The sequence below is a fragment of the Mucilaginibacter boryungensis genome, assembly GCF_015221995.1.
In the GTDB taxonomy this organism is placed as follows: domain Bacteria; phylum Bacteroidota; class Bacteroidia; order Sphingobacteriales; family Sphingobacteriaceae; genus Mucilaginibacter; species Mucilaginibacter boryungensis.
Genome location: NZ_JADFFM010000002.1, coordinates 1325222 through 1440564, shown reverse-complemented (window position 1 = coordinate 1440564; position 115343 = coordinate 1325222). Strand labels below are relative to the sequence as shown.

Below are 115343 nucleotides of genomic sequence, written 5' to 3'. Positions count from 1 at the left end.
CTGGATATCGGGCATTGTAATGCTTTGTTCCATACCCTTATTATACCTGCAGCCATTTAAAAAGCTAAAAGCAGCGGCGGATGCGCATTAATATATGTCCATTCACCAGCATGTCATTTCGAAACGTAGTGAGAAATGACATTAATTATAAGTGAGGCCTAAAAAAAGAAAACCGTTCTGCTGTTAAGCGGAACGGCTTTTTCCCAAAAATCAACAATTAAATTCTGCCTCTACCGGCCATTAATTTTTAACGCTAACGATTAAAAATGTAGCCGGGAGGGTATTTAATCATTCTACTAAAATAAAAAAATTAATTAATAATCTAAAATTTATTGCGGGATATTTTACCCGGGGCGAATTAAGCCTTCTTAACCTCGGCTTTAGCTGCCGGTTTAGTTTTTAGCATAGCCGCTTTGGTTGTGCTTTTTTTGCAGCACGAGCCGCCGCCCATTGTACACTTTTTCTCGTTTTTTTTGCATTTGTCCTTATCTGTGGCAAAGCTGCTGATGCTGGTTATAGATAATACTACCAGCAAGGTGAATGTTATTTTTCTCATGGTTTTTTTGGTTTTGCTTTTGTTGCAGCTGCTTTGGGCGCTGATTTTTTAACAGGAGCTTTGGCAACTGGTTTCTTTTCCGCTTCTGGGTGTTCTATCACCAGGGTCTCTACCTGCTCGTCACTATGTACCGGTTTCGCGTCGTTCGCATGCTCTTCTACTATGTGCTGTTGTGCTTCGGTTAAAGGCGGCAATTCTGCTAAAATGGTACGGCCACCTTTCACAACCTCGTTCAAACCAACTTTAATGGTTGAACCCAATGGCAGGAAAAGGTCAACCCGTGAACCAAATTTAATAAAACCAAATTGCTGGCCTTGCTCAACCACATCGCCTTCTTTTACATACCATACAATACGGCGGGCCAGTGCGCCGGCTATCTGGCGGAACAACACCTGTACACCGGCGCTATTCTCGGTTACAATGGTGGTACGCTCGTTCTCGGTTGATGATTTTGGGTGCCAGGCTACCAAATACTTGCCGGGGTGATATTTAAAATATTTTACCACGCCCGCTACAGGGTTACGGTTTACGTGCACATTTACGGGCGACATAAATACCGATAACTGGATACGGCGGTCTTTTAAATACTCGGTTTCATCGGCTTCTTCAATTACTACTACTTTACCATCAGCAGGGCATATCACGCTGGTTTCGTCGGTGGTCAGCTCAAATTTAGGGCTGCGGAAAAACTGCAGGATAATTACAAACAGCAGGAATGACAGGATATAAATGATCCATTTTAACAAGTGCGCCTCGGGAAAATAAAATTGCACCAGCGCATTTAGCACAAAAATGAACAGTATGCACAGCGCCATGGAAGTATAGCCTTCTTTATGAAAAGTCATGTAACGTTTTTTTAATCTTTATGCAAAGCTACTAATTTGTAATGTATTAGTAATACCCGTATTAAAAGCAATTGCTTTGCAGGGGCGCATGTGATGCCTGGATGATGAAGGCATAATACCTTCGATTATTGTAGCATCTGTACAAAAAGTAATTATCTAAAATTATTCATTATTATTTATAATTATTCGGAAGGGCTGTTAATTTATTCCAAATTATTCAAAAAATTCGCTTTTTATTCGCGCTGAAATTCGGTATATTGTAGTAAGTTCTTTTAAAATCAGTAACCCATTAAAAGATACCTGATGCCCCAATTTAAACAGGAATAGACCAATTTTTTACCAGATCGGCGGCGTTAGCTCTGCATAAATATGGAGACAGTACATCGGTTATTTGCTGTTCAATCTGTTTTTTTTAATGCGATGCAATTGGAAAGTCGAATAATTTGCAAATCGGGGAGTACAGATGATAAGATTGTACATTACACGGGTGCAGCACCACAGGTAATCTAAGGAAATAGCACTACTGGTACCGTCTCGTTAATAGTTAATGAAGTACAAGTAGCAGTATACAATCGGGGCCGCAATTAGCAGGCCGTCAAACCTGTCCAGCAGGCCACCATGGCCGGGCAATATCCCGCCTGAATCCTTTACATTGATGCTGCGTTTGAACATCGATTCCACCAAGTCGCCTAAAGTTCCGAAGCAGGCTATCAATATCGCGATAGATACCCATTGTTTCCACTCAAGCTCGGTGTAGTAAATGCTTAAAATATAGCCCGCTATACCGGCTATCACCATACCGCCAATAAAACCTTCCCACGTTTTTTTAGGCGAATGGCGTTCGAACAGCTTGGTCCGCCCAAACGCGCGACCGGTTAAATAGGCCCCGGTATCGTTAGACCATAACATTACGAAGAAGCCCAGCGGCAGGTGAAAGTTAAAATCGCCCCGCACATAAGCCATGGCGTGAAAAAACGTGAACGGCATGATAGTGAACAACAGCCCTAAGAAAGTAAAAGCGATATTTTGAAAAGGCGTAGCCGATTTTTTGAATAGTTCCTGTATAAAAATAGCGCTCAGGGTAACCGGCACGATAAATAAGATAGGCTGAATAATATGACTGTAGGTAATATAGGCGAACGAAGTGTATATCAACGCGCCATTTACTAAGCCAGCCGCATAATTAGGCTGATAGCCGCTTTGCTTGATGAGCCCATAAAATTCAAACTGGCAAAACAAAGCCAATAGCAGGTAAAATATCCCGAAAGGATAATGCCCGGTCAGCAGCGATGCCAGCATCACTATAATAAAAAATATCCCGGTTATGGTACGTGTTTTCATAGTTAAGTTAAGCAGATCAATTAATCATTGATCTCGTTCAGTATCATTATTTCAATGGCCTGGCTAAAGTTGTCCTGGTGTATATAAACATCAATATGGCCAAAAGTTTGGTGCGATGAGTCGCGCTTGTTCATCACTACGCTGGCTATATCGTGCTCGGTTAACACTTGCTTCACCATTTCGGCGCGGTAATAATTCTCCGATGTAAATATCTTAATCCAGTTCTTCTCCATCGGCCAGCAATTGTTTATCTATAGTTATTTTACGGAAAAGCAGCATAAGTAATATCGTCATCACCAGGCATATGGCATAGATCCAATACTGGCTAAACATGGGTGTATTACTGTCCGGGTCCAGCTTTACCAGTTGATGCTGATATAAATAATAACCTACAACCGAGATTGAATTATTTAAAAAGTGCACCAGCACCGACGGCCAGATACTGCCACTCCAGGCAAACAGGTACCCTAATGCCGCGCCCAGCAAAAAGCGGGGCACAAAGCCTAAAAATTCAAAATGGATAAAGCTGAAAATAAATGCGGTGATCCACACGGCGGCATGGGTGTTTTTAGTCCAGCGTATAAAGGTGGATTGCATACATCCCCGGAAAAAAAACTCCTCGGATAGTGCCGGAAGGAATCCTACGATGAATATGCTGATAAGCAGATCGCCGATACCAGGCATATTCAATACCATTTTCACAATAGCCTCGTTTTGCTTTTCGCTATCGTGGATCCATTTATCCAGACCAGGAAAAGCGGGCAGCAATGTCATTTTTTGGTTAAAATACGAGGTAATATCTATCACCGGCAAAAAGAAAACCATTAGCATTACAGCCACCAATAGCAGCACCGGCGGGTAATAGGTACGCGTACGCAAATAGCCCCGAGGGTCGCCTACCACAAAATAGGCATATAACAATGCGGCCACAAAAAACGTAAACAAAGTATTACCTAAACCCATAAAAATGCGGAAAGCGCCCATAAAACCGGGTACACCGGTGTTGTTCATGGTGGCTACAGCCAGAGCCATCCCTTTGCCATAAATAAGGGCGACAATACCTAAACTTACGGCCAAACCTATTATGGCACAGCCAAAAGCAATAAGTACCAGGTATATTAATTGTAACCAGCGGGGGGTATGCGTCTGGACAGAGTCGGTCATATTTTGCTTTTTAATTAGTATTTTTGCAGGCTTAAAGATAAGGATGTCTGTACAAATAGGAAATATTGATTTAGGTGATTTTCCGCTGCTGTTAGCGCCAATGGAAGATGTGAGCGATCCGCCCTTCCGTTACGTGTGCAAACAGAACGGCGCCGATATGATGTATACCGAATTTATAAGCAGCGAGGGCCTTATCCGTGATGCAGCCAAAAGCCGTCAGAAACTGGACATTTTTGAATATGAGCGCCCTATAGGCATCCAGATATTCGGCAGCGATATCGACCACATGCGTGAAGCAACCGAAATAGCTACCCTGGCCAAACCCGACCTGATGGATATTAATTATGGTTGCCCGGTTAAACAGGTAGCCTGTCGTGGTGCGGGCGCGAGTTTGCTGCAGGACATTGATAAAATGGTAGCCATGACCAGCGCTGTGGTGAAAGCCACACACCTGCCGGTTACCGTTAAAACCCGTTTAGGCTGGGACGACAATACCAAGAACGTTTATGAAGTAGCCGAACGCCTACAGGATGTGGGGATTAAAGCCTTAACAATCCACGGCCGCACCCGTGCGCAGATGTACAAAGGCGAAGCCGACTGGCGTTTGATCAGGGAGATCCGCAAAAATCCGCGTATTCAAATACCCATCTTTGGCAATGGCGATATTGACAGCCCACAAAAGGCCGCTGCCTGGCGCATGGAATATGAGGTGGATGGGATGATGATAGGCCGTGCCGCTATTGGTTACCCCTGGATATTTCGTGAGATAAAACACTACTTTAAAACAGGAGAGCAATTAGCGCCCCCAACTATAGCCGAACGGGTAGATGTTTGCCGCGCGCACCTGGAAAAATCGGTACAATGGAAAGGCCCGAAAACGGGTATTTTTGAAATGAGACGGCATTATAGCAACTACTTTAAAGGTGTCGATCACTTTAAAGAATTCCGCATGAAACTGGTATCGGCATTAACCATTGAGGATGTGAACGCGCTGCTGGACGAGGTGGCCGATCATTACAGTGAAGCAATGGCTTAACCGCTTATGTCATGGCAGGCGATAGCGTGTCAATCGCACCCCAAAGAGTTACCACACATCTGTATACAAATGTTAAAAAAATCAACTATTTTATAAATGGCTTGGTTTTTGTCAACCAATTTATATATTTGAAAAAAAGAGGTTTAAGTGAAATGATAACAGCAATTACTGATGGTGTAAAAATAACGGTAGAAACCCAGTATCAGCCTGAGTATTCTAATCCCGCTAATGAGCATTTTATGTTTGCCTATCGTATTAATATTGAGAACGTAGGCGACCATGCCGTTCAGCTTTTACGCCGTCACTGGCATATTTTTGATAGCAACAGCACCCACCGCGAAGTTGAAGGCGAAGGCGTAGTAGGCGTGCAGCCGGTGATTGAACCAGGCCACTCCCACGAATATATATCCGGCTGTAACTTAAAAACCGATATGGGCAGTATGAAAGGTGAATATCAGATGGTTCGCCTGTTGGATGGCACTCTTTTTAATGTTACCATCCCGGAGTTTTACCTGGTGGCTTCCTATAAAATGAATTAAGGCGGCCGATTCAGTCCGATTCCGCAGATTTTTCTAAAAAGGGCTTTAACTCCCCTGTATAACCCCGTCTAAAACATTCTCAATCGTAAGCTTTTCCTGCGTACCCAATACCATGTTCTTTACAGTTAGCAAGCCTGTAGCCATTTCATCGCCACCAATAATGATGACGGTTGGTACAGCCTTCGCATTGGCATAATCCAGCTGTTTTTTGATTTTGGCACCAGCGGGATAAAGCTCGGTGTTAATGTCTTTGTTGCGAAGTTGCTGTAATAACGGCAAAGCATACGCTTCGCATTCCGCATCAAAAGGACAAATTAATATCTGGGTTGTTTGACTTGTTGCTTCAGGGAATAGGTTCAACTCTTCCAGCACATCATAAATACGGTCGGCACCAAAGGAAATACCCACACCGGTCAGGTCTTTAAGGCCAAACATGCCGGTCAGGTCGTCGTAACGGCCACCGCCGCCAATACTTCCCATCTGCACCTCATTGGTTTTCACCTCGAAGATAGCGCCAGTGTAATAGTTTAGTCCGCGGGCCAGGGTAATGTCCAGTTCTACTTTGCCGTTTTGCATGATAAAACTTTCCAGGTAATGGAATACTGCGTCTAACTCATCGCAGCCTTTTAGGCCAATAGCTGAGGTTGCCAGTACAGTACGCAGGCTTAACAGTTTTTCGTCGTTACTGCCCTCCAATAAAATGATGGGTTTTATCTGTTCAATATTTTCTTCCGTAAAGCCCCGCTCCAATAGTTCCTTGGTTACCCCCTCCAGGCCTATTTTATCCAGTTTATCAATAGCCACAGTCATATCTACTATCTGGTCGGCCTTATTGATCAATTCGGCTATGCCCGATAATATTTTACGGTTGTTTATTTTAATAGTGAAATCTTTTAGTCCCAGCTTGCTCAATGCTTCATCATATATCAGCACAAATTCGGCTTCATTCAATAACGAATTTGAACCCACCACATCGGCATCGCACTGATAAAACTCGCGGTAACGCCCCTTTTGTGGCCTGTCGGCACGCCAAACAGGCTGCACCTGGAACCGTTTGAACGGGAAAGTAATATCATTTTGATGCATTACTACATAACGTGCAAAGGGAACGGTAAGATCGTAACGAAGGGCTTTTTCGGAAATATCACCGGCTATAAGTTGCGAGTTGTGGGTTGTGAGTTTTTCAGGATTTACTTTAGAAAGATAATCGCCGGAATTCAATATTTTAAATATCAGCTTATCTCCCTCGTCCCCATATTTACCCAACAAGGTATTCGAGTTCTCCATCGATGGCGTTTCGATTTGCTGATAGCCATATTTACGAAAAACGGTTTTAATGGTATCGAAAATAAAGTTACGCTTAGCCATTTCGGCCGGCGAAAAATCGCGGGTACCTTTGGGGACAGATGGTTTGATGGATGCCATGCGGCAAAGGTACAAAAAGCTAATTAACCGACACCCCGATCATATAGATATCAAATTTATTTTGGCCCACATGTTACGGGGTGAAACAAGTAGATATTATAATTGGGTTTAAAATTCAAATTTTTATATTTGGTTATGCCCATTATTACGGAGACCCCGCGGTTAATTATCCGCACCTTTCGCCCCGATGAGGAAGAGGCCTATCTTGCACTCTTCAGTGATGAACGCGTGAATAAGCATTTGCCTAAGCGCACAGTTGAGGAAAACCGAAAAATATTTTTAGACACCTTGAAAGAGGATATTGATGGGGCCATTTTTAGCAAATGGGCTGTTATAAATAAAGCCGACGGCGACTTTACTGGTATGGGCCTGTTGCGCACTTACGAAAACGAACCGGATAAACTGGAAGTAGGTTATTGCCTGCACGTAAAATACTGGGGGCAAGGCATAGCTACCGAATTAACCAAAGCGTTAATAGCTTATGCCAATAGCCAGGGCGTAAGGAACATTGTGGCCGTCACTACCCCCGGAAATATAGCGTCGCAAGTAGTATTGGAAAAAGCGGGATTGGTTAAACAGGGTAACATTGTGCGGAGTAACGAGGAGTTGGTGTTTTTTAAAATGTAACCATTAGCAGAAATATTTTCAACCATGGATCCCAGTCTGATTTTAAACAATGTTTGCAAGCATATCCACCTAACCGAAACTGAAAAAGAGATATTTACCTCATTCCTTCACGCCAAAAAGCTGAAGAAAAAAGAATGCTTACTGCATCAGGGCGAGATTTGCAAACATTCGGCCTTTGTGCTATCGGGCTGCCTGCGCGGGTATAGCATTGATAAGAATGGCACAGAGCACGTGCTAAGTTTTGCCCCTGCTGATTGGTGGATGGCCGATATGTATAGCCTGATTAGTCAGCAACCCGGTGTGCTGAATATTGAGGCGCTGGAGGAAACCGAAATGCTGCTATTATCTAAAACAAACCAGGAAAGGCTGTACGCGGAAGTTCCTAAATTCGAGCGCTTCTTCCGTATCCTGGCCGAAAAATCGTTAGTAGCTAACCAGCAACGCCTGATAGACCGCCTAAGTTTGACCGGCGAAGAGCGCTATAAAATATTCTGCAACCGATACCCAACACTCATCAACCATCTGCCCCAAAAACAGATCGCGGCCTATATTGGCGTTAGTCCCGAGTTTTTAAGCCGGGCAAGGGCGGCGGCAGTGAATAGAGGTTAGTTGATTAGTGATTAGTTGTTTCGAACGATAACTGCAGCAATTGGCAATGAATCCTGATTCCTACATCTCTCCTCTTTTCTTGATCTACATCATGAATTCTCGACTTGTTGGCACCGTAAATTTGTATTAACAAAATAAAAAAGGAGAAAATCAATCATGGCTAACACAGTATTACATAAAGCCGATACACGCGGGTTCGCAGATCATGGCTGGCTTAAAAGCCATCAATCATTCAGCTTTGCCAATTACTATAATCCCGAAAGGATACACTTTGGCGCACTACGCGTTTTAAACGACGATATAGTTTTAGGCGGCGGTGGCTTTGGCAAACACCCGCACGATAATATGGAAATTATTTCTATCCCGTTGGAAGGCGACCTGGAGCATAAAGACAGCATGGGCAATACCGCCGTAATTAAACATGGTGATATACAGGTAATGAGTGCTGGTACGGGTATTTACCATAGCGAATACAATAAGGACACTAACCAGGCGGTGAAGTTTTTGCAGATATGGGTATTCCCTAACAAGCGCAATGTTGAACCACGGTATGATCAGGTTACGCTTAACCCGGCCGATCGCCATAATCAATTGCAGCAAATATTATCGCCCAATGCAGATGATGCAGGGGTATGGATATATCAAAACGCTTGGTTCCATATGGGTAATTTTGATAAAGGTGTAAGCACCGAATACAACCTGAAAGCCAAGGGCAACGGCGTATATATATTTGTTTTAAAAGGTGATGTGAAAGTGAACGACCAGTTGCTGAACACCCGAGATGGTTACGGTATTTGGGATGTAGATAACTTCAATATCACTGCTGAAACCGATGCGGAATTTTTACTGATGGAAGTACCGATGGAATTTAAATATTAATGAAAAAGGTAGAAATACTGGCGGTATGCAGCCACCCGGGGATTTTGCAGACTTTGCTGCGGCTAATCGATAATAACCCCGGGTGGAACGCCACCGGTGCGGATAACGAACAACAGGCACTGGCCTATTTTAACGAGAAATCATTTGATATTGTGTTACTGGGTAGTGGGATGGATGAGGTATCGGAAGATAGGTTAAGGCCTGCTTGTTTAGCTATAAACCCGGCGGTGAAAATTATCCGTCATTATGGCGGTGGCAGCGGGTTGCTAAGCGGCGAGATTTATCAGGCGCTTAATTAATTCTTCGTCTTAATATTTTTCCAACTGGGCTTTCACCAGTTCCATAAGCCACATGGGGGTAGATGTTGCGCCGGCAATGCCAATGGTTTGGCCGGGTTTAAACATTTCTATATGCAACTCATCCACAGATGAAATAAAATGGGTGTTTGGGTTATGTTTTTTGCAAACCTCGTAAAGCACCTTTCCGTTGGATGATTTTTTGCCGGATACGAAGATGATCTGATCAAACTTAGCAGCAAATTCAGGAAGGTCTTTATCCCGGTTTGATACCTGGCGGCAAATCGTATCGTTGGCTTTCACTTCATAACCCTTGGCAATTAGCTGGTCTTTTATCTGGTAAAATTTATCAGTGCTTTTTGTGGTTTGGCTGTATAAGGTAAACTTTTGCGGCAGGTCTAAAGCATCCAGTTCGGCAATGTCCTGAAAAACCTTAGCTTCACCATTAGTTTGCCCCTGCAACCCTATCACTTCGGCGTGTCCGTGCTTACCAAAAATCACGATCTGCTCGTCCTGGTCGTGCGATGTTTTAATGCGGTTTTGCAGTTTCAACACTACCGGGCACGAAGCATCAATCAGCGTAATATTATGCTCCATGGCCAGCTTGTAAGTTTCTGGCGCCTCGCCATGGGCCCGGATCAGTACCTTCTCATTATGCAAGCCGTTTAGCTGACTGTGGTCTATAATGCGCAGGCCTTTGGCTTTCAGGCGTTCTACTTCCTCGTCGTTGTGTACAATATCGCCCAGGCAATATAGGTAGCCATCTTCGGCCAGAATATCCTCGGCCATATCAATAGCGTAAACCACGCCAAAGCAAAAGCCCGAATCGGCATCAATAGTTACCTTTAAATTGTACTCGCCCATAACTGTACAAAAATACGGAGAAATATTTGGAAAATCAGCAATACGGCACGACGGCAAACTACACCTTTCTTCCCTTCCAAACGGTAGTCCTGGTCAAATAACGTTGGATAGCTAAAAAAGCGATCACCATCAGGCTTAACATTTGGACAGGATGCAGCAAAACATTTTTCCAGGGGCTTTGCCCGGCAGTCAGCGAGATCATTATCCGGTTAAGGGCAATCAATCCGCACAGCATGGCAATAAGATTAAGGTTCAGCGTAGTTATAACAATAAGCGGACCGCCCAATAAAATGATCAGGAAAATTAGCAAGGAAAACACATTGTAATTGAACGCCGCCAATATGTTTTTACTGAAGCCATTAATGGCTTCCCTATAACTATGATACATACGGCTGCTTATTAAATTATTAGCCAGTAAAGTTTCGGCATTATAACCGGCGCTTTTAACCAAACGCATAATCTCTACATCTTCTACCACTTTGTGCCTCACCTCGTGGTGCCATTGGTGCTGGTGATAAATTGCCGCGTCGAACAGCATAAACTGCCCGCTGGCAGCAGAAAACATACGGTTGCGGAGCAGGTAAACCAATTGCAACGGCAACAGGTTTAATAAAATATAGTGCACTAATGGAACAACCAGGTGTTCGCCAAACCTTTGTATTTGCTGATTGGGGAACAGGCTGAGCAAGCCCAGTTTCTTTACATACATTCGGTGAAGCGCACTGTTTATTAACCCGGGTTCAATAATGGTGTCGGCATCTAAAAACAACAGGAGCTTGCCTTTAGCTTGTTTGGCTAATTGGAAACAGGCGTAGTTTTTCCCCAACCAGTCGGGGGGCAGCGGGTTGCCTCTAATTATGCTAAACTTTGAGTGGTTACCAGCGAATTCCCTGCAAAGATGATAGGTGTTGTCAGTTGAATTATCATCCAGTACAATTACTTCATAATCCTGATAATCCTGTTGCCGGATAGATTGTAATAGCCGGATAATATTGGCTTCTTCATTTCTGGCCGGAATAAGAATGGAAACCAAATGATGATAAGGCTTAACCACACGGCGCAGTTTGGGGTCGGACAAAAAATTAAACAGGCTTACTACAAAGCGCAGGATAATAAAAAAGAATATGGCCGACAGTACAATGAACACCTAATTTACATGCTGAGGTTTAAAATAGTTATCATATCTGTTAGTGCTTTACATTTACCTGGTCTTTTAACGCCTGTTGATGAAATGTGCTGATCTGCGCACGCAGACGCTCCAGGTCAAAATCCTTGTTAGTGCCGCAATCCAGCAAATGGAAGTATACCGATGGTTTAAAACTTTCAAAATATTCAATAAAGGCGCTATAGTAAATTATCTGGCAGTCGCCCTCAATTTTTTTTATAATGTGGCCAATACCCCGCTCAATATTAATATCGGTGGCATGGTTTGATAATAGTTCGCCCTGGGGGAAAACGGTAACCATGTTATTAGGATTGTTTAATAGTTGCGCTGTATAATTTAACGATTGCACCACATCTTTGGCGTTCTTCTTAACAGAAAAGCCACCCATATAGCGTAACCATTTACGCTGTTCCAAATGGTCGTGCTGCATCATAATATGAAAGCGGCGGTGTATGGTTTGGGTTGTTATCCAGTCCGACAAAAAGCCATCCCACCAGCTAAAATGATTGCAAAGCAGTAGCACCGAATGCCCGGGTTTAATATTAACCGTGTTAAACCGTAATACATTAAAGCTTTTTCGCATGCGGTAATATACATAACTGCGAAATAGATGCTGTACCCAGGCGTTGCGTTTATGCGGAATCATATATTGCAATTTAGCAGATATTCGTCTAATTGTGGCGTAACCAGCCAATGCCCCATCGGTACTTCATGTATTTCGGCATTTTGCAATTGGTTAAGGAAGGGTTCGGCCATTTTTTTAGGGAAGAGCAAGTCATCTTTACCAAAAAAGAACCAACTTTTTATAGCCCCCTTATTCAGTATTTCAACTAATTTGGATGTATTGGGTTTTAATTGTTTAATAAGGTTAAGGGTATAATAAACATCCTGCCGTTTTTTAGGGGTGTCTATTTCGTTATAAGCAATCGTAAACAGATCGTGATCTATCACTTTAAAGCGTTTCAGGTTTTTGACGATAGCGGGTGCCATCCAGTTGTTTTTAGTGACTTTTTTAAATAGTTGACGCCCTATGGTGTGTTGTTGTAAAAACTCAAATCCTTTATAAGGAGCAATCCCGTCGGGGGCCATTAATATAATCTCATCTATCCATTCGGGAAATTCTTCCAGCAATATCAAAGCAATATCGGCCCCTATGGAATAGGCCATTAATGAAATCCGTTGCTCGCCATATATTTTAAACCACTCCTGTAAATAAAGCCGTACCATTTCGCGCGGCATGCCCGATACGATTTCTTTTTCCTCCCAATTATCCAATACACTATCGCCATGAAAAAAGTGATCGAACCCATGCACGCGGTATTTGCCAAGTATTGATTTTTCCAGTACATTGAATTGCCTGCCGGTCATGCCATAGCCATGAAAGGCCAGCATCGGTTTGCTTCCGGTACCGTATTCATGAAAGTATACTTTGCCTAAACCCGGCAGTTGTAAAAATCCCATTCCGGCAATATTAATGATTATTTTTACCTCGCCCAAACCCTCCCGGTAAGTGCGTGTTCAAAAACGCCAAAACGCGATATATACTTAGATTTTTAAGGCCATATTTTTATAAATTGCGGGCATGAAGAAACACTTGTTAGTTATTACAACTTGTTTAACCTTATTAATAATGAGCCATACAACCGAAGCCGCGGGTAATCTGCAAATCAATTACACACTTTCATTTCCCGAGGCGCAGGCACATTATATGGATGTGGAAATGAATATCAGCGGGATCAGCCAGCCGTTCATCGATTTGAAAATGCCGGTTTGGACGCCAGGGTCATACCTGGTTCGGGAATATGCCAAAACCTTAGAGTCGTTAACAGCAGAACATAACGGCAAAAACCTATCGGCCCGGAAGATCAATAAAAACACCTGGCATGTGATGTTAGAAGGCGCGCAGCAAGTGAAAGTAAAATACCGGTTATATTGTTTTGAAATATCGGTGCGTAATAATTTTGTAAGCTCGGCCCAGGGCTTTATTGTAGGGGCAAATACGTTTTTGTTTCCCGCGGGGATGCTTGATAACCCATCTACCATACATATCAAACCTTACAAAAACTGGAATAAGGTTTCAACCAGTTTAGATATGGTAGGGAATGATCCCTTCACTATACATGCCCCTAATTATGATATCCTGTACGATTCGCCAATTGAGGTTGGTACACAGGATGTTTTTGGTTTTGAAGCTGCAGGTGTAAAATACGAAGTAGCTATGTGTCTGGGCGGCAATTATGATAAGGAACGTATTAAAAAGGACCTGAAAAAGCTGGTTGAAAAAGAAACCGATATTTTTGGTGAGAACCCCAATAAACGCTACGTGTTCATTGTGCATAATTATGCCAAAGGTGGTGGTGGGTTAGAGCATTTAAGCTCGACTGTGTTAGGTTTGCCACGCGATACTTATAATACCGAAGCGGGCTATCAGCGCTTTTTAGGATTAGCTGCACATGAGCATTTTCATCTGTGGAACGTAAAGCGCCTGCGCCCTATAGCACTTGGCCCCTTTGATTATGAAACCGAAAACTATACAACCGACTTATGGATAGCCGAAGGCTTCACCAATTATTTTGATAATATGGTGGTGCATCGTTTAGGGCTGTACACTACCGAAAACTATTTTGCCGCCCTTTGTACCGATATTAACCTGATAGAGAATTCCCCAGGTAATAAAATACAACCTTTGTATGAAGCCAGTTTTGATGCCTGGATAAAATACTATCGCCCTACCGAGAATAGTGTTAACGCTGGTGTATCCTACTATAGCAAAGGCTCGGTAGCCGCAATGATGCTTGATCTGGAAATTATACAGGACAGCAAAACCAGGTACTCGCTGGATGATGTAATGAAATACATGTATACCGAATATTACAAAGTAAAAAAACGCGGATATACCGACGAAGAGTTTAAGCAAGGGTTGGAAAAGTATGCTGGCAAAAACCTGGATGATTTTTATGAAAAATATATTTACGGTTTGGCCGATGTGGATTATAATAAATATCTGGGCTATGCTGGGTTAGAGCTAATAGACGATTTGGCTAAAAGTAATCAGCCGGCATTAGGGCTCACCACAACAGTCACCAATAATAAGGTCATCATTACTACAGTAATAAGAAACAGCAGCGCATGGATTGACGGACTGAACGTAAATGATGAGATAACCGCTATAGACGGACAACAGGTTATGGATGTAAACGCCTTTATTGCCGGTAAAAAGATTGGCGATAAAGTAATTGTAAATGTAACCCGTGATGGTTTACCGTTAGCCCTACCAGTAACTTTACTTAAAAACAAACAAGTAAAATATCGCATAGCAAGCATTTCAAATCCATCGGCGCAGCAAATAGCCGTGCGCGAGAAATGGTTAAAACAATAATAATATATAATAAATAGGCCGGTTTTATCAATATATTCTAATAATTACTTTGTTTCACATATAAAAACTGTCAAATTCATTATTTTTTCATAAAAAAATATTAGTTTGGCGGCTTATTATAACGGGTCAATTTCTTGTTGACCCAATTGTGATAAGGTTTAGGTTGAAAGTCCCCTGGCGGCGAGCGCTTAGGGGGCTTTTGTTTTTTTGCTTATTCTTCCCTTAATTTGAGATTAAGGCCAATTGAACGAAGTGAAGGAACATGGATCCTAACCTCAAAATGGTAGCCGGGAAAACCCGGGATGCCCCCGGATTTTGCACTGATTTTAAAATGAAGATCTACTATTAACAATCACAGTATTTTGTAACTATAAAGGGCATACCCGTTTTTTTGTGGTAATTTAAAAAATGCCCCGCCCGTATGGTTTACCGCTATAATACCGCTTTTACCACTACCCAATACAACTGTTAATTTAACGTTTTTTCCAGGCGGCAACCATGTTTGTAAAAGCCCGGTAGCGTTTTTGTTATTTTCTCTTATCACCAGCAAATATCCCGTATTATTGCTTTTAATAGACTGGAAGCCAGTCCACGACATACCCGAGGGCTCATTACCGATAGGGAATATTTTACCTTTGTGAATGTCTGATTGTATAGATTGATATTTCTTAATAACGGGCGCTGTACTGAATGCTTTTTCCGGCAGGCCGGTTGCTTCCATCCAGGCCAGCGGCTGCGCCATCATTGTAATAGCAAAGCCATACTCAAAACTTACTTTTGATGGCGCTAACACATCATCAGCGACATATTTATTTACATTCCTGAAATTGTTTAAAAACTCTATTTGTAGGTTTTGGGGCGGTACATAACGTGCAAGCATCCAAAGGTTCCGCAATGTCCAATGCGGATAATAATTCCCCCAATCGGTATATCGGTTTTCTAAAAATATGTTACCATATTCATTAAAATAATGGTAGCCGTAGCGGCGCCCTGCAGTAACATCAAGGTTAAAAATAACCTGGTTATGCGATACCGCCATTACGGTGTCAAACATGCTCCGTAAGTTAATTTCCCCCTTTTTATCCGTTACCTGTACCCCATCAATTTTAAAGGTATTAATACCCATGCGATATAAATCTATCAGTGCTTTTGCATCATCCCGCCAATGCGCATAGCTGCTGTCTTTACTCGGGTTAAACCATAAACATAGTTTAATACCCAGCTTTTCTGCCAGTTGGGTTAGCGGCAAAAGGCCATTTGGAAACTTAATCCTATCCGGTTTCCAGTAGTTAGGGTTGGCCCAAATATTGTTTAAAGAGCCGCCTCCAAATACCGAGGCAGAAGAACGTCCGGTTTGCCAGCCATCATCAATTTGAAAATGTGTTATACCCAGGCGGTGGGCTGCATGCAGTTCATTTAAAGTAAATTTTTCACCAATATGTTTGTCCTGGCTGCGGTCGCCCCAGGTATTCATTAAAATCATGTCGTCCCGGCCGGGCAAATGTTTGCGCACTTGTTCCTGGTAAATACGCAAAGCAATAAGTTGGCCCAATTCCCCGCCACTGGTAACGCCTGTTACAAAACCGTAGCAACGCAACCATTTTTCCTTATCAATATCTTGCGGCAGAACACCTATGCCTACTGTTTGTAAATTTGCTACCGAGGCAATAAAATCAAACCCCGGATAGTTTAATTGCACGCTTGAGGTAGGTGCTTCTTTTAAAATAAAGATGCCATTATCGGTCAACCCTTCATTCGCAAACAATAAATTACCCGTTAAGCGGCTATCGGCGCGGTAAGGTAACTGATCATAGGTTTGTACCAGATTGTTATTTTGATCGGTAATATCAAAAAACTGCACCGCCTTTAAATGCCAATTATGGCCGGGCAAAGCCAATTGTTGCATAACCGTAATACCAGGAGCGCTTTTTTTATTGTCAGAAATTGTTTCGACGTTTTGCAGGTCGCCCTGGTTTTTTGAAACCGCACCCCAGTTTGCACCAATGCTGCCGCGAAGATAAAACGTGCATGATATAGCCGGACACCGGGGATATATACGAAATACCCGTTTTACTTTTAATGCACCTAAATCTGTAATGCATTCGGCTTCAAGATATGCATTGTTAATAGAGGTAGCCGCAACCTGATGCACTTCAAGTTTGCCGTTTGCCGGTTTGGACGAGTTGGGAAAAAAGGCATCCGGTTTGGTATTGTTGATCTTCCATTGATGATTTGTTTGCTTGTCGGTTATCGACAAACTTTTAATATCACCGTTATTCCATTGATACCTGCGGCTTATAAAGGCATTTTCAATGGTCAAAATATCATCTGTAAGACTGACGTGGCATTCTTTTAACTCATTATAATCTTCATTGCTATTACCCTGCCCCAAACAATTAGATAGCGTACCGCCACTTATCAGAAAAAAAAGAAACAATAATTGGTTTTTTATCATTGTGGATTAACATTTTTGACTTTGATTTGGGCGGACTTAAAGATAAGAAACAAAAAAACTTCACCAAATAGGCGCTCCTCAATGGTTTGTTTTATGAATAATTGAAAGGTTCTTCATTCATAAAAAATTGTCTGAACAGGACGGAAACTTCCAAAGGCAGTTCTTCCATTAAAAAATGACTTCCGTTTAACTGTTTACCAACTACATTGTTACACCATTGTTGCCATATTATAAGCGGATCACCAAAGCCTGTCACAAACCCATCTGAAGACCACAGGGTGAGTAATGGACAGATAACCTTTTCGCCTTTCTCCCTACTTTGCTGCTCATCTGCCAGATCAAGCGTATTACCCATGCGATATTCGGCAAAGATAGCGCGCCTTGACGCAGCGTTTCCAAAGCAACGGGAATATTCGCTTCGGGCTAAAGAGTCAAAAAAGGCTTTACCCCCCGACCAACTATTTAGTATATGTTCAAGATAAAATTCATGGGTTGTTTCAAACAGTGTTTCAGGTAATGGGCTGGGCTGACCCATTAACCACCAGTTGCCAAGCGACGAGGCAAGCTTAAAATTTAGCCGTTCGGCAATATCAGCCGTTGGAATAATATCGAGCATAACCACCTTTTGGACATGGTGCGGAAAGTCCAGAAATAAACGAAATGCTACCCTGGCCCCACGATCATGGCCTGCCAGATAAAATTGCTGATACCCAAGGTTTTCCATGAAAGCTACCAGTTGGCGGGCCATATTCCGTTTAGTATAACGTTCATCGCCGCCGTGGGTGGTGATCCTTGAATCACCATAACCGGGTAGGTCTGCCATAATAAGTGTAAAACCATCTTCAAGTAATAGTGCTATTTGAAACCAGGCAACATGCGTTTCAGGGAAACCATGTAATAGTAACAACGGCGGTCCTTTGCCGGTAATGCTGTAGGCAATAACGGCTTCGGGCAACTCCATATAACGAATTTCTGGCAATTGGTTCATGTTTTTTTTAATTGATCAATTGAACATAAATGCTATTCCGTTGTGACTATCAATTTATTTTAAAAAACTATCCAGATAGCCGAATATTGTTTGGGTTTGCATCATTAAACTGACGTGCCCCTGCGCAGGGACTATAGCCAATTGCGATTTTGGCCTTGCTCCCAGATCGGCAGAAACAGCACCTCCCAATAATTTATATGTTTTTGCCAGCTCAATTTTATCCAGCCCATCATTGTCACCTGATATGATTAATACCGGCGCAGAAATTTTCTCAATATTACTGTCACCAAAATCAAATGCCTCCGGAGCGAAAGCGATCATCTGATCTATAAACTTTGTCCATTTAGTTTTATCGGGCGCTACCGCATCGTATGCAGCTTTCATTGGGGTATTTGTAAAAAATTCGGGCTTCCATGATTTAAATGCATTGTTTATTTCGGGTAGCCAGCCACTACTTTTATAGGTAGACGAAATGATCACTAATTTTCTTAACCGTTTAGGGCTTTGTATAGCAAATTTGTAAGCCACAGAGCCACCCATACTGTATCCTACTACATCGGCACTGTCAATTTTCAGGTAATCCAATACGCCTTCCACATCACTTGCTAAAGTAGCATGTGATAGTTTTCTATCTGAATATGGTGTATGTCCGTGACCTTGCAATTCAATGGCAATCACCTTCCTGGTTTTTGACAATTCAGGTATTAATTGCCCCCAGTTTCCCGCAATTGTCATAAACGCACCATGCAGTAACACCACGGGCTTGCCTTCGCCATATACTTCGTAATAAACTTTCAGGCCATTCACGGGCGCATATCCACTGCTTGATCTTATTTGTTGCCCGTTGGATTGCGAGGCTATAAACATAATTGTAAGTAGTGATATTAATTTAAAAAGATTACGTGTTTTGAGTAAATTTTTCATAACGATGTTTATTTTAGTTTGAACGCATTGACAACACAAAGATGGGAAGCATTTTAAGGTTCGGTGCTGTGTAAAAACGACAGATTTGGGGCGAAAAACGACAAGCACGAATTATGTTATATTAAACTCAACGAATATGATTATGGCGTAAACCAATCAAATTCAGATCCCTGCGAAACATCCAAATGAACATTCCCTATTATACGTTCGATTTTTCTAATATTCCCCCCACTTGGTTTTCGGACATTGTTTAATATATCGTAACATTAGAGAGGTTAGCTCCAATTCCTTTTAATGCGGCGTAAGTTAATTTATCTATCATGGCATTATCAAAGCAAATGGTTTGGATTGCCTTATAGTATCTATTGGTTAAAGCGTAGGGCGCGCGGAATGACACATTTTTGAGTGTTGCGCCTTTGAAAGAGACACCGTTTAATGCCGTATTGTGGAATTTGACATTAGTAAAGTGGTGACCGTCAAAAATTAAATCTGTAAGATCGGCAGATTTGAACTCCACAGTCTCGAATATACAATTTTCGAAGATCGTTTTCCTCAGATCGGTTCGGGCCAGTTTAACATTCAGGAATTCGCAATCTGTGAATTTCGTGAGGCTCATTCCTGAACTGGTAAATTCCGTTCCTGTCAAAATGCTTTTTTGAAAGCAGGACCTGGAAAGATCGGACGCTGAAAAAACACAGTTAGTAAGATTCGCCCCTTTGAAATTGACTTCACAAACATCGCTGCCAGAAAATCTGCTGCCCGTTAGGTCGGCATCAGTAAAATCGGTTCCACGCAACGCACTTCCATTAAATTTACGATTATGCGCGATAACGCCGGCAAAATCGCTTTCTAATAAATTGCTGCCACTGAAATGAATTATTTCAGAAGACTCTTGAGAGCGGGATGTGGATGCACCCTCTTCAGTTGGGGACGAACCGTTGTTAGGCAAATCCACAATCGTAACACTTCCCGTTAGGAAATTAAGGTCGACTTTTAATATTTCCGCAAGGCGTTTGCTGGTAACAATATCCGGTATCGATTCCCCGCGCTCCCATTTACCCACGGCTTGCGGACTAATAAATAATTGTTCCGCTAATTCTGCCTGGGACATATTTGCCCTTTTTCTGGTTTCGGCTATTTTATTGCCAATCATTTTCATTTCCATATGCTTAAGTTTTTAACTATTTGATATGGCAAAAATACAAGGCCGCGTTGCTATGATCATCGTAAATTGGGCTACTTTCAGTTGTAATTATACTACTTATAGTTGCATTAGTCGTTAATTTACGGGTACCCGGCGAAGATTGATGTTCGTTACCGGGTTGACAACCAAAGGAATCTTCTCGACATGTGTTTCACTGGTATCCAAGCCAAAGGCTTTGGCCTCACTCAATCCCAGGCTTTTGATCCAGAAATAGCTGCGCAGGATAAAGCCTTCTTTTACGCTGAATTCGTTGTTATAGGAAAGGAATTTCTCCATAATCACAAACTGGAAATCAGCCGGCAAATGATAACTGCTCAAAGATTCATACTTGCTGGTAATATCCAGCTCATTGCGCTGTATCATTTCTTCAACCACTTTGCGGAATAGCACATTCACACGTGGATTGATACGGAAGCCTAAGCGGAATTCTACCCGGATCACTTTTTCATGCTCCAGTTCTTCGACGGTGTATTCCATGGTAAAAGGCTCATCGGTGCGCTCGATATGGACAAACCAATAAACATCGGCCCGCTTAGGCTTGCGGCTTAGGATAGAATATATGATTTTTTGTTCAATCTGTTTACTATTATTAGCCTTGGTCAAATAGATTAGGTGGGTTGCGTATTTAGGGATGCCCTGGTCCCGGCTCATCGCGTTCAACATCGGTATATAATCTTTCAACTCTACAAAAGACAAAAAACGGTTATTGATCTTGCGGGCACGAAACCAAATGAACATGGTGAAGATCAAACTAACTTCAAATACCAGGAAGAACAGCCTTTTCACAATCTTAACGGAATTGGCAACGAAGAACGAAGCTTCCACCGTTAGGAAAACGCATAAGATAATAACCACGAGCCAAAGCGGCCAGTTTTTTACATAGCGCATAAAATAAAACATCAGTATCGTGGTGGATAACATCGCGATGGTAATCGAAAAACCATAAGCTGCCGTCATCGCTTCGGCTGTGCGGAAATACAGACTGACCGCGATACAGCCAAAACACAATATCCAGTTAATGCTGGGGATATAGATCTGCCCGCGGATATTGGACGGATATTTTATAGTGATTCGCGGCCAGAAGTTCATACTGACCGCTTCGCTGATGAGTGTGAAGGAACCACTGATCAAAGCCTGGCTGGCGATGATCGTCGCTAAAGTGGCAATACCAACGGCCGGAATGACAAAACCATGTGGTACGATAGCAAAAAAAGGATTGACATTAACATCGGCTTTGGGTTGCGACAATACCCAGGCGGCCTGTCCAAGATAATTCAGCATCAAGGCGGTCTTGACGAATATCCAGCTGACCTGGATGTTTTTGCGGCCACAATGGCCAAGGTCGGAATATAATGCTTCGGCACCGGTAGTACATAGAAAGACCGCCCCTAATAACCAAAAGCCATTAGGATGTTTAACCAGCAGATCAAATCCGTAAACCGGATTAAGCGCTTTAAAAATCATCGGGTAATGCGCCACCTGAACCATGCCCAGGCCCGCCAGCATTACAAACCAAATCAGCATTACTGGTCCGAAAGCTGCGCCAACCACATTAGTGCCGAACTGCTGAAAGAAAAATAACAGGATAAGGATAGCGATCACCACGATCAAAATGATATCATGCCCGGGTACCATCACTTTTGATAAAGCAGGAACCAATGCAAGGCCCTCTATTGCGGAAGTGACGGATATGGGTGGGGTAATGATACCATCAGCCAGTAGCGTACCGGCACCAATGATAGCCGGAATGGCCAGCCATTTTCCGTAACGGCGCACCAAAGCATAGAGCGAAAAGATACCGCCCTCGCCGCGATTGTCAGCTTGCAGGGTGATGAAAATATACTTAAAGGTAGTTTGCAGGGTTAGTGTCCAAAAGATACAAGACACTGCGCCTAAAACCATAAACTGGTCGGCGCCACCCCCTTCTTTTAAAATAGTTTGCAGTGCGTATAAAGGCGAGGTGCCAATGTCGCCGAAGATAATACCAAGTGTGATCAATACGCCGCCGGCGGAGAGCTTTCTAAGATGAGGATTCATAAATTAACAGGGAAATGATATGTGAACATGCCAGCCGCGAGGCAAGTACTATACCATTTTGGTAAAAACTGCCCCAGGATTAAAAGGGAGCGGTTTTGATGTTAATTTACAAAAAGCAACCCTGCCAATATGGTAGGGTAATCTTATCATTTCGGTAGGTTAGCCTAAATGATACTCTTCTATTTTACGGTAAAGCGTGGTTACGCCTATGTTCATCAGGCGGGCAGCCTCGGTCTTATTACCTTTGGTATGTTTAAGGATCTTGCGGATATGGTTTTTCTCCATGGTGGCCATATCAAAAACGGTCAGCAGGCTTTCCTGTTCGCCGTAAAGATCGACTGGAAGCAGATCAGCTTTAAGTATATCGTCGTCAGCCACAATAACCGCGCGCTCGATCAGGTTCTTCAGTTCGCGGATATTACCCCGCCAGTTATATTTCTCCAGTTGCTCCATCATTGTCGGATCAATGCCGTTCATTTTCCGGTTCATTTTGGCGGTGTATTCTTTTAGGTAATAATCGGCCAGTAGGGGGATATCTTCGCGTCGATCATTTAGTGATGGCAGGCTGATGTGAAACACCGACAGGCGGTAAAACAGGTCTTCGCGGAAATTGCCTTTCTGAATTTCTTCCTGTAAATGACGATTGGTGGCTGCGATGATCCGCACGTTGATTTTATTAGTCTTCGTGTCTCCTACCTTAATAAACTCACCCGATTCCAATACCCGCAGCAACTTGGCCTGCAGATCGATAGGCAATTCACCGATCTCGTCCATGAACAGCGTGCCGCCGTCTGCTTCTTCAAACAAGCCCTTTTTATCTTTTAAAGCGTTGGTAAATGCCCCGGCTTTATAGCCAAATAATTCACTTTCCAGCAATTCGCGGGAAAAAGCGCTACAATTGACCGCCACAAAATTCTTCTGTTTGCGGTTACTGTTGTAATGGATTGCTCGGGCAAACACTTCTTTGCCGGTACCGGTTTCACCTAATAATAATACCGTTGTATCGGTAACGGCTACTTTACGCGCCAATTCAATGGCATTCTTTATCGCACGTGACTGGCCAATGATCCCTTCAAAGCTGTGTTGACTGATCAACTGGTTTTCCAACTGGTATAGCTTATATTGCAGTTCAGCCTTTTCGGCAGCCTTGGCAAGTAAAGGCAAAATACGTTCGTTATCGTCGCCTTTGGTGATATAATCGAAAGCGCCGTTTTTAATAGCGGTAACGCCATCGGCGATGGTGCCGTAAGCGGTCAGGCAGATCACTTCGATATAAGGCTTTTTCTCTTTCAATTCTTTAACCAGTTCGACGCCGCTAACATCAGGTAGTTTTATATCACTAAGCACCACTTGGATATGCTCGCGCTCCAGCAGCCGCAATCCTTCCTTGCCCGAACCGGCCAATAAGGTATGGTAGCCTTCCAGCCCGATGATCCGTGCCATCAGGCCGGCAAGTTTGGTTTCATCATCAATGATCAATACAGTTGATTTCATAATTGGCTAATTTAACATTAATGGTTTATTCCTGTAGCCTGGCGGCGATTGACAAGGTTGCCGCCCTGATCAACGGAAAAATCTGATGCAGAACGGTCGGGCTTAACACCTTGACTCATTTTTTTGACGTTCCGCGGTATTAAAGGCGCCAGTATGAATGCGAATAAGGTGACAAATTTTAAGATAAGTATCAGCATGTTTACCTAATTTCTTGCTATTGGCAAGGTGAAATAAAACCGGCTTCCGCTGCCCACTTCGCTTTCCAGCCCTATTTGTCCGCCTTGTGCAGTGATAAACTCTTTAGCAATGGCCAGGCCCAAGCCCGAACCGGATTTATTCTGGCCATCGGTAGGTACCTGAAAATAGCGGTCGAAAAGGCGGTCCTGATATTGCGCATCAATCCCTTTACCGAAATCCTGTACGGAAAATTCCAAAAATTGCTTCTGTTGTTTTACCTGGATTACAATACGCGACCGTTCGGAACTGTAGCGCAAGGCATTGGATAGAAAGTTGATCATCACCCAGGCGGTTTTTTCGGTATCGGCCAGTACCTGGGGCAGGTGGGCCGGCAGATGTTGCTCCAGTTCCACTTGTTTTTGATCGGCTTCGAATTTAACGGCTTTTACGGCATATTGCAGAATCTGCTCCGGCTCGGTAGCAATAAAGTTCAGCAGGATGTTGCCAGTCTCAACCTGCGAAAGATCCAGTAACTCGTAGGTGATCTTCAGCAGTCTTTCGGCATCATCACCAATATGGTTGATAAGGTCTACCTGTTCCTCATTTAATGACCCCACACGTTCATCATGTAGGAGCTTCAGGCTCATCTTGATCGCGGAGATGGGGGTTTTAAGTTCATGCGAAATCGTGGCGATAAAATTCGTTTTTGCCTCATCACGTTCTTTAAACTCCGTCACGTTGCGCAGGATAAATACCCGGCCTGCCGATTTGCGCGCAATGCTGATCGTATCCTCGGGGTTGGGCGAAATATTTGGAACGGTGATCTCGGTGGAATCCAATTGAAAAAAGGAATCTTTGCCGTTGATTACGATGCGAAATGGCTTGCCGTTGCCTTTGCTGTCGAGGATCGATTGCAGCAGGTCATTATGACGGGCGATATCAGCCACCTGTTGCCCTTCATACTTCTGATCGCTCAGGTTAAGCATAGTTTTGGCCGTGGTGTTAATGAAAAGGATCTGCTGCTGCTCACTGATACCTATAATGGCATCCTGCATTTGCTCGATGATGGTTTCGATCCGTTGCTTTTCTGACATGATTTGCGACAAGCTGCTGTTCTCCCAATCGTCCAATCGGGCAGCCATATCATTAAAAGCAGCGGCAACTTCGGCAAATTCATCTCTATTGTCAAAATGGATACGCTCTTTATAATTCTTTTGGCTGATCTGTCGGATACCTTTCAACAGAACATTCAGCGGATTAGCTATAGCGCCGGGAAAATTGACACTGAAACTAAACAGCACTAAAAAGGTGAAAGACCCGGCCAGTCCCAGGAAAAGAAGTGCTTTATCCACCGCATGGTTCGCCTGTTCGTTCTTGCGGACTATGGCTTTCATATTCAGGATCTCTATTTGCTTCAGATTTTGGTGTATAGCTCTGATGACGACGGGGGAGTTCTCTTTTTGCAGATGAGTATAATTGGCTCGCAATGCGGCAGTAACTGCGCCTTCCCCCTTTTCAGTAATATTGTGTTCCTGGGCAACCAATTGCTGCTCAAAACTACTGGCGGCAGCGGCATTTAAAGGGAGCGCCTGTTCGTCAAGGATGGAACGCATTTCACGTACAAAAGTGAGTGTTTCGTAATTGTTTTTGAGGATTACCTTGCCGTTAGTAGCAATCTGGTTGATCAGGATAATGGATAGCCCTCCAAAAAACAGGACGATCAGGAACAGGAATCCAAATCCAAGGCGGAGTTTATTTTTTACTTTCATGATAATATAACTAAATCGGTTTCAGTGGCAGCGATCTTGCGCAGCAGTTCGTTAAATACGGCGGTTCTCAGGATCACCTGGAATAAGTTTAAATGTGGTTTACCGATGCAAATAGTGGTGATCTCCCGCTCTTCAGCTACTTGCATTATGGTTTGTGTAACCTGGTCACTTTTAACTCGCAGCACTTCTGCCCCAAGTTCGGTTGCTAGCTTAAAATTGTTGATCAAAAAGCGTTGTTTATCCAGCCGTATCTTATCTACGCTTTCACTGCTGCTTTGCACATACAGCACAATCCAGGGTGAGCGATAATAAGAAGCCAGCCGTGCCGTTTTACGGATTACGATCTTTGCTGTTTCCGCGTTGGAAGAGATACAAGCGAGGAACTTTTCTGGCCGCAGCTTGATCTGTTTAGGGATTTCCATATCGATCTTTCGTTCCAGGTGATGTGCGACCTCCTTCAGCGCCAGTTCCCGCAGTTGAAGGATCTTATCGCTTTGGAAAAAGTTTTGCAGGGAACGTTCGATCTTGTTTTTTTCATAGATCTTGCCTTCTTTCAGCCGGGCAATCAGTTCATCCGCCGTCAGGTCAATATTAACAATCTCATCTGCCAGCTCCAATATCTTGTCCGGTATCCGCTCGCCGATAGTGATGCCGGTGATCTGTTCGATATCTTTGTTCAGGCTTTCCAGGTGCTGAATATTTACCGCGGTGATCACACTGATACCGGCCTGTAGGATATCGGCGACATCCTGCCACCGCTTACTGTTTTTGCTGCCTTCGATATTAGAATGCGCGAGTTCATCAACAATTACTACCTCCGGGTGGCGGTTCAAAATGGTTTTCAGGTCCATTTCCTCCAGTTCCTTGCCTTTATAAAACACTTTGCGGCGGTCGATCATCGCCAGGCCATCCAATAAAGCATGGGTTTCAGCCCTGTTATGCGTTTCGATATACCCGATCTGCACATCGATGCCATTTCTGAGCAGGGCATGCGCTTCCTGGAGCATGCGATAGCTTTTGCCTACACCCGCGCTCATGCCGATGTAAACTTTGAGTTTACCGCGCCTGGACTTTTTGACCAGCTCAATAAAATCCCTGACAGAATTATCTTTGTAATCGCTTTCCATGTTCCTTGCAAAATGGCCGGCCATCTGAGTGGCCGGCCGACGGGTCATCGTTCACATTTCCCGATCAATCAAACTAAATTAGTGTTTTATATTTCTTTAAAAGGCATATACCGCCGCCAGCGCAACCTGCGAGGCAGATCTGGTACCTGCACCATGGTTGTCTGTAAACATATTTTTTGAGCCATTATCCAACCGTACTTCCGGTATAAAGGTCAATGGGCCGCCTTTGATATTCGCAGTTAAGGTAAGGCCGGTTACCGATTCGCCTGCTGCCGGTGCGGCAATAGAATTATAATTGCCGGTCTTCGTCTTAAAATATTCACCGCGTAAGCCTAGGGTCACCGCTGGCGATACCGCAACCTGAGGATATAGCGCTACACCTTGGAAACCGCCGTTCGGGCATGCGCCCGGTGCCATGAAATCAGCCGCGTTCAAACCCAGCTTAAAAGCGCTGGTGATCTGATAGGTGGTAGTCAGGTCTAGCTCCGTGCCCGAAGCTGGGCCGTTTAATAAATTCACATAAGCGGTCCAGCCTTTTACCGGAACCACCATTAGTTGGGCGCCGATGGTATTGATCCTGCCTGCCGAAGTATAAACATTCCAAAGGTCATTATATAAGCCAGCCATTAAACTAACCTGAGCTGAAAAAACATAGGTTAGTTTAGTCCCGGCATTCTGAAATGGCCCGTTGGTAAACAAATACGAAGTAGAGTAATTGAAATTACCTGCCGGTGAGATCACTTCGTAACCTAAAAATGTTGCCATGTAACCCGCGATAATATTCAGCTTATCGGTCAGATCGTACCCTACATAAAGGTTTTGGATATGATTGGCCGGTACCGGGATCGATTGGTCGTTACGCGGGCCGAAGGATACTTCACCCACGAATGAGGCTTTACCAACCTTCTTTTTCAAGGCCAGATCTATCATGCCGATCGAAAAAGAATTCTGATCGCTGGCAAAACTGGTGGGGATATTGTTATGCCCTGAAAAGTCATATTTGTAATAGCTATCTACCGAACCGTTGATGGACAGCGGTGGGTCTACAGGTTTAATTTCCTGTGCCCGCGATGCGGTTGCAGCCAATGTCAATATACTTAAAGCAATAATCGATTTTTTCATTTTAGCATAATATTATTTCAATTCGTCGAGTGCGACGTTCAGTTTTAATACATTCACTTTGGCCGGGCCAAACAGGCCAAGTAAAGGCTGTTCTATGTGAGTGGCCAACAATGCGGCTACTCTTTGTTCGCTCAGGTTGCGGTATTGGGCTACCCGTTTTACCTGTATTTTGGCCGCTTCGGGTGAGATATCAGGGTCAAGCCCGCTGCCTGAGGCAGTCACCATTTCAGCCGGGATATCGCTTCTTTTCAAATAGGGGTGATATTTCAGCAGGGTATCGATGCGCTTAGCCACATCCTTTAGATAGTCGGGGTTGCTTGGGCCTTTATTGGAGCCGCCCGAACCCGCAGCGTTATAAGCTACAGCAGAGGGCCTGCCCCAGAAATACAGGGGTTTGGTAAAACTTTGACCAACATTGGCATAACCCACCACTTTGCCGTTCACACTGATGGTTTCTCCATGACCGGCGCCCTTGGACAGCTTGCCGGCAAGGGTGATCATTACCGGATAGATTACACATAGTACCACGATGAGTACCAGCGTAAGGCGTATAGATTTTAAAAAATTCGTTTTCATGATTTTTAATATTAAAAGAATAAGGAAATAATCAGATCAATCAGTTTAATACCAATGAACGGCGCAATTACCCCGCCCAAACCGTAGATCAGCAGGTTACGACGCAGTAAAGCACTCGCGCCTATTGGCTGATAAGCTACCCCACGCAACGCCAGCGGGATTAGCATCGGGATGATGATCGCGTTGAAGATCACTGCGGAAAGTATAGCGCTTTCGGGGCTGTGCAGGTGCATGATATTAATGGCCTGCAAAGCCGGGATAGAAGCAATAAACAGAGCCGGAACTATCGCAAAGTATTTGGCCACATCATTGGCAATGGAGAAAGTAGTTAGCGTACCCCGGGTGATCAGCAATTGCTTGCCGATCTCTACCACCTCGATCAGCTTGGTTGGGTCGTTGTCCAAGTCTACCATATTACCCGCCTCTTTGGCGGCCTGGGTACCGCTGTTCATGGCCACGCCTACATCGGCTTGTGCAAGGGCAGGCGCATCGTTCGTGCCGTCACCCATCATGGCAACCAGGCGGCCGTTATGTTGTTCGGCCTTTATATAGTTCATTTTATCTTCGGGCTTAGCCTCGGCAATAAAATCGTCTACACCCGCTTTATTGGCAATAAACTTTGCAGTAAGGGGGTTATCCCCGGTCACCATTACCGTTTTAATGCCCATTTTACGCAGGCGCTCAAAGCGTTCGGCAATACCCGGTTTAATAATATCCTGTAATTCGATAGTACCTAATACTACCTCGTTCTGTGATACCACCAATGGCGTACCACCGTTAGACGCGATCTCTTTCACCCGTTCTTCGACGTCATTTGGAATTGGATGACCAGCTTTAACAGCCAAATTACGAATCGAATCAAAAGCGCCTTTACGAATGCGCGTACCGTCAGGGGTATCAATCCCACTGGAACGCGTTTCGGCGGTGAACTTAATAAATTCAGAACCGGCAGGGACACCGATGTTTTTTTGTGCCAATTCAACGATGGATTTACCTTCGGGTGTTTCATCTGCCAGCGAAGACAGTACCGCAGCGTTTACCAGCTCTTCGGGGCTTATGCCGGTAACCGGCCAAAAGTGTGTGGCTTTACGGTTACCAATGGTTATGGTGCCGGTTTTATCCAGCAGCAACACATCAATATCACCTGCCGTTTCCACGGCTTTCCCCGATTTGGTGATCACATTCGCCCTTAGCGCCCTATCCATCCCGGCAATACCTATAGCCGATAGTAACCCTCCGATAGTGGTTGGGATCAAACACACGAACAAGGATATCAACGCTGCGATAGTGATTGGTGTATTGGCATAATCCGCAAACGGTTTCAGTGTTACGCAAACAATGATAAAGATGAGCGTAAAACTGGCGAGTAAGATGGTCAGGGCGATCTCATTCGGCGTTTTTTGACGGGAGGCCCCTTCTACCAATGCGATCATCTTATCCAGGAAACTTTCACCCGGCTCGGTGCTTACCTTAACTTTTATCTGATCAGATAGTACTTTGGTACCGCCTGTTACGGAAGATTTATCACCACCTGACTCGCGGATTACCGGTGCAGATTCACCTGTGATCGCCGATTCATCTATTGTTGCCAGGCCTTCGATGATCTCCCCGTCAGTGGGGATCATATCGCCGGTTTCGCATACAAACACATCGCCTTTACGCAGTGCGTTGGATGATTTGGTAATGATTGTGCCATCGGAGTTAAGTACTTTAGCGGGTGTTTCTTCACGTGTTTTCCTTAAACTGTCGGCTTGCGCTTTACCGCGTGCTTCAGCAATGGCTTCGGCAAAATTGGCGAATAATAGGGTGAGCAGTAGTACGATAAAGATGATCAGGTTATAGGCGAACGATCCCTGGCCGGCATGGGTAAGACTGTAAAAGGTCATGTAAGCCATAATAGCGGTACCTACCTCTACAGTGAACATTACCGGGTTGCGCAGCATGATTTGAGGATTCAGTTTGATGAACGACTCTTTCAGTGCGGTTTGCACCAGGGCCGGTTCAAATAATTTATTGGATTGAGTTTTCATGTGATCAATTATTTAGGCATTGAAAAAAATTCTGCCAACGGGCCTAAAGCCAGTGCAGGGAAGTAAGACAATGCGTTTAAAACCAGTATGACAGCAAACGTCATGACACCGAATGTTACGGTATCCACTTTCAGGGTACCGGCTGATTCGGGGATAAATTTCTTTTGGGCCAATAAACCGGCGATAGCTACCGGGCCGATGATCGGCAGGAACCGGCCTAAAATCAGTACCACACCCGTCGTTACGTTCCACCAAATGTTATTGTCACCTAGCCCTTCAAAACCAGAGCCGTTATTGGCATTGGCTGAAGTATACTCATACAGCATTTCTGAAAAGCCATGATAACCCGGGTTATTCAGCCAGGTTGATGGCTTGACCGCCCAATCTGCATTACCATATGTAGTAAATACGTAGGCTGCTGCTGCCGTACCGGCCATGATAAGCAGCGGACTTAAAAGTGTTATTAATGCGGCAATCTTCACTTCACGCGCTTCAACCTTATGGCCCAGGAACTCCGGTGTTCGGCCCACCATCAGTCCTGAAATAAATACGGCAATGATCAGGTAGATAAAATAGTTCAGGATACCCACGCCACAACCGCCGAAGAAGCCGTTGATCATCATGGCCAGCAGTTGCCATGCGCCGGTCAGCGGCATCGTACTGTCGTGCATGCCATTAACAGATCCTGTGGAAGTGATCGTAGTCAGGGTGCTCCAGTAAGCGGTGGCGGCAGGCCCAAAGCGGACCTCTTTGCCTTCCATAGCGCCTGAAGCTTGCGTTACCCCCATTTTGGCAATGGCGCTGTTACCACCCAATTCGCTGCTGACACTCGGTATCATCAGCATGAATAAGCCCACCATCATCACTCCGAAGATCACCCAGCCTAACTTTTTCCGGCGGATAAAGTAACCAAAGGCCAGGGTCATAGCCATGGGGATGATCATTTGTGAAATGATTTCGGTCATGTTGGTCAGGTAGTTCGGGTTTTCCAGCGGATGGGCGGAGTTAGCACCGAACCAGCCACCGCCATTAGTACCAAGGTGTTTGATTGCGATCATTTGCGCTGCCGGGCCGCGCGATACATGCGCCGTATCTCCCTGTAGGGTAATAAACTGATCCTTACCTGCATAACTTGCAGGTGTGCCGTTAAAGGTTAAGATCAATGCAATAACAACAGACAAAGGCAATAATAAACGGGTAATGGTTTTTACAAAAAACTCCCAGAAGTTGCCCAGGTTTGTGGTCGTTTTATCTTTAAACGCTTTGAACACGGCAACGGCACAGGCGATACCGGTGGCTGCACTGGTAAAGTGCAGAAACATGAAGATAAAATGCTGGGCCAGATAACTGGCACCGCTTTCACCGCTGTAGTGCTGCAAATTACAATTCACCACGAAACTGATGATCGTGTTAAAAGACAAGTCGGCGGTCATGCCGGGATTGCTATCAGGGTTTAAAGGCAACTTATCCTGGTGCATCAACACAAAAAAGCCGTAGACTAACCATAGAATATTAATGGTCATCATTGCCTTCAGGAATTGTTTCCAGTTCATCGGTTCATTGGGATTGATCCCCGATAATTTATAGATCCCGTTTTCAATAGGTTTCATAAAATCGGTCCAAACCCTTTCTCCGGCAAACATCTTCGCGAGATACTTACCGAGCGGAATGGCGATCACCAGCGTTATGATAAACGAGGCGAATATTCCAAGTAGTTCTGTGTTCATGAGAAATAGGATTAAAAGTTTTCGGGTTTAAGCAGCGCATATACCATGTATAGGAAAACTGCGATGGAAATAATGAATAATGCGATCATGATGATTAGATTTTCTCGAACCAGTCGATGGATTTAAAAATGAGCCGGCTTAGAAGCAAAATGGCCAGCAAGAGCAAGGTTGTGATCATTTTATTTGATTTTTAATTTAGCCATGCCAAACCAATACCAGTAATTTTATTTTTTAGTCAATATTCTAATTATCAATAGATTAATTCACATGCAAGACGTAATCTTATAAAAAAACCCTACCATTATGATAGGGTTGATTTCCAAAACAAACTGTGGAATAATTTAAAAGGTGTATACCCGGCTATTTGATGCACTTATGATTAATAGAGATAAATAATAACTTTGATTTTGCTTGTCTGGAAACCGAGACCTATATTTTGTTTGATAAGAAATGGCTATTATTTTTTATCCCCCGGACCCGTTCAAAGATCCAGTAAGATGTTAAATGATTCCGATCACAGTTTTCTGCCACTTTGATCATTCCGACAGATCTAAAAGTTTGCAATCTTTGAATAATTTAGTAAATGAACTATGTTAGGCAAACTCACAGATGCACAAATGGAAGACCTGCTAAAGCAGCAGGTTACCGGTCGTATCGCATGTCATGCTGATGGCGATACTTACATTGTTCCGATCAACTACGTTTATAGTGCGCCATATATTTACAGTCATGCCGGAAAAGGTAAAAAGATCGATATGATGCGCCTGAACCCTAAGGTTTGTTTTGAAGTAGATGAGATAAACAATATCTTTCACTGGAAAAGCGTAGTGGCTTGGGGAGAATTTGAGGAGGTAACCGATCTGGAAGAAAAGGAACGGTTAATGCAAGGCCTTATTCATCGGATCATGCCTTTTTCTAACAACCCCGGCGACCATCCCTCTCATGGCATCACCGAACGCGACAGCGATATTGGTGATACTGTAGAGATTATTATTTACAAGATTCGGTTAGACCGGATGACCGGACGTTTTGAGCAAAGCCAAAATTAGCCTGGCATAATAACAGCAGTCACTCCTATATTTTCGGTATGCTCCCGGGACAATACCAGGGCAGTTACTTTTACATTCATTATAATGCCATCTTTTTTAAGTGCCGCCAGGCAATGGGGGTACGCGATGTTATAACTTGCTTTTCAAGTGAACAAAATTGTTAATTTGATCACTTGAAATCAAGATGGGCAATTATTGAACAGTTTGATAAACAGCGAGATACCTATATTCGGGAGTATGTTGGCGACATGGGAGTTAACTCCCGAATTTGAATCATTTTCATTGCGAAAACTTGAATATTATGGTGTCGCCTAAAAACAAAAAACCTTCAAATGATACCATTTGAAGGGTTTTGCTCAATTTTAATATTGATTTAGCGGAATGGACGGGACTCGAACCCGCGACCCCATGCGTGACAGGCATGTATTCTAACCAGCTGAACTACCACTCCTCCCATTTGGGATTGCAAATATACGCACCTAATTTTATTACACAAGGGATTTTTTCAAAAACACAAACTTCAGCTATAAAAAACTGTGAATGTGCCGGTTAATTTCAAAAAAAAATGCCACCAGGTTAGGTGGCATAGGTGTTATTGCATTAGCGGTTAAGCTGCTGTACCCTCTTTTAACCTTTCAGCATTCTCTGCAAACTGCAACGATTCCAGGATTTCCTGTAAATCGCCATTCATTACGTTTGGTAAATTGTATATAGTTAAGCCAATGCGGTGTTCGGTAACACGGCCTTGCGGATAGTTATAAGTACGCACCTTTGCCGACCTGTCGCCGGTTGATACCATGGTCTTGCGTTTTTTAGAAACCTCTTCCAAATGTTTTTGCAGTTCCATCTCATACACACGCGAACGTAATACCTGCAAAGCCTTGTCATAATTCTTCAACTGCGATTTCTGATCCTGGCACTGGGCTACTACACCGGTTGGAATGTGCGTTAAACGTACCGCAGAATAAGTAGTATTTACCGATTGCCCGCCTGGCCCCGAGGCGCAGAACAGGTCTTTACGGATATCGCTTACCTGTAAATCAATATCAAACTCGTCAACCTCTGGCAGTACCACCACTGTCGCGGCTGATGTATGCACACGGCCCTGCGTTTCTGTATCAGGCACACGTTGTACGCGATGTACACCTGACTCATATTTCATAGTACCATAAGCATCCTCGGCCAGGATATTAAATACAATTTCTTTGTAGCCGCCACTGGTGCCTTCGGTATAATCAACCAATTCGGTTTTCCAGCCACGTTTTTCGCAATAGCGCATATACATGCGATAAAGGTCGCCGGCAAAAAGGGCGGCTTCATCGCCACCAGTACCGCCGCGTATTTCCACTATGGCATTTTTGCTATCTTCCGGATCTTTAGGGATCAGCATCAGGCGTATTTGCTCCTCTTTTTCATCGCGCTGAACTAATAGTTCGTCCAGTTCGCTTTGGGCCATCTCGCGAAATTCCTGATCCTTTTCGGTAGCCAAAATCTCTTTACTGCTATCTATATTGGACATGATGTTGCGATAGATGTGGTACTCGTCCACAATCTTACCCAAATCCTTATACTCGCGGTTTAGCTGGGCAAAACGTTTCATATCAGCCATCGCATCAGGGCTGCTTAGTTCAGCTTCAACATCCTTCCAGCGTTGATATATCAGTTCTAATTTATCTAACATAATATTTTAAAAACCAATTCACGTTAACTGCTACACAGTTCCGCAAAAAGTGTACAAAGGTACGTAATTTAATAATAAATCGGCTTGGCAGATGGTTTGTCTGGCGTCATGTTTTACTCCAGGCCTTCGTGGTGATGCAGCGTAAGTTGTTCACCGTCAAATACAGCGTAGCTATAATTATAGTTTACCCATTCGCCCAGGTTAATGTAGCGGCTGTGTCCGTTCAATTGAATGTCTAATGGCAAGTGGCGGTGGCCAAAAATCATGTAATCGTAGTAGGTGCTTTGTAAGGTATCGTTACAAAACTTTACCAGCCATTCCTGCTCGCCGGGCTTGGCCACCTCTTTTTTTTGATTAGCCAGGCGGCTATGGGTACTCCAATAATTCGCTATGCCTACCCCAAAATTGGGATGCAGCCGTGCAAATAGCCACTGGCAAAATTTGCTGCGGAAAAATTTCTTCAGGAATTTATAAAAGTTATCGCCAGGGCCCAACCCATCCCCGTGGTGCAGGAAAAACTTCTTGCCGGTGCGCTCCATTATCAATTCGTTACTAATAATTGTTGCGCCAAATTCTTTTTTAAAATAATCAAACATCCACATGTCGTGATTGCCTTTAAAAAAGTAAAGTTTAATACCAAGGTCGGCCAGTTCGGCCAGCTTGCCAAAAAAACGGATGTGCCCTTTGGGGATCACGGTTTTGTATTCGAACCAAAAATCAAATACATCCCCCATCAAAAACACTTCGGCAGCATCGACTTTGATGTTGTCCAGCCATTGTATCAAACGTAATTCGCGTTCGCGGGTTGAATCGTAGCTGGGGGTGCCCAAATGGAAATCGGAGGCGAAATATAATTTATGGCGATTAGACATGCTGCCTCAAAAATACGTTATTGGCATGAAAGCCAAAAGAGCAGAGTTGTTTCGCTAATTTTCAATAGTTTTACTTTACTGATTTACCTGTAATATGATATCGAAAAACCCCTTAAGGCCCATTTTGCTAATTTTAGCCATTTGTTTTATCGCCACCACAACCGTGCTGGCGCGGGTAGCTGATACTGCAAAAAAAGACCTGAACATTGTATTTATTGGCAACAGCATTACGCATGGTGCCGGTTTAAAAGACTGGAAAACGGAGGCCCCGCCCAATGAAGCCGCGAAATATTTAATGCAGCAAGCGGGCGTTGGGGTAGTTAATTTTGCAAACCAGGGGTATAGCGGCCACACAACTGTCGATTTTTTACCCGCTACAAATAAAGATTTCCCTAAAGTTGAAGCTGCGGCACAAGCCTTCACCAATAAAAACGCCCAGCTGGTTTTCTCTATTATTTTAGGGACTAATGATAGCGCGGTGAACGGGCCAAACGGTGCGCCTGTAACTAAAGAAAACTACCAGGCTAATTTGCAGGCAATTATTAACCAGCTACTGAAAGATTTTCCGGGCTGTAACGTAATTATACAGCAACCTACGTGGTACAGCCCTAATACCCACAACCATTCTACCTATATGCAGGAAGGGCTTAACCGTTTACAAACCTATTTCCCGATGATAAAAAAAGTAGTGAAAAGCTACGCCAAAACTAACCCGGGGCAAGTATTTAGGGGCGACAGGAAGGCTTTTGGCTTTTTCAAAAAACACGCCGAGCAATTCTTCCAACATGAAAGCGGGCAGGACGGCATATTTTATCTGCACCCCAATAAAGAAGGCGCCATAATTTTAGGAGATTTTTGGGCAAAGGCCATCTACAAAAACCTTTATAAATAAGCATAAAAAGAAAAGACCGTCCATTTTGGACGGTCTTTTCTTTATCAAAATTAACTTGGTAAAATATTAATTATCGCGGCCATGCCCGTGGCCGTTTCCATGTCCACGACCATTGTCATGGTCTCCGCCATGATTCCGGTCGCCGTAGTGGTTGCCATTGTCATGATGGTCATCGCGTCGGTCGTCCCGGCCATAGCCGTTATTATCCTTCCAATGGTTACGGTATTTGGCATCCCTGCTATCGCGGATTACCACCTGGTCCCGACGGCCTCTATAATTAGCGTAGGTTTGGCGGTAATAACTGTTCCTTAACCAGGGGTTGGGGCGGTTTATTACTACTTTATAGCTATTGTATGGGTTATAGTTACCATAACGTGCCGGTAAGCTTGACCGGTGCACCCAAACATTATTTTCATAATAAACATATTGGTGTGCTGGGACATCATAATAAGCATCAACATCTGGCATGTAATAATAATCGGCATGGTCGTAACCTACCGGGCCCCAATCGGGCTGGCTACCGATGTTTAAATTTAACCTAACCCCAATTTGGGCGTGTGCTACCTGTATGGCTGTGCAGCTTACTAATAGTGCGGCTGCAAAAATTAACTTTTTCATATAGTTTTAGTTTTTAAGTGATAGTAAAAGCAATTTTAGTCTGAATTGTTTTACCGGTAGGCCTTGCGCCTTTGTATATATAGGACTTAGCAACATTTTAAAGGTTTAGGTGAGTATGTAACAAGATAGATAGATAAAAAAACGTCCCGATAAGAGGGACGTTTTTTTATAAACGTTAACACGCACTTTTTAATGGTGCCCATTGCCTTTATCCGGGCGGCCGTGATCGTTGCCATGGCCATTGTCATGTCTACCATCTTTCCAATGATTGCGGTATTTGTTATCGCGGCTGTCGCGGATAATAGTTTGCCTGCCGCGCTGGCCTTTATATCTGGCATATTTAGCACGGATGGCGGCTTGGTTGCGCCAGGGCTCGGGCTGGTTAATTACCACTTTATAGCTGTTATACACATCAAAGTTACGATACCTGGGGGGCAGGGTTGCGGTACGCACCCAGGTATTGTTTTGCCGGTATACATATTGATGGCCGGGCACATAATAATAAGCATCAATATCGGGTAAATAATAATATTCAACATGGTCATACCCGGTCGGGCCCCAATCTGGCTGACTCCCGATGTTTAAATTAAAATTGACTTTAAGTTGTGCATCGGCTACTTTAACTGCAAAGCCACTTAATACTAAAGCGACTGCAAAGATCATCTTTTTCATAGTTTTAATTTATTTGAAAATATGACAAGTGAATAGGATAAATGTTTAAAAATTCGCAGCATTCAAGCTAAGGCAACTGCATTTTTAAGCAGGCAGGCCCATCTTCCTAACAAAATAGTTACTTTAGTTGCCAATAAATTCTAAATACATTTGAGATAATGAATACAGGGGTAAAAATCGCTATCGGGTCTGATCACGCAGGCTTTGAATATAAACAGGCATTGGCCAATAGTTTGCCGGAAAATGAAGTAGAAGACTTTGGTACATATTCGCCCGACTCTGTCGATTATCCTGACTTTGCCCACCCTGTAGCTTCAGCGGTGGAAAGCGGCAATGCCGATTTTGGTATACTGGTTTGCGGGAGTGCTAATGGCGTAGCTATTACTGCTAATAAACATCAGGGCATCCGCGCGGCTATTTGCTGGAATACCGAACTTGCCGCATTGGCGCGCCAGCATAATAATGCCAATATTGTTTGTATTCCAGCCAGGTTTATATCATTGGATATGGCAAAAGAGATTGTAAGCACATTCCTTTCAACTGAATTTGAAGGCGGCAGGCACGCCACGCGGGTTAACAAAATGGCTTGCTGATAAAAAGAAAAAACTAAAACAAACTAAATAATTGCCGCTAAATAGCGGATTAACTGATCAAAAAAAAATGAAAAAAACCGCAATTTGGGTTACAGCCATGGCCATATCGGCTGCTGCCTGTGCCCAGCAAAAGCCCGATCAAACCGCGATCAAGTATTCGAAGCTGATCACCCCTGAGTTTGCAAAAATGCAATTAAGCGTTATTGCAGCAGATGATATGGAAGGCCGCGAAACAGGCCAGCCGGGTGCTGAAAAGGCTGCTAAATATATAGCAGGCGAGTACAAAAAATTAGGCTTGCTGCCTGCTAACAATGGGTCGTACTTTTTAGATGTACCCTTAACCTTAAGTACTTTTAAAGTAAATTCATTTACAGTTAATGGTAAAGCATTAACTATGGGTAAAGATTTTTATGCCGCTGGCTCGTCACCAGCTAAAACCGTTACAGCTGACGAGATTGTTTATGTAGGTTATGGCACAGATGCCGAGTTAACTGCCGATCTGAAGGGGAAGGTAGTTTTGGTAATGAACGAAAACCCGCCTGCTGCTGCAGGCGCTGCTCCTGTAACTCCCCCGGCAGGCGGGCGCCAGGGCCGTGGTATGATGAACCCGCGTATGCGTGCAATTATGGCGAAAGAACCGGCGTTGATCTTAGCTGCTAACCCTATGGTGGCCCAGATGGCCCCGCGTTTTATGTACCAAAAACCTGCTGTTGCCCTTAGGAAAGAGGCGGGAGCGGCTGCAACCCCTGGTCGTGGCGGTATGGGTGGTGTAGTAACCATAAATATCACTACCGATGTTGCTCACCAATTACTAAAGGCCAGCGGTAAAACTTACGCCGCTTTAAAAACTGCTATTGATGGCGGTTCTCCACAGTCGCAAACCGTTAAGGCCAGTGTTAATACCTCTTTCGGCACGGAATCAAAAGATGTAATGTCGGCTGATATTGTGGCAATGATCCCAGGGAATGATCCAAAACTGAAAAATGAAGTCCTGGTTTTCTCGGCACACTACGATCATATTGGTTTAAACCTTCAACCGGATGCAAAGGATAAAGTAAATAACGGCGCCGACGATGATGGCTCGGGTACTACCGGTATCTTAACTATTGCCCGTGCATTTGCACAAGCGCAAAAAGATGGCCACGGCCCTCGCCGTACTATACTCTTCCTGGGTAATGTTGGCGAAGAAAAAGGTTTGTTAGGTTCTGAATATTATACCGACCATCCTGTATTTCCGTTAGCTAATACTATTACCGACCTGAATATTGATATGATCGGCCGTATTGGCGATGATTACAAAGGCAACCCGGATTCAGCTAACTATGTGTTCCCTATTGGTTCATCAATGCTTAGCAGCACGCTGCACCAAATTACCGAAGATGCCAACAATACCTATACCCATCTAAAACTGGATTATAGATATGATGACCTGAACGACAAAAACCGTTTCTACTACCGTTCAGATCATTACAACTTTGCTAAGCACGGCGTACCAATTGTTTTCTGGTTCAACGGTACCCATGCCGATTATCATCAGCCTGGCGATGAGGTAAGCAAGATCAACTTCCCGTTACTAGCTAAACGTGCACAGCATGCCTATTTTATGGGCTGGGAATTAGCTAACCGCGATACTCGTCCCGCTGTTGATGGGCCAATCCCGCCAAGTAAATAAACCGCATGAATATTACAGCCTTCCGTTACTACGGAAGGCTTTTTTTTGCTTGCCTCTGCCCATTTGCTTTTCATGGCAATAATCCCTAACTTCATGTATAACAATACAATATGGAAGCAGCCTTACCACAGCAAAACGCGCGTATACATTCAATAGATATCCTTCGGGGTATCATTATGGTTATTATGGCGCTCGATCATGTCCGCGATTTTTATTCTAACGCGCCTTTTGATCCGCTGGATCTGAGCAAAACAACTGTCTTTTATTTCTTTACCCGGTGGATCACCCATTTTTGCGCGCCTGCATTTGTGTTTTTATCGGGTACCAGCGCGTTTTTATCGTTATCAAAAAAGAAGACTAAAAAAGAAGCTTCCCTGTTTATGCTGAGCCGGGGCATTTGGCTGCTGGTATTGGAATTAACTGTTATTGGTTTTGGCTGGCAGGTTACGGGGGTATTTAATAACATATTAGCCCAGGTAATATGGGCCATTGGCTGGAGTATGATCGTCCTGTCGGTTTTGGTATATCTTAAACCTATATATGTTGGCTTATTTGGTTTGATATTAATATTTGGCCATAATGCCTTCGATTATGTAAAGTCCGATTCGTGGGGTCATTATAAATTTTTCTGGATGTTTTTACACGAACAGAACTTTTACCAGATCACTCCGCACGAATCGATTTTTATATTGTACCCCATAATTCCGTGGGTTGGCGTAATGGCTGCGGGATATGCTTTCGGTACGCTGTTTAAGCAGGCGCCGGATAAACGCAGGGCTTTGTTTATCAGGATTGGCCTGGGTGCTGTATTGCTTTTCTTAATATTAAGAGGGTTCAATATTTATGGCGATCCGTTTCCGTGGCAGCACCAGGTGGTTTGGTGGAAGAATGTATTGGCAGTAATAAGGGTGCAGAAATACCCGCCATCGCTTGATTATCTGCTGATAACACTGGGCATATGTATTACGGTCCTGGGTTTATTAGAAAGGACGGATAACCGGGTCAGCCGCTTTTTTGTGGTGTTTGGCAGGGTGCCGCTTTTCTATTATATCCTGCATATCTATTTGGTACATGGTTCGCAAATTATTGGTGCGCTTGCCAGCGGTATAACAAAAGAGCAATTAGCGCGACAGGCGCCGGGGGTGCCAGGTCCGTTTGGGTTCAGTTTGCCGGTAGTGTATTTAGTTTGGATTGCCATTATTGTTATCCTGTATTTCCCGTGTCGATGGTATATGAAGTATAAGCTAAGCCATAAACATTGGTGGCTGAGTTATTTGTAAGCCCAATTCAAAAGGCTACCTTTGCGCAATGGACGAATTAATTGTTAAAGACTGTAACGGCAATATCCTGAAAGACGGCGATGCAGTAACTGTAATAAAAAGCCTAAAAGTAAAAGGCGGCGGCACTACCATTAAACAAGGGACCACTGTAAAAAAAATACGCCTTACTGATGACCCGGACGAGGTTGACTGTAAAATTGATGGGATGAGCATTGTATTGCGTACGGAGTTTTTAAGAAAAAAGTAACTCAATACGTTTGTTTATTGCTATATTTTAGCTACCTTACTTAAAATTTGAAACAAAGCTACTATGAACAAGAAATTAACTAAACAGTTTGTGGCGGGGGTTGTGTTGTTGGTAGCAGGCCTTGTAGCAGTAATACGCGGAATAATTGAACCAAGTGAACGCAGTACTTTAGCGGGTATAGCGCTGTTAATTGCTGCCATTTTCCTTTTACGTGGTGAAGACAACAACGGACGGGAACTAATGCCAATAAGGGTGCGCGCACGAAATTAAAATAAGATAATAGAGAAAATTATATAAGCCTTTGCATTCTGCAAGGGCTTTTTTTTTGAATAATCCCTAAGTTAATGCCTTCGTATCAAGTAAATTACCTGCGTTTATAACTCATTATTATATGTTGTTTGTAAATTAGGATGATTAAACTAAAGATACCCCAATGAAAATTAAGTTTGTTGCCGCTATATTCTCAGTTTGGTTTGTTCTATTTGCTGTTTATGCCTTTGCCCAAAATGGGATAAGCATTACGGGAAAGATTAAAGCAGCAGAGGATCAACAACCATTAAATGGGGTTAGCATAGGTATTGACAGAAAGGGTACCGGCACCGCAACCAACAGCAATGGCCAATTTGTATTGATCATTCCTGCCGCCAACATTAGGGATACGCTTAAAATATCGTCCATTGGTTATCAAACACAATACTTACCGGTGGAATCTTTACGTGATGGTCAGCAGCTTACTATCAGCCTTAAAACAAATAATGTACAGTTGCAGGAAGTTACTGTTCAATACCATGACCCATTAAAGGTGATAGCGAAAGCTATTGCCAGTATTCCTGATAATTATATAAACCACCCGCACGTACTGCGTGGGTTTTACCGCATGTATACCGCCAATGGGACCGAGCCGCTTGAATTATCGGAAGCAGTTTTTGATGTGTACAATTTTGGCTATGGCGATAAACGCGCCGACCTGTTTAAATTGGTAAAAGCCCGCGACGAAAAAAATGACCGCGATTTCCGTTCGCTTGAACTAAGCCAAAAACCCAATACCATTTTTAATTATGATGTGGTGAACCACCTGGCGGCCAGCGGTTTTTTAAGCGAGGAAGGAATAAAAAACCACAAATTTGAAATTACCGGCATTATTGATGTTAAAGGATACCCGGCATTTGAGTTTCAATTTAAGGAAAAGCCCGGTGTGGAAGACCGTACATACCGTGGCAAGTTTTATATTGATACGAAAACCTACGCTTTCCTGTACTTTGATTATGGGTTAAGTCCGGATGGATTGAAAAACAGTTTACTGGGAAATTTTGCCGACCGTATACTCACCCGTGTGGCTGGCATAGAAGTCACCATGAAACGCGACCGTACCAAAGTAGGCTATCAAAAAGTAGGCGATAAGTGGGTGTTGTCTGACGTTGTGGGCGATGATAATTTGTACATTAAAGGCACAACTACTACCAATGTAAATTACGACCTGACCGCTAAAGTAAAATTCAACTATCAGGTAACAGCAGTGGATACCGCGCCGGGATCGTCTTTTGATAAACAGTTGAAGCGCCACGAAAGCATTAACGCGCACGACAGTGATGCCGGCGCCGAGTTTTGGAAGGACTACAACATCCTGCTGGCCGATCAGAACACCGAAGATATTTTTACGCATATCCGGGATGTGAACAAACAGGTGACAATGAATGCTAAGGAAAAGAAATAAAAATATTATTGTCTTGGTCTAGTCACACACATTTCATTTGTAAGTCACCTTTTTAACTAAAGCTTCCGTATAAACTTTTTTACCTAAATTTGCAGCAATGATCGATTTACCGGTAATTCCTGTGAGCCAAACCCAACGCAAGCCCGATTGGCTGCGGGTAAAACTTCCGATAGGAAAAGAATACGCGCACGTGCGCGGTTTGGTTGATGAACATAAACTGCACACCATCTGCGAAAGCGGTAACTGCCCCAACATGGGCGAATGTTGGGGTGCAGGCACAGCTACGTTTATGATACTGGGTAACATCTGTACCCGTTCATGCTCGTTCTGCGCGGTAGCCACTGGCAGGCCGCTGGCTGTTGATATGGACGAGCCCAACCGTGTAGCCCAATCGGTAAAGCTGATGCAGGTAAAACATTGCGTTATTACCTCGGTTGACAGGGACGATTTGAAAGACGGCGGCTCCATTATTTGGGCCGAAACCATCAATGCCATCCGTCGCGAAAGCCCGGAGACTACGCTGGAAACCCTGCTGCCCGATTTTCGTGGTATTTGGGAAAACCTTGACCGCGTAATTGCGGTACGCCCTGAAGTTGTATCTCACAATCTTGAAACGGTACGCCGCTTAACCCGCGAAGTACGTATACAAGCCAAATACGATCGCAGCCTTGAGGCTTTGAGCCGCATTTCTGCCGCAGGTTTACGCACCAAATCGGGCATAATGCTGGGCTTGGGCGAGAAAGAAGAGGATGTGCTGGAAGCTATGCAGGACCTGCTGAACGCCGGTGTACAGATACTTACACTGGGCCAATATCTGCAGCCTACTAAAGCGCATCACCCGGTTATTGACTGGATACACCCGGATCAATTTAATTATTACAAACAAGTTGGCCTTGAAATGGGTTTCAGGTATGTTGAAAGCGGGCCACTGGTACGCTCATCATACCATGCAGAAAAACACTTGTTTGAAATATAAAAATTCTTTCTAAATTCATCCTCGTTGAGTAAAAGCAGAAAAATATCGCTATCGGAAGAGGAATTGGTGCTGGGGTTACGCAACCGTGAAAAGCTTGCTGTTGAAGCATTATATGATAACTACTCCGCATCGCTATATGGTGTAATTTTGCGTATTGTTAATGAAACAGAACTTGCCGAGGATATCCTGCAGGAAACATTTGTTAAAATATGGCAATCGTTTAATGGGTACAGCACTGAAAAAGGCCGTTTATTTACCTGGATGGTCAACATAGCCCGTAATTTATCTATTGATAAGGTAAGATCTAAAGACTTTAGGAACCAGGCTAAAAACCAAGAGTTAGAAAACACCGTAAATTTAATTGACGAGCAAAGCAATACAACTTACAAACCAGAGTTGCTCGGGCTCAAAGATCTGGTCAAAACGTTAAGACCCGAGCAAAAATCAATTCTTGATTTAGTTTATTTTAAAGGTTATACACATGTAGAGGTTGCTGATGAACTTGGCATACCCCTGGGTACTGTAAAAACACGTTTAAGAATGGCTATACAGGAATTAAGGAAACATTTTAATTAAGTGGAAGAAGTTAAAGCATATATCGAATCGGGGATCCTGGAACTTTACGTTATCGGCGAGCTAAGCCATGAAGAAAAGTTACAGGTAGAGGCAATGGCGCTGCAGCATCCGGCTATAAAGGCGGAGCTGGCTGAGATAGAGCGATCAATGGAATTATTTGCTGGCGAGCATGAAATTGAACCGGCGCCCGAATTGCGCAACAGGATACTAAACAGCATGCTTACCAATTTGGCAGATGACCGCACATTCCGCACAAAAAATCCTTCATCACCCGAAACGCCGGTGGTGGCCATGCAGCAGCGCCCAACTAATATTTATAAATATGCCTTTGCCGCTTGCCTGGCTTTATTGCTGGTAAGCGTAGGGGCTTTGTATAATGTATATAATAAACTACAGGCATCAAATCAACAATTGGTGGTGCTGAATACGCAAAACCAGCGTTTCAGCAAAACAGTAAGTATGCAGGATGAGCAATTGACCGTTTTTCGTGACACGGCATATCAAATTATGCATTTGCCGGGTACCGGTAAAACACCAAAGGCATCAATGGCCATTGCGTGGAGCCCAACAAAAAAGAAAGTGATTATTGATATGGCCACCATGAACCTGCCTGCTAATGATGCCGAACACCAATACCAGCTTTGGGCTATTGTTGCAGGCAAGCCGGTTGATCTGGGTGTTTTCGATGCTAAATCAGATTCGTCTGAGATGATGAAAGTGATGAAACCGGTTGATAAGCCGCAGGCGTTTGCCGTAACATTAGAGAAAAGAGGAGGCAGCGTAAACCCAACCATGGCCAATATGACCGTAATTAAAAGTATTTAAAAATATTTTCAAAAAATGTGTAACTATTTGATTAGTTACTACGTCTTATATATGAAAGCGTATTTTAGTTCTTTATAAGATCAGTTAATAGTTAGAAAAAGGGATGCATGATACCTGCATCCCTTTTTTATTGCCATAAATTTACAGAGTAAGTAAAAGTACAAGTCCGATTACCGGTGCTTTATTGTTATGGGTTTTTAGTGCGTGTGGAAAGAGCGCTATTAGGTCTTCAAGGTTTTTTGTTTATTACGCAGCATCAGCATAGCTTTATCAGCCCTCACCTTTCGGGTTTCCTCCTGCTTAGCAGAGCCCACCCAATCGCAGTAGCCCTGTTTATATGATTTAGACAGGCTTTCAAAAAACATATTAGCCTCCGTGTCATTATCTAAAAGTACCTGCAATTCTACAGGGGTGCCTTCAATATGTTCTCCTTTTTTAAGCATATGATATAATTTTTAATTCATCGCTGCTTTTCCGGAAGCGCTGTTAGTTCCTGTCGCTTAAGCCAAAGCTTTTAAAATCACTGGTGCGGGTGTTGGCACTATTGAATAGAAAAGTATAAGCTGCCTGGATAGTTTCAAAATCGGCATCGTTACTGGTTGATGCCACTGTACGCACACTGCGGATCAAATAAACACCTTCGCGCGTTACTGTTAAAGAGAATTCACCTTTAGCATCTGTAGTTACTCTGTCTGGATATACATTGCCTTTTTCGGTTTTTAAAAGCAGGTCGATACTGGCATCTTTAAGCGGCTTGCCTTTATAATATAACACACCGGTTAAATCGTCACCGTAATTTAATTTATAAGGGTTTTTCTTCAGGACGATCTCAAACTCCTGGCCCAATGGTTTATCATAATCATCGCCCGAAGCTTTGTCAACCATTACCAGGGTTTTCATATAACATACCTTTTTTTCCCTAAAGCTGGATTGGTTGCTGTTGGTAACGGTTTCGGCCAATTTAACCAAGCCTTCATCGTTCAGGTATTTAGCATAAGTATCGTGCTCTATAGGCGTCGGGGGAATCTTGCGGGTCATCTCCACCATAATCATACCCGAATTATTTGCAATAGTGTTCACCACGGGCGAAGCGCTATCTTTTGCGGCAGTCATCAGGTTTATTTTTTTACCATCATCATACAACATAAATTTTGTTGTTTTTGAGGCATCATATTTATACTCATCCACATCTTTAAATTGCTCGCCGGCCACTAAATAAACCTCCAGCTTACTGCCTTTATGTAAATAATAGCTTTTGGGAACCAGGTAATTATCCTGTGCGCTGGCTGCCAGACTTATTAAACCCAGCAAAATAAGTGGTAATGTTTTTCTCAATTTCATAATTCACCTAAAAGTAAACATCTCAACGTTCAAACATACAAAGTTTTAAAAAATCATTAGCTTAGCTTGATGATTTTTGACAGAAAAAATCTTGATTCAAACACATTACTATCTTTTTATAAGGCGTTGTTATGGCCGCGCACTATAGAAGAGAAGATGCTGATCCTATTGCGACAAGGGCGTATAGGCAAATGGTTCTCGGGCATTGGACAAGAAGCCATTGCCGTGGGGGCTACCCTGGCCATGCATAAAGATGAATATATTTTACCGATGCACCGCAATTTGGGGGTATTTACCTCGCGTGGGATCCCGTTATCAAAGTTGATGGCGCAATGGCAGGGCAAAGCTGCTGGTTTTACAAAGGGGCGCGACCGCTCGTTCCATTTCGGTTCCCAGCAGCATAAAATAATTGGGATGATATCTCACCTGGGCCCCCAAATGGCCTTGGCCGATGGTATTGCCTTAGCGGATGTTTTGGCCAACCGTAAAAAAGTAACGCTGGTATTTACCGGCGAGGGTGGTACCAGCGAAGGTGACTTTCATGAAGCTGTGAATATTGCCGCCGTATGGAACCTGCCAGTAATATTCCTGATAGAAAACAACGGTTACGCGCTGTCTACCCCAACAAACGAACAATATAAATGCAGTAGCCTGGCCGGTAAGGCTACGGGTTATGGTATAGAAGGCCGGACTATTGATGGCAACAATGTTTTAGAGGTTTACAATACTATAAACGAACTGGCCACCACTATGCGTGAAAAACCACGCCCAGTTTTACTGGAATGCCTTACTTTCCGGATGCGGGGGCACGAGGAAGCATCCGGCGTAAAATATGTATCGCCCAAGCTGATAGAAGAATGGGCCGCTAAAGACCCCGTTAAAAACTTTGAACAATACCTGGTAAACGAATATATTTTAAGGGAAGAATGGATACCTTATCTTAAAAATGAATTTGCCCCGGTAATAGATAAAGAGATCGAATCGGCTTTTCGGGAACGCGAACCTGCACCTAATGCCGGGCGCGAACTGGCCGACATGTATGCCCCGTATATAGTACCGGCAACCTCAAAACCTGTTACCTATACCAATAAGCGCTTTATTGATGGCATCAGCGATGGGCTGATGCAAAGCATGCTGAAGTACGATAACCTGGTTATAATGGGGCAGGATATTGCCGAATATGGCGGTGCATTTAAAATAACAGAAGGATTTGTTGAAAAATTTGGTAAAGGCCGGGTACGTAACACCCCACTGTGCGAATCGGGGATTGTAGGCACGGCTATGGGCTTAGCCCTAAACGGTTACAAAGCGGTTGTAGAAATGCAGTTTGCTGATTTTGTAACCGAAGGCTTTAATCAGATTATTAATAACCTGGCAAAAACGCATTATCGCTGGGGCCAAAATGTAGATGTGGTGATCCGCATGCCTACCGGCGCGGGTACGGGCGCTGGACCATTCCATTCGCAAAGTAATGAGGCCTGGTTCACTAAAACCCCCGGATTAAAAGTTGTATACCCCGCCTTCCCTGCCGATGCAAAGGGTTTGTTAATGGCTGCCATTGACGACCCTAACCCGGTAATGTACTTTGAGCACAAATACCTTTATCGCAGCTATATGGGCGAAGTGCCCGATGGTGATTACACTATTGAAATAGGCAAAGCCAAAGTGCTTGAGGAAGGTTCGCAGGCCACCATTGTTACTTACGGGCTGGGTGTGCATTGGGCGTTGGAATATGCCGAAAAATACCAGGATCTGTCAATCGAGATCATCGATCTTCGCAGCCTGCAGCCATGGGACAAAGCAACGGTTGAAGCCAGCGTGCGAAAAACCGGGCGCGTGCTGGTGTTGCATGAAGATACATTAACCAATGGCTTTGGCGCCGAAATTGCCGCCCATATATCCGAACACTGCTTCTTTAACCTTGACGCCCCGGTTATGCGTTGCGCCAGTTTGGATACAGCCATACCGATGAACAAGGCATTAGAGGATGACTTTTTAGCAAAAGCCCGGTTAGCCGAAACAATGGATAAATTGTTGAGCTATTAAAATATATTACTGCATGTCATTGCGGGCGATAGCGTGGCAATCCTCGCAATATAAACTTTGTCTATATCCCAAACCTCTCCCTTAACATATCGCCGTTTGAACGGCTGGATGTTACCTTAACATCGGTGTGGTTTAGTAAAAAGACCAACGCGCCGTTAAACCCTTTGCGGATCTCTTTTATATGGTCGGTATTAATAATAGTACCGCGATGGATACGGATAAACTGCTCGGGTAACTTATCCTCCAACGAACTAATGGTGAAATCGGTCAGGTGTTTTTTGCCATCGGCAGTGTGCAGAAAAACATATTTGTCTTCGGCATCAATAAATAGAATATCGGTCAGCTTAATTAACAATATCCTGTCGCCAATTTTTACAGTAAGGGTTTTAATATCCTTTTTTACCAGCAGTTGTTTCATTAATGCCTCCAGTGGCAGCGGCACAGCTTCTTGCGTTTGTGTTTGCCGTAACCGGATAATTGTTTTCTCCAGGCGGTCGGCTTCTACAGGCTTTAATAGGTAATCAATCGAATCTTCTTCAAAAGCCTTAATAGCATATTGGTCATAAGCTGTGGTGAAAACCACTTTAGGCTGGCGGTTAAGTTTGGCCAGCATTTCAAAGCCATTTAGCACAGGCATTTCAATATCCAGGAAGATCAGGTCGGGGCGCAGGGCCTCTATTTTCTCCAGGCCATCGGCTCCGTTTATAGCTTCGCCAATAATTTCCAGTTCATCGTAAGGGCTCAGCAAGCGCTTTAATCGCTGGCGCGCCAGTTGTTCATCATCAATAATTAGGGTTTTCCAAACTTTGCCCATAGCTATGCCGGTATAGTTATTTTAATATTTTTGTGCGGAACGTTTGTTAGCTGGATGCTGTAATTATCGCCATATAATAAGCCCAGTTTATCGTAGGTGCTTTGCAGGCCATAACCCATGTTCATATCATCAGGAAAAGGCACCCCGTTATCGGCAATGCTAATCACTATGTTATTACCATCTTTATCAACCAATACCTGTAATATGCCATCATCGGGTTTGTTATTTAAGCCATGTTTCAGCGCGTTTTCAACAAGTGGCTGTATCAGGAAACGCGGCATTTGATGTTCGCTTACATCAGGGTTAACCTGTATTATAAATTTTATCCTGTCGCCAAAACGCACTTTCTCTATATCCAGGTAAGTGTCCACTATCTCTATTTCCTCTTTCACGCTTGCCATATTTTCCTGCTGTGTATTAATGCTGTAGCGGAATAGTTTTGATAATTTCAGGGTCATGTCCTCGGCCTTGTCGGCGTCATCATGTATCAGACTGGCAATTGAATTTAGTGAATTGTATAAAAAATGCGGGTTTATTTTTGACTGTAAGGTTTGTAATTCGGCCTGGGTTTTTAAGTGCACCAGTTTAGCCATGTCCAATTCCTTTTCTTTTAGCTTAGTTTCCAACCGGCCTTTTTGAGCATGATAAAAGTAAATGATGGTACCCACTACCAACACAATAACGGCACAAAAGCGGTATTCCTGGTAATGTTGTAAAAAATGAAAAGGCACGTTAAAGATCAATGAAACTAACGCGTAGGATATTTCAATTCCAATAAGCATCCCCAAAGCATTGCAGCTGTAATAAACAAGGATAAGCAGCCAGCCCTGGCATTTTTCCCTGATCAAAAGATATTCGAATAAAAAAAAGCTGTTGGCAATGCTTAAAGTAATTACCACACTGAACATGATATTTACCAGCGCGCTTGCTATGGGCAGCATTGCCCCTTCGGCAGCCGATTTAAAAACAACAATCACCAGCCCCACCACTATACCAATCAGAATATACCTGACATTGGATTTAAGGAATGACCGGTTATTGTATTTAAACATATTTTCTTTCATGCTACAAATGTGGATACACTGCTATGAATATCAGCATAAAAACAGATGAGTGGTACTTTTTTAGCGCCGTGTGGTAAAATTTTTAATGCTGCCTGTTTATCATTTTAATTTCATGATAGAAATTAACTTTGAATTAGGAAATTATTCATATCTGTCAGACGATTGTCTGTTTGTGGGGAATAATTAACTACATGTTAAACCGTTGATATAAATACACGTCTATCCAATAAACTAATACGATTATATAACAGAATTATGAAAAGTAAATATAAATATTTTGTAAGTGCTGCCCTTAGCGGACTATTTGGCTTGCTGGTAGCGTTTTCCGCGAATGCACAGCATAGAGGCGGAGGTGGTGGTTTCCACGGCGGTGGCGGCGGCGGATTTCATGGGGGCGGTGGCTTCTCAGGTGGTTCGCGCGGCGGTTTTTCCGGTGGCGGTTCTTATAGCCGTGGTGGCTTTTCTGGGGGCGGTAGTTTCCATAATAGCCCCGGCAGTGGTTCTTACAGTCGTGGCGGCGGGTCATACAGCCGTGGCGGTAGCTATTCAAGGCCGCAAAGCACGTATTCTTCACCAAGAATTAGTACAGTACCAAGGGCGCAATCGTTCCGTGGTAATATCAGGGCAGATGTGGGCAGCAACAGATATAGCGTTGCCCCACGTTCATATAGTGGCGGTGGCCGTATAGCCTATTCGCCACGTGGTTACAGTTATGGTGGTGGCCGTATAGGTTACGGTTATCGCGGCAGTAGTTTTCGCGGCAGCTATAACCACGGCCGGTATTATTCATACAATCCGTTTTATGGCCGTTACGCGTTCTATAGCCGTTACTATGCACCGCGTTTGGGTTTCCGTTTAAGCATATTGCCATACGGTTACTACCCTTTCTGGTGGGGCGATTATCAGTACTTTTATAGCGGCGGTTATTATTATCAATATGATAATGACAACTACACTGTGGTTGAACCACCAGTTGGTGCTATACTTAATCAGTTACCTGCAGGTGCAAAATCACTGATGATTGATGGTGAGCAGTATTATGAATTGAATGGTGTATATTACCAGGCAGTTACTAAGGATGACGGTAGCACCGGTTACCAGATTGCCGGTAAAGATGGTGAATTAACTACTGGCGCCAGTGCCGCGCCGCAACAGGATAATGGCTATTACAACCAGCCGCAACCACAAAATCAGCCAAACCAGCCGGTAGCTGACGACGGTGGCCCGATACGCATGGGGGATACCTTTGATACCCTGCCGCCAAATTGCACAACTGTTAAAATTGATGGGCAGAAATATCATGTATCACCTGATGGTGTTTACTATGTAGAAGATCATGACGGCAACCACAAAATATACCGTGTTGCCGGTACCCCTGACGACCAGCCAGGGAACTAAAGAGTTTTGATAAGCGTTTTTTTAAGGTGATTGTTGATGGACGGGTAGCAGCTTAGGTTGTTGCCCGTCTTTTTTTAGTATCAATTTACACTACAAAGTTTGGCTTGCCCAGGTAAAGTAGCATGATACAAACGGTGGTAAAGCCGCATAAGGCCGACAAGAAAAAACTATTATCTTTATCACTACATGAAACCCCCGCGCTCAATTTTCAAAAAACAGCTCATTATAATACTTAGCTTGTTATTGCTCATTATTATCTTGATATGTTTCAGGCAAAAACCGACATGGGTTGAGCAATATTATTACAGCGGCTTTTACCAGGCCGTTTGCCATTTAATGCGGCCTATTGTTAATTTGCTGCCATTTAGCCTGGGCGATGTAGTATATGCTGTGGTGATTGTGCTTTTGCTGTTTGGTTTGGTTAGGCTGGCGCGGTTCTTCATTATCAAACAACCTGGGCAAGCGGGTAAACTGATTTTAAGGTTGTTCATTTGTTTAGAGGTTGGCTGGCTGTGGTTCTACTGCTTTTGGGGGTTAAATTATTATCGCCCACCCGCCGCGCAATTGCTGGGATATAACGATACTACCTATACTATTAAAGATGTTGCCAAGGTAGCCCGGCTAATTATTGATAGCGCGAATACCCTGCGTGCCTGTTTGGATACGGCTGATTTGCATCAAAACAATAGCCAGATTTACAGACATGCATTGGATGCCGTTAACGAACTTGGCGGCACTTCTGCCAAGTTTAAGTCTATAGGCGATAGGGTGAAACCATCCATTTTTAGTCACATGTTGAATTACATGGGGACATCGGGCTACTATAACCCGTTTACCAGTGAAGCGCAGCTAAACTACCTGATGCCCATAGCGGATAAGCCATTTGTAGCTTGTCATGAAATGGGGCACCAAACCGGATGGGCGCGTGAAGATGAGGCCAACTTTGCAGGTTACCTGGCCGGCACCAACGCCAAAGACCGCCTTTTGCGTTATTCATCGTATTATGCGGGGATAGCTGAATTTATGCGCTACCTGCGCCGGCGTGATACGACAACGCACCATATGTTAAGGGCCAGGATATCGCCCCTGGTTTTCCAGGATTTTAAAACCGACAGTGCTTATTGGACCAAATACCAGGGTGGCGCCGAAGTAGTGAGCGGGATATTTTTTGATAAGTTTTTAAAAGCGAATAATCAGCCGCATGGCTTGCGTACCTATAACCGGATGATCATCCTGACGATGGGGTATTACCGGAAGCGATACAAGGTTTGGTAAATTGATCAAATGCCTAATCCGATGGATCATAAACGCTTGGGAGGCAACAAGTACGCTTAAAACATAAACATAACATTGATCGTTATGTAACCACCAGCCATTTTATTAATATGATTAACGACGACGCGTTTAATGAAGAGTTTAAACCACTGCACATCCCCTCAGCTTATCACGTAAACGATAGCTGGAAAGATAAAGTTGTATTTGCTTTGGCCGAAATTGGCGCGGGTACAGCTGACGATGTAGCGGAAAGATTAGCAACCCTGGACGCGGGCATAGATTTGGCAGGGGCTAAAAACGAGGCTAAAATAATTTTAACGGCTCTATTTAATAAAGGATTGATCAAAGGGACACAGTTGCACCATGGCATGATATATAATTTAAGCAAAATACTTATACCAAACTCGGGTAGCACAAGGCCGCCGCATGGCGACAGGTAGAAAAGCATTAAGAGCAAAAGCCCCCAAAATACATGGGGGCTTTTATTTTGCAAGACAATAAACTAAAACTATAAAATCCCGATCCTGCAAAATCTTTATTGATTGTTGGGTGGAATGCTGATTTTAGGAATAGACCCGTTAGCGCAACAATGGTTTAATGGAAAATGAAAAATTAATGAAATTTTTTATCGGTGTCTACTTATTTGCGAACATATAAGCAGAACATATCTTTAAAAGCAAGGTTAATTATAGTAATCTATGTATTTTTGACGCATGACCCGCTTATCAGTAAACATTAACAAAATAGCTACGCTGCGCAATTCGCGCGGGGGGAATAATCCCGATCTGATCCAGGTTGCTAAAGATTGTGAGCGCTTCGGCGCGCAGGGTATCACCGTGCATCCGCGCCCGGATGAAAGGCATATCCGCTACAATGATGTTTTTGAGTTAAAAAAGATAATTACTACCGAGTTTAATATTGAAGGCAATTGCCAGGAGCAAAAGTTTATAGACCTGGTACTGGCTAATAAACCCGAGCAGGTTACCTTAGTGCCCGATGCATTGGGGCAATTAACATCAAACCATGGATGGGATACTATTAAGCATAAAGATTATTTGAAGGAAATGATCAGCATGTTTCAGTTGGCCGGCATAAGGGTATCCATATTTGTAGACCCCGATGTAAAGATGGTTGAGGGCGCGGCAGAAACAGGTACCGACCGCATTGAACTTTACACAGAAGGCTATGCCACCCACTACCATCAGGGCATGGAACTGGCCATAGCGCCATACGTAAAAGCGGCAGAAGTTGCTCAGAAGTTAGGTTTAGGCCTGAATGCCGGTCATGATCTTGACCTGCATAATCTTAAATATTTCGCCCAAAATATTCCCGGATTGCTGGAAGTAAGTATTGGCCACGCGCTGATAAGCGACGCTTTATATTATGGGTTGGAGAATACTATACAAATGTATTTGAGGCAATTGGCCACTACCTGATAATAGTTACACTGCCCGATAACAACCCACAGCCTGAATTAAGATTGATGATATAATAATAGGTACCCATAGGCAAGCTTTTGCCCTGGAAATTGCCATCAAATGGGGTGGAATAACCGGTAGATTCGTATACTTTTTGTCCACTGCGGGTATACAACTGTATATTGGCATTCGGATAACTTTCAATGCCGGGGATATTCCAGCTATCGTTGATGCCGTCTCCATTTGGGGAAAAGGTATTGGGCAAACTAATACCTGATAAGCCACCCAATATAACTTTAACCTCCGTTCGTCCGCTTTCGCAATTACCGGTATATTGACTGACATAATAGCTCGTAGCCACCTTTACATTGATCTTAAACTTGCCCGACGTTTCATCAGCAATCGGAGACGCGCTATTGGCATCATTATACAGCCGGTAACCACGCCCCTGGGTAGGATTATTTACAACCAGTAAAGCATCGCCTGCACTGCATAGCTGCAAGTCGCTAACCGTAGGGACCGGCAAAGCTGCCTGATTATCGCCAATAGTATACTGCCCCACAAGTAAGCCGCAATCCGACAGGTCGGTAACGGTCAAGCTATAAGTATCAGTCGGTAAATTATCAATATCGGCAGAGTTGCCTATCACCTTACCCGAACTGTTTTTCCAACTAAGCGTATAGGGTGGATGCCCGCCCGAAATGCGCAGGCCATGGATACTTCCTTTACCTAAGCCGCATTGGTCAGGGTTAATGATCATCTGGTTTTGGTTAAAATTAAGCGCGGGGACACGTATGAGGTTGGTAGTTAATATTAATTTCTCGCACCCAAAATCGTCAGCGCCGTATAAAGTGTAGGTGTTAACAGGCAAGTTTTTCATGTTGGGGGTAGTACCCACGGTTGTTCCCTGTAAATTAATCCAGCGGTATGTTACAGGGATATCATAGGCGGGGTTCATTACTACTTCTATATGGCCGTTATCCATATCACAGGTGGCATACGTAGTTGCGCTATTGGTAAACCGGTATGTTTTATTGTTTATGTGTTTAACTATTGTAAATATGGCCGTTTGTTTGGAACAGGTAGTATTTGAAGCTACCAAGTGGTAATTTCCAGGCACCACGTTAATTAGATCCAACCCTGTACCAACGGTAACATTAGCATCATTCAGCCATTGGTATTTTGTGGCCCCGGTAACGTTGATGCCTTTAACAGAACCGCCGCCATTGGCATCGCAGGCCGCGGGTGTTATAATTGCTTGTGAGGCATCCATTGTAATACCATTTACTTCAGGGATTTCTATGGCCGATGTATAGACCGGCCCACAGTTGGTATCGTCAGTTACCTGTAATGTGTATTTGCCGCCGGGTTGGTTAGTTAAGTCTTTAGTAGTTGCAACCTGCACGTTTTGCGCGTTTTTCCAGCTATATTTTAATATACCGGTGCCAGTTGCAGTAATACCCGTGATGGAGCCGGAAGACTGACCGCAGGGGTTTGGAGTAATGGTGGGATTAGATTGATCTATGTTGGGGCCGGTGGTGTTAGATAGGTTCAATATATAGGTTGTTGAACAACCATCGGTACTTTTTACAGTAAGTGTATAAACGCCCGGAGCAAGGCCATTAATATCCGCGGTATGCCCAATATCCTTGCCAACCGCATCTGTCCAAATAACGCTTTCCAGCTTAGATAAGGGGTCGAATACAAATAAGCCTTTAACGCTTCCTGTAGTAGTGCCGCAACCCGGCAGCGTGCGGGTAGAGAAACCATCGTATATACTTAAACGTTTATCTTCAATCTTAAACCAATCGCTGGTGATACAACCTTCGCCAAGTACCAACCTGTAATCACCTGTCTTTGTTGTTGTTAAGTCTAAGTCGTGTGATACTATGTTGCCATTATAATCAGTCCAATAATAACTTAACCCTTGCGGAACTTTTAAGCCTGTAATTGTTGCAGTATTGCTACAGCGCATAGGCTGAATGTTAATGTTATCTTTATTAACTTCAAAGGTTTTAAATAGTGAAGTCTGATGGTTTAACGTGGCCGAAGCATAAAATATGCCACTTAAATTGTCTATAGTTGTCTGCCAGTTGCCGGCTGCATCTGCCGAAGCTGTTTTAATATAACTATGTATACTGCATTTGCTTTGGCAGTTTTCCGATGAGTAAATATCTACGACAGATTGGGGAGTTGCTTTTCCCGTTACCTGAGTTTGCCCACCGTTAACGCTTATACCATTTATGGTAATAACCGGTAATTGATAGCCTCCCTCTGGAAACGCAGGGCCAGTATAATTTACATAAGCAACATTCCCTACGCAGCTAAACTCATTGTATCTTAAAAAAATATTAGGCGAATTAGTAGCGCCAACGGCGCCCCCAACATTATAAAAAAAGTTTTTATCGTTTATGTTATTGGTGCCAAAGTTAAATTGGGCTGAGCAGTTTTGGATAATAAATGGTCCTTGGGAAGGTGGGATTTGCGTTAAATATTTTATAGGTGTAACCCCATCACGGGCAACATTTAAAAAATTATGTGTTAAATTTATTGTGCCGTTAATGAAGTTGAAGATAAAAATATTTATTTGAGAACCTGTTACATTATTAGACATATCCATATCAACTACAGCTTCTTTAGCGATGGATTCCTCGGTATTTTTAGTATCGGCCGAAAATATTGTTGAAAAAAACACTGTGCCATTGTAATACTCAAAATACCATTCAGTATTTAAGCCGTTAGGGTATACTAAAAAGTTGTTCGACTTGACACTTACCTTACTCCTGGTAAGCTGATAAAATTTAAAATTAACTATGGTAAAAATAATGTTTCCTTCGCCTGGGTCGCCACCCAACTCAATATTATCACTCTTTATTAAATCTATTGAGCCTCCGTATCCTGACGCGAAACCCCCACTTCCATTGTTCGAGTTAAATGTGCCAACATCATCACTTATCGAAATAACATTATTTTTAATCTTGACTTGGTCTGATTCTTCAATATCAATGCTGGACACATTAAATCCGTTTATACGGTTACCTTTATTTATCGCACCTATTGTTATATAGGTACTTTTTGTAAGATTGAATCCCTTACGGGGTTTAAGGTCGGGGCGGGATGTCAAAAAGTCCGAATAATCAAAAATATACAAGCCATAAAAAGCAACTGATGTTAAATTAGTTCCGTTGAACACAATAATTGCAATGTTATTTACTGGTGTCGATATTTTTATTTTGGCATCAGTTAGTTTAAAGGTAGCTCCCGGTTGGCTTGTGCCATCTATAATTAAGTTTGAAGAAACGTCGGGTAATTGATTATTTAAGTTTATTGTCCGCCCCGCCTCGCTCACATCAGCAATATTAAAAATAATCCTGTCCTGCGTTGCGCTCCCATTTGCAGCCGCATCAAGTAAAGCCTGCCTTAACGTACCCGGGCCGCTATCGGCGTTGCTGGTTACCACAAAATCTGTTGCGAATAAGTTTAGTGTTGCTATTTGCAGTAATAATAGGAGTAGAATCTTTCTCACAAATTGTCGTTCGGGTTTAGCGCATCCAAAATAATAAATATTCCACAATAATCCCATTGTCACTATTTGTTTACCAATTGATAGTCAATCGGTAAAATTGTACCTTTGCCCCTAACAAATAAGGGACAACCATTTCATGACACTGAACACCGCTTACCAGGAAAAATTTCAATCGAGACATATTGCACCAAACAACGCAGACACAGCACAAATGCTGAAAACCGTGGGTGTAAATTCATTGGATGAATTGATAGATCAAACCGTACCGGCAAAGATCAAACTTAAAAAACCGTTAAACCTGCCGCCCGCATTAAGCGAGTTTGACTACCTGAATAACCTGAAGCAAACTGCTTCGAAAAACAAGGTGTTCAAAAGCTACATAGGCCAGGGATACCATGATGTAATTGTTCCGGGTGTGATACAGCGCAATATACTGGAAAACCCCGGATGGTATACCCAGTATACCCCTTACCAGGCCGAAATTGCGCAGGGCCGTTTACAGGCATTACTGAATTTCCAAACCATGGTGATTGATTTGACCGGAATGGAAATCGCCAACGCATCCTTACTGGACGAAGGCACCGCCGCTGCTGAGGCTATGTTTATGCAATACAGTTTGCGTAAAAACCAGCAGGCCGATACTTTTTTTGTATCAGAGGAACTATTGCCTCAAACTATCGATATTTTAAAAACACGTTCTGAACCATATGGCATTAAACTGCAAATAGGCAATCATAGCAGTGTTGAACTAAACGAAAACATGTTTGGTGCCATTGTGCAATACCCTGCCGGCGATGGCTCGGTTTATAACTATGCCGATTTTGCCACAGCGGCACACGCTAAAGGTATTAAGCTTACGGTAGTTGCCGATATTATGAGCCTGGTGTTGTTGACCCCTCCGGGCGAATGGGGGGCTGATATTGTAGTAGGTACATCGCAGCGTTTTGGCGTACCGATGGGCTTTGGTGGGCCTCATGCGGCATTTTTTGCTACTAAAGATGAGTACAAACGTAGTATGCCTGGCCGCATTATAGGCGTAACTATTGATAGCGCCGGTAACTATGCCCTGCGTATGGCCCTGCAAACCCGCGAGCAGCACATCCGTAGGGATAAGGCTACCTCAAATATTTGCACAGCGCAGGCATTGCTGGCTATTATGGCCGGTATGTATGCCGCTTACCATGGCCCAAAGGGCTTAAAATTAATTGCTGAACGCATTCACGGGCTGGCTATATTGTTAAGCCAATCGTTAGAGCAATTAGGTTATCAGCAACTGAATAAATCGTACTTTGATACCGTTAAGTTTGACCTCGGTAACCTGGTTGACCCCATCCATGCTGAAGCGTTAAATAACGAGGTTAACTTCCACTACAAAGGTTCGGAAGTTAGTATTGCTATAGATGAAACTATATCGCCGGATGATATTAAAACCATTGTTAAATTTTTTGCCAAAGTAAAAGGCAAAACAATTAATGATGTTGATTTTGACGGCCTGCAGGCAAGTCTGCAAACCGTTATTCCGGCCGAATTGCAGCGTAAATCGGAATATCTGACTCACCCGGTATTTAACAGCCACCATAGCGAACACGAGATGCTGCGCTATATTAAATCGCTGGAGACGAAAGACCTTTCACTTTGCCATAGTATGATCGCTTTGGGGTCATGCACCATGAAGCTGAATGCTACAACCGAAATGGTACCGATTACCTGGGCTGAGTTTAGCAAAATGCACCCCTTTGCACCAGCCGATCAAACAGGTGGCTACATGCAGTTGTTTGATGAACTGAATAACTGGTTAAGCGAAATTACCGGCTTTGCCGCCATGAGCTTACAACCAAATGCCGGTGCGCAAGGCGAATATGCAGGGTTGATGGTTATCCGTGCTTATCATAATGATAGGGGCGACCATCACCGTAACATCGCGCTGATCCCTTCATCCGCTCATGGTACAAACCCTGCTTCGGCAGCTATGGCTGGTATGAAGATAGTGGTGGTAAAGTGCGATGAGAATGGCAATATTGACGTAGCCGATATGCGCGCTAAGGCCGAACAATACAAAAACGAGTTAAGCTGCCTGATGGTAACTTATCCATCAACCCACGGCGTGTTTGAGGAATCTATCATCGAGATCTGCGAGATCATCCATCAGAACGGCGGCCAGGTTTATATGGATGGCGCCAACATGAACGCGCAGGTTGGCCTGACAAGTCCGGCCAATATTGGGGCCGACGTTTGTCACCTGAACTTACATAAAACCTTCTGTATCCCTCACGGTGGTGGCGGCCCTGGCATGGGCCCAATTGGCGTAGCTAAGCACCTGGTGCCTTACCTGCCCGGCCATGCGGTGGTTGATATCGATAAAGGCAAATCTATTCATGCTGTTTCAGCTGCACCGTGGGGTTCGGCCTCTATATTGATCATTTCGCACGCTTATATAGCCATGATGGGTGCTGAAGGCTTAACCGATGCCACCCGCTATGCTATACTAAATGCCAATTACATTAAAACCCGCTTGCAGCACCACTACCCGGTATTGTATACTGGTGCTAACGACCGCTGTGCACACGAAATGATATTAGATTGCCGCGCCTTCAAAAACTTCGGTATCGAGGTAACGGATATTGCCAAGCGCCTGATGGACTATGGATTCCACGCGCCAACTGTATCTTTCCCTGTTGCTGGTACGGTGATGGTTGAGCCAACCGAATCGGAGCCTAAACATGAGCTTGACCGTTTTTGCGATGCGATGATCTCTATCCGTCATGAGATTGATGATGTAGAGAAAGGTCTGTCAGATAAGATTAATAACCCATTGAAGAACGCACCACATACTGTGAGCGTAGTTACCGGTAACGATTGGGACCACCCTTATACCCGCCAAAAAGCAGCCTTCCCGCTGCCCTATGTTGCGGCTTATAAATTCTGGCCATCAGTTGGCAGGGTTAACGATACCTATGGCGACCGTACATTGATATGTGCCTGCCCGCCATTAAGTGATTATGAATTTGAAGAAAGCGAAGTAACCACCCCGGAATACGGAACGTGAGCAATCACTACGCCTCATTAATATAAAAAGCCCCGGGAATACCGGGGCTTTTTATGCTTTCAGGTTTTTGTCGGAATGCTGATCTCAGATTACCAACTATCGCCCGTCATGAAAAGTTTTCTCTATAGCTTGTAGAAGCTTACAGCGTTCCCTCCAAATATCATATCCTGTTCGGCAGCGGTAAATTGCTGCACATACCCACCCAAAATCGCTTTCATTGCCGAATATTCAGCTGCTACTAAACACACAGGCCAGTCAGAACCGAACATAATGCGTTCCGTACCGAATGCGTTAAATACTACATCAAGATATTTTGTAAAAGTATCGTTAGTCCAATTATGCCAGTCGGCTTCAGTAACCATACCCGATACTTTGCAGTAAACATTTTTATTAGCGGCCAGCTGTTTAATATCTGCGGCCCATTCGCCTATTTTATTGCTTTTTATATCAGGCTTGGCAATATGGTCTAACACAAATTTTTGTTGCGGAAATTCCTGCGCAAGTTGCGCAGCATATTTTAACTGATCTGGAAAGATCAATATATCGTACGTGAAGTTGTATTTGCTTAGCAGGCTTATACCCCGTTTAAACGCGGGTTCCAGCATCAGCGCCCGGTTGCTTTCGCCCTGCAGCACATGGCGAAAGCCTTTCATTAGCCTGGTATGACTATAAAATTCAAGTCGTGCTTCAATATTTTCTGCTTGTAGATCAACCCAACCCACAATCCCCTTTATGAAATCGTTCCCTTCGGTCAAGTGCAACAGAAAGCCGTTTTGCTCTTCACTTTGGTCGGCTTGCACGGCTATACAGCCATCTATACCATTTTCATGCAAAACATATTGCAGGTCATGCGGCAAAAAATCGCGCCGGATAACGTGCATATCGTCGGTTATCCAGCTATCTCGTATTGCATCAAATATCCAAAAATGCTGGTGCGCATCAATTTTTAGCATAGGCCACTAATGTTTGTTTGGATGTACCCAATCCATCGATACCCAGTTCAACCACATCGCCAGGTTTTAAGTAAACCGGTGGTTTAAAGCCAAGGCCAACACCCGCAGGCGTACCGGTAGAGATAATATCGCCGGGCAGCAAGGTCATAAACTGGCTTACATAATGTATCAGGTAAGGTATTTTAAATATAAAGTTAGCGGTAGTGCCGTTTTGCATGGGTTGACCGTTTACCGTTAACCATAATTTCAAATTATCAACGTCGCCCAATTCATCGGGGGTAGCCAAAAATGGCCCAAGCGGCGCAAATGTATCACAGCCTTTCCCTTTATCCCAGGTTCCGTTGCGCTCTAACTGGAACTCGCGTTCAGAAACATCGTTATGTAATACATAGCCGGCTATATAATCATTAGCTTCGGCCTCTTCCACATAGCTTGCTTTCTTGCCAATAACAATAGCCAGTTCTACCTCCCAGTCTGTTTTTACTGAATTTTTAGGGATGATGATATTGTCGTTAGGCCCCACCAGGGATGTAGTGCTTTTCATAAAAATCACAGGCTCTGATGGTATGGTCGCATTTGTTTCATGCGCATGGTCGGCATAATTTAAACCGATGCACACAATTTTTGATGGCCTTGCAATGGGGCTGCCCAAACGTTCGCTGTCATTAACAGGGGCCAGTTTACCTTCGTTAGCTTTTACAAACTCTTCCAGCCGCTGCAAGCCGTTATCTTCAAAAAACTGCTCGTTATAATCGCCACCAAAAGCCGATGTATCGTATTTAACGTCGTTAATAATTACCCCGGTCTTTTCTTTTCCGGCTTGTCCGTATCGTATAAGTTTCATAGTGTTTATTGTTTTGCTCCGCTCCCCTTTAAGGGCTGGGGGCTAATTATTCAATTTTATAAATCCGCCGTCGATATGATAATCGCAGCCAGTAATAAATGATGCCTCGTCCGAGCATAAATATAATATCAGCGTGGCAATTTCGTCAGTAGTACCCATGCGGCCAATGGGCTGCGATTTTGATAGCTTCTCAAATATTTCCTTCTCCTGCCCCGGGTAGTTTTTGGCAATGAAGCCGTCTACAAACGGCGTATGTACCCTTGCCGGGCAAATGCAATTACAACGGATGTTATCATGAATGTAATCGCGCGCCACAGATAAAGTCATAGCCTGTACCGCGCCTTTGCTCATAGAATAAGCAAACCTGTCGCTAATGCCTACCACCGCACCGATAGACGAAAGATTAAGCACCACTCCGCCGCCGTTTTTTACCATCATAGGCAAAGCGGTGTGCAAAAAATTGTAAACGCCTTTAACGTTGATCTTAAACACCCGGTCAAAATCCTCTTCACTGGTATTATCGGCTTTACCCACGTGGGCTATACCGGCATTATTCACCAGGATATTGATGGTGCCAATAGTATTTAAAACTTTTTCAACCTGGGGGTAGTCGCTAACATCGCAAATATGATATTGTGCCTGCCCGCCCGCTTGTTTTATCTCTTCAACCACGGCTACAGCTTGTACCTCGTTCAAATCAATAACATGGCTTACTGCGCCCTGTTTGGCAAATAAAACTGCCGTAGCGCGACCAATCCCGCTGCCCCCACCGGTAATTACCGCTGTTCTTCCTTTAAGATCAAACATAAGTTTTTATAATAATGCAGATGATGTTGTAAAGATAGTTTATAACATGCCAAATTAAGGAAATGTTCGGGCTTATTAAGTTTAGGATATTATCAAAACGGTATACGTTTTTGGCATGAATGGGCCTTACCTAAGTCCTCTCTTTTGGAGAGGGCTGGGTGAGGCCACAAAAAAAAGGTTGCACTTACGTACAACCCCTCTGAATTTATTATTGATCTTTGGAAGATTATTGTTTAACGGGTTCCTCTGCCTCGGGAACGCTGGCTATGCGATAACTGATATTGTTGTTCGCATCGGTGAATTCTTCATAATAGATATCATCAGCCGATACAAAATACTTTTTGCCATTTAGGGTAACCTTACGGCAGCCTTCGGGTAACATGGTAACAACATCACCTACCTGGGGCGGGCGCTGATCATCAGCCGGCTCGACATTATTGGTGTTTAACACGCCATCCTTGCCCGATACAATATATACCTTCTTGCCTTTATCATCCACACTTTCTTTGTAGTACACGCCGTTCAGTTCGTAATATTGCTGACCATCTATCATTATCGGGTGCGCGTTTGATGGTAATTTGGGGATAGCTGCACCAATTGGCGGCGCTGCAATTTCATACCCGTTATTATAGGGGCGATAAAATGTGCCGCCGTAATAAAAGTACTGATCTGGTCCCCAATAGAACGGGTAATAACCATATGGCAGGGTATTAATATAAAAACCCACACGCGGGTATGCATAGTATGGCCGGTAAGCGCCAAACCCGAAGCCAAAACGCGGTCCGCCGAAACCTATACCAAAACCTATATGTGGCGCTGCGCCATGAAAACCGCCGCGGCCACGCTGGGCATTGGCATCGCTTGTTAAAATGAAAATTAAACACCCGGCAAGCAATAAACCGGATATACCTTTATATGCCCTTTTCATAATCTTAAATTTTATCATAAAACGGATTTTCGTAATAAAATTGTGTAATGGACTAAAAAAACATTCAAGGGTTTAAACACTTCACCAAAACTTCATTTTTATGGAAATAAATGTTGAGTGAATTAGTAGTTTATTTGTTTTAAAATTCCTTTCTTTGGTTCAGCCTTGATACACTAAGGCGCAATTTTTCAACTAAAACAATTTTTAAAACATGAGTTTTCAAGATCAGCTCAGTGCATTGTTTGTTGCCGAAGACCAGATACCGGAGCAATACCGTATTGAAGAGGTCCATCAGCGCGAATATTTAAGCAATGGCGAAATGAAAAAATGGGACGGCCCCGTTAGCGAAGTGTATTCGCCGGTGATGATACCAACAGCCGATGGATTTAAGCGTAAACTGATAGGTACCTATCCTATAGGTACCGAAAAAGAGGCCAACGAAGCGCTTGACGCCGCTATTGCCGCCTATGATAATGGCCGTGGCGAATGGCCTAAAATGAGTGTTGCCGGGCGCATTAAATGCATGGAGCAATTTGTGCATAAAATGAGCGAGCAGCGCGAGCTGGTGATTAAGCTGATTATGTGGGAGATAGGTAAATCGCTGGCCGACTCGACTAAGGAGTTTGACCGTACGGTTGAATACATAACCGCTACAATTGATGCCCTGAAGGATATAGACCGCAAATCATCCAGCTTTGAAATTGCTGAAGGGGTGGTGGCGCAGATCCGCCGCTCGCCATTGGGTGTGGTGCTTTGCATGGGGCCGTTTAATTATCCGTTAAATGAAACCTTTACCACACTGATCCCTGCCATCATCATGGGCAATACCTTGCTTTTCAAACCACCTAAGCATGGTACGCTTTTACACTATCCGTTGCTGAAAGCCTTCCAGGAATCCTTCCCTAAAGGGGTAGTGAATACCGTATACGGCCGGGGAGCCAACGTAACACCTGGCCTGATGAAAACAGGTAAAATTAATGTGCTGGCCTTTATCGGATCGAGCAAGGTGGCCAATGATCTGAAGAAAAGCCACCCTAAAATTAACCGCCTGCGCGCGGTGTTAAGTTTGGATGCTAAAAACGCGGCTATTGTAACCGCAAACGCCGATTTGAAACTCGCGGTAAACGAGTGTATCCTGGGCGCTTTGTCTTTCAACGGGCAGCGTTGCACCGCTATCAAGATTATTTTTGTGCATAAAGCTGTTGCTGATGAGTTTAATCAGTTGTTAAGCGAAGCTGTATCAAAATTACAACCTGGCTTACCATGGAATAAGGGCGTAAACCTTACCCCGGTAACCGAGCCAGGCAAACCGGCTTATTTAAAGGAATGTATTGACGACGCCATTGCCCACGGCGCTAAGGTTATCAATGAAAATGGCGGCGTTACTGCCGAATCGTTTGTATTCCCGGCTGTGGTTTATCCGGTTAACGACAAAATGAAATTGTATCGCGAGGAGCAGTTTGGCCCCGTTATCCCGGTTATCCCGTACGAATCGATAGAGGAGCCGATTGCTTACCAGGTTGATTCACCTCACGGCATGCAGGTGAGTATCTTTAGTAACGATGCCCAGGAGGTTTCATCGCTGATAGATCCGTTTGTTACGCTGGTTAGTCGTGTAAATATTAATGCCCAGTGCCAGCGTGGCCCGGATGTATTTCCATTTACCGGCCGTAAAGACAGTGCCGAAGGCACACTTTCAGTAACCGATGCCTTGCGCTCGTTCTCTATCCGCTCGCTGGTAGCTACAAAAATGAACGATGCCAACAAACACCTCTTTAATGAGATTGTGGAAGAAGGCAACTCTTCATTTTTAAGTACGCGGTACATATTGTAATTATAATATAAAGAAAAGAGCGGCCATAGTGCCGCTTTTTTTGTGCAAATAATTATTTATACAGCCAAAACAATCGATTGCAAAAATTTCATCCTTTATTTGTAATGTATAAAATATAGTTTACATTTAATTTTTGGAAAACTTGCTATACAGCAAATTATAAACTATAATTGTCATACATACAGTAATTATAAACCATGATAGCCCACATTTAACATTCCTTTTGGGATAAGTATGTGCCGGCGGACCATAATTTAGAAACCAACTAAAAAACTTAAATATCAATTATGAATAAATTTACTACTATTGATTACATTATCTTCCTGATCTATTTTGTGATCGTGTCGACATACGGTTATATGGTGTATCGCAAAAAGCACAAAAAAGGGGTATCAGGCAGTCACGATTTTTTCCTGGCCGAAGGCTCGCTTACCTGGTGGGCTATTGGTGCATCGCTTATTGCCTCTAATATTTCGGCCGAACAATTTATTGGCGCCAGCGGGCAAGGTTTTACAGTAGGTGTGGCCGTTGCCGCTTACGAGTGGATCGCCGCCATCGCGCTGATCATAGTAGCAGTGTGGTTTATCCCGGTATACCTGAAAAATAAAATATACACCATGCCGCAGTTCCTGGAAACGCGGTACAATAAATGGGTAAGTTTAATTATGGCCATCTTTTGGCTGTTTTTATATGTAATTGTTAACCTAACCTCTATCCTTTACCTTGGTGCTGTGGCTATAAGTAGCTTGTTGGGTGGCGGTGTCAATATGCTGCATATTATTATTATTGGTTTGGCTGTATTTGCCCTGGCTATTGCCCTGGGGGGTATGAAGGTTATTGGTTATACCGACGTAATACAGGTACTGGTCCTGGTAATTGGTGGTTTAGCCACTACTTATATTGCCTTAACATTGGTGAGTGAACACTTTGGCTTAGGTAAAAACGCCTTAGCTGGTTTCACTGCTATGTTAAAGGATTCCCCGGACCACTTCCACATGATACTGGCCAAGCCTAAACCCGGCGATTCGCAGGAGTACGTAAATAAATACCTGTTATTACCGGGCATTGCCATGTATTTTGCAGGGCAGTGGATTGTGAACCTTAACTATTGGGGCTGTAACCAATACATCACCCAAAGGGCTTTAGGCGCTGATATGAAAACCGCGCGTACAGGTATCCTGTTTGCCGGTTTAATGAAGCTGGCAATGCCTATCATAGTAATTTTACCAGGTATTGCTGCCTATGTATTATATAAAAATGGCGCCCTGCACAATGAAATGACTGCCGGCGGGCATTTAAACCCGGATAACTCTTATTCGGCAGTGCTTGGGTTTTTACCTAATGGGTTAAAAGGCCTTTCGGTAGCGGCTTTGACTGCAGCTATTGTAGCATCGTTAGCAGGTAAAGCTAACAGTATATCCACTATATGGACAATGGATATCTACAAAAAGTACATTAAAAAGGATGCGGATGAAAAAGGCATGGTGGGTATGGGTAAATGGGTTATCGCCTTGTGTCTGATCATCTCTATCGCTTTAACCTGGAGCGATACGCTGGGCATTGGCGGCGAAGGTGGTTTCACCTTCATTCAAAAATATACAGGCTTTATCAGTCCGGGTATATTTGCCATATTCATTCTGGGCTTCTTCTGGAAACGGACAACCGGTGCCGGTGCCATTGTGGGTATTTTAACAGGCTTTGCCATGTCGGTATTGTTTAATAACTATGCCCCTGCCTTATTTGGCCACGAAACATTTTTATACACGGCGTTTTTGAATAAAGATGGTGTATACGAAATACCGTTCCTGATCTGTATGGGGCTATCCTTCCTGTTTACCATGATAGCCATTGTGCTGGTAAGTTTGGCAGGCCCGAAGATCAACCCAAGATCATTTGTATTAGACAAAGGCATGTTCAAGGTAGATCCAAGAACATTAGCACTTATTGTGGTAACCCTTTTACTGCTGGCAGCGCTTTATATCAGGTTCTGGTAACAGTTGGTTTCCATCACAAAAAAGGAGCATCCGGAAGAATGCTCCTTTTTTGTTTTTCACTCGCTAAGTATAGTGGATATGATGGGATGCCGAAATACGAAAGGTGTAACCTAATTCACAATTTTCCCCGTCACATCAACATGTGTTGAGAATGGGTTCAGGTATTTGTTCACCAGCACCGCGAATTCATAACGGGTTACCGGGCGTTTCATATCAAATGCCTGTTTAAATTTATAAGTATCCAGCCATTGTTTTTGCAGGGTTAGCTGAAGGGTTTTCGGCTCGGTAAGGGTATAATCGCTCAGGTATGATACCAGGTCGCCCACGGTAAACTGCTCGCCGGGTTTGTTTTTGCTGAACCATATAAATGCACGGGTAAAAGTTTCCAGCAGCACCGGTTTAATTTCAGCGGTCACTACAGCCGAATCGGGTTTAAATAGCACCTGCATGGCTTTACCTTTAGGCTCCTGTATCTCGCGCAGCAAGCCTGTCGCAGTAACCTGCTCTATAGCGCGATAATACTTATCTGATGGGGAAACATCCGCATAAGGATAAAGCATGGCTTTAAAATCCATCAACTCACCTTGTATAGCCCGCACATCAAGGTTTTTGGTGGTTTTGCCATTGCTTGCAAAAAAAGCGCAATAAGCAGCGGTTGCCCCCGCGCCCTGTCCAACCGTCATTTGTACCGATGGATAAAATGTACTGGCATTGGCCAGGTGGGTGGTGCTCATGGCCTTCTCTGTTACCAACAGGTTTACTTGGTCTTTAACTACCACAGCCCCCAATGGAACGGTATACGCCGGTAAAGGCGGATAATTAGTTTTAGGTGCGGCTGGGTCGCTGTAATGCTGTCCAAAAGAGGCATCGCCAACGGCAATTGAAGTGCGGTAAAGTTTATTAGCGTACGGCGTATATATTTCCCTTAAACCCATCCGCACCAAGCCCTGGGCACGGCGGTATTCACGTATGTAGGGGATATAAGGCAGGTGGTCTTTCGATCCAAACTCCGAATCTTCAATGCCGATATTTTTAAAACCTAATTCATTCTGGATGTAAAACACCAAACCAAGCGTGCGCAGGCGTACCGATCTGTAATACTCTTCCCGTTTGGCCGGACTTAACTGCTCAATAGTAACCCCGTAGGTATTGGCACACTCAGTCCATTTGATCATGAATTTATTGTTAGGCAGGCGGCCACTCTCCAGCATTTTTTTAATGTCCTTTCCTTTCAGGCAAACGTAAAGCGATTCGTCATAACCTTTGGGCTGTTGCATCAGGTAAATGGTGTTTTTCGGAAATTCCTTTACTACGGCTACCCAGGTAATATCTTCAATAACAGGTAGTGCTTTCTCGGGCGCCAGTTCCTCGCCTGTTTCCTTGCGACTGTCGAATCCAACAGAAAACTTTGTTCCTGCCATAGCTGCCAGGTCGCCTAACGGAGTAGCATCAACCAAAACCTTTGTTTTAATAGTAACTGGTTTACCATTCATGGTCACAGTTACTTCCCAGCCGTTACCGTCTTTTTTTACTGCGGAATATGCTGTGTTTAATTTCAGGGTCAGGTTTTTAACGGTATCGCATATCTTTTTCAGGATAGCCGCGCCTGTGTAGGGTTCAAACTTTAAAGGGGCATTAGCCGTAGTATCGTAACCCGGCGTTTTTTTGTAAAAGTCGCGTACCTTTTTCCGGAACTCGCCCCATATGCCTGCTTGTAGAGTGCGGTTCCCGTCCAGTATGCACATCCCCCCGGCGGTCATCTCTCCGCCAAGCCAGGGTCCCGGTTCAACCAGCATGGTTTTTACCTTGCTGCGCGCGCTTTGTATGCCTGCAGCAACACCGCTGGCGGTACCACCAACAACCAGTACATCGGTTTTTATGGTTTCAGCATAAGCGCCTAAAGTGGAAGTTAATAATATGGATAAAAGCAACTTTTTAAACATGGGCATCGAATAAACTATTACAAAACGCTAAATTAGGGCATGCATTATCAAACATGAAAAATAATAACCTAAAGTACATTACAATTTTTACAATCAGCGGTTTAAGCTTCGTTTTAGGCGCTTTTGTAATGAAAGCCGTCGACCGAACCCCAATAACCGTCCCTATAGTGCTGGAAGCACAAAAGATCAGCAACTTCAACTTTTCGCCCGCCCAGGCCGACTCTATGCTGAATTATCTTGACGCGCGTTCAAAAGATTATCAGGAACTACGCGCCCTTAAAATGCCCAACAGTGTAGTGCCGTCGTTAACTTTTAACCCAATACCACAAGGGTTTGTTCCACAGGATAAAACAAACGGATTTGTGCTGGCAAAAACAGCCCCGGTAAAACTACCTGCGAATAAAGACGACCTGGCTTTTTATACGGTTAGGCAGTTAGGCGAATTGTTGCGCACCAAACAGGTAACATCTGTTGAATTGACCCGCTTTTTTATAGAACGCCTTAAAAAATATAACACCAGGCTATTATTTGTAATTACGCTTACCGAAGAATATGCCATGAAGCGAGCAGCTAAGGCCGATGCTGAAATAAAGAGCGGCCATTACCGTGGCATATTACACGGTATACCCTACGGGGTGAAAGACTTGCTGGCGCAGAAGGATTACAAAACCACATTTGGCGCCGTCCCTTTTAAGGATCAGCAGCTAAACACAGACGCTACGGTAATTACTAAACTTGAAGAAGCCGGCGCGGTAATGGTGGCCAAGCTTACTTTAGGAGAGCTGGCCCAGGGCGACGTATGGTTTGGCGGGCAAACAAAAAATCCCTGGGATATTACCCGTGGCTCCAGCGGGTCGTCTGCCGGGCCGGCATCGGCAGTCAGCGCGGGATGCTTGCCATTTGCCATTGGTTCGGAAACTTTAGGGTCTATCGTATCCCCATCAACCGAGTGCGGGGATACCGGGCTGCGTCCATCATTTGGCAGGATAAGTAAATATGGGGCTATGGCTTTAAGCTGGAGCATGGATAAGTTGGGCCCCATTACCCGCAGCGTAGAAGATTGTGCGATTGTGTTTAACACGATTCACGGCGTAGATCCGAAGGATCTGAGTACCATCCCTGCCAGCTTTAATTACAATGGTAATGGCAAGGATTTAAAAGGCTGGAAAATAGGCTATCTTAAAGCATCGTTTACTAACCGGTCATTAAATTATAAAAACGATTCCATTACCCTTAACAAGCTTAAAGAACTTGGTGCGGAACTTATCCCTTTGGAAATGCCTAAAATACCGGCTACAGCCGTTGGGCTTATGCTGGATGCTGAAGCTGGCGCGGCTTTCCAGGACCTATTACTTAACCACCGCGAAGATGGTATGGTATTACAGGGTAAGAATGCCTGGCCCAATACCTTCCGCTGGGCACAATTTATCCCCGCTACCGAATATATTAATGCCAGTCGTGCACGTACGTTGTTAGTACAGGAGTGGTATGAGCAATTAAAGGGGCTTGATATTTATGTTGCGCCATCCTTTAGCTCGAATTTGCGCCTAACCAATTTAACCGGCAACCCATGCGTGGTATTGCCTAACGGGTTTAACCAGCGCGGCAGGCCAACCAGTATTACCTTTATGGGTCAGCTTTTTGGCGAAGGTAAACTGCTGCAAGCCGCTGGCATTTACCAAAACGCTACCGATTTTCACACCAAACACCCAGCCTTAAATTTTTAATATGCTTACTGACGAACAAATGCGCTACCCTATTGGGAAGTTTGAAGCGCCCTCATTTTATACCGGCGAAATGATGGGTAACTGGATAAACACCATCCGCAACTTACCGGAAAAAATGCGGCAGGTCACTAATGGCCTTACTGAAGCACAACTGGACACGCCTTACCGCACCGGCGGCTGGACAATCAGACAAGTGGTGCACCATGTAGCTGATAGCCATATGAATTCGTTAATGCGCTTTAAATGGGCCATGACCGAGGATAACCCTACTATAAAACCCTATGACGAAGCTGGCTTTGCAACGTTGGCAGATTATAAACTACCGATAGCGCCAACACTGAAAATGCTGGAAGGCATACATGTGCACCTGGTAGCTTTGTTTGAAAGTTTTAATGAGGCGGACTTGAGCCGCACCTACACCCATCCTGCTACTGGTAAAACATCACCGCTGAGGGAGATTATAGGCATGTATGCCTGGCATAGCGAACATCACCTGGCGCATATTACCGAGACAGTGAAGAAGTTTTAGCATTTTGTCATTGCGGAGAACGTAGTCCTGATAGCTATCGGGATAGTATGATTTGTATACTACGAGATTGCCACGCTATCGCTCACAATGACAAAGTTTTAATCCCGGTTCAGACAATACACATGCTCATCCATCACCACATTATCCTTAATAACTGACCGGGGGATAATACCCGCTTTAGTAAACCCTGCTTTTTCCAGCACCCGCCCGCTTGCGGGGTTTTTACTAAGGACAAAAGCCAGTACGCATATCATATCCAATTCAGCGAAGGCATAACCACACACCAATTTTATGGCTTGTGGCATTATGCCTTTACCCCAATAAGGTTCGGCCAGCCAATAGCCAATAAGCGGGGTTTTTCGATAAATATCTTCACGTAATTCCAAACCGACGCCACCTATTACTTCATCATTTTCATCAGCTATAGCAAAATTGATAATAGGCTCGTGGTTTTGCCAGAGGCGCACCCAGGCCTCTGCATCGGCAATAGTATAGGGCGATGGGAACCTGTCCAACAGGAAACGGGATACGTTTTTATTATCTGCGTTACGCTGCATAGCGGCGGCATCGCTTAACTTCCAATTGCGTAGCGTAAACCCATTACCCTGTAATTCCATATTTGTAACAAAAAGGTGCTGAAATATTTAATATCTGCCAAAATGCTAAATTGCATCTGATTAATCCCTTTTCATGAAAAAAATATTTACCCTGTTGTTTGTTGGCAGTTACTGGTATGTGGCATCGGCTCAAAAGCTGGAAAAATTAACTGTTGAAAGTATTATGCGCGACCCTAAATGGATGGGCACACAATCTACCAACGTAAGCTGGAGCGAAGACAGTAAAAAAATTTACTTTACATGGAACCCTCAAAATAAGGGCCGCGATGCGCAATATGAGATAACCACCCAGGATATTAAACCCAAATTGGTTAGCCCGGAAGAGCGCCGTAGCCTTACCCCGGTTATTGGTGCTTGGAACAGAAAGCATACGCTTAAACTGATAGAAAAGAACGGCGATATTTATATCCTTGATGCAAAAACCCAAAAAGAAACCCAATTGACCGCCACCGTTGAACGGGAAGGCAATGCATCGTTTAGCGCCGACGCAAGCAAGGTATTTTATGTACGCGGCGATAATTATTATGCGCTAACGCTAAACACCGGGCAAACCGTGCAACTAAGCAATTTTGTACGTGGCGGCGCGGCTACCACACTGCCAACCGCAGCAATTTTAGGCGGCGGCGGTCGCCGGGGCGGCGGGCAAGGTGCAGGCGGACGCGGCGCTGGCGCCCAGCAATCGGGCAATGAACAGGACCGATGGCTGCGTAACCAGCAAATGAGCTTGTTTGATGTATTAAAGGAACGCGCGCAGAACGATCGCCAGGCTGGGCAAAACGGCGGCCGCCGTGGTGGCTTTGGCAATGGGTTTGGTCAGCAGCAGGGCAAACACATGGCTGAACTGCCCGTAGCAGAAGATAAAACGTTAGCGGGTGTAACGGTTAGTCCCGATGGCCGGTATGTAACCTATCGTTTAATTAAACAGCCCGAACTGGCTAAAATTACCATTGTGCCTAATTATGTTACCACAAGTGGTTATACCGAAGATATTCCCAATCGCACCAAGGTAGGCGCGCCTCAATCTACCTCCGAGTCGTTTGTTTACGATACTAAACGCGATACCATGTACAGCGTTAATACCAAAGATATTCCCGGCATTAAAGACTTGCCCGATTATGTAAAGGACTACCCCGAGCAATTAGCTGCCCGTACCAAAGCCAATGAAGACCGCAGGGTAACCATACAAGGCCCGTTCTGGAACGAAGATGGCAGCAACGCGGTGGTAATAGTTAACGCGCAGGATTACAAAGACCGCTGGATTATGAAGCTTGATGCGCAAACAGGTAAACTAAGCCTGATAGATCGCCAGCATGATAATGCCTGGATTGCCGGGCCGGGCATCAGCAGCTTTGGCAGTAGTGTTGGCTGGCTGGATAATACCCATTTTTACTTTCAAAGCGAAGCCAGCGGCTACTCGCATATCTATGTAGCTGATGTAGCCAATGGCACTAAAGCACAACTCACCAGGGGCAAATGGGAGGTTTCGGCACTGCATTTATCAAACGATAAAAAATCATTTTACTTCCAGGCCAACATGGACCATCCCGGCGTGAGCGATTATTACCGCCAGCCCGTAACTGGTGGCACACCGGTAAAACTGACCAGCATGCGCGGCGGTAACGAGGTGGAACTGTCACCGGATGAAAAATGGCTGGCTATCCGCTATTCGTATACTAACAAACCGTACGAACTGTATATTCAACCTAATAAGCCAGGGGCCAAACCTGTACAGGTAACAAATTCGGTTACCGAGGAATTTAAATCGTACCCGTGGCGCGCGCCGGAGATATTTACCTTTAAAAACCGGGATGGCGCTGATATTTATGCCCGAGTATATACGCCGGCAAATCCGGCGCCATCGCACCCGGCAGTAGTGTTTGTACACGGCGCCGGTTATTTGCAGGATGTAATGTACAAATGGAGTACGTCCTACTTTCATGAATACATGTTTAATAACATGTTAGCCGATAATGGATATACCGTGCTGGAAATTGATTATACCGGCAGTGCAGGGTATGGCCGTGATATCCGCACCGGGATCTATCGCCACATGGGGGGTAAAGATTTGACCGACCATATTGACGCGGTGAAATTATTGGTTGATAAATACGGCGTTAACCCAAAAAATGTCGGCATATACGGTGGATCATACGGTGGTTTTATGACCTTGATGGCGATGTTCACTGCACCTGATGTATTTGCGGCCGGGGCCGGTTTACGTTCGGTAACCGACTGGGCGCATTATAACCACGGCTATACCGCCAATATTTTGAACGAGCCTTATAATGATGAGAAAGCATACCAGGTAAGCTCCCCTATTAATTTTGCAGCTGGTTTAAAAGGTAAGCTATTGATGTGTCATGGCATGGTAGACCAGAACGTGAACTTCCAGGATATTGTGCGGCTAACCCAGCGTTTAATAGAGCTGCATAAAGACAACTGGAGCCTGGCCGCATACCCGGTTGAAGACCACGGCTTTGTTGAACCCAGCAGCTGGGTTGATGAATACAAACGGATATATGCTTTGTTTAATGAAAGCCTGAAGAATTAGCCCAATAAGTTTAATCGTGATTAAAAACAACAGATAAGCGCAAACGTTTTATGCTAATTGTTAGTAGTATAGCTGCTTGACTATAAGGCAGCTATACACTACGTCTCTTGTTTGACAAGTTTTTATATTCGGCATCATTAAAACCTTATTTTTGTGCTACCATGACCACTACCGAAAGAATATATCAACTATACCTTCAACACCCGCTAATTAGCACCGATACCCGGAAGATAACACCGGGAAGTTTGTTTTTTGCTTTGAAGGGCGATAAATTTGATGCTAATACCTTTGCAGAACAAGCCATAGCGCAGGGTGCGGCTTATGCTATTATAGATAACGCCCATTATCGCGTAAGCGAACAATATATTTTGGTTGATGACGTACTTACGGCGCTTCAGGATATTGCACGCATGCACCGCCAGCATTTAACCATCCCGGTTATTGGCCTTACCGGCAGCAACGGCAAAACCACCACAAAAGAGCTGATCAACGCGGTGCTGTCCCAGCGTTTTAATACATTGGCAACCCAGGGCAACCTTAATAATCATATTGGTGTCCCGCTAACTATTTTAGGGATAGATAGCACCCATCAAATTGCCGTGATAGAGATGGGAGCTAACCACCAGCGCGAAATAGAAATGCTGTGCAGTATAGCACAACCCAATCATGGCCTGATTACCAATGTGGGCCGGGCGCATTTAGAAGGATTTGGCGGCGTGGAAGGTGTTAAAAAAGGTAAGGGCGAAATGTATGATTACCTGGCCCATACCAACGGCGTGGCATTTATTAACGGCAACGATGAAACGTTAATGGAAATGCAGGCCACACGCAACTTAAAAGAGATTATTTTTTATGGAGATGAAAACAATGCGCTTATCAGCGGCAAGCTTACGGCTAACTCGCCCTTCCTTTCGCTGAGCTGGACTGATAATACCGACCGCTCTACCTACCATATCACCTCGAAATTAACAGGCGAGTACAATTTGCCTAATATTCTTGCAGCCATATGCATAGGCACTTTTTTTAAGCTTACCGCCGATGAGATCAATGCAGGGGTTGAAGGGTATCAGCCTAAAAATAACCGTTCGCAATTAGTGCAAACAGCCACAAACACCTTAGTTTGCGATTATTATAACGCTAACCCAAGCAGCATGGCTGTAGCTATTGAAAACGTTACCAAATTAGCGGCAAACAGGAAAGTTTTAATATTGGGCGATATGTTTGAACTGGGCGAGGAGTCGCCTTTAGAGCATTTGGGCATCATTAAAAAAGCCCAGCATGCCCCGGTAGATGAACGCATTTTTATAGGCGAGGCCTTTTTTCAGCAACAAACCGGCACGGGCACCTATTATCGCACGGCGGAGGATGCAATAAGAAGCTTAAAAATACACCCTATAAACAACTCAACCATCCTGATCAAAGGTTCGCGCGGCATGGCGCTGGAACGGTTGGTGGAGTTATTGTAATAACGACAAAACAAAAGCGGCCCGATTCGGGCCGCTTTTGTTTTAACCGTGTAATACGATTATAAATATTTGGTGATCTCTGCAGACATCGGGGTTACCTTTGAACGGAAACGGTGGATCAATTTACCGTTTTCATCGATCAGGAATTTTTCGAAGTTCCATTTGATCTCGCCGGTAAAATCAGGGTTTTCAGCAGTAGTAAGGTATTGGAACAGCGGATCGATATCCAGCCCTTTTACGCTTACTTTACCGCTCATTGGGAAAGTTACATTAAAATTATCGTGACAAAAGGTTTTAATGTCCTCGTTTGTACCGGGCTCCTGGCCGCCAAAATTATTGGCCGGGAAACCTACAACAACCAATTTGTCTTTGTAGGTATCAGATAGTTTTTGCAACTCGGTATACTGCGGTGTGTAGCCGCATTTTGATGCCGTGTTAACGATAAGTACTTTTTTTCCTTTATATTTTTTCAGGGAAAAATCTTTACCGTCTATTGATTTCAGCTTAAACTCATAAACTGAACTGGGGGCTGCGAATAACAGCGCTAAAAAAACAACAAGTATTTTCATGATGATTTAAAATGGTTTTAATGATATACGTATAAACTAAACAAAAGGTGGCCGCAAGTTATAAACTTATTTTAGCCAGATACTTATCTTCCATTTGTGTCATTAACTTTTTACTTGCCGCGCCTTTGTCCTTATAGCCAAGCAGGTGCAATGCGCCATGTATCATCACCCGGTGAAGTTCGGTAGGTTCGGGGACATCAAACTTTTTAGCGTTCTCCCGCGTGCGTTCTACCGAGATAAAGATATCGCCTACGATTACCTTTTCCTGTTCCGAGTTGTCAAACGTAATAATATCGGTATAGGTATCATGGTCAAGATACTCCTGATTGATGCGCAGCAGGTAAGCGTCAGAACAAAAAATGTAATTCAGTTCGCTCAGCTTAAACCCCTCGGCAACAACGGTATCTTTTATCCACTTGCGGATAGCTGCTTTATTTTTCAGCGTGTATTTAATATCCTCTTCAAAAAAGCAAATGGCAGGCATTAAATTTTAAAATGAAGTTCAATTTCGTTACCCCTATCGTTAAACACGCATTGGTCGGCCAACTGTTTAATAATAAATACACCTCTGCCTGTTAAACTTTCCAGGTTTTCCGGAGCGGTTGGGTCGGGGATATGGTTAGGGTCAAAGCCCGGCCCCTCGTCAGCAACAGTCCAAACAATGCGGCGGCCATCCACTTCGGCGTTAACGATCACCTTTTTTTCAGGGTCGTTATTGTTGCCATGCATAATGGCATTGTTAACCGCTTCGCTTAAACAGGTCATCATATTGGCAAAGGTATCTTCAGATACCTGGTATTTATCTGCTATCTCTTCTATCAAAACTTCCAGTTGCGCAATGCTATCCTGCTGCGATGGCAGCTGCAGGGTAAAAAGTTCGGTAGTTGGGAAGTTTGGTGCTTGCATACTATTTTGCATTAAGTTGATCAAAATACGATTTAATTTTTTGCTTATAATACAAATTAAGTGCCGCCGGTACTGTTTTAATTTGTTCAGTTTGTTTGGCCTTGGCTTGCTGGTAGTTTTGCAGGGCTTTTATATAACCCGGGGGGATATCCTTGCCGGCATGGCTATCGCGCTTACTATCCTGTTCACGTTGCTGCTCTGCCTTTTCTGCTTCTAATAGCTTAACCTGTATTTGCTGTTGTCTTTTTATCGACTCTTCAGTTATTTTCCTGTTTACGAGATCGTTCTCAGTTTGTTCCATTTGTTTAGCAATTTGTTTCAAATCACCTAACCCATTTCGGCCGTCTTTGTTCTCTTCCTGGTTAATTTGTTCTATTTGCTGGCGTATATCCTGCTGCTGACGGGCCATGCGGGCCAATTGTTCGCTTTGGCTTTGATGCTGGCTCTGGCTCATATTATTGCCTTGCTGCTGCATTTGTTCGCGCATTTTTTGCATGTTCTGGTTCAGTTGCTGCTGTTGCTGACTTAACTGTTGCATACTGCTTTTTTGCTGCTTTTTACTTTTGCCGCTTTTCGAGTTTTTCATTTGGTCCTGCAAATGGTCAAGCGCGTCGCTTAGCATCAGGGCCAGGTTGTTCATGCTCGTCATGGTGTATTGTTGTTCGCGGTTGGCCTCGCCGGTGCGGCGGTCGCCTAAAAAGTCAAGCGCTTTATCAATATGGTCGTTTATACTGCCTATTTCGGTATTTACGGTAGATTGTATCTGTTGGATCCTCCGGCTCAGCGCATAAAGCGAATCTTCCGCTGTTTTAAGGTTATCTTTAATATCCTTTTGTTTTTGCGCCAGGGTAACATATTTAGGGTCGCCGGGGTTAGTAACGCGCAATGTTTGCATCACGTTTTCCTGGTCGAACGAGCTGTTTACCAGCGATTTTAACAACTGGCGCAACTGCTCGGCATCCACCTCGTTTTGCTGGTTCTCGCTTTCCTCCTGGTTCTTCTGCATTTTTTGCGCCATCTGCTTCATTTTATTGGCCGCCTGCTTTTGCGACTTGGAAGCCTTTTGACGCTCATCTTTCTTAATTCCTTCTTTGCTATCGTCCATATCCTGCTCCACACTTTGCTTTTCCTGGGTGGAGTTATCAAAATTGGTTTTCTCTTCCAGTTGGTCGTCCTGCTTTTTCAGTTCGTCCATGGTTTTTTCCACCTGCTTAAAATCCTGCTGCAGTTTATCCTGTTCTTTTTGCAGGCTTTCTTTATCCTGTTCTTTTTGCAGGCTTTCTTTGTCCTGCTGTTGTTGCGCCTTGTCGGCATTTTGTTGTTGCTGCTGGGTTTTATCGGCCAGTTTTTCCTGCTGTTCGGCCAGTTTATTTAACTGGTTAACCGCCTGGTTTACCTTTTGGTCAAACTCCAGTTTCTTCATCAGTTCATTCAATCGGCTCAGCTCGCGCTTCATGTTGCGGTTCTCGTTCTGCATTTTGTTTACCGCGTCGCGGGTTGATTCCTTGCGCTCCATTTCCATTAACTGGCGCAGTTTTTCCAGCATTTCCTCGGTCTTGGGGTCCAGTACGTTTTTCAGTAACTCGTCCATTTGCTTTTGCTTCTCGGTAAGTTCCGGGCTTTGCTGCTGGTTTTCCTGGCGTGTCGTCTGGTTCTTTTTATTTTCAGCCTGGATATCTTTTATCAGGTCGTTCAAATCTTTCCGTTTTTGCAACAGGTCTTCCACCTGTTTCTTCTCATCAAAACTGAGGTTGTTTTTATTCAGTAGCAGCTGATTTAGCTTCTGCGCCTCTTTCTCCAGCTGTCCGGCAATTTTTATGGCCGACATCATTTTCTGCTTCACCGCCTGCGATGACGCGTTCAGCTGATCGTTCAGTTCCTTTTCGGTCGGCATTTTTACATTGCGTTCGGGCGTGCGTGCGTGTTTAGGCCCCGATACCGCATCGTTATCGGCCACATCAAAATAGTAACTGATCTCGTCGCCAGGCTTAGTGCCCAGTTCCTTCATATCCCAATAGTAAAAGAAATCGGACTGTGTTTGACTCAGATCGGCTTTTACGCTTTTGGTGATGGTCTTTTCGGTGGTATTAGCGCCGGGCTGACCAACCTTGTAATGGAAAGTGAGCGAGGTAAAACCATGGTCGTCCTGTATGCGCCCGGTAAAGTAGATAGCCTTTGAACTTACCGAGTCGGCTTTTTCTACAGCGGCAATAACCGGCAATTCATCGGCAATTACGTTAATGCGGTAACTGGCCGAATCGCCGCGGGCCACGGTATTGCTTTCGGGCTTTAAAGAATAAATACTGTTGTGGCTGATGCGTTCTGTGTGTTCGAAAATGCCATTATTCCCGTTACTGATAGGCATTGGGTTATTATCCAGCGCAAACACAACCTTATCGGCATTTTGGGTGTGCAGCTGCCATTTCACTATAGTTCCGGCAGGGATGGTCAGATCGCCGGCGTTGATCAGTTTTTCGTCTTTTTTATGCAGGTAGCCCGGGTATTTCAGCTCCACATCAAAGTTCAGTAGCGATGGCTTCAGGTTCACCTTAATTTGGTATGGCTGGGAATAGTAACCATTAGCGCTTAACCTGAACGTGGTGCTTTGCTGCAAGTTGCTAAACAGGTAGTGGAAGCGCGCCAGGTTTTCTTTATCCAGTTTGAAAGTGTTGCCGTTGGTTTCCACATACACATCGGCGGGGATCTTACTGCCGGTCATTTTCAGGTCAAGCTTCAGGTCTTCGCCCTGCACGGCGCTCAGGTTATTGTTCAGCACCACAAACTGGAATGGCGCCAGCGGGGCATAATATTTATTATGATGAATTAAGCGCTTCGTACTCTCCGTAAGGATAGAAGGCGCGGCCAGCAGCAGGATACAGATAACCCCGGCGGGGGCGATAATGTATTTCAGGTATTTATTGTTCTCGCGCAGGTTTATAGCCGATGGAAAGCTGACCGGTTTTAGTGTGCCGATCTTTTGATTGATACTGGCCTCTATCAGCTGGCGATGTTTGGCATCCTGTTCGGAAAGTTTTTTTAATTGCAGGGTGTTCAGCAGCTTATCGCTTACATCGGTAAAGTGCTTGCCGATAATCTCGGCGGCTTCATCATGCGTAAGGGTCTTGCCCACCTGCAGCCAGGCCAGCAGCGATGGCACCACCAGCCAGAACAGCAAGCCCAGGTTCAGCAAAATAAAGGCGTAGAACAGGATGGTGCGGGCAATGGTATTGAAGTTAAAAAAGTATTCGCCCAGGGTAATTACCACGTAGGCCGTGAACAAACCAGCGCCCAAAAAGATCAGTCCCCGCAAAAGATTATTGAGATAATATTTGCGGATGAACACATTGATCTTACCGATAAGAAAATCGTAATTGTTTGCTGAGTCCATACCTGATACTAAGATAGGAAGATATTACAGGTAACGAAAATTTTGGGGGAGAATTGTTTGGGGACGGGTATTTTGGTTGATAGTGGCATATTATTGTTCACAATGACAATGTGGGGGGCATTGCGAGGAACGAAGCAATCGCGAACTATGCCCACTGTTAGCGCACGCGTGCGCTAACAAACGGGGAAAATTTTAAGGAGAATTGTTTGGGGGGATGATCATAGTCGTCAGATGTTGTTAGCACACATGGAACGCGTGCCGGCAAGGATCGTTTTCGTTATCTAAAAAGCCCGTTACTGTTGCGTCCGTGCCGGGGTGGCCAAAATCTTTAACAATTAATACTATCTTAGTTTATGCCAATACGCGCTATGAAAAAATCAGTTTTCAGTTTACTAATTCTTGTTGCATGGTTATGCGGAAAAGGATATAGCCAGACTATTCCACTGGAAAGCTTTAAAGAAGTTACCTTGCCTGTTTCGGGGAGTAAGGAGATTTATGCGCTAAATAATAAACCTGGTCAGGAGTTTGCCGTAACTTTAGTAAAAGGCAAGCTGATGATCACCAAAGCTACTTACTCGCCGGTTTTTGAATACCCATTGCCTGAAGGCAGGCTTTTAGGTGTTAACCAGGGTGAGTGGGGTGGCGGGCTGTACTACAAACTTAATGACACCACGATAAAGGACATATACGTAAATGGAGATGCCCGGAAAGCTAATACCCCCGGTGACCCATTTAGGGGTGGTTTAATGATACCCGAACGTAATCCAATAACAAAACTAATAAAAGGTACCTTTTTGATTAAAACAGGAAATATTCAAAAAGTATTTAATTATAAAGACAGCCTTTATACACTGGAAGGATTAGCGCATATGGGCCTTAGTTTTGGCTCTATCAGTAAGCTTGATATTAAAGGAAATAAAATTACCGGATCCCTTCGGTTAAAGTTTGACGACGCGCCATTCGGCTTCGCAATTTATAAAGACGATATTTACATGGCTACGCTGAATCGTTTCTATGTTATTCATAACTGGCGTGAAGAATTAATTTTAGATCATTTATTCTGGAGCTATTTGTACCCCAATTCCGTCGCGGTAAAAGACGCTAAACATATTTATGTTGGGATGAGGGCGGGCTATGCGATGATCGATGCGGAAAACAAAACAGTTGTTTTTTATCAATACACGGGAAATAATTAGAGCCTCCCCCTTGCTGGCTCCAGGTGTACTAATTAGCCAATCTTCCCTAATCACTACAGGACAGCCCATGATAGCCTGTATCATAAATGTGCATTAACTTGCGTAAACCAAATTATACAAACCATTTAAAACAAAAGGAAACAAATTTCGAAAGATTGCGTAACCCGAATAGCTGTGTTTTGCTATCTTCGTTATTAGCTATCCGTGTAAACAAACGCGACGTGGTTCTTTTGCTTTTACCATTAACCAATAGCCATTATGCCTATTTCCAGAAGAGAATTTGTTAAGCTGAGTTCGTTAGCGCCGCTGGCGTATGCCTCGCCATTTCCAAAAGGATTGTTTGGCGATCTCAATATTGCCCCATCGGCTAACGCCCTGTACCAGGCGTTTAAAAACCCCAATAATGCCGCGCGCCCGTTTGTGCGCTGGTGGTGGAACGGCAACCGGGTTGTGGAAGCCGAATTGCTGCGCGAACTGGATATGTTGAAGGAAAAGGGCATTTCGGGTGTGGAAATTAACTCTATTGCCTTCCCGCCGGGTGATGATGGCATGGGCTATCAACCGCACGACTGGCTGGGCGATGAATGGATAAAAATGCTGAAGGTTACGCTAAAGGGCGCCAAAGAGCGCGGCATTACCTGCGATATTATTGTTGGCTCGGGCTGGCCGTTTGGCGGCGAGTTTTTAACCCGCGATGAACAGATACAGCTTTTAGCTTTAGGCACGCAAACATTCACGGGGCCAAAGCAAGTCACCGTTAAAAAAGCCGACCTGCTGGTCGATATGGACGCGCTGATGACCTACAAAAAGGGTGTGATGGAATTGACCAGCCTGCGCCTGGCCCCAACTAAAATGGAGGTATTTACCCCGGGCATTAACCTGAATAGCGAGACTGGCAAAGATGAAATTACTTTCAGCGTACCCGAGGGTGAACATGTGCTGTATTACAACGTAAAGCTTACGGGCTATACCGCGGTAACCAACGGCGCACCGGGTGCCTCAGGGCCAGTGCTGAACCACTACAGTAAGCCGGCTGTTCAGCGATATTTAGACCGGATGTCGGACGCACTGAATACAAAAATAGGCCCTATGGGCGATTACTTCCGTTCGGTGTTTGTGGATAGCCTTGAACTGCGCGGCAGCAACTGGTGCGATGATATGCTGGCACAATTTAAACGCCGCCGCGGCTACGATTTGGAACCCTACCTGCCTTTTGTGATGTTCAAGATCAACAAAAAAAGCACCTACAACGGCAATTTGGAAATAAGCGATAACCCCGGCTTTTCGGTACAGGTAAAGGACGACCTTGCCCGCGTACGTTACGATTTTGAAACTACCCGGCTGGAGCTTTTTAACGAGCGCTTTTTGCAAACGTTTATTGAATGGTGCCGGAAGAACAAAGTAAAATCGCGCGTGCAGGCTTATGGGCGGGAATACTACCCGCTGGAATCGGCCATGCAACTGGATATACCCGAATGCGAAACCTGGCTGAATACCGATGTAGGTACCGATTTAGGCGAAAACACCTGGAAGGTAGGCCGCGAGTACCGGCCGGTCAACAAGTTTGTCTCGTCGGCAGCCAGGCTTACCGGGAAGCGCCTCATCAGTTGTGAAGAAATTACCAATACCGCCGTGGTATTTAACGCCACACTCGAACGTATAAAAGTAACCGGCGACCAAAGTAACCTTTCGGGCGTAACCCATTCTATTATACATGGCTTTAATTATAGTCCTAAAGAGATCCCGTTCCCTGGCTGGGTGCGCTACGGCACGTTCTTTAACGAACGTAATACCTGGTGGCCCTACCTGCGCAGTTGGATAGATTACAAGGCCCGCCTCTCGGCTATTTTCCAGGCGTCAGACCTGCAATCAGATATCGCCGTGATGTTCCCGCATGCAGATATGTGGTCGAAATTCGGCCTGCAGTACCAGCAAGCCCCGTCGCTGGTTTATCCCGAATATGCCAACAACATTTGGGAAGCTATTCACCAAAACGGCGGCGGTTGTGATTATATTAACGAAAGCATCCTGCAGCAAAGTAAATTCAGCAACGGGGCCTTGCATTATGGTCCGCGCAGTTATAAAACCTTACTGCTGGCCAATGTAGAATCCGTTGACCCGGCGACTGTTACCGCACTGAAACAATTCGCAGCCGCCGGCGGACTGATCGTTTTCATAGACAAAGAGCCAGTGAAAAGCTATGGCTTGCAAAACCATGCAGGTAAAGACCAGCAGGTAGCCCACGCTATGCAATCGCTTAAAAAAGCTTATCCTAAAAACGCGGTTAACTTCCCCGCGCCGGGCGATAAGATCATCAACTGGTACGCCGATATGCAGGCTAAATTCAATATCGTGCCGTTTGTGAAGTTTGATAAACCGGTGAACCATGTAAGCCAGAACTATTACAAAACCCCCGATGCCGATATCTTCTTCATTACTAATTATAGTATCGAAAAATCGCACCAGTTTACGGCAACCTTCAACATTAAAAACCGTACCGCCTGGTTATGGAATGCTGAAACCGGCGAAAAATTATTGTATCCAACCGATGGCGGCAAAAATAAGCTGAAGATAAACCTCGACCCAGCGGAATCCGTCCTGATCGTTTTCACGGATGATACCCAGGGCCAGCATTTCGCCATGAGGAAAGTCGCCAGCCCTAACCCCAAAGCCATTGACGGGCCATGGAGCATAACGCTGGAAAAGGTGTACGAAGTGCCGCGCAAAACCGAATTTAAAACCCTGATTGATTTTAAAGACGATGCCGAATTGAAAAGCTTTGGCGGCGTGGTTTATTACGAGCAAACGTTCAACGTCAGCAACCCGAAAGATTACCACTCCATCGATCTTGGAAAAGTGGCCGGGATATCTGAAGTAACGCTTAACGGCAAGCCGCTTGGTTTTAAATGGTATGGCAAGCATATTTACGATACTAAAAACCTGGTAAAGCCCGGCGCTAATACCATCAAAATAAAAGTTACAACAGTATTGGGCAACTATGCCAAATCATTAAAGGATAATAAAGTTGCGGACCGGTGGACAAAAATCCAACCGTTATATTCGGCGGGATTATTGGGTCCGGTTAATTTGGTTTAGGATTAAATTGCTTTTGCAGATATTTGGGCAATGGATAACCAATTGATCAAGTATCTGCAATTGTTGCATCCGCTTACCAAAGCGGATATGGAGCTAATTGCCGGATATTTCACTCCCCAAACGTTTAAGCAGGGGGATTATTTGTCCAAGCCGAATAAAGTAGCCCGCGAAATGTTTTTTGTGGAAAGCGGAGTTATCCGCATAGGGTCAATCAATGAAAAGGGCACCGACCTTACCCATTATTTTTATGGCGAGAACAACTTAGTATCCATTTTGCATAGCTTTAACGAAGATGTACCCATGCCGGCTTTTATACAGGCCTGTACTAACGCGGAAGTATTAACCATTAGCAAAAGCACGCTTCAACAGCTATACCAGCAACTGCCCTTTTTAAAACAGGTGATAGACCAGCAAAACCAGCAACACCTGATTGAAAAAGTAAACGTCCACAACCTTTACCAGGGTGAAGACGCGGAGAGCCGTTATCATTTATTTGTATCTCGAAACCCCAATATTGTATTGCGTGTAGCACTAAAAGAGATTGCATCGTACCTTGGCATTACGCCACAATCGTTAAGCAGGATTAGGCGGGGAAGGTAATGGATGAGGACGATCAATCATTGGAAGTTATGACAATAGTGGCTGATGAAATTAAAATATGAGTTTCGTTTTTACCATATGTTAAGCGCCGCGGGGTTTTAAGCCCGCACTTTTGTCCTGTTAAAACAAGACAAATGGAAACAACAACTAACAGATCATTACAAAACAAAAGGGTGATTATATTGGGTGGAAGTTCAGGTATTGGACTGGCCACCGCTAAAGCCGCCTCGGCCGATGGGGCCAGTGTGATTATTGTGTCCGGCAATCAACAACGGATAGATAGCGCCTTAGCCGAATTACCGCCAACCGCCACGGGCTATACCATAAACCTTAGTCATGAATCCAACATCAAAAGCTTTTTTGAAAACATAGGCAAATTTGATCACCTGGTATATACCGCCGGAGAAAATCTCACGTTAAACAACATTGCCGAAACGGAAATAGATAGCGTAAAGCCCTTTTTTAACCTGCGGTTTTGGGGCGCTTTCGCGGCCGTAAAATATGGTTCGCCGTGGATTAATCCCGGCGGGTCTGTTTGTTTGACAAGCGGCATTGCCAGTTTACGGCCGGGTACCGGCTGGGGCATAGCAGCTAGCATCTGTGGCGCGGTGGAAGGCTTTGTTAGGGCCATGGCAGTAGAGTTGGCTCCTATTCGTGTTAACAGTGTAATGCCTGGCGTGGTGCGTACCAACCTATGGAATAGCATGGAAGCCGCCGACCGTGAAACACTATACAATACCGTTGCCAATAAGCTGCCCGTGAAACGTATTGGCGAGGCTGAAGATGTGGCCCTTGCGTTTATTTATTTAATGAAGCAACAATTTGGTACCGGCCAAAATATAATAGTTGATGGCGGTACGGTTTTAGTATAAAAGCAAGTAAATAATTCGTTTACACTAAAAACACGAACCTCCGATTTGTCAAGATCGGGGGTTTGCACTGTTTGCAGAAAGGCTTATCTTTAAAATCAAAGACTCTAATGCCATGGCCAAACCACAAAACCACGATGAGTATATCGCTAGCTTCCCAACACCAACCCGCGATCTGCTGCAGCAAATGCGGGAAACCGTACAGCAGGCCGCGCCTGACGCCGTTGAGGTAATTAGTTATAGCATGCCCGCTTTTAAGCTGAATGGCAAAATGTTAATTTGGTATGCAGGGTACGAAAGACATATTGGTTTTTATCCCGGCTCATCGCCCATCATTGCATTTCAAAAAGAGATATCAGAATATAAAAACGCCAAGGGTTCGGTACAATTTCCCTTAGATAAACCCCTGCCTGTGAGCTTGATCTCGCGGATGGTTCAGTTTAAGGCTGATGAAATAACACAGAAAATATCCTTGAAGCAACCCACACGTTCCCGTAAGCTTAGTGCAGGATAACAGAGTCTGAACTTGCTGTGTGACACCTTATTTAAACCCCTACCATTGCATCCGGGAAGGTCAACTCAAATGTACTTCCGATGTTTTCTTCAGATGTAATATTGATATGGATTTGATGAAAGTCGGCGATGGATTTTACAATAGGCAGGCCCAGGCCAAAGCTATCCTGTTCTAACGACTGGCGGAATTTTTTAAAGCGGTTAAAAATGTGCGGCAATTGTTTAACGCCAATGCCAATACCCGTATCGGCGACACTTATCATAAACCCGCCCTTCACCGGCTGACCGTTGATCGTAATTTTACCCCCCTCTTTATTGTATTTAATGGCATTATTTACCAGGTTAAAAAATAGGTTGAACAGTAAAAATTTATTAACGCCAACAAATTTGGCATCAGCCGGCACATTTATAACACATTCAATATTTTTATCCTGAAGACGGATAGATATTTCGTCATAAACATCCTGCAGCAATTCGTTTATCCCTATTGTATCCTCTTTCAAAAACTGATCGTTTTCAATTTGTGATATTAATAGCAATGTTTTGGTGATCGTTTTAAGGCGGTTTAATATGCGCTGCATTTCCAGCAGGCGTATCTTCGTTTCATCGGCTACATCATCCTGCTCAAACATGTTCTCTATCTTCGATTGCAGGATAGATATTGGCGTCATTAATTCGTGCGATGCGTTGGAAATAAACTCCCGCTCTTTCTGGAAGGTACGCTCAATCATTACAATCATTTCGTGGATGCTCATGTCCAGGTACTCAAAATCTGTAGTGGTGGTCTTTACCTTTTCGTAAGCTCCAAAATTGGGGAATTTATGGCCGCGGAGCTTTGTTTTAATGATCAGGCCCAACGGGCGTAATACATAGTTAGAATAAACCATGTCGGCCATAATAGTCAGCAATATCATGCCCAGTAAAACCTCCAGCGCAATATTTTGCAGCGGGCCGCTGGTTTCACCAATAGTAGCTAAGCTTTTACCTACTTCAAGCAGGTAATTTCTTTTATCAACTTTAAATGTATGACTTAAGATACGATATTGAATGGTGTCGCCTTCCACAATACGGCGTTCGTTGGCTATTGTATCTAAAAATTTGCCAGCCGGTACAGTATCCAAGCTCACATATTCTTCTTTCAGCAAGGTATAACTACCGTAAGCCTCATCGTTTTGTATGTAGTATTTTATGCCTTTGCTGTGTACCACCTGCAACACCTTTTCGCGCTGTTTGCGCAGGCGGTTATCGGTATAGTTTTGGTTAATGCTTTTAATAAGCTTAGGCAGCAGCGCTACAAAAAGCAGCACTATTACCAGTTTAGAAACGGTATTGAATAATGTAAGTTTAGTTTGAAGCTTCAATACTTACAGGTTTATCCGGTAGCCTAAACCTCTAACGGTTTCCAGCCAGTCGGGAGATTCGTATACGTTTAATTTTTTACGGATATTTTTAATATGCGCATCAATATAATTGCTATCGTAATCATCATTAACTACGCTGCCCCATATATGCTCGCTCAATTGCGGACGGGTAAGCGTACGGTTTTTGTGCAATATCATGTAGCCTATCAGGTCGAATTCCTTTTTAGTGATGCTGTTTACAAGTGTGTTATTATAGGAAATGGTACGGTCTGTCAGGTCGATAACAAAATTGCCCAGCGATACCAAATTATGTTTAATGCCAAATTTGCGGCGCATAATAGCCTGCATGCGGCTCTGTAATTCCAGCAGCGAGAATGGCTTGGGTAGATAGTCGTCGGCCCCCATATCCAATCCCTTAATACGGTCGTTCAATTCGGCACGTGCGGTAAGGATCAGGCATGCAGCCTCGGGATTGCTTTGCTTTGCTTCTTTCAGCAGGTCAAGGCCATCGTAATCGGGCAGGCCCAGGTCAATTAATATAAAATCATATTGGTTAGTGCCAATCTTTTCAGAGGCTGTGGCACCATCATAGCATGTTTCGCACAGGTAATTATTACCCGACAGGAATATCTGCAGCTCGCTGGCTAATGCTTTTTCGTCTTCTACAATTAAAACATTCATGTCTTGTTAATAAAAAAGGTAATAAAATGTCAGGTTAAAAAATACTTCCTTGTGGTTTTTCAGCTGGCCTTCTACGTTTACCGGGATAGAATATTTGGTGGCAGCCTCTATAGTGTAATGCGGCCGGTTGTAAGCAATAGGTAACTTAAAGCTATAGTTTAACACGTTAAACTGTCTGTTGGCATGAGCGGTAAGCAGGTTATCTATATCGTGCCCAAAACCCGTTTCAGGGTTAGGGTCCGATCGTTCATCGTCCGAATAGCGTTCCACAAAGTTCTGTGTGCCCAATATCATGCTAATGCCGGGGGTGAAAGACAGGTAATCCTTATCATCGAAAATACCAAACTTGGTTTCATAATAACGGGTAATGGCAGGCGTAACAAAAATATCGCTGGCCTTGCCCCATAAATAGTCAAAGGCTACGCTGGTTTTAAACAACTTCCAATTATAAGTGTTTTTTATATCGATATTGTTATTTGATAATGATTTGATTATCTGCGCATTGCGATTAAAAAAGAAGTGACTGTAACTGGCTGTTCCGCTAAGGTTTTTGTTAATATGATATAAATACCCGGCGCCCACATCAACCTCATCTAATGTTGGGTACGAGCCAGATACCTTCCAGATGGTACCATAGGCAAAGAAACCCGATTTAGCATTGTATACCATATCGGCAGTGTAATAACGGTAACGTTTAGGACTGGTACGCCCGAAGAAACTGGCATCGCTGCCTGCCGTTATTCCTAACGATAAGGATTGCTTATGTATAATTGTATCAGTATCAATCTTAATCCTGTCATGATCGATCCGTATGTTCATTAGCTTAATTGCCGAATGAGCGTTCAGATAAAATATAGTTAAAGCAAGGGCACAAATGTACTTCATTGGGTTTGGGCTTAATTATCCTTAGTTATCATTTCGTCGCGGTATTTCCGGCGGGCGCTCCATACCGTCAGGCCTGCGCTGACGTTTGGCTTTTTCTTTTGTAGCATCGCCTTCCTCCACCTTTTCAGGCTTCGATTGTTTTTTTGGCTTAGGCACTTCCTTTACCTTTGGGTCGTTTTTAGATGACGCTTTAAGTGTTTTTATTGTGTCGGAAATACTGTTGTAAGCCTTTTCTGAAAATACCGGCCCATAGGACAACACAATAGCATGTTCATCCCGGCTTTTTTTTGTTTTAGCCGACAACAGACATGGTGCGGATGCCAATAAAAAAACAATATACACAAACCACTTTATCATGAGAAACCGCGCGCACTTAAAAACATGCTGAAATTAAATAATTACTATTTGTTGGGATAATTTTTAATGATTTTTTGTCCTCGTTTATTGTAAAAAAATCAATGGTGTTTAATCAAAACAGCGCACCATTAATAGGTAAGTATTAAGGGTAACGCTGTTCATATTATAAATAGGAGGGGTCTTTTATTAATCCGGCCAGGCCAGATCAGTTTATATTTTAGCTTAAAGCATTCATAAATTTCGAAGCAAACATCTGGTTGTATTCGTCAACAAATACACAGGCCAGTTGCTGCAGGCGGTTAACCAAATCGGTACCTACCTTAATACCCAGCATATTTACGGGCGTTGTCATGGCGCCGGCCAATTCGGCGCTGGTGCTCATTACGCACACGCTGTTATTTGCCTTGTCTTCACTACGTTTTACCGAAGTAGCCACCGCCATATTACTAATATTAAAATCAGCATAAGGTTTCATGCGCTGGTCCGGGTCGGCATCGCCTATGGTCCACTGCCTGCCATCGGGTTGCAGCCCCCAGGTAATCAGGTCGCCGGCAGCATTAATCACACCGCTGCTCACACCTTCCATTTGCAAAACATATTTGGCACGGTCGGCAGCATAACCTTTGGCAATACCACCAAAGTAAATGCGCATACCTTTTTCTTTTAAAAATACGGTGTTATCGGCAGCGTTAAGTTCTACCTTTAGATACCCCATGTTGGTACCATAAGTAATATCAAAGGCACCCTGTGTAAGCCCGGCTATTTCAAGCGACCGTTCTATCAGTTTAAAAAGTTCGCCATTAATTTTTACGGGAGCAACGCCAGCGTTGTGATTAATTAGGGTTGCCTGGCTATCGGCACCAAGTGTAGTTAGCAGTTTATCAACACGTTTTATTTCTGCTACTGCGCTTTCTATTCGTTCCTCGGCCCAATAATTATTGGCCGCTACCACACTTATCTCAAACGGGGTACCCATTAAATTCACATGCTTTTTGTGAACCAGGTTATTGCTGATTATACTCTTAACGATTTGCATACCAAAATCAGATTAAAATACCTATAACGCTACCCCAATCACAACTGAACCCTTGGATAATCAGCATGATATATTCGAAAATAGATGAGTATCATGAAATTAAGATGAAAACCGCGAGTTAGAAGTGTTTTTAACACTATTTAACCTGGTAACTTTTTTACGCTAATTAACGGTGTTATTATTGCCCATAGCCTTAAAAAACAAGAGAGACGCAAATGGCGTCTCTCTTAGGTAGGCGAATATTTTAAGGCCCCTATTGTCGAAGGGAAATAAGTACTTACACCCCGCTATTCACAGCAAAACCACCATCCACGTTTACTACTGTACCGGTAACAAATTTAGATGAATCACTTAGCAACCAAAGTAGCGCGCCTATCAATTCATCGGGCTCGCCAAAGCGTTTGAATGGCGTTTGCTTTAATACCAGGTTACCACGGTCGGTATAGCCGCCATCGGGCTGGGTTAACAATGTTCGGTTTTGCTCGGTCAGGAAAAAGCCGGGCGCAATAGCGTTCATGCGCAATTTATCGCCATGCCGGTTAGCCATTTCTACCGCAAACCACCGGGTGTATGAGTCGATAGCCGTTTTGGCCAGGGTGTATCCCAGCACCTTGGTGATAACCCTTTGCGATGCCATGCTTGATATATTTACAATACTGCCTTTACCGGTTTTCACCATGGCCTCGCCAAAAACCTGGGTTGGTATCAAAGTGCCCCAAAGGTTCAGTTCCATTACCTGGCGCAGGCCATCCATGTTTAATTTAAATACATCGGCATCAGGCTGAACAACACCACCGGGCATATTGCCGCCGGCGCCATTTACCAGTCCGTCTATCCTGCCAAATGCAGCTAAAACCTTATCGCGGGCAGCTATCAGTTCTTCCTCTTTCATTACATCGGCTACCAGGGCAATGGCTTTGCCGCCTGCGGCTACAATTTCGTCAGCGCGTTCCTGCGCAATTTGTTGGTTCCGCCCCAAAATGCCTACCGCACCGCCTGCTGAAACAATGCCTTTTATAAAAGCCCCGCCTAAAATGCCGGTGCCGCCGGTAACTATAATTACTTTATCCTTTAATGAGAAATCTTCCATTTTTTATTAACTGGTTTATAGGTAAGAGAATTAGGCAAAGCAAATAAAAAAACCGCATAACATTTATAAAATGTATGCGGTTTATTCAACTTTATTAGCTCTTTTAGTTTTTTAACAGGTCGGTAATCGGTTGTCCGATAGCGCCGTTAGGTGTTTGAATGTGCAATAGCGCGGCCACAGTTGGTGCTATATCCGTTGTATGCAGATCACTATAACTGGCGCCCGGCTTAATATTCCAGCCCATAAATATTAGCGGAATGTGTGTATCATCGGGGTTCCATTCGCCATGGCCTGTGCCTGTAGGGCCAGCCTGCAAATAACCCGCGTTAGGGATAACGATAACCGCACCGCTACGTTTGTAATGATATCCGTTTATCATTTTTGTGCGCACAATTTCGGGTATGGCTGCATCGTTTATTTTATCCATATCGGCCGCAAACAAGTTGTTAGGATCCCGTTTCATAAAATCCACCGTGACTGCTTTTATAGCCTGATAGTCAAGTTTCTGACCTTCAATTTTCGGCACATTAAAATTCACCGCATATTCTATTACCGACAGCACCAGGTTATCTGCCTTAAATTTTTTCTCCAGCATTTGGTTTAACTTGTTTTTATAGTCGACTTGTTTCCAATACCCGCCAGGCTGGTTATGCGCTTTTGCAAATTCAACCGAATGGGTGGCCCCGTGGTCGGCGGTAAGAAAAACCAGGTAATTGCCTTTGCCAACTTTAGCATCAAGGTTGCTGAAGAATGCGGCCAGGTCCTTATCTAAGCGTAAATAGGTATCCTCGGTTTCAATAGCGTTTAAGCCAAACATGTGACCCACGTAATCGGTAGATGCGCAGTTAATGGTCAGGAAATCGGTAGTCCCGTTATTGCCCAATTTATAAGCATCAATAGCAGCTTTTGCAAAATCAAGCGTAAGCGTGTTGCCGAACGGGGTGCTGCGGATGGTAACGTGGCGGTTCTTATAAAGTTCGGCTATTTTATGCGGAAATGCCGTGTTGGTTTCGCCTGCAAATTTGCCTTCCCAAATTGAATTATCAGCACTGCTTTGGATATAGGTTGGTATTGGATAAAGCGGGTTCCAATCGTTAGCGGTCAGTTTTTCTGGTTCGTTAGCGTTATTAAAATTGTTCACCCAGGCAGGAAGTTGCTGCATGTAATAAGTACTGGTAATAAAGCGACCGGTTGCATCGTCAAACCAAAAAGCACCTGTAGGTGAATGGCCTGCCGGAAGGATGCTTGCCCTGTCCTTTAAAGAAACACCCACCACCTTCGACCGGAAGTTGGTGGCCAGCATCAATTCATCTGTTATGGTAGATGCTAACAGGTTACGCGGCGACATTTTACCCTCTTCGGATGCTGTGCCCACGCTATTCACAGTGCTATCGCTCACGCAGTAAGCGGCTTTGCCCGTTAGCTGGTCAACCCAGTCGTTACCGGCAATGCCATGTATAGCCGGGACTGAGCCGGTAAAAATAGATGAGTGCCCTACCGCAGTAGCCGAGGGCAGGTAATTGATGGTAGTATTCTCGCAACGAAAACCTTCGTTTAACAAGCGTTTAAAGCCGCCTTGCCCATAACGTTCGTAATAACGGTAAAGGTAATCCCAGCGCATCTGGTCTATTACAATCCCTACCACCAGTTTGGGGCGGGGTACGGTTTCAGTAACCGGGGTTGCAGTTGCTTTCTTTTTGTTTTGTGCCGAAATGTTTGCGGCAATAAATATACAGGAAATTAATAGCAGGTGTCTGAGCCTCATAATGGGGTATGTGGGTTTCGTGTAATGGCAAATATCAATAATGAACTTTAATTTGCAATGTGATTTTTTTGTTAATATAGGATAAAGATGAAGTCTGTTTATACAAATAAAGTAAGTATATCTTATTACCCAGCTTTCAAAAATAATGTTTTATAAAACACTTTGAAATTTATTTTAATAATAATCGAAACAAATCGAAATGTCTACCAACAAAGGAGGATTACTCAACAAAAGTGAGCAGGGCATGCTGCCCAGCAGTATGGATGTCCCGCCATACGCGGTTAATCTCTGTATCGGGGGCGGCAGCTATTAATCCGCAGTATGGATAAAGCTTATCCACCGCACTACGTGAGGTAATGGCTAACTGGCGGCTGGTTTTGGTAACTGCCCTTAATTCATTCGCACAATTGTTCAGTGGTTTTTCCCACGATACATCCACGGCTTTAAATAGTCCATCACGGGTAAATTGTAACTCATCGGTAGTTGATTGCAGCAACTCTCTTAATAGCGTTCTTTGCCCATCGGTGAGTTTAGGCAGCTTAATGCGCTCTTCAAACACATCCTTGCAAAGATCGACAAAGTGCAAGGCCATTCCGGAAAGATTTACGGCCAAAGTTGCCTCAGCCAGTTGCAGGAAGGGGTATTGATATAGTTTAGTGTCGACTTTGGCATAACCGGCATCGATATGAAAACTGCGATTGGCGCGTATAACCACATCCTGCATTTCAAACGAGTGGCTGCCAGTAGCTATCATGCCTATGTATTTCCAGGTAGGCAGCAAACTCACATCTTTCCTGTCGATAATAAATGGCAATACCAATGGTTCACCATCAGGTCCAGATACGGTTTCACCGTTCTCTTTAATCAGGCAATTAGCTGTAAAATGCGTGGCATGATAAGCCCCGCTGGCATATTTCCAGGTACCGTTTAGCTTGTAGTAACCATCAATTAGCTCAGCCGTGCCGCTTACCGCACCGCTGCCTGCCAGGCATAATCCGGGTGTACTGTATATCTGTTGCGCTACCACTGGCTCCATAAAGCCCCCGAACCACCCTGCCCCACAGCATAAGGTAATTACCCAGCCAAAGCTGCCATCGGCCCAGCTAATAGCTTCTTGTAAACGAACCAGGTCAGGCAGTGAAGTTTCCAGCCCTCCATAAGCTTTTGGTACCAATAGTTTAAACCACTGTTGCTGATAAACCAGCGCTAATTGCGCGGGGTGCAATTGACCTAATCCTTCAGCCTCGGGTGCGTTATCGCGAATGACGGCGAGTACTTCGGGACTGATAAATGATGAAGGATGCGGGGCTTGAAAACTCATAAAGAAGCCCCCTCTAAATCTCCCCCGGAAGGGGAGACTTTGCTTCTATCCTTCTTCCAAATTTCCAGCCATTGGTAAAAACCTGCAAATGCTACTATAAAAAGGAAAACAGTAAGCAAACCAAACAAAGCCAGCTTTTTATAGAATAATAAAGGGATAGCAAACAGGTTAGATACATTCAGCAGTATCCAGTTTTCCAGCTTGCGCCGTGCCAGCAGCCACATACCTGCCCAGGCGGTGGAAGACACCCACGAATCCCACAGTGGCACGTTTGATTTGGTGTAATTTTTCAGTATAAAATACAACACTGCCCAGCCCACAAAAACTATCAGCAGGGTAATCACCCACTCGCTGCGGGTGGCCCAGCTAATTTTCACCGGTGGTTCATCGCGTTTTTTTATCCAATACACCCAGCCGTAAACACTCATTACCACGTAATAAACATTCAGCGCCGATTCGGCATATAAGCCGGCTATTAGCAATACGTAAATACTGATGAGCGTACCGGCAATACCTGTAGGATATAACCATAAATTGTTGGCCTTAGCCAGCAAAACTTCAGCAACGCTTAAAATCACCGCGGCCCATTCCCAAAAAGTAGTTTGCTGGAACTGGTTGGTTAAAAGCTGTATCCAGGGATGTAAATTCATAAGCGGGGTAAAGGTAAGGATAATCAGCTTTTAACCTTCTCAAAATATTTGCCGGTGAATTTATAGGTGATATATTTTTTTGTTGCTCTATTATGTTGTGTAACCAATGGCATATAGATAATACTTTTTACGCTATCATATTTAATGTCCGCATCAATATCATCGTCGGTTTTGGAAAGATCATAGTAGTAAAATAATTCGTTAGTTAGGCCATTTTTAGTTTTGATAAGCTTAGTGCCGACAAGTGTGTCTTTTTTAATCTGAAATATCTCTAATCCTTTTACAATATCTTTCGAAGAACCAATTGTCAAGAATGTAACTAAATAATAGGATGTTCCATTTGAAGTTAAAGTGTATATTTTTCTATAGTTAGGTTGATCATCACCTTCTACTTTATAGGGAGTGAATGAAGCATATACTTTTGCCCTTTCTTTATATTGAAACACATTTTGGAAAAAATGCATTGTACCTCCTGTTTCTGTATCCCAGGAATATACCCTTAACAAGTTATCGCTCGATGTATTGATATCGACATCATTTTTGATCAGGGAGTGAAAAGGGGCATAAATAGTATAAGGATATTTTGAAGCGTAGTTTTGAAGCTTCCTGCCAAAGCGATTATTAGCTTCAAATAATGAATCAATGTTATTAATGGTTGTGTCTTTGTTATTCCACCTCCAATAATCAATCTTTTTAAAAGATTTCAGTAAATCTGCTTCAATCCTTTTTGTGGTTTGAGCAAATAAACCGTTAACACTAAGAAAGAGCACACAAACAAGAATCACTTTTTTCATTACAAATGAATATACACCATAAAAATAGGGATAAATCTTTCGACTTATCCCTAAATATATCATGTTAAACTAATCTCTAATTACGCTTCCACCGTCTGACCGATCAGGTTTTTAGCTACCAGGTACTCGGCAATTTGCACGGCATTAGTGGCAGCACCTTTGCGCAGGTTATCTGACACTACCCAGCAGTTCAGCGTGTTTGGCTGGCTTTCATCGCGGCGGATACGGCCTACAAAAACATCGTCCTTATCGTGCGCGTCAAGCGGCATCGGGTATTTCAGGTTGGCTACGTCGTCGGTAACTACTACACCGGGCGCTTTGCTTAAAATATCACGCACTTCAGCCAGGTCAAAATCGTTGGCAAACTCAATATTTAATGCCTCAGAGTGGCCACCCATAACCGGGATGCGTACTGTAGTCGCTGTTACGCGGATACTGTCATCGCCCATTATTTTTTTGGTCTCTTTTATCATTTTCATTTCCTCTTTGGTGTAACCGTTTTCGGTAAATACATCAATATGAGGCAATACGTTCAAGTCTATCTTGTAAGGATAAGCCATAGCGCCCTCAATACCTTTGCGCTCGTTCATCAGCTGGTCAACGGCTTTAACACCAGTACCTGTTACCGATTGGTAGGTTGATACCACCACGCGTTTTATCTGGTATTTATCGTGCAGGGGTTTTAAGGCTACTACCATTTGTATGGTGCTGCAATTTGGGTTGGCTATAATTTTGTCTTCGGCTGTTAAAACATCAGCGTTAACTTCGGGCACTACCAATTTTTTGGTCGGGTCCATGCGCCAGGCCGATGAATTATCAATAACAGTAGTACCGGCTGCTGCAAAAAGCGGCGCCTGTTCTAACGAAGTACTGCCACCGGCCGAGAAGATGGCCACATCGGGCTTCTGCTTAATCGCATCGGCTACTGAAACAATCTTATATTGCTTACCCTTATAAGTGATTTCCTTACCAACACTTTTTTCGGATGCAACGGGGATCAATTCTGTTACCGGGAAGTTGCGTTCTGCAAGAACTTGCAACATTTTAGTGCCTACCAGTCCGGTGGCGCCTACTACTGCGACTTTCATTGTTTTTTACTATCTATTATAAAATAATTAATTTTTGAACTTCAAATATGCGAAAAATTTAATCAAATCCTCTAATATCTACCAAATTAGTATAGAATATTTTAAAAATATTTTCCGGCGCTTTGTAACATATCGGCTACAACCTGCGTCTATTCACCCAAATTGCCCGGAGATGGCGGCAGGTACCCCGCCATTTCAGCAATTCAATACATTATTTATTTACTATAAAAACGGCGTGATGCCGTCTTTAATTTTAACACAATGAAAAACAAATTTTTAACCTTAATCGCAATCACTGCACTTTTTTTCACCGCTTGTAAAACCGATAATGCCGTAACGCCTGTAGCCGAAGAACCCAAACTGGGCGATACCTACCAGCCTTTCACCAGGGACTCTAAATGGGTATATTACAGTGTCACCCACATCCCGGGCACGTTCAATGAAACCAGGATTGAAACAAACACCATTACCATGAATGGTACGCCTTACATATTCGATCAGAAGGAATACCATGTAGCTAAATCATCAAGCACACTCGATCCTAGTTTAACCGATGTGTTTTTTGGTTTGAATAATGGCGTATATAGCACCCGCGAGACAGACGATGCCAGCGGCCAATCGTTTGAAATGCCTTATTTGAATCCTGATGTTGCCTCGGGCACAAGTTGGATCACCACTGTAAATCTTGTTGGCGTGGCTACTCAAATGCAGCTTAAAACCACCGTGATGGAAAAAGGCATTAGCCGACTGGTTAAAGGCAAAAATTATGAGAATGTAATACACAGCCAGATTGAAGTGCAATACAAGATCAATAATGCGTTTCAAACCATGTTTTACTATGATTTTTATGTAGCTAAAGGCATCGGTATGATTGCTTTTTACACCCGTACCCCCACAGCCGACCTTACGTCCTCTGAACTAACAAGCTATACCATTAAATAGGTCCGATAATCAGTTCCCGGCCGGCAATGTTTTGGAGCCGGCCGGAGGCTGTTGCATGTTAAATGTATTATAACCGGTTTCACGAATATTTTTTGTTATGAAGTAACCAATCAACAGACAAGGTGCCTGCACCGGTAAGCGTAAGTGAAGCTAAACCAGCTATATATAATAAATTAACTTCAAATCCTGGCGGGCCAAATAAAGGCCCATGTGGCGTTAACCCAATTGTTTTGATACTGCTAAAACCATAGTTGATGTGGATAGTGAACATAGCAACCAACATGGTTAAGATTAAAGGGACGGCGACTATACTTGTAAATAAGCCTAAAAATATAGCAAGTCCGCCAAAAAATTCAACCAATGGTACCAGCCACGAATTAAAATGCGGAAAGGGCACGCCAATTTGGGTAAGAAGTTTCTCAAACCCTAAAGGGCCCCGGCTTAACTTAGCCCATCCGTGCGCCATAAACCCATAACCAATAATTAGCCGCAACAATAAAGGGGCGTATTGATCATATTTTTTTTGCAAAGGGGAAAACTCTTTTTTAACCATATAGATTTGAATTTATCCCTCGGTCGTAAAAGGGCTTTAAACCTTACAGGATAATTGTACTTATAGTTAATATTTAAAGGCCTTTTAAACAAAGTCATTATCACCCTACTGCCATAATCCATCTCCTGACAAACCATCCACAACTCCTTGGCTACATTTGGGTTCATTTAATGTTATGAATACAAAAAACATTCGCCTGAGTGTGTTAGATCAATCTCCCATACGTAAGGGGGCTACTGCTGTACAGGCGGTTCAGGAAACTATCGAACTGGCTAAATTTACCGAACAATTAGGCTATACCCGCTATTGGGTAGCCGAACATCATAACACCGGCATATTGGCCGGCTCAACGCCTGAAGTATTGCTGGCACACCTGGCCGCTCATACTAAAACCATGCGTATTGGTTCGGGCGGGGTAATGCTGCCTAACCATAGTGCGTTAAAAGTAGCCGAAAGCTTTCGCCTGCTGGAGGCCTTAGCGCCGGGCAGGATAGATTTAGGTATGGGCCGTGCGCCGGGTACCGACCGTATTACAGCCAGTATTTTAAACCCCTCGAACCAATTCCGCGAACAGGATTTTGTGGAGCAGTTAATGGATCTGCGTAATTACCTGCATGATACTGCCGATCCGGGCACTATTCAGCAAAAAATACGCGCCATTCCGCAGGTTGATACTGTGCCTGCGCAATGGTTGTTAAGCAGCAGCGGGCAAAGCGCTTTATTTGCCGCACATTTTGGTATGGGTTTTTCGTTTGCGCATTTTATTAACCCGGTGGGCGGGCCGCAAGCAGTCCTGTTATACCGCGACAGATTTCAGCCATCAGATGACTTGCCCGAACCTGAAGCTAACATGGCAATCTTTGTGTTTTGCTCGGATGATGCGGAGAAGGTTGAACAGCATAAGGCTATAATGGATGCGCGCTTTCTGCAGTTTGAAAAAGGGTTAATAACACCATTATCATACGCCGATGTGAAAGACTCAATTTACACTGATGCCGAACAGGACCGTATCCGCTACAACCGGCAACGGTTAGTGGCCGGTAACCCCCAAATGGTTACAACCCGGTTAACACAGTTGGCCGAAAATTATGCCATTGACGAATTGATGATTGTAACAATTTGTGAGCATTTTGAAGATAGGCTGCGAAGTTATGAGTTGCTGGCGGGGATGTTTGGGTTAAGGGACGCGGAATAAACCATCTTCTTTCCTATATTAGCTTAAAAAACAAAAGCTTTTATGTTAAGATCGATCTTTGCTTCAGCGTTATTGTGTTTTGCCTTGTTGCAGGCTAATGCGCAAACCCTAACTATTCCTGCCGATGTACAGGGTGCCTATGATAAAGGCACCCGCACCCTTAGCGGCAAACCCGGTAAAAAATATTGGCAAAATCATGGCCGGTACAATATTTCGGTAAGTATGACGCCTCCCAACAAGACTGTTACCGGTACCGAGCAGATCACTTATTTTAACAACAGTCCCGATGAGTTGAAAAGCCTGAACATGAAGCTGATCGTTAACGTTCATCGTGCACCTGGCCGTGGTGGTGTTGCGGCTAATCCGGCACTGGGTATTACTGTTGATAAAATAGAAGCAAATGGCACTAAACTTAATTGGGATAATAGCGCTGCTATCACCACCAATTATATGCTTGATCTGGCTAAACCTTTAGCACCCCACGACTCGGTAAAGCTGAATATTAACTGGCACTACGATCTGGCTAATGGCCGCGGCCGCGATGGGTATATTGATTCTACTACTTTTTACCTGGCTTACTTTTATCCCCGCGTATCGGTTTATGATGATTATAAAGGCTGGGATACGCAGCCACACACCGGTGGGCTGGAGTTTTATAACGATTTTAACGATTATACCCTTAATGTTACGGTTCCTAAAAACTACATAGTTTGGGCTACCGGCGATCTGCGTAACCCCAACCAGGTATTACAGCCTGCGTTCGCTAAAAAGCTACAGGCATCTTTCACCAGCGATTCAACCATCCATGTGGCCACCGCGCAGGACCTGGCCGCTAAAAATGTAACCACGCAAAACGCCACCAATACCTGGACCTGGACCAGCCGTAACATCAGCGATGTAGCCGTTGCTGTCAGTAACCATTATGTATGGGATGCCGCCAGCGTACTGGTTGATGATAAGACCGGTCGCCGCGCAAGTGTGCAGGCCGCTTTTCCGGATGCTTCACAGGATTTCCATCACTCGGTACAATTTAGCCGTTATGCTTTAGGCTGGTTCTCGCGCAACTGGCCGGGCGTACCTTATCCTTTTTCAAAAAGTACGGCAGTACAAGGTTTTGCCGATATGGAATACCCAATGATGGTGAACGACAGTCATGAAACCGACCTTGTATTTGCCGAACTGGTGCAGGACCACGAACAGGCGCATACCTATTTCCCGTTCTACATGGGTATTAACGAAAGCCGTTACCCTTTTATGGACGAAGGGTGGGCTACTACGCTTGAATATTTGATAGGCATTAGCGAACATGACCAAAAAACTGCTGAAGATTTTTATAAAAAATTCAGAATAGTAAACTGGGCAACAAGGTTTGATCATACTAAAGAAGTACCCGTTATTACACCGGCTACCGAAGTAACCACTGGCCAGGGTAATAACTTTTACAATAAACCATCATTAAGCTATCTGGCTTTGAAGGATTTGCTTGGCGACGATCTGTTTAAAAAAGCCCTGCACACTTACATGGACAACTGGAACGGCAAGCACCCTATCCCATGGGACTACTTTAACTCTATGAAAGCCGGATCGGGCAAAAACCTTGATTGGTTCTTTTACAATTGGTTCTATACCCCATCATATGTGGATTTGAATTTAGAGAAAGCAGAGAAAAGCGGCAATGGCTATACCTTATCTATCAAAAACGTTGGTGGTTTTGCCCATCCGTTTGATGTAATTGTAACTTATGCTGATGGCACCATGGAAACTACCCATCTAACCCCAGCTGTATGGGAAAAAAATCAAAAAGAAATTACCGTAAAAGTTAAAGCGGCTAAAGATGTAAAAAGCATTACGCTTAATGGCGGTGTGTTTATGGATGCCAATGAAAAGGATAACACCTGGACAGCGTAATAATTCTGTATCACTTATACAATACCTGGCACACGTTACAAAAGTACGTGTGCCTTTTTGTTTTACCCAAATCGGCTTTTTGAAATGGGATATGATTGCGGGGACAGATAGCCTTTTCGTGCGCCAACAGGTGTTTTCTAAGTACCCCTTTCTTTCGCCATTCGTAAAAATCATTACAAAAGTTAACGGTTTCTTTTATCAGTTCGTTCAATTTGCGGGTAGGGATATCTTCAATTGCATTTAAAGGGTGTACTTTAACGCGGAATAATACTTCATTCTTCACAATATTGCCCGAGCCTGCAAAAATATCCTGGTTCAGCAATGCATCGCATATCAGCATCTTCGGTTTTGCCATCAATCGCTCCCGGGTTTTTCGTGCATCAAATTCAGGGCTCAATAAATCGGCCGACCAATCATAAACCTTGTCCAGCGGTTCCGTTATCAGCTTCACATTGCTGATGTAAAAATTTATTTCGCCGTTCTCAAATTGCATATGCAACGATGCGTTGCGCTTGCCCCGGTCGTTGATCCGGTAACTGCCGAATAGCCCCATATGGATGCGGACAGCAAAATCATGAAAGCAGATGAGCAAATGTTTGCCCCAGCTTTTTATATCGCTGATGGTTTGGTTTTTCAGCACATGCGGATCAAAACCTTTGGCATAACCATCGGCATCGATGATCTTGGCGCCAATAAAAGGCATTAGCGTTTCTCGCAGGATTTTTATGGATGGGCCTTCGGGCATAGTAAATGATATACCTTCGGCGTAATAGATTGTTTTATTTAAGCCTTAACAACACGAAAATCTTTATCGGTAAACACCCGCTATTTTTTGCTCGATTTGGCCAGTGGGTTAAAATCAAGCGCTAGGTTTACCCAATGGGCTAATTGCTTTTGGGTACCCAATTGGTCATAATCAATATAAATGTATCCTTTCATTACCGGCCCCGATTTTTTAACCATCATGGTAACCCCGGGTTGTTCTAACGCATCTTCATAAACATCGGGTGCCAGGCGGGCCAGCATTTTATCGCTTTTTACGGCTACGCATATTTTATCGTCAACCATAAAACATAAACCGCCAAACATTCTTTTTTCTATCACATTGGTAGTGCGCGCGGCAATTAATTCCCGTACGCGATCGGCCATTTTTTCGTCGTATGCCATAGGTTTATCATTGAATTATTAAGTGCTGTTAGTAGTTTAATAGTTTTCGTGTATATAGGTCATTATCCGCACCATTTCGCCCCGTATGTCGCCGGTAGGGCGAGTAAAGTTATTATTCATAAAGCTAAACGCCAGGCGCTTGCCTTTGCGTGTAACCAGGTACCCACTTTGGTTATGGTTATTGGCCAGCGTGCCGGTTTTTGCCCAAACAAATGGCACGCCGTTATCGGTTTTATAGGCATTGCGGATGGTTCCTGCAACACCGCCTATGGGCATCAGGCTGTGCAAAAACCGCTCATCTTTTATTTGTTCCTGTATTTTTACCAGTAGCTTCACAATACTGCGCGGGGTAAACAGGTCAAAACGCGACAGGCCCGAACCATCTGCCCATTGGGGCACATCCGGCAAGTCGTTCAGGTAGTTTTTTACCGAGTAATTAATAACCGAATCTTTATTCAGCACCCCAAACTTAACCGACGAGCATACCAGCAGTAATTGTTCGGCAATAAAGTTATCACTGGGTTGCAGCATGCGGCGATAAACCGAATCGGCGTTGGCATTGTAAATGGTTTTCGCATCACGGGGTATGGGCATGTGTATTTCAGTAACCGGTTTTTTCAAAGTATCCTGTAACATGGCCAAGGTTAATGCCGGCGATGTTTTCCACGGTATCTCCTGCTTAAAGTTTTTAGGCATTGGCATATCGGGATAAACAAAAGTATTATCGGCAAAATTTCGCTGTATGTTGAACGAACGCGGATGGTAGCTATTGTCGCGCTGCAAGCCGTAAGCTAAAAAAACAGGTTTCATTTTTGGCTTGCCATCGGCCCCGGTAGTTATCAGGGTTACGTTGTCCTGCATCGGTAGCTCGGTTATATCGGCCTGGTAATAATCGTTATAATCGTTCCATGGCCAGCCGCTTCCCCAAAAGCCGCCGGTATACCTGCCCGATGAAAAATAGAGGTTTTTATTACTATTCTTTAAAAATTCGAGCCCTTTGGTGCCTTTCAGGTCGCTGTGTAAAAACGATGGATCGCCCGTGCCCCAAAATATCAGCGAATCGCCGCGGGTAATGTACTGCAGGGCGGGTATCGAATCGCCCAGCATGCGCAGGCAGGTATAAAATGTAAACAGCTTGGTGTTTGATGCGGGTGTATAATATTTATCGTCGTTCAGTTCATATATCATTTGCTGTTTATCCAGATCATAAAGTGCAAAACCAGTAAAATGGTCGTTCACAATTTTCGATTCGTTAAACAGTTTTTTGATCTTGCGTGGTTGGATCGATTGCACTTTGCACGATTGAAAAAATAAGGCGGCAAGGATGAGGATGATAAAGGAAGGTGAAATTCGCATGTTGTTATTGTATTTTATTGCTTTTATTATACCTAAATTTAATTAACTAATTATAAGCTGCGTTGCAAAGTAATGGATTTACACCAAATATTCGCTATGGTGGCCTCTGGCTGCTTATTTTAGCGCTTTTTGTTTCGCCTTTTTTCGCCAACGCTCAATCGTTTGATCTGATCGGCACCAAAAAGCGCACTACATTACCATTCCGTATTGTGCGCAACATGGTAATTGTTGAACTTAAAATTAACGGAAGGGGCCCGTTTAATTTTATTTTAGATACGGGTGTGGGCCTGATGCTGATCACCGAACCCAAACTGGTCGATTCTATTAATATCACGTCAAAACGGACCATAAAAATATATGGCGTGAATGGCGAAAATTACGAAGCCTTTGTTACCCCTGTCTTAAATATCGAAATGCCTAATATCAGCAGTTTCGGGGTGTCGGCGGCCATTTTAAAGAAAGACCATTTTGGCCTTTCTAATTATGCCGGGATGCACATACATGGCCTGCTGGGGTACGAGTTTTTTAATAACCTGGCCGTAAGATTTAATTTTTACGATAGCACGTTAACCGTTTCCAGGCCACAATACATCCGTTTATTACGTAAGGGTACACGCATACCGCTTAGTATTGAAGATCAGAAACCCTATATCAATACACAAGTTAAGCTGCAGGATGGTAAAACCATGAAAGCAAAGTTGCTTATTGATCTGGGGGCGGGCCATCCGGCATCGTTAGAGAATTTATTGAAAAACGAAGGCCTGCCCCAAAACTTTATAGCGGCTAATTTAGGTGTAGGTTTAACCGGGCCGGTAACAGGTTATATTAGCCGGGTTAGCGAAATAGATTTAGGTAGTTATAAATTGAAGGATGTTATCACGTCCTTTCCTGATGTGGAATATCTTAAAAAACAGGTGGATATTGTCCCGCGCGATGGCAGCATTGGGATAGGTGCGCTTAAGCGGTTTATCATGATCATTGATTATACGGGCGGGGCCTTGTATCTTAAAAAAAGCGCAGGGTATAATGACCCGTTTGAACATGATATGACAGGGATGGAATATTTTTTTGACGGCGACGATTACAGCCACTTAATTGTAGGCCGCATTGAACCTGGTTCGGCAGCGGATAACATTGGGCTGCAAAAAGACGATGAAATACTTTCTATTAACTTTAAGGGTATCGACAAAATGAGCCTTGAGCAAATCGACGCTTTATTCCGCTCAAGGAACGGGCGTAATCTATTGCTGGAGGTTGCACGCGGCAAAAGCTTCATCAATATTGTGATGACACTAAAAAAAAGGATATAACAAAGCCGTTTATTTCAGCTGGCTGATATTGTCGAAAAACGCTGTTTGGAGATCGAGCAGCGATTTTACTTTCATCTTTTCACCATAAGGGTCGAAACATAAAAATTGCGATTTTTCTGGATGGTCCTTCCGCTGTTTTTCAAAAAAATTAAAGGTTTCAAAAAAGTAATGGTTGGTGGTTACATTACTTTTCCGGTCAACTTGCGAGGCATTCAGCCTGAAACCAAAGCTATCTATCCAGTTATGGATTTTTGAATGGAGTGATGCGCGAATGTTTCTCATGGGTAATATTTTATAATCTTAACGAAAATTTTTACCTATTGTTTAGAATAATAAAAATCCAGTTATAAACAATCGTCAATAAATAATGTTAATAATTATGCGCGGATTTAACCTACCTGCTGATAATGAGGAAATTCCTCCCTTGCGGGTAAAGTAATTAACATTGATATTTGCACTATGACAAAATTGCTACGCTATGTTTTATTGATAGGCATGATATGCACTATCAGTATATACTCGTGTAAAAAAGGGCCGCAGGGCGATAAGGGAGATACAGGCGCCACTGGTACCCCGGGGGCTACAGGCGCCACAGGGCCGGGCGGGCCACAGGGCGCAAACGGCAATACAGGCGCCACTGGTGCCTCTGGCGCTACGGGCGCTACCGGAGCACCAGGTGCGCCGGGTGCTGATGGTACCACCGTGCAAAGTTTCCTGCTCACAAATAGAAGTGTTAGTTTGGTGGGGAATACCCGGTTTTTAATACCCGCTATTACACAGGATATTGTTGATAAAGGCGTGGTATTGGTTTATTTTAGAACAACAGGCTCAACCATATGGTATGCTTTACCTTATGCCGAAGACGACCGTACAATAAAACTAACAGATTATGGTGTAGGCTTTATTGATATCAGGGCTAATTTTTCCTCGGGCGGGCTTGATTTTAGGGTGATAGTTATTGCCGGTACGTCGCTTACCGGCTTGCAGGCGGGCTACCCCGGACTGGATATTAAAAATTATACCCAGGTGGCATCAACACTACATATCATTAACTAATGTGTATATTATTTTTATTACAAAGCCGGTATTTCCGGCTTTTTTTATGATAATATGTAACAATGCTATGAATATTAAATATTTGATAGAAAGAAATTGAACTTTTGCAATCTGTTGCTGTAGTATTATTAGGTATACCCTGGTTGCGCTGCATCAATCAGATTCATTAATTGACTTTATGAAACGTATAACGCTTATTTTTTCGTTCTTTTTACTACTGGGTGGTTTCGCGCGGGCACAAACCACGCACAGTATTAGTGGTACCATTATAGATACCACTAAGCAAACCGTAATTGGCGCCAGTGTTAAGGTTAAAAATGATGCGGGCGATAGCACCATCCGTGTAACTGGCTTAGACGGCAAATTCTTTTTTTCGGAAGTAAAGGGCACTAAGGTGACCATTACTATTACTTCAATTGGTTACGAAGGGATTATTAAACACTTTACTTTTGCTGCCGACGGTAAACCACTTAATTTGGGAACAGTTATTTTAAAAGCATCCTCAAAAATGCTGAACGGGGTAACAATTGTGGGCATAAACCCGGTTACCCTGAAAGAAGATACTACACAATACAGCGCAGCCGCCTATAAAGTGCGTGAAAACGCGCCGGTTGAAGATCTGGTAAAAAAGCTGCCGGGTGTAGATGTAGACAAAGATGGTAACATTACAACCAAAGGTAAACAGGTAACTAAAATACGGATAAACGGGAAGGATGTGTTTGGCGGCGACGTACAAAGTATCACCAAAAACCTGCCGGCCGATGTGGTTGAAAATATCCAAATGATTGATGACTACGGCGACCAGGCCAATCTGACAGGGGTTAAAACCGGCGATCCGAACCAGATCATGAACATCACTATCCGTAAGGATAAAAACTATGGTTATTCGGCCAATATTACTGGCGGCGGTGGCCGCGATGCCTTGCCTAAACCGCAAACTAATGATACCCGTTACGAAGATCTTGTAAATTCATTTAAATTTAAAGGCGACCAGCAATTATACCTGTTGGCTAATTTTAATAATGTTAATGCCAATACTTTCAACTTTGGCGGCGGTGGCGGCGGCTTTGGTGGTGGCGGCGGTGGTTTTGGCGGCGGTGGCGGCGGCGGTCGTGGCAACGCAGCCCGTGGCGGTGGCAGCACCACTAATATACCAAACGGCATAACCGATGTACATACAGCAGGTTTAAACTACCGCGACCAGTGGGGCAAGGCCTTATCTGTATATGGCAGTTATAGTTTTGCCGATAATACAACCAATACATTCAGTACGTCGAAGCAAACACCCACTACTTCATCATCAAACTCGTCAACCAATAATTCATCCAGTAACGAAAAGGACCATATCACCAACCATCGTTTTACCTGGAATATGGAGTACAAACCCGATACTATTAACTATCTGAAGTTTACACCGACATTTTCTTATTCGAACACTAAAACAAACTATAGCGATGAGCAGCAGCAAACCTATTCAGCCAGTCCCGCAAGCAACAAGCACTATACTTCTACAGCCATAAGCAATTCAACATCGCCTAACTATGGTGTTAATGTTTTATATAACCACCGTTTCAATGGGCATGGCCGTAACTTTAGCGCGTTTATTACCGGTAATTCAACCCATAACGATCAGGATCAAAATCCGATATACAAATATCTGGCCGGTACACCCACCGCGCCGCTTAACCAGCTTATCAGCACCGGTAGCAGGGTTAATAGCATAAATGCAAATTTGTCATACCTGGAGCCTTTATCAAAAGTATCTTTCCTTGAACTTAACTATAATTATAGCCGTTCGCATACTACAAGCGATAAGGAAACAGATACCCTGGTATATAATGGTAGTATACCATCATCGCCACCTGTTTACAATCGGTATTCACGGCTAAGTAACGATTACAACTATAACTTTACTACTAACCGTGTGGGCCTAAACTTCCGTGTAGTAGAAAAAATGTATAACTATACCCTGGGCTTAGGCATACAACCGGCTGTTTTAGATGGTTTTTCGCCCAGTACCGGTGCAACAACACATGTAAGTACGTTTAATTTTGTACCTACTGCCAGGTATATCTATACTTTTTCAAGAAGCCAATCATTCAGCGCTAATTATAGCGGCAACAGTAACCAGCCTACATTTAACCAATTGCAGCCGGTTACCGATTTCTCAAACGCCTTATACCCGGTACAGGGTAATCCCGACTTAAGGCCAGAGTTTACAAACAACACCACTATCCGCTATAACAAATTTAGTTTTGCTACCGGCGACGTACTGTTCCTTAATTTTAACTTTACACAAACCGATCATAAAATTGTAACCAATTCGGTTATGTACCCCGCCATTTACACTCCCGACCCTAAATTACAGGGAACCATACTTTCGCAGTATTTAAATGCAAACGGGTATTTTTCAACAGGTGGCTTCTTTACCTATTCAAAACCGTGGGACAATCGTAAATTTACCGTATCGGTTGGTGGTACAGCTAATTATACCAATAACATTGGCTATATAACCACTATAGCACCTGTTACTTATGCTTCAACAACGCAAAGAAACGTAGCCAAAACCACTACTTTAACTCCAAACCTGCGTTTTAGAACTGATATCACCGATGTAATAGATGCTCAGTTTTTAACCTCGTATGCTATTAATAAAACCGACAACTCGGTGAAAAACAGCCTTACAGGTGCCAGCGCCGATGTGAGGGCATGGAATATTGGCTTAAGCGGTAAAAACTATTTCTGGAAAAACTGGACCCTGGGTTATGATTATACCAAAACCCTGAACTACGGTTATACTATCGCTATTACTAACCCCAATATCCTGAACCTGTATGTGGAGCGCAGGTTCCTGAAAAACAATATGGCGACAGTACGTTTAGCCGGTAACGACTTATTTAACCAACAAGCCGGGTACCAGTTAATTACCTCGGCAACATCAACTACCGAAACTAACACCAATAAACTTGGGCGCTACTTCCTGTTAACGCTTAATATCCGCCTGCAAAAATTTGCGGGTAAAGCACCGGATCAAGGATTTAGGGGTGATGGAAGCCCTCGTGGCGACCGTGGTGGCGACAGGGGTGGGCATGGCGACCGTGGCGGCTTTGGTGGCCCGGGTATGGGTGGCCCACAATAAAATAATTAATATACATAACAACAAAGCCCCGGTAATTTATCGGGGCTTTGTTGTATAGGTTTATATAATATATCGTATACCTATTATGATACCGGCACAACCAATACTTTGTTAATCACCCTTGTCAGGTCGTCCAGATCAAATGGTTTTGCTAAATAGGTATCGGCATGCGCATGGTTGGCCAGTAATTGTATATCGCTATTGGCCGAGAAGTAAATAACCGGGATATGCTTCAGGGTATCGTTGTTTTTTAATGTTTGTGTGGCAATAATACCCCCGGCATCGGGTATCCAGTTATCCATTAAAATTACATTTGGCTTTTCAGTTGTAACCCTTTCTATAATGTCATTACAATCGGTATAGGTAACCACGTCCCATCCTTGTTGAGTTAGTATATAGGAACAGATAGAAAGAATATCCTCATCGTCATCAAAAATGACGATCTTTTTTGGCGTTATGCTCATTTTGATAGGTAGTGGTATCTGCAAATATTAAGTATACCACAAAAATGTCGCATAAATGTTTTATAATAAGTGTTATATTTTTTTATTATAAAAATTGGTTAGCCGCCAGCCAATTATATAAGCGATCTATCCATTTGTCTTTTGTGGTAGCATTGTTCATTCCATAGCCATGGCCGCCAGCCTGATAAATGTGCATTTCGGCCTTTACACCATGCGCGTGCAATGCGGTAAAGTAGTTAATACTGTTGGCTACAGGCACCACTTTGTCGTCGGCGCTTTGCACCAGAAAGGCCGGTGGCGTATCGGCGGTTACCTGCAATTCGTTCGAGTATTCTTTAATTTTTTCAGCGCTGGCATTTTCGCCTATTAAAGCTTTCTTGGTACCTTTATGCAAAATGCTGTCCTGAAATGTGATAACCGGATAGATAAGCAATGAAAAATCTGGACGCAGGTTAATCCCTTCCGAATTATCAATTACCGCTTTTTGATAATGAGTAGATAAGGTAGAAGCTAAATGCCCCCCGGCTGAAAAGCCCATGATACCTACTTTGTTTGGGGCAATATGCCATTCGACTGCACGCTGCCTTACAATTTGGATAGCCCGTTGTGCATCCTGCAGCGGGCCAATTTCCCTGTTTTGCATAATGGCATCGCTGGGCAGGCGATATTTTAAAACAAACGCGGCAATACCTTTGGTGTTCAATTCACGTGCTACGTTGCTGCCTTCATCGTTCACTACTAAGTATGAATAACCGCCCCCCGGGCAAATAACAACAGCGGTACCAGTGGCTTTTGCCGGGTCGGGCAAATAAGCGGTAATTGTGGGGTTGACCACCTTACTCACTTTGCCCCTTTTGGAAGTAGTGTCGTTAAGTTCAACTACAGCGTTTTTTTTTGAATTGGGCACATTTTTATACAAGTGGATAATTGTTTGCGCCTTTAATAAACTACTGATAAACAGCACAGCTGTTAGTACTGTTAAGAATTTAAATATTTTCATTTTGGTAATAATGGTTAAACAAAAAATAATAAAATTAATTTGGTATTATGTAGTACATAACTATATATTTGTTTGAAGCAACCCTCAAATTGCGGTCTGATTATAAACCATAAATATTAAAAAATGAAACCACATGCTGCCAAATGGATCAGTCCTATGTTTTTCTGTTTCCTTCTGATTTTATTTTCAATTATCGCGGTATCAATTATTTCCTGTAAAAAAGCAAGTGCTATTGGCTCTGATAATGCTGCTGTGAGCAATAGCGATGGCAAACTGCAAACCGATGCAGGCTTAGCTACCGATACCTACACCAAAATATTTACCGGTAACACGGAAGGTTATCATTCTTACCGTATACCATCAATTGTGCGCACGGTTACCAATCATGTATTGATAGCGATTTGCGAAGGCCGCGACAGCAGCAATTTTGATTACGGGAATATTAATATCGTATGCAAACGGTCGTTTGATAACGGCGCTACCTGGCAGCCAATACAGGCGATTGCCGGCCCGGGAAATTATACCGATGGCAATCCGACGGCCGTAGTGGACCCTACAACTAATTTTGTTTGGATAGTTTATCTGCACAGCGACCAAACCCATTATACCCATTTGGATGCTAATGGAAATACTTATTATAAACCTTTTGCACCCGGCGACCGCAGGGTAATGGTAGTACATAGCGAGGATGAAGGTGCAACCTGGTCGGCGCCGCTGGATATTACAGCAACTACTACCCCGTCAACAATAGCACAGGATTACGTTGGCCCGGGGGTAGGGATATACAAAGCACATGGCACAAATGCGGGCTATCTCATCATCCCTGCTTATGGCCGCAATATTTACAGTACAGATCATGGCGCTAACTGGACATACAGCCTTATTACTAATGGCACCGCCCAATCTACCGAGAGTACGATAGTTGAAAAGCTTGATGGTACGCTG

102 protein-coding genes, 1 tRNA gene and 1 pseudogene (2 of these 104 running past the window's edge) are annotated in these 115343 nt (G+C 43.8%); 43 read left to right on the top strand and 61 right to left on the bottom strand.

What is annotated here, in order from left to right; genetic code table 11:
• A protein-coding gene (locus tag IRJ18_RS19230; protein WP_194107909.1) for a DHA2 family efflux MFS transporter permease subunit crosses the window boundary here: on the top strand, positions 1 to 91 show its end. It extends 1451 nt beyond the left edge of the window; 91 of the gene's 1542 nt are visible here — the last part of the coding sequence; the start codon falls outside the window, past its left edge; its stop codon occupies positions 89 to 91.
• 267 nt (positions 92 to 358) lie between these two features.
• Here the strand turns inward: IRJ18_RS19230 and IRJ18_RS19225 are convergent, their stop codons facing one another.
• The 5 genes and pseudogenes from IRJ18_RS19225 to IRJ18_RS19205 form a co-directional block, all read right to left on the bottom strand.
• Complete coding sequence (locus tag IRJ18_RS19225; RefSeq protein WP_194107908.1) at positions 359 to 556, bottom strand: hypothetical protein; 198 nt, start codon at positions 554 to 556, stop codon at positions 359 to 361.
• Positions 557 to 747: 191 nt separating this feature from the next.
• Positions 748 to 1401: pseudogene (locus IRJ18_RS19220) on the bottom strand (phosphatidylserine decarboxylase family protein); the annotation flags it as partial.
• A gap of 537 nt (positions 1402 to 1938) precedes the next feature.
• Positions 1939 to 2742, bottom strand: coding sequence for a phosphatidate cytidylyltransferase (locus IRJ18_RS19215; RefSeq protein WP_194107907.1), 804 nt, complete (start codon positions 2740 to 2742; stop codon positions 1939 to 1941).
• Between the two features lie 20 nt (positions 2743 to 2762).
• Positions 2763 to 2975 carry a putative signal transducing protein gene (locus IRJ18_RS19210; RefSeq protein ID WP_194107906.1) on the bottom strand — a complete coding sequence of 71 codons (213 nt, stop codon included), beginning with the start codon at positions 2973 to 2975 and terminating at the stop codon, positions 2763 to 2765.
• A complete protein-coding gene (locus IRJ18_RS19205) occupies positions 2956 to 3906 on the bottom strand; it encodes a CPBP family intramembrane glutamic endopeptidase (RefSeq protein ID WP_194107905.1) in 951 nt (316 codons plus the stop codon). The genes IRJ18_RS19210 and IRJ18_RS19205 overlap by 20 nt, the downstream gene beginning before the upstream one ends.
• A 43-nt stretch (positions 3907 to 3949) precedes the next feature.
• Between IRJ18_RS19205 and dusB the strand changes: the two genes are divergently transcribed.
• Both dusB and apaG read left to right on the top strand, forming a co-directional pair.
• Positions 3950 to 4942 carry a tRNA dihydrouridine synthase DusB gene (gene dusB, locus IRJ18_RS19200; protein WP_194107904.1) on the top strand — a complete coding sequence of 331 codons (993 nt, stop codon included), beginning with the start codon at positions 3950 to 3952 and terminating at the stop codon, positions 4940 to 4942.
• A 152-nt stretch (positions 4943 to 5094) separates the two neighbouring features.
• Positions 5095 to 5481, top strand: a complete 387-nt coding sequence (gene apaG / locus IRJ18_RS19195; protein ID WP_194108290.1) for a Co2+/Mg2+ efflux protein ApaG — start codon at positions 5095 to 5097, stop codon at positions 5479 to 5481.
• A gap of 45 nt (positions 5482 to 5526) precedes the next feature.
• On the opposite strand, the gene hisS is transcribed toward apaG, so the two are convergent.
• On the bottom strand, positions 5527 to 6906 hold the full coding sequence (hisS, locus tag IRJ18_RS19190; protein WP_194107903.1) for a histidine--tRNA ligase: 1380 nt from the start codon (positions 6904 to 6906) through the stop codon (positions 5527 to 5529).
• 135 nt (positions 6907 to 7041) lie between these two features.
• Between hisS and IRJ18_RS19185 the strand changes: the two genes are divergently transcribed.
• From IRJ18_RS19185 to IRJ18_RS19170, 4 genes are all read left to right on the top strand, one after another.
• A complete protein-coding gene (locus IRJ18_RS19185; protein ID WP_194107902.1) occupies positions 7042 to 7533 on the top strand; it encodes a GNAT family N-acetyltransferase in 492 nt (163 codons plus the stop codon).
• A 24-nt stretch (positions 7534 to 7557) separates the two neighbouring features.
• The gene (locus tag IRJ18_RS19180; protein WP_194107901.1) at positions 7558 to 8142 is read left to right on the top strand and encodes a Crp/Fnr family transcriptional regulator; all 585 of its coding nucleotides are present in this window, start codon (positions 7558 to 7560) and stop codon (positions 8140 to 8142) included.
• Positions 8143 to 8298: 156 nt separating this feature from the next.
• Positions 8299 to 9021, top strand: a complete 723-nt coding sequence (locus IRJ18_RS19175) for a pirin family protein (protein ID WP_194107900.1) — start codon at positions 8299 to 8301, stop codon at positions 9019 to 9021.
• Positions 9021 to 9320: a response regulator receiver protein gene (locus tag IRJ18_RS19170; protein WP_194107899.1), complete on the top strand. Its 300-nt coding sequence runs from the start codon at positions 9021 to 9023 to the stop codon at positions 9318 to 9320. Before IRJ18_RS19175 ends, IRJ18_RS19170 begins: the two co-directional genes overlap by 1 nt.
• 9 nt (positions 9321 to 9329) lie before the next feature.
• On the opposite strand, the gene IRJ18_RS19165 is transcribed toward IRJ18_RS19170, so the two are convergent.
• Genes IRJ18_RS19165 through IRJ18_RS19150 form a run of 4 tightly spaced genes read right to left on the bottom strand, consistent with a single transcriptional unit; the run spans position 9330 to position 12807 of the window.
• The gene (locus tag IRJ18_RS19165) at positions 9330 to 10181 is read right to left on the bottom strand and encodes a 4-hydroxy-3-methylbut-2-enyl diphosphate reductase (RefSeq protein WP_194107898.1); all 852 of its coding nucleotides are present in this window, start codon (positions 10179 to 10181) and stop codon (positions 9330 to 9332) included.
• 58 nt (positions 10182 to 10239) lie between these two features.
• A complete protein-coding gene (locus IRJ18_RS19160; RefSeq protein WP_194107897.1) occupies positions 10240 to 11328 on the bottom strand; it encodes a glycosyltransferase in 1089 nt (362 codons plus the stop codon).
• A 40-nt stretch (positions 11329 to 11368) separates the two neighbouring features.
• A complete protein-coding gene (locus tag IRJ18_RS19155; protein WP_194107896.1) occupies positions 11369 to 11929 on the bottom strand; it encodes a lysophospholipid acyltransferase family protein in 561 nt (186 codons plus the stop codon).
• A gap of 59 nt (positions 11930 to 11988) precedes the next feature.
• Complete coding sequence (locus IRJ18_RS19150) at positions 11989 to 12807, bottom strand: alpha/beta fold hydrolase (RefSeq protein ID WP_194107895.1); 819 nt, start codon at positions 12805 to 12807, stop codon at positions 11989 to 11991.
• 169 nt (positions 12808 to 12976) lie between these two features.
• Here IRJ18_RS19150 and IRJ18_RS19145 point away from each other — a divergent pair, with 169 nt between their 5' ends.
• On the top strand, positions 12977 to 14725 hold the full coding sequence (locus IRJ18_RS19145; RefSeq protein WP_194107894.1) for a M61 family metallopeptidase: 1749 nt from the start codon (positions 12977 to 12979) through the stop codon (positions 14723 to 14725).
• A 352-nt stretch (positions 14726 to 15077) separates the two neighbouring features.
• On the opposite strand, the gene IRJ18_RS19140 is transcribed toward IRJ18_RS19145, so the two are convergent.
• The 13 genes from IRJ18_RS19140 to IRJ18_RS21315 form a co-directional block, all read right to left on the bottom strand.
• On the bottom strand, positions 15078 to 17180 hold the full coding sequence (locus IRJ18_RS19140; protein ID WP_194107893.1) for an alpha-galactosidase: 2103 nt from the start codon (positions 17178 to 17180) through the stop codon (positions 15078 to 15080).
• A 91-nt stretch (positions 17181 to 17271) separates the two neighbouring features.
• A complete protein-coding gene (locus IRJ18_RS19135; protein ID WP_194107892.1) occupies positions 17272 to 18168 on the bottom strand; it encodes an alpha/beta hydrolase in 897 nt (298 codons plus the stop codon).
• A 54-nt stretch (positions 18169 to 18222) separates the two neighbouring features.
• Entirely contained in the window at positions 18223 to 19092 is an 870-nt protein-coding gene (locus tag IRJ18_RS19130; RefSeq protein WP_194107891.1) for an alpha/beta fold hydrolase, read from the bottom strand.
• Between the two features lie 250 nt (positions 19093 to 19342).
• Complete coding sequence (locus tag IRJ18_RS19125; RefSeq protein WP_194107890.1) at positions 19343 to 20257, bottom strand: pentapeptide repeat-containing protein; 915 nt, start codon at positions 20255 to 20257, stop codon at positions 19343 to 19345.
• Positions 20258 to 20371: 114 nt separating this feature from the next.
• A complete protein-coding gene (locus IRJ18_RS19120) occupies positions 20372 to 22333 on the bottom strand; it encodes a KUP/HAK/KT family potassium transporter (protein WP_194107889.1) in 1962 nt (653 codons plus the stop codon).
• Between the two features lie 159 nt (positions 22334 to 22492).
• Positions 22493 to 23827, bottom strand: a complete 1335-nt coding sequence (locus IRJ18_RS19115) for a sigma-54-dependent transcriptional regulator (RefSeq protein WP_194107888.1) — start codon at positions 23825 to 23827, stop codon at positions 22493 to 22495.
• 203 nt (positions 23828 to 24030) lie between these two features.
• Positions 24031 to 25773, bottom strand: a complete 1743-nt coding sequence (locus IRJ18_RS19110; RefSeq protein WP_194107887.1) for a sensor histidine kinase — start codon at positions 25771 to 25773, stop codon at positions 24031 to 24033.
• The gene (locus tag IRJ18_RS19105) at positions 25770 to 26900 is read right to left on the bottom strand and encodes a sensor protein KdpD (protein ID WP_194107886.1); all 1131 of its coding nucleotides are present in this window, start codon (positions 26898 to 26900) and stop codon (positions 25770 to 25772) included. Before IRJ18_RS19105 ends, IRJ18_RS19110 begins: the two co-directional genes overlap by 4 nt.
• 96 nt (positions 26901 to 26996) lie before the next feature.
• Positions 26997 to 28022, bottom strand: coding sequence for a porin (locus tag IRJ18_RS19100; RefSeq protein ID WP_194107885.1), 1026 nt, complete (start codon positions 28020 to 28022; stop codon positions 26997 to 26999).
• 12 nt (positions 28023 to 28034) lie between these two features.
• Positions 28035 to 28598, bottom strand: a complete 564-nt coding sequence (locus tag IRJ18_RS19095) for a K(+)-transporting ATPase subunit C (protein WP_194107884.1) — start codon at positions 28596 to 28598, stop codon at positions 28035 to 28037.
• A gap of 11 nt (positions 28599 to 28609) precedes the next feature.
• Complete coding sequence (gene kdpB / locus IRJ18_RS19090) at positions 28610 to 30628, bottom strand: potassium-transporting ATPase subunit KdpB (protein WP_194107883.1); 2019 nt, start codon at positions 30626 to 30628, stop codon at positions 28610 to 28612.
• 8 nt (positions 30629 to 30636) lie between these two features.
• Complete coding sequence (gene kdpA / locus IRJ18_RS19085; protein ID WP_194107882.1) at positions 30637 to 32355, bottom strand: potassium-transporting ATPase subunit KdpA; 1719 nt, start codon at positions 32353 to 32355, stop codon at positions 30637 to 30639.
• A gap of 11 nt (positions 32356 to 32366) precedes the next feature.
• Positions 32367 to 32444, bottom strand: coding sequence for a potassium-transporting ATPase subunit F (locus tag IRJ18_RS21315; RefSeq protein WP_194108289.1), 78 nt, complete (start codon positions 32442 to 32444; stop codon positions 32367 to 32369).
• A gap of 501 nt (positions 32445 to 32945) precedes the next feature.
• On the opposite strand from IRJ18_RS21315, the gene IRJ18_RS19075 reads away from it, so the two are divergent.
• On the top strand, positions 32946 to 33404 hold the full coding sequence (locus IRJ18_RS19075) for a pyridoxamine 5'-phosphate oxidase family protein (protein ID WP_194105099.1): 459 nt from the start codon (positions 32946 to 32948) through the stop codon (positions 33402 to 33404).
• 377 nt (positions 33405 to 33781) lie between these two features.
• Here IRJ18_RS19075 and IRJ18_RS19070 read toward each other — a convergent pair.
• From IRJ18_RS19070 to IRJ18_RS19060, 3 genes are all read right to left on the bottom strand, one after another.
• Positions 33782 to 33855: transfer RNA gene (locus IRJ18_RS19070), tRNA-Asp, on the bottom strand.
• A gap of 156 nt (positions 33856 to 34011) precedes the next feature.
• A complete protein-coding gene (gene prfA / locus IRJ18_RS19065; RefSeq protein ID WP_194107881.1) occupies positions 34012 to 35085 on the bottom strand; it encodes a peptide chain release factor 1 in 1074 nt (357 codons plus the stop codon).
• A 113-nt stretch (positions 35086 to 35198) separates the two neighbouring features.
• On the bottom strand, positions 35199 to 35957 hold the full coding sequence (locus tag IRJ18_RS19060; protein ID WP_194107880.1) for a UDP-2,3-diacylglucosamine diphosphatase: 759 nt from the start codon (positions 35955 to 35957) through the stop codon (positions 35199 to 35201).
• A gap of 94 nt (positions 35958 to 36051) precedes the next feature.
• Between IRJ18_RS19060 and IRJ18_RS19055 the strand changes: the two genes are divergently transcribed.
• Positions 36052 to 36849 carry a GDSL-type esterase/lipase family protein gene (locus IRJ18_RS19055; RefSeq protein WP_194107879.1) on the top strand — a complete coding sequence of 266 codons (798 nt, stop codon included), beginning with the start codon at positions 36052 to 36054 and terminating at the stop codon, positions 36847 to 36849.
• Between the two features lie 66 nt (positions 36850 to 36915).
• Here IRJ18_RS19055 and IRJ18_RS19050 read toward each other — a convergent pair whose 3' ends face one another.
• Both IRJ18_RS19050 and IRJ18_RS19045 read right to left on the bottom strand, forming a co-directional pair.
• The gene (locus tag IRJ18_RS19050; protein WP_194107878.1) at positions 36916 to 37467 is read right to left on the bottom strand and encodes a hypothetical protein; all 552 of its coding nucleotides are present in this window, start codon (positions 37465 to 37467) and stop codon (positions 36916 to 36918) included.
• Positions 37468 to 37656: 189 nt separating this feature from the next.
• Positions 37657 to 38139, bottom strand: a complete 483-nt coding sequence (locus IRJ18_RS19045) for a hypothetical protein (protein ID WP_194107877.1) — start codon at positions 38137 to 38139, stop codon at positions 37657 to 37659.
• A gap of 158 nt (positions 38140 to 38297) precedes the next feature.
• Here IRJ18_RS19045 and rpiB point away from each other — a divergent pair, with 158 nt between their 5' ends.
• From rpiB to IRJ18_RS19000, 9 genes are all read left to right on the top strand, one after another.
• Positions 38298 to 38732 carry a ribose 5-phosphate isomerase B gene (gene rpiB, locus IRJ18_RS19040; RefSeq protein ID WP_194107876.1) on the top strand — a complete coding sequence of 145 codons (435 nt, stop codon included), beginning with the start codon at positions 38298 to 38300 and terminating at the stop codon, positions 38730 to 38732.
• A gap of 67 nt (positions 38733 to 38799) precedes the next feature.
• Positions 38800 to 40404: a M28 family peptidase gene (locus IRJ18_RS19035; protein ID WP_194107875.1), complete on the top strand. Its 1605-nt coding sequence runs from the start codon at positions 38800 to 38802 to the stop codon at positions 40402 to 40404.
• A gap of 110 nt (positions 40405 to 40514) precedes the next feature.
• A complete protein-coding gene (locus IRJ18_RS19030) occupies positions 40515 to 41684 on the top strand; it encodes a DUF1624 domain-containing protein (RefSeq protein WP_194107874.1) in 1170 nt (389 codons plus the stop codon).
• 28 nt (positions 41685 to 41712) lie between these two features.
• Positions 41713 to 41931, top strand: a complete 219-nt coding sequence (locus IRJ18_RS19025) for a zinc ribbon domain-containing protein YjdM (RefSeq protein ID WP_194107873.1) — start codon at positions 41713 to 41715, stop codon at positions 41929 to 41931.
• A 63-nt stretch (positions 41932 to 41994) separates the two neighbouring features.
• Positions 41995 to 42201 carry a hypothetical protein gene (locus tag IRJ18_RS19020; protein ID WP_194107872.1) on the top strand — a complete coding sequence of 69 codons (207 nt, stop codon included), beginning with the start codon at positions 41995 to 41997 and terminating at the stop codon, positions 42199 to 42201.
• A gap of 163 nt (positions 42202 to 42364) precedes the next feature.
• Positions 42365 to 43645 (top strand): carboxypeptidase-like regulatory domain-containing protein, encoded by a 1281-nt coding sequence (locus tag IRJ18_RS19015; RefSeq protein WP_194107871.1) that lies wholly within the window; start codon positions 42365 to 42367, stop codon positions 43643 to 43645.
• 97 nt (positions 43646 to 43742) lie between these two features.
• A complete protein-coding gene (lipA, locus tag IRJ18_RS19010) occupies positions 43743 to 44621 on the top strand; it encodes a lipoyl synthase (protein ID WP_194107870.1) in 879 nt (292 codons plus the stop codon).
• Between the two features lie 24 nt (positions 44622 to 44645).
• Positions 44646 to 45197, top strand: a complete 552-nt coding sequence (locus tag IRJ18_RS19005) for an RNA polymerase sigma factor (protein ID WP_194107869.1) — start codon at positions 44646 to 44648, stop codon at positions 45195 to 45197.
• Complete coding sequence (locus IRJ18_RS19000; RefSeq protein ID WP_194107868.1) at positions 45198 to 46022, top strand: anti-sigma factor; 825 nt, start codon at positions 45198 to 45200, stop codon at positions 46020 to 46022.
• A 221-nt stretch (positions 46023 to 46243) separates the two neighbouring features.
• On the opposite strand, the gene IRJ18_RS18995 is transcribed toward IRJ18_RS19000, so the two are convergent.
• Both IRJ18_RS18995 and IRJ18_RS18990 read right to left on the bottom strand, forming a co-directional pair.
• Positions 46244 to 46465, bottom strand: coding sequence for a YdeI/OmpD-associated family protein (locus IRJ18_RS18995; protein WP_194107867.1), 222 nt, complete (start codon positions 46463 to 46465; stop codon positions 46244 to 46246).
• Between the two features lie 43 nt (positions 46466 to 46508).
• Positions 46509 to 47363, bottom strand: coding sequence for a DUF4198 domain-containing protein (locus IRJ18_RS18990; protein WP_194107866.1), 855 nt, complete (start codon positions 47361 to 47363; stop codon positions 46509 to 46511).
• Between the two features lie 69 nt (positions 47364 to 47432).
• Between IRJ18_RS18990 and IRJ18_RS18985 the strand changes: the two genes are divergently transcribed.
• Positions 47433 to 49409: an alpha-ketoacid dehydrogenase subunit alpha/beta gene (locus IRJ18_RS18985; RefSeq protein ID WP_194107865.1), complete on the top strand. Its 1977-nt coding sequence runs from the start codon at positions 47433 to 47435 to the stop codon at positions 49407 to 49409.
• A 61-nt stretch (positions 49410 to 49470) separates the two neighbouring features.
• On the opposite strand, the gene IRJ18_RS18980 is transcribed toward IRJ18_RS18985, so the two are convergent.
• Positions 49471 to 50223: a LytR/AlgR family response regulator transcription factor gene (locus IRJ18_RS18980; RefSeq protein WP_194107864.1), complete on the bottom strand. Its 753-nt coding sequence runs from the start codon at positions 50221 to 50223 to the stop codon at positions 49471 to 49473.
• Between the two features lie 2 nt (positions 50224 to 50225).
• Positions 50226 to 51287 carry a sensor histidine kinase gene (locus IRJ18_RS18975; protein ID WP_194107863.1) on the bottom strand — a complete coding sequence of 354 codons (1062 nt, stop codon included), beginning with the start codon at positions 51285 to 51287 and terminating at the stop codon, positions 50226 to 50228.
• A 255-nt stretch (positions 51288 to 51542) separates the two neighbouring features.
• Between IRJ18_RS18975 and IRJ18_RS18970 the strand changes: the two genes are divergently transcribed.
• The 4 genes from IRJ18_RS18970 to IRJ18_RS18955 all read left to right on the top strand — a co-directional run bounded on the left by IRJ18_RS18970 (position 51543) and on the right by IRJ18_RS18955 (position 55396).
• A complete protein-coding gene (locus tag IRJ18_RS18970) occupies positions 51543 to 52685 on the top strand; it encodes a DUF6515 family protein (protein ID WP_194107862.1) in 1143 nt (380 codons plus the stop codon).
• A gap of 243 nt (positions 52686 to 52928) precedes the next feature.
• The gene (locus tag IRJ18_RS18965) at positions 52929 to 53960 is read left to right on the top strand and encodes a DUF3810 domain-containing protein (RefSeq protein WP_194107861.1); all 1032 of its coding nucleotides are present in this window, start codon (positions 52929 to 52931) and stop codon (positions 53958 to 53960) included.
• Positions 53961 to 54070: 110 nt separating this feature from the next.
• On the top strand, positions 54071 to 54400 hold the full coding sequence (locus IRJ18_RS18960; protein WP_194107860.1) for a hypothetical protein: 330 nt from the start codon (positions 54071 to 54073) through the stop codon (positions 54398 to 54400).
• 273 nt (positions 54401 to 54673) lie between these two features.
• On the top strand, positions 54674 to 55396 hold the full coding sequence (locus IRJ18_RS18955) for a pyridoxine 5'-phosphate synthase (RefSeq protein WP_194107859.1): 723 nt from the start codon (positions 54674 to 54676) through the stop codon (positions 55394 to 55396).
• On the opposite strand, the gene IRJ18_RS21250 is transcribed toward IRJ18_RS18955, so the two are convergent.
• On the bottom strand, positions 55389 to 58904 hold the full coding sequence (locus IRJ18_RS21250; protein ID WP_194107858.1) for a gliding motility-associated C-terminal domain-containing protein: 3516 nt from the start codon (positions 58902 to 58904) through the stop codon (positions 55389 to 55391). The two genes, IRJ18_RS18955 and IRJ18_RS21250, sit on opposite strands and share 8 nt — an antisense overlap.
• Before the next feature lie 136 nt (positions 58905 to 59040).
• On the opposite strand from IRJ18_RS21250, the gene gcvP reads away from it, so the two are divergent.
• A complete protein-coding gene (gcvP, locus tag IRJ18_RS18945) occupies positions 59041 to 61950 on the top strand; it encodes an aminomethyl-transferring glycine dehydrogenase (RefSeq protein WP_194107857.1) in 2910 nt (969 codons plus the stop codon).
• 122 nt (positions 61951 to 62072) lie between these two features.
• Here the strand turns inward: gcvP and IRJ18_RS18940 are convergent, their stop codons facing one another.
• The 4 genes from IRJ18_RS18940 to IRJ18_RS18925 form a co-directional block, all read right to left on the bottom strand.
• On the bottom strand, positions 62073 to 62903 hold the full coding sequence (locus IRJ18_RS18940) for an amidohydrolase family protein (protein ID WP_194107856.1): 831 nt from the start codon (positions 62901 to 62903) through the stop codon (positions 62073 to 62075).
• Positions 62890 to 63747, bottom strand: a complete 858-nt coding sequence (locus IRJ18_RS18935) for a fumarylacetoacetate hydrolase family protein (protein WP_194107855.1) — start codon at positions 63745 to 63747, stop codon at positions 62890 to 62892. Before IRJ18_RS18935 ends, IRJ18_RS18940 begins: the two co-directional genes overlap by 14 nt.
• Positions 63748 to 63789: 42 nt before the next feature.
• Positions 63790 to 64554, bottom strand: coding sequence for an SDR family NAD(P)-dependent oxidoreductase (locus IRJ18_RS18930; protein ID WP_194107854.1), 765 nt, complete (start codon positions 64552 to 64554; stop codon positions 63790 to 63792).
• A 226-nt stretch (positions 64555 to 64780) separates the two neighbouring features.
• Complete coding sequence (locus tag IRJ18_RS18925) at positions 64781 to 65482, bottom strand: DUF6515 family protein (RefSeq protein WP_194107853.1); 702 nt, start codon at positions 65480 to 65482, stop codon at positions 64781 to 64783.
• A 211-nt stretch (positions 65483 to 65693) separates the two neighbouring features.
• On the opposite strand from IRJ18_RS18925, the gene IRJ18_RS18920 reads away from it, so the two are divergent.
• Together IRJ18_RS18920 and IRJ18_RS18915 are read left to right on the top strand one after the other, a co-directional pair.
• Positions 65694 to 67316: an NADP-dependent glyceraldehyde-3-phosphate dehydrogenase gene (locus IRJ18_RS18920; protein WP_194107852.1), complete on the top strand. Its 1623-nt coding sequence runs from the start codon at positions 65694 to 65696 to the stop codon at positions 67314 to 67316.
• Positions 67317 to 67603: 287 nt separating this feature from the next.
• Positions 67604 to 69310, top strand: a complete 1707-nt coding sequence (locus IRJ18_RS18915) for a sodium:solute symporter family transporter (RefSeq protein WP_194107851.1) — start codon at positions 67604 to 67606, stop codon at positions 69308 to 69310.
• Between the two features lie 110 nt (positions 69311 to 69420).
• Here IRJ18_RS18915 and IRJ18_RS18910 read toward each other — a convergent pair whose 3' ends face one another.
• The gene (locus tag IRJ18_RS18910; protein WP_194107850.1) at positions 69421 to 71253 is read right to left on the bottom strand and encodes an FAD-dependent oxidoreductase; all 1833 of its coding nucleotides are present in this window, start codon (positions 71251 to 71253) and stop codon (positions 69421 to 69423) included.
• Between the two features lie 53 nt (positions 71254 to 71306).
• Between IRJ18_RS18910 and IRJ18_RS18905 the strand changes: the two genes are divergently transcribed.
• Together IRJ18_RS18905 and IRJ18_RS18900 are read left to right on the top strand one after the other, a co-directional pair.
• Positions 71307 to 72980 (top strand): amidase, encoded by a 1674-nt coding sequence (locus tag IRJ18_RS18905; RefSeq protein ID WP_194107849.1) that lies wholly within the window; start codon positions 71307 to 71309, stop codon positions 72978 to 72980.
• 1 nt (position 72981) lies between these two features.
• Positions 72982 to 73509 carry a YfiT family bacillithiol transferase gene (locus tag IRJ18_RS18900; RefSeq protein ID WP_194107848.1) on the top strand — a complete coding sequence of 176 codons (528 nt, stop codon included), beginning with the start codon at positions 72982 to 72984 and terminating at the stop codon, positions 73507 to 73509.
• Between the two features lie 98 nt (positions 73510 to 73607).
• On the opposite strand, the gene IRJ18_RS18895 is transcribed toward IRJ18_RS18900, so the two are convergent.
• Positions 73608 to 74126 (bottom strand): GNAT family N-acetyltransferase, encoded by a 519-nt coding sequence (locus IRJ18_RS18895; protein ID WP_194107847.1) that lies wholly within the window; start codon positions 74124 to 74126, stop codon positions 73608 to 73610.
• A 73-nt stretch (positions 74127 to 74199) separates the two neighbouring features.
• Here IRJ18_RS18895 and IRJ18_RS18890 point away from each other — a divergent pair, with 73 nt between their 5' ends.
• Positions 74200 to 76677: a prolyl oligopeptidase family serine peptidase gene (locus tag IRJ18_RS18890; RefSeq protein ID WP_194107846.1), complete on the top strand. Its 2478-nt coding sequence runs from the start codon at positions 74200 to 74202 to the stop codon at positions 76675 to 76677.
• A gap of 161 nt (positions 76678 to 76838) precedes the next feature.
• Positions 76839 to 78143: a UDP-N-acetylmuramoyl-tripeptide--D-alanyl-D-alanine ligase gene (locus IRJ18_RS18885; RefSeq protein WP_194107845.1), complete on the top strand. Its 1305-nt coding sequence runs from the start codon at positions 76839 to 76841 to the stop codon at positions 78141 to 78143.
• A 59-nt stretch (positions 78144 to 78202) separates the two neighbouring features.
• Here the strand turns inward: IRJ18_RS18885 and IRJ18_RS18880 are convergent, their stop codons facing one another.
• Genes IRJ18_RS18880 through IRJ18_RS18865 form a run of 4 tightly spaced genes read right to left on the bottom strand, consistent with a single transcriptional unit; the run spans position 78203 to position 83006 of the window.
• On the bottom strand, positions 78203 to 78712 hold the full coding sequence (locus IRJ18_RS18880; protein ID WP_194107844.1) for a glutathione peroxidase: 510 nt from the start codon (positions 78710 to 78712) through the stop codon (positions 78203 to 78205).
• Positions 78713 to 78770: 58 nt separating this feature from the next.
• A complete protein-coding gene (gene ybeY / locus IRJ18_RS18875; protein WP_194107843.1) occupies positions 78771 to 79196 on the bottom strand; it encodes an rRNA maturation RNase YbeY in 426 nt (141 codons plus the stop codon).
• A complete protein-coding gene (locus IRJ18_RS18870; RefSeq protein WP_194107842.1) occupies positions 79196 to 79618 on the bottom strand; it encodes an ATP-binding protein in 423 nt (140 codons plus the stop codon). The genes ybeY and IRJ18_RS18870 overlap by 1 nt, the downstream gene beginning before the upstream one ends.
• A gap of 1 nt (position 79619) precedes the next feature.
• Complete coding sequence (locus tag IRJ18_RS18865; protein ID WP_194107841.1) at positions 79620 to 83006, bottom strand: DUF4175 family protein; 3387 nt, start codon at positions 83004 to 83006, stop codon at positions 79620 to 79622.
• A gap of 368 nt (positions 83007 to 83374) precedes the next feature.
• Here IRJ18_RS18865 and IRJ18_RS18860 point away from each other — a divergent pair, with 368 nt between their 5' ends.
• From IRJ18_RS18860 to IRJ18_RS18840, 5 genes are all read left to right on the top strand, one after another.
• Complete coding sequence (locus IRJ18_RS18860) at positions 83375 to 84202, top strand: hypothetical protein (RefSeq protein ID WP_194107840.1); 828 nt, start codon at positions 83375 to 83377, stop codon at positions 84200 to 84202.
• 258 nt (positions 84203 to 84460) lie between these two features.
• Complete coding sequence (locus IRJ18_RS18855) at positions 84461 to 87298, top strand: glycosyl hydrolase (RefSeq protein WP_194107839.1); 2838 nt, start codon at positions 84461 to 84463, stop codon at positions 87296 to 87298.
• A gap of 30 nt (positions 87299 to 87328) precedes the next feature.
• Positions 87329 to 87898, top strand: coding sequence for a Crp/Fnr family transcriptional regulator (locus tag IRJ18_RS18850; protein WP_194107838.1), 570 nt, complete (start codon positions 87329 to 87331; stop codon positions 87896 to 87898).
• A gap of 134 nt (positions 87899 to 88032) precedes the next feature.
• The gene (locus IRJ18_RS18845) at positions 88033 to 88770 is read left to right on the top strand and encodes an SDR family oxidoreductase (protein ID WP_194107837.1); all 738 of its coding nucleotides are present in this window, start codon (positions 88033 to 88035) and stop codon (positions 88768 to 88770) included.
• A 112-nt stretch (positions 88771 to 88882) separates the two neighbouring features.
• Positions 88883 to 89281, top strand: coding sequence for an iron chaperone (locus tag IRJ18_RS18840; protein ID WP_194107836.1), 399 nt, complete (start codon positions 88883 to 88885; stop codon positions 89279 to 89281).
• 31 nt (positions 89282 to 89312) lie between these two features.
• Here the strand turns inward: IRJ18_RS18840 and IRJ18_RS18835 are convergent, their stop codons facing one another.
• The 11 genes from IRJ18_RS18835 to IRJ18_RS18785 form a co-directional block, all read right to left on the bottom strand.
• Entirely contained in the window at positions 89313 to 90641 is a 1329-nt protein-coding gene (locus IRJ18_RS18835; protein WP_194107835.1) for a sensor histidine kinase, read from the bottom strand.
• Positions 90642 to 90644: 3 nt separating this feature from the next.
• Complete coding sequence (locus tag IRJ18_RS18830; RefSeq protein WP_194107834.1) at positions 90645 to 91322, bottom strand: response regulator transcription factor; 678 nt, start codon at positions 91320 to 91322, stop codon at positions 90645 to 90647.
• Between the two features lie 6 nt (positions 91323 to 91328).
• Positions 91329 to 92207: a hypothetical protein gene (locus tag IRJ18_RS18825; protein WP_194107833.1), complete on the bottom strand. Its 879-nt coding sequence runs from the start codon at positions 92205 to 92207 to the stop codon at positions 91329 to 91331.
• 21 nt (positions 92208 to 92228) lie between these two features.
• Positions 92229 to 92564 carry a hypothetical protein gene (locus tag IRJ18_RS18820; protein WP_194107832.1) on the bottom strand — a complete coding sequence of 112 codons (336 nt, stop codon included), beginning with the start codon at positions 92562 to 92564 and terminating at the stop codon, positions 92229 to 92231.
• 217 nt (positions 92565 to 92781) lie between these two features.
• Positions 92782 to 93600, bottom strand: coding sequence for an FAD:protein FMN transferase (locus tag IRJ18_RS18815; RefSeq protein WP_194107831.1), 819 nt, complete (start codon positions 93598 to 93600; stop codon positions 92782 to 92784).
• 277 nt (positions 93601 to 93877) lie between these two features.
• Positions 93878 to 94690 carry an SDR family oxidoreductase gene (locus IRJ18_RS18810; RefSeq protein ID WP_194107830.1) on the bottom strand — a complete coding sequence of 271 codons (813 nt, stop codon included), beginning with the start codon at positions 94688 to 94690 and terminating at the stop codon, positions 93878 to 93880.
• Positions 94691 to 94793: 103 nt separating this feature from the next.
• Positions 94794 to 96455 (bottom strand): alkaline phosphatase PafA, encoded by a 1662-nt coding sequence (pafA, locus tag IRJ18_RS18805; RefSeq protein WP_194107829.1) that lies wholly within the window; start codon positions 96453 to 96455, stop codon positions 94794 to 94796.
• A gap of 220 nt (positions 96456 to 96675) precedes the next feature.
• A complete protein-coding gene (locus IRJ18_RS18800; RefSeq protein WP_194107828.1) occupies positions 96676 to 97776 on the bottom strand; it encodes an acyl-CoA dehydrogenase family protein in 1101 nt (366 codons plus the stop codon).
• Positions 97773 to 98426 carry a nicotinamide riboside transporter PnuC gene (gene pnuC / locus IRJ18_RS18795; protein WP_194107827.1) on the bottom strand — a complete coding sequence of 218 codons (654 nt, stop codon included), beginning with the start codon at positions 98424 to 98426 and terminating at the stop codon, positions 97773 to 97775. The genes IRJ18_RS18800 and pnuC overlap by 4 nt, the downstream gene beginning before the upstream one ends.
• 23 nt (positions 98427 to 98449) lie before the next feature.
• Positions 98450 to 99220, bottom strand: a complete 771-nt coding sequence (locus tag IRJ18_RS18790; protein WP_194107826.1) for a hypothetical protein — start codon at positions 99218 to 99220, stop codon at positions 98450 to 98452.
• 80 nt (positions 99221 to 99300) lie between these two features.
• On the bottom strand, positions 99301 to 100308 hold the full coding sequence (locus IRJ18_RS18785) for an aspartate-semialdehyde dehydrogenase (RefSeq protein WP_194107825.1): 1008 nt from the start codon (positions 100306 to 100308) through the stop codon (positions 99301 to 99303).
• 261 nt (positions 100309 to 100569) lie between these two features.
• Here IRJ18_RS18785 and IRJ18_RS18780 point away from each other — a divergent pair, with 261 nt between their 5' ends.
• Positions 100570 to 101250: a hypothetical protein gene (locus IRJ18_RS18780; RefSeq protein ID WP_194107824.1), complete on the top strand. Its 681-nt coding sequence runs from the start codon at positions 100570 to 100572 to the stop codon at positions 101248 to 101250.
• 79 nt (positions 101251 to 101329) lie between these two features.
• Here the strand turns inward: IRJ18_RS18780 and IRJ18_RS18775 are convergent, their stop codons facing one another.
• A complete protein-coding gene (locus tag IRJ18_RS18775; protein WP_194107823.1) occupies positions 101330 to 101803 on the bottom strand; it encodes a DoxX family protein in 474 nt (157 codons plus the stop codon).
• Between the two features lie 175 nt (positions 101804 to 101978).
• On the opposite strand from IRJ18_RS18775, the gene IRJ18_RS18770 reads away from it, so the two are divergent.
• Both IRJ18_RS18770 and IRJ18_RS18765 read left to right on the top strand, forming a co-directional pair.
• A complete protein-coding gene (locus tag IRJ18_RS18770) occupies positions 101979 to 102998 on the top strand; it encodes an LLM class flavin-dependent oxidoreductase (RefSeq protein ID WP_194107822.1) in 1020 nt (339 codons plus the stop codon).
• A 42-nt stretch (positions 102999 to 103040) separates the two neighbouring features.
• Positions 103041 to 104906, top strand: coding sequence for a M1 family metallopeptidase (locus tag IRJ18_RS18765; protein WP_194107821.1), 1866 nt, complete (start codon positions 103041 to 103043; stop codon positions 104904 to 104906).
• Positions 104907 to 104916: 10 nt separating this feature from the next.
• On the opposite strand, the gene IRJ18_RS18760 is transcribed toward IRJ18_RS18765, so the two are convergent.
• The 3 genes from IRJ18_RS18760 to IRJ18_RS18750 all read right to left on the bottom strand — a co-directional run bounded on the left by IRJ18_RS18760 (position 104917) and on the right by IRJ18_RS18750 (position 107429).
• Positions 104917 to 105651: a DNA-formamidopyrimidine glycosylase family protein gene (locus IRJ18_RS18760; protein WP_194107820.1), complete on the bottom strand. Its 735-nt coding sequence runs from the start codon at positions 105649 to 105651 to the stop codon at positions 104917 to 104919.
• Positions 105652 to 105731: 80 nt separating this feature from the next.
• Complete coding sequence (locus IRJ18_RS18755) at positions 105732 to 106073, bottom strand: TfoX/Sxy family protein (protein WP_194107819.1); 342 nt, start codon at positions 106071 to 106073, stop codon at positions 105732 to 105734.
• Positions 106074 to 106109: 36 nt separating this feature from the next.
• On the bottom strand, positions 106110 to 107429 hold the full coding sequence (locus IRJ18_RS18750; RefSeq protein ID WP_194107818.1) for a D-alanyl-D-alanine carboxypeptidase/D-alanyl-D-alanine-endopeptidase: 1320 nt from the start codon (positions 107427 to 107429) through the stop codon (positions 106110 to 106112).
• A gap of 62 nt (positions 107430 to 107491) precedes the next feature.
• Between IRJ18_RS18750 and IRJ18_RS18745 the strand changes: the two genes are divergently transcribed.
• Positions 107492 to 108739 carry an aspartyl protease family protein gene (locus IRJ18_RS18745; protein WP_194107817.1) on the top strand — a complete coding sequence of 416 codons (1248 nt, stop codon included), beginning with the start codon at positions 107492 to 107494 and terminating at the stop codon, positions 108737 to 108739.
• A 9-nt stretch (positions 108740 to 108748) separates the two neighbouring features.
• Here the strand turns inward: IRJ18_RS18745 and IRJ18_RS18740 are convergent, their stop codons facing one another.
• A complete protein-coding gene (locus tag IRJ18_RS18740) occupies positions 108749 to 109021 on the bottom strand; it encodes a hypothetical protein (protein WP_194107816.1) in 273 nt (90 codons plus the stop codon).
• Between the two features lie 177 nt (positions 109022 to 109198).
• Here IRJ18_RS18740 and IRJ18_RS21170 point away from each other — a divergent pair, with 177 nt between their 5' ends.
• Together IRJ18_RS21170 and IRJ18_RS18730 are read left to right on the top strand one after the other, a co-directional pair.
• Complete coding sequence (locus tag IRJ18_RS21170) at positions 109199 to 109795, top strand: collagen-like triple helix repeat-containing protein (RefSeq protein ID WP_194107815.1); 597 nt, start codon at positions 109199 to 109201, stop codon at positions 109793 to 109795.
• A 178-nt stretch (positions 109796 to 109973) separates the two neighbouring features.
• Entirely contained in the window at positions 109974 to 112934 is a 2961-nt protein-coding gene (locus IRJ18_RS18730) for an outer membrane beta-barrel protein (RefSeq protein WP_194107814.1), read from the top strand.
• An 83-nt stretch (positions 112935 to 113017) separates the two neighbouring features.
• Here the strand turns inward: IRJ18_RS18730 and IRJ18_RS18725 are convergent, their stop codons facing one another.
• Positions 113018 to 113398 (bottom strand): response regulator, encoded by a 381-nt coding sequence (locus IRJ18_RS18725; RefSeq protein ID WP_194107813.1) that lies wholly within the window; start codon positions 113396 to 113398, stop codon positions 113018 to 113020.
• 85 nt (positions 113399 to 113483) lie between these two features.
• Complete coding sequence (locus tag IRJ18_RS18720; protein ID WP_194107812.1) at positions 113484 to 114398, bottom strand: alpha/beta hydrolase; 915 nt, start codon at positions 114396 to 114398, stop codon at positions 113484 to 113486.
• 123 nt (positions 114399 to 114521) lie between these two features.
• On the opposite strand from IRJ18_RS18720, the gene IRJ18_RS18715 reads away from it, so the two are divergent.
• Positions 114522 to 115343: the 5' portion of a sialidase family protein gene (locus tag IRJ18_RS18715; protein ID WP_194107811.1), read on the top strand. 447 nt of this gene lie beyond the right edge of the window; the window shows 822 of its 1269 coding nt (coding positions 1-822); the start codon lies at positions 114522 to 114524; the stop codon falls past the right edge of the window.

Coding starts and splice junctions, on each gene's coding strand:
- kdpA (WP_194107882.1), bottom strand. CDS start 32,355: ATGAACACAGAACTACTTGGAATATTCGCCTCGTTTATCATAACGCTG.
- IRJ18_RS21315 (WP_194108289.1), bottom strand. CDS start 32,444: ATGATCGCATTATTCATTATTTCCATCGCAGTTTTCCTATACATGGTA.
- IRJ18_RS18990 (WP_194107866.1), bottom strand. CDS start 47,363: ATGAAATTGAGAAAAACATTACCACTTATTTTGCTGGGTTTAATAAGT.
- IRJ18_RS18860 (WP_194107840.1), top strand. CDS start 83,375: ATGAAAAAATCAGTTTTCAGTTTACTAATTCTTGTTGCATGGTTATGC.
- IRJ18_RS18760 (WP_194107820.1), bottom strand. CDS start 105,651: ATGCCCGAAGGCCCATCCATAAAAATCCTGCGAGAAACGCTAATGCCT.
- IRJ18_RS18890 (WP_194107846.1), top strand. CDS start 74,200: ATGAAAAAAATATTTACCCTGTTGTTTGTTGGCAGTTACTGGTATGTG.
- IRJ18_RS19180 (WP_194107901.1), top strand. CDS start 7,558: ATGGATCCCAGTCTGATTTTAAACAATGTTTGCAAGCATATCCACCTA.
- IRJ18_RS19120 (WP_194107889.1), bottom strand. CDS start 22,333: ATGAATCCTCATCTTAGAAAGCTCTCCGCCGGCGGCGTATTGATCACA.
- IRJ18_RS18980 (WP_194107864.1), bottom strand. CDS start 50,223: ATGGGCAAAGTTTGGAAAACCCTAATTATTGATGATGAACAACTGGCG.
- IRJ18_RS19095 (WP_194107884.1), bottom strand. CDS start 28,598: ATGAAAACGAATTTTTTAAAATCTATACGCCTTACGCTGGTACTCATC.
- IRJ18_RS19150 (WP_194107895.1), bottom strand. CDS start 12,807: ATGGGATTTTTACAACTGCCGGGTTTAGGCAAAGTATACTTTCATGAA.
- IRJ18_RS18720 (WP_194107812.1), bottom strand. CDS start 114,398: ATGAAAATATTTAAATTCTTAACAGTACTAACAGCTGTGCTGTTTATC.
- IRJ18_RS19100 (WP_194107885.1), bottom strand. CDS start 28,022: ATGAAAAAATCGATTATTGCTTTAAGTATATTGACATTGGCTGCAACC.
- IRJ18_RS18865 (WP_194107841.1), bottom strand. CDS start 83,006: ATGGACTCAGCAAACAATTACGATTTTCTTATCGGTAAGATCAATGTG.
- IRJ18_RS18925 (WP_194107853.1), bottom strand. CDS start 65,482: ATGAAAAGGGCATATAAAGGTATATCCGGTTTATTGCTTGCCGGGTGT.
- IRJ18_RS18885 (WP_194107845.1), top strand. CDS start 76,839: ATGACCACTACCGAAAGAATATATCAACTATACCTTCAACACCCGCTA.
- IRJ18_RS18995 (WP_194107867.1), bottom strand. CDS start 46,465: ATGCTTAAAAAAGGAGAACATATTGAAGGCACCCCTGTAGAATTGCAG.
- IRJ18_RS18955 (WP_194107859.1), top strand. CDS start 54,674: ATGACCCGCTTATCAGTAAACATTAACAAAATAGCTACGCTGCGCAAT.
- IRJ18_RS18730 (WP_194107814.1), top strand. CDS start 109,974: ATGAAACGTATAACGCTTATTTTTTCGTTCTTTTTACTACTGGGTGGT.
- IRJ18_RS18775 (WP_194107823.1), bottom strand. CDS start 101,803: ATGGTTAAAAAAGAGTTTTCCCCTTTGCAAAAAAAATATGATCAATAC.
- IRJ18_RS21170 (WP_194107815.1), top strand. CDS start 109,199: ATGACAAAATTGCTACGCTATGTTTTATTGATAGGCATGATATGCACT.
- prfA (WP_194107881.1), bottom strand. CDS start 35,085: ATGTTAGATAAATTAGAACTGATATATCAACGCTGGAAGGATGTTGAA.
- IRJ18_RS19205 (WP_194107905.1), bottom strand. CDS start 3,906: ATGACCGACTCTGTCCAGACGCATACCCCCCGCTGGTTACAATTAATA.
- IRJ18_RS19030 (WP_194107874.1), top strand. CDS start 40,515: ATGGAAGCAGCCTTACCACAGCAAAACGCGCGTATACATTCAATAGAT.
- IRJ18_RS18900 (WP_194107848.1), top strand. CDS start 72,982: ATGCTTACTGACGAACAAATGCGCTACCCTATTGGGAAGTTTGAAGCG.
- IRJ18_RS19050 (WP_194107878.1), bottom strand. CDS start 37,467: ATGAAAAAGTTAATTTTTGCAGCCGCACTATTAGTAAGCTGCACAGCC.
- IRJ18_RS19130 (WP_194107891.1), bottom strand. CDS start 19,092: ATGAAAAATTTACTCAAAACACGTAATCTTTTTAAATTAATATCACTA.
- IRJ18_RS18785 (WP_194107825.1), bottom strand. CDS start 100,308: ATGAAAGTCGCAGTAGTAGGCGCCACCGGACTGGTAGGCACTAAAATG.
- IRJ18_RS18960 (WP_194107860.1), top strand. CDS start 54,071: ATGATTAACGACGACGCGTTTAATGAAGAGTTTAAACCACTGCACATC.
- IRJ18_RS18845 (WP_194107837.1), top strand. CDS start 88,033: ATGGAAACAACAACTAACAGATCATTACAAAACAAAAGGGTGATTATA.
- IRJ18_RS19055 (WP_194107879.1), top strand. CDS start 36,052: ATGATATCGAAAAACCCCTTAAGGCCCATTTTGCTAATTTTAGCCATT.
- ybeY (WP_194107843.1), bottom strand. CDS start 79,196: ATGCCTGCCATTTGCTTTTTTGAAGAGGATATTAAATACACGCTGAAA.
- IRJ18_RS18815 (WP_194107831.1), bottom strand. CDS start 93,600: ATGCAAATCGTTAAGAGTATAATCAGCAATAACCTGGTTCACAAAAAG.
- IRJ18_RS18780 (WP_194107824.1), top strand. CDS start 100,570: ATGAAAAACAAATTTTTAACCTTAATCGCAATCACTGCACTTTTTTTC.
- IRJ18_RS19185 (WP_194107902.1), top strand. CDS start 7,042: ATGCCCATTATTACGGAGACCCCGCGGTTAATTATCCGCACCTTTCGC.
- IRJ18_RS19145 (WP_194107894.1), top strand. CDS start 12,977: ATGAGCCATACAACCGAAGCCGCGGGTAATCTGCAAATCAATTACACA.
- pafA (WP_194107829.1), bottom strand. CDS start 96,455: ATGAGGCTCAGACACCTGCTATTAATTTCCTGTATATTTATTGCCGCA.
- IRJ18_RS18770 (WP_194107822.1), top strand. CDS start 101,979: ATGAATACAAAAAACATTCGCCTGAGTGTGTTAGATCAATCTCCCATA.
- IRJ18_RS19020 (WP_194107872.1), top strand. CDS start 41,995: ATGAACAAGAAATTAACTAAACAGTTTGTGGCGGGGGTTGTGTTGTTG.
- IRJ18_RS19025 (WP_194107873.1), top strand. CDS start 41,713: ATGGACGAATTAATTGTTAAAGACTGTAACGGCAATATCCTGAAAGAC.
- IRJ18_RS19035 (WP_194107875.1), top strand. CDS start 38,800: ATGAAAAAAACCGCAATTTGGGTTACAGCCATGGCCATATCGGCTGCT.
- IRJ18_RS19015 (WP_194107871.1), top strand. CDS start 42,365: ATGAAAATTAAGTTTGTTGCCGCTATATTCTCAGTTTGGTTTGTTCTA.
- IRJ18_RS18855 (WP_194107839.1), top strand. CDS start 84,461: ATGCCTATTTCCAGAAGAGAATTTGTTAAGCTGAGTTCGTTAGCGCCG.
- IRJ18_RS19115 (WP_194107888.1), bottom strand. CDS start 23,827: ATGAAATCAACTGTATTGATCATTGATGATGAAACCAAACTTGCCGGC.
- IRJ18_RS18930 (WP_194107854.1), bottom strand. CDS start 64,554: ATGTTTGATCTTAAAGGAAGAACAGCGGTAATTACCGGTGGGGGCAGC.
- IRJ18_RS19125 (WP_194107890.1), bottom strand. CDS start 20,257: ATGGAAATGAAAATGATTGGCAATAAAATAGCCGAAACCAGAAAAAGG.
- IRJ18_RS18870 (WP_194107842.1), bottom strand. CDS start 79,618: ATGCAAGCACCAAACTTCCCAACTACCGAACTTTTTACCCTGCAGCTG.
- IRJ18_RS18825 (WP_194107833.1), bottom strand. CDS start 92,207: ATGAAGTACATTTGTGCCCTTGCTTTAACTATATTTTATCTGAACGCT.
- IRJ18_RS19105 (WP_194107886.1), bottom strand. CDS start 26,900: ATGGAAAGCGATTACAAAGATAATTCTGTCAGGGATTTTATTGAGCTG.
- dusB (WP_194107904.1), top strand. CDS start 3,950: ATGTCTGTACAAATAGGAAATATTGATTTAGGTGATTTTCCGCTGCTG.
- lipA (WP_194107870.1), top strand. CDS start 43,743: ATGATCGATTTACCGGTAATTCCTGTGAGCCAAACCCAACGCAAGCCC.
- IRJ18_RS19165 (WP_194107898.1), bottom strand. CDS start 10,181: ATGGGCGAGTACAATTTAAAGGTAACTATTGATGCCGATTCGGGCTTT.
- IRJ18_RS18940 (WP_194107856.1), bottom strand. CDS start 62,903: ATGCTAAAAATTGATGCGCACCAGCATTTTTGGATATTTGATGCAATA.
- IRJ18_RS18740 (WP_194107816.1), bottom strand. CDS start 109,021: ATGAGAAACATTCGCGCATCACTCCATTCAAAAATCCATAACTGGATA.
- IRJ18_RS18935 (WP_194107855.1), bottom strand. CDS start 63,747: ATGAAACTTATACGATACGGACAAGCCGGAAAAGAAAAGACCGGGGTA.
- IRJ18_RS19175 (WP_194107900.1), top strand. CDS start 8,299: ATGGCTAACACAGTATTACATAAAGCCGATACACGCGGGTTCGCAGAT.
- IRJ18_RS18755 (WP_194107819.1), bottom strand. CDS start 106,073: ATGGCATACGACGAAAAAATGGCCGATCGCGTACGGGAATTAATTGCC.
- IRJ18_RS19075 (WP_194105099.1), top strand. CDS start 32,946: ATGTTAGGCAAACTCACAGATGCACAAATGGAAGACCTGCTAAAGCAG.
- IRJ18_RS18975 (WP_194107863.1), bottom strand. CDS start 51,287: ATGAAAGAAAATATGTTTAAATACAATAACCGGTCATTCCTTAAATCC.
- IRJ18_RS18920 (WP_194107852.1), top strand. CDS start 65,694: ATGAGTTTTCAAGATCAGCTCAGTGCATTGTTTGTTGCCGAAGACCAG.
- IRJ18_RS18765 (WP_194107821.1), top strand. CDS start 103,041: ATGTTAAGATCGATCTTTGCTTCAGCGTTATTGTGTTTTGCCTTGTTG.
- IRJ18_RS18800 (WP_194107828.1), bottom strand. CDS start 97,776: ATGAGTTTTCAAGCCCCGCATCCTTCATCATTTATCAGTCCCGAAGTA.
- apaG (WP_194108290.1), top strand. CDS start 5,095: ATGATAACAGCAATTACTGATGGTGTAAAAATAACGGTAGAAACCCAG.
- IRJ18_RS19225 (WP_194107908.1), bottom strand. CDS start 556: ATGAGAAAAATAACATTCACCTTGCTGGTAGTATTATCTATAACCAGC.
- kdpB (WP_194107883.1), bottom strand. CDS start 30,628: ATGAAAACTCAATCCAATAAATTATTTGAACCGGCCCTGGTGCAAACC.
- IRJ18_RS19215 (WP_194107907.1), bottom strand. CDS start 2,742: ATGAAAACACGTACCATAACCGGGATATTTTTTATTATAGTGATGCTG.
- IRJ18_RS18790 (WP_194107826.1), bottom strand. CDS start 99,220: ATGAAAAAAGTGATTCTTGTTTGTGTGCTCTTTCTTAGTGTTAACGGT.
- IRJ18_RS18970 (WP_194107862.1), top strand. CDS start 51,543: ATGAAAAGTAAATATAAATATTTTGTAAGTGCTGCCCTTAGCGGACTA.
- IRJ18_RS18915 (WP_194107851.1), top strand. CDS start 67,604: ATGAATAAATTTACTACTATTGATTACATTATCTTCCTGATCTATTTT.
- IRJ18_RS19155 (WP_194107896.1), bottom strand. CDS start 11,929: ATGCGAAAAAGCTTTAATGTATTACGGTTTAACACGGTTAATATTAAA.
- IRJ18_RS19170 (WP_194107899.1), top strand. CDS start 9,021: ATGAAAAAGGTAGAAATACTGGCGGTATGCAGCCACCCGGGGATTTTG.
- IRJ18_RS18880 (WP_194107844.1), bottom strand. CDS start 78,712: ATGAAAATACTTGTTGTTTTTTTAGCGCTGTTATTCGCAGCCCCCAGT.
- IRJ18_RS18810 (WP_194107830.1), bottom strand. CDS start 94,690: ATGGAAGATTTCTCATTAAAGGATAAAGTAATTATAGTTACCGGCGGC.
- gcvP (WP_194107857.1), top strand. CDS start 59,041: ATGACACTGAACACCGCTTACCAGGAAAAATTTCAATCGAGACATATT.
- pnuC (WP_194107827.1), bottom strand. CDS start 98,426: ATGAATTTACATCCCTGGATACAGCTTTTAACCAACCAGTTCCAGCAA.
- IRJ18_RS19045 (WP_194107877.1), bottom strand. CDS start 38,139: ATGAAAAAGATGATCTTTGCAGTCGCTTTAGTATTAAGTGGCTTTGCA.
- IRJ18_RS18820 (WP_194107832.1), bottom strand. CDS start 92,564: ATGATAAAGTGGTTTGTGTATATTGTTTTTTTATTGGCATCCGCACCA.
- IRJ18_RS18725 (WP_194107813.1), bottom strand. CDS start 113,398: ATGAGCATAACGCCAAAAAAGATCGTCATTTTTGATGACGATGAGGAT.
- IRJ18_RS19210 (WP_194107906.1), bottom strand. CDS start 2,975: ATGGAGAAGAACTGGATTAAGATATTTACATCGGAGAATTATTACCGC.
- IRJ18_RS18840 (WP_194107836.1), top strand. CDS start 88,883: ATGGCCAAACCACAAAACCACGATGAGTATATCGCTAGCTTCCCAACA.
- IRJ18_RS18910 (WP_194107850.1), bottom strand. CDS start 71,253: ATGTTTAAAAAGTTGCTTTTATCCATATTATTAACTTCCACTTTAGGC.
- IRJ18_RS19060 (WP_194107880.1), bottom strand. CDS start 35,957: ATGTCTAATCGCCATAAATTATATTTCGCCTCCGATTTCCATTTGGGC.
- IRJ18_RS19110 (WP_194107887.1), bottom strand. CDS start 25,773: ATGAAAGTAAAAAATAAACTCCGCCTTGGATTTGGATTCCTGTTCCTG.
- hisS (WP_194107903.1), bottom strand. CDS start 6,906: ATGGCATCCATCAAACCATCTGTCCCCAAAGGTACCCGCGATTTTTCG.
- IRJ18_RS18750 (WP_194107818.1), bottom strand. CDS start 107,429: ATGCGAATTTCACCTTCCTTTATCATCCTCATCCTTGCCGCCTTATTT.
- IRJ18_RS18895 (WP_194107847.1), bottom strand. CDS start 74,126: ATGGAATTACAGGGTAATGGGTTTACGCTACGCAATTGGAAGTTAAGC.
- IRJ18_RS19140 (WP_194107893.1), bottom strand. CDS start 17,180: ATGATAAAAAACCAATTATTGTTTCTTTTTTTTCTGATAAGTGGCGGT.
- IRJ18_RS18850 (WP_194107838.1), top strand. CDS start 87,329: ATGGATAACCAATTGATCAAGTATCTGCAATTGTTGCATCCGCTTACC.
- IRJ18_RS19135 (WP_194107892.1), bottom strand. CDS start 18,168: ATGAACCAATTGCCAGAAATTCGTTATATGGAGTTGCCCGAAGCCGTT.
- IRJ18_RS18985 (WP_194107865.1), top strand. CDS start 47,433: ATGATTTTTGACAGAAAAAATCTTGATTCAAACACATTACTATCTTTT.
- rpiB (WP_194107876.1), top strand. CDS start 38,298: ATGAATACAGGGGTAAAAATCGCTATCGGGTCTGATCACGCAGGCTTT.
- IRJ18_RS18830 (WP_194107834.1), bottom strand. CDS start 91,322: ATGAATGTTTTAATTGTAGAAGACGAAAAAGCATTAGCCAGCGAGCTG.
- IRJ18_RS18905 (WP_194107849.1), top strand. CDS start 71,307: ATGAAAAATAATAACCTAAAGTACATTACAATTTTTACAATCAGCGGT.